At 70.4% G+C, this 115,343-nt stretch carries 103 protein-coding genes, 1 tRNA gene and 1 pseudogene (2 of these 105 running past the window's edge); 64 read left to right on the top strand and 41 right to left on the bottom strand.

Going from position 1 to position 115,343, the window contains the following annotated elements; translation table 11 throughout:
* From I4J89_RS17445 to cysC, 6 genes are all read right to left on the bottom strand, one after another.
* Window positions 1-1,212, bottom strand: the 5' portion of a protein-coding gene (locus tag I4J89_RS17445) for a lipopolysaccharide biosynthesis protein (protein ID WP_309238359.1). The gene continues 294 nt to the left of window position 1, outside the view; only the first 1,212 of its 1,506 coding nucleotides appear in the window; it begins with the start codon at window positions 1,210-1,212; its stop codon lies beyond the left edge, outside the window.
* Complete coding sequence (locus I4J89_RS17440; protein WP_196415028.1) at window positions 1,209-2,087, bottom strand: sulfotransferase family protein; 879 nt, start codon at window positions 2,085-2,087, stop codon at window positions 1,209-1,211. Before I4J89_RS17440 ends, I4J89_RS17445 begins: the two co-directional genes overlap by 4 nt.
* Window positions 2,088-2,092: 5 nt before the next feature.
* Complete coding sequence (locus tag I4J89_RS17435) at window positions 2,093-3,322, bottom strand: hypothetical protein (protein ID WP_196415027.1); 1,230 nt, start codon at window positions 3,320-3,322, stop codon at window positions 2,093-2,095.
* Entirely contained in the window at window positions 3,319-4,686 is a 1,368-nt protein-coding gene (locus tag I4J89_RS17430) for a hypothetical protein (protein ID WP_196415026.1), read from the bottom strand. The genes I4J89_RS17435 and I4J89_RS17430 overlap by 4 nt, the downstream gene beginning before the upstream one ends.
* The gene (locus tag I4J89_RS17425) at window positions 4,683-6,374 is read right to left on the bottom strand and encodes a Wzz/FepE/Etk N-terminal domain-containing protein (RefSeq protein ID WP_196415025.1); all 1,692 of its coding nucleotides are present in this window, start codon (window positions 6,372-6,374) and stop codon (window positions 4,683-4,685) included. The genes I4J89_RS17430 and I4J89_RS17425 overlap by 4 nt, the downstream gene beginning before the upstream one ends.
* A 98-nt stretch (window positions 6,375-6,472) precedes the next feature.
* Window positions 6,473-7,993 (bottom strand): adenylyl-sulfate kinase, encoded by a 1,521-nt coding sequence (cysC, locus tag I4J89_RS17420; protein WP_196415024.1) that lies wholly within the window; start codon window positions 7,991-7,993, stop codon window positions 6,473-6,475.
* Between the two features lie 183 nt (window positions 7,994-8,176).
* Here cysC and I4J89_RS17415 point away from each other — a divergent pair, with 183 nt between their 5' ends.
* The 5 genes from I4J89_RS17415 (at window position 8,177) to I4J89_RS17395 (ending at window position 13,072) form a co-directional block, all read left to right on the top strand.
* A complete protein-coding gene (locus tag I4J89_RS17415; protein ID WP_309238358.1) occupies window positions 8,177-9,553 on the top strand; it encodes a glycosyl hydrolase in 1,377 nt (458 codons plus the stop codon).
* Window positions 9,554-9,641: 88 nt separating this feature from the next.
* Window positions 9,642-10,556, top strand: a complete 915-nt coding sequence (locus tag I4J89_RS17410; protein WP_196415023.1) for an ABC transporter ATP-binding protein — start codon at window positions 9,642-9,644, stop codon at window positions 10,554-10,556.
* On the top strand, window positions 10,549-11,415 hold the full coding sequence (locus I4J89_RS17405) for an ABC transporter permease (protein WP_196415022.1): 867 nt from the start codon (window positions 10,549-10,551) through the stop codon (window positions 11,413-11,415). The genes I4J89_RS17410 and I4J89_RS17405 overlap by 8 nt, the downstream gene beginning before the upstream one ends.
* Complete coding sequence (locus tag I4J89_RS17400) at window positions 11,412-12,362, top strand: ABC transporter ATP-binding protein (RefSeq protein WP_196415021.1); 951 nt, start codon at window positions 11,412-11,414, stop codon at window positions 12,360-12,362. Before I4J89_RS17405 ends, I4J89_RS17400 begins: the two co-directional genes overlap by 4 nt.
* Window positions 12,362-13,072: an ABC transporter permease gene (locus I4J89_RS17395; protein WP_196415020.1), complete on the top strand. Its 711-nt coding sequence runs from the start codon at window positions 12,362-12,364 to the stop codon at window positions 13,070-13,072. Before I4J89_RS17400 ends, I4J89_RS17395 begins: the two co-directional genes overlap by 1 nt.
* Window positions 13,073-13,242: 170 nt before the next feature.
* Here I4J89_RS17395 and I4J89_RS17390 read toward each other — a convergent pair whose 3' ends face one another.
* From I4J89_RS17390 to I4J89_RS17365, 6 genes are all read right to left on the bottom strand, one after another.
* Window positions 13,243-13,437 carry a hypothetical protein gene (locus I4J89_RS17390; RefSeq protein WP_196415019.1) on the bottom strand — a complete coding sequence of 65 codons (195 nt, stop codon included), beginning with the start codon at window positions 13,435-13,437 and terminating at the stop codon, window positions 13,243-13,245.
* 174 nt (window positions 13,438-13,611) lie between these two features.
* Window positions 13,612-16,407 carry a phosphoenolpyruvate carboxylase gene (gene ppc, locus I4J89_RS17385; protein ID WP_196415018.1) on the bottom strand — a complete coding sequence of 932 codons (2,796 nt, stop codon included), beginning with the start codon at window positions 16,405-16,407 and terminating at the stop codon, window positions 13,612-13,614.
* Window positions 16,408-16,507: 100 nt separating this feature from the next.
* Window positions 16,508-17,509 (bottom strand): glycoside hydrolase family 6 protein, encoded by a 1,002-nt coding sequence (locus tag I4J89_RS17380; protein WP_196415017.1) that lies wholly within the window; start codon window positions 17,507-17,509, stop codon window positions 16,508-16,510.
* A gap of 4 nt (window positions 17,510-17,513) precedes the next feature.
* Window positions 17,514-19,463: a radical copper oxidase GlxA gene (glxA, locus tag I4J89_RS17375; protein ID WP_196415016.1), complete on the bottom strand. Its 1,950-nt coding sequence runs from the start codon at window positions 19,461-19,463 to the stop codon at window positions 17,514-17,516.
* On the bottom strand, window positions 19,460-21,193 hold the full coding sequence (locus tag I4J89_RS17370; protein ID WP_309238357.1) for a glycosyltransferase family 2 protein: 1,734 nt from the start codon (window positions 21,191-21,193) through the stop codon (window positions 19,460-19,462). The genes glxA and I4J89_RS17370 overlap by 4 nt, the downstream gene beginning before the upstream one ends.
* A gap of 60 nt (window positions 21,194-21,253) precedes the next feature.
* Window positions 21,254-23,050 carry an enoyl-CoA hydratase-related protein gene (locus I4J89_RS17365; protein WP_196415015.1) on the bottom strand — a complete coding sequence of 599 codons (1,797 nt, stop codon included), beginning with the start codon at window positions 23,048-23,050 and terminating at the stop codon, window positions 21,254-21,256.
* A gap of 191 nt (window positions 23,051-23,241) precedes the next feature.
* Here I4J89_RS17365 and mfd point away from each other — a divergent pair, with 191 nt between their 5' ends.
* The 5 genes from mfd to I4J89_RS17340 are packed head-to-tail and all read left to right on the top strand — an operon-like array spanning window position 23,242 to window position 30,974.
* On the top strand, window positions 23,242-26,865 hold the full coding sequence (gene mfd / locus I4J89_RS17360; RefSeq protein WP_196415014.1) for a transcription-repair coupling factor: 3,624 nt from the start codon (window positions 23,242-23,244) through the stop codon (window positions 26,863-26,865).
* Between the two features lie 55 nt (window positions 26,866-26,920).
* Window positions 26,921-27,484 (top strand): DUF3558 family protein, encoded by a 564-nt coding sequence (locus I4J89_RS17355; protein WP_196415013.1) that lies wholly within the window; start codon window positions 26,921-26,923, stop codon window positions 27,482-27,484.
* Window positions 27,485-27,540: 56 nt separating this feature from the next.
* The gene (locus tag I4J89_RS17350; RefSeq protein WP_196415012.1) at window positions 27,541-28,356 is read left to right on the top strand and encodes a hypothetical protein; all 816 of its coding nucleotides are present in this window, start codon (window positions 27,541-27,543) and stop codon (window positions 28,354-28,356) included.
* A complete protein-coding gene (locus tag I4J89_RS17345; protein ID WP_196415011.1) occupies window positions 28,353-29,312 on the top strand; it encodes a nucleoside triphosphate pyrophosphohydrolase in 960 nt (319 codons plus the stop codon). The genes I4J89_RS17350 and I4J89_RS17345 overlap by 4 nt, the downstream gene beginning before the upstream one ends.
* A 9-nt stretch (window positions 29,313-29,321) precedes the next feature.
* Window positions 29,322-30,974 (top strand): DUF885 domain-containing protein, encoded by a 1,653-nt coding sequence (locus I4J89_RS17340; protein WP_196415010.1) that lies wholly within the window; start codon window positions 29,322-29,324, stop codon window positions 30,972-30,974.
* 55 nt (window positions 30,975-31,029) lie between these two features.
* On the opposite strand, the gene I4J89_RS17335 is transcribed toward I4J89_RS17340, so the two are convergent.
* Both I4J89_RS17335 and I4J89_RS17330 read right to left on the bottom strand, forming a co-directional pair.
* Entirely contained in the window at window positions 31,030-31,728 is a 699-nt protein-coding gene (locus I4J89_RS17335; RefSeq protein ID WP_196415009.1) for a hypothetical protein, read from the bottom strand.
* A gap of 101 nt (window positions 31,729-31,829) precedes the next feature.
* Window positions 31,830-32,462 carry a PilZ domain-containing protein gene (locus tag I4J89_RS17330; protein WP_196415008.1) on the bottom strand — a complete coding sequence of 211 codons (633 nt, stop codon included), beginning with the start codon at window positions 32,460-32,462 and terminating at the stop codon, window positions 31,830-31,832.
* Between the two features lie 172 nt (window positions 32,463-32,634).
* Here I4J89_RS17330 and eno point away from each other — a divergent pair, with 172 nt between their 5' ends.
* The 18 genes from eno to I4J89_RS17240 all read left to right on the top strand — a co-directional run bounded on the left by eno (window position 32,635) and on the right by I4J89_RS17240 (window position 46,540).
* Entirely contained in the window at window positions 32,635-33,918 is a 1,284-nt protein-coding gene (gene eno, locus I4J89_RS17325; protein WP_196415007.1) for a phosphopyruvate hydratase, read from the top strand.
* Window positions 33,919-34,001: 83 nt separating this feature from the next.
* Complete coding sequence (locus tag I4J89_RS17320) at window positions 34,002-34,553, top strand: FtsB family cell division protein (RefSeq protein WP_196415006.1); 552 nt, start codon at window positions 34,002-34,004, stop codon at window positions 34,551-34,553.
* Window positions 34,553-35,038, top strand: coding sequence for a DUF501 domain-containing protein (locus tag I4J89_RS17315; protein WP_196415005.1), 486 nt, complete (start codon window positions 34,553-34,555; stop codon window positions 35,036-35,038). Before I4J89_RS17320 ends, I4J89_RS17315 begins: the two co-directional genes overlap by 1 nt.
* Complete coding sequence (locus I4J89_RS17310) at window positions 35,035-35,529, top strand: amino-acid N-acetyltransferase (RefSeq protein WP_196415004.1); 495 nt, start codon at window positions 35,035-35,037, stop codon at window positions 35,527-35,529. The genes I4J89_RS17315 and I4J89_RS17310 overlap by 4 nt, the downstream gene beginning before the upstream one ends.
* 10 nt (window positions 35,530-35,539) lie before the next feature.
* Window positions 35,540-36,451, top strand: a complete 912-nt coding sequence (locus I4J89_RS17305) for a Ppx/GppA phosphatase family protein (RefSeq protein WP_196415003.1) — start codon at window positions 35,540-35,542, stop codon at window positions 36,449-36,451.
* 69 nt (window positions 36,452-36,520) lie between these two features.
* Entirely contained in the window at window positions 36,521-36,850 is a 330-nt protein-coding gene (locus tag I4J89_RS17300) for a PadR family transcriptional regulator (protein ID WP_196415002.1), read from the top strand.
* Entirely contained in the window at window positions 36,847-37,827 is a 981-nt protein-coding gene (locus I4J89_RS17295) for an HAAS signaling domain-containing protein (protein WP_196415001.1), read from the top strand. Before I4J89_RS17300 ends, I4J89_RS17295 begins: the two co-directional genes overlap by 4 nt.
* A gap of 95 nt (window positions 37,828-37,922) precedes the next feature.
* Entirely contained in the window at window positions 37,923-38,429 is a 507-nt protein-coding gene (locus tag I4J89_RS17290; RefSeq protein WP_196415000.1) for an LppU/SCO3897 family protein, read from the top strand.
* Window positions 38,430-38,532: 103 nt separating this feature from the next.
* On the top strand, window positions 38,533-39,285 hold the full coding sequence (locus I4J89_RS17285; protein WP_309238356.1) for a uracil-DNA glycosylase: 753 nt from the start codon (window positions 38,533-38,535) through the stop codon (window positions 39,283-39,285).
* A gap of 46 nt (window positions 39,286-39,331) precedes the next feature.
* Entirely contained in the window at window positions 39,332-40,039 is a 708-nt protein-coding gene (locus tag I4J89_RS17280; RefSeq protein ID WP_196414999.1) for a DUF4129 domain-containing protein, read from the top strand.
* Complete coding sequence (locus tag I4J89_RS17275; protein ID WP_196414998.1) at window positions 40,036-40,611, top strand: hypothetical protein; 576 nt, start codon at window positions 40,036-40,038, stop codon at window positions 40,609-40,611. Before I4J89_RS17280 ends, I4J89_RS17275 begins: the two co-directional genes overlap by 4 nt.
* A 13-nt stretch (window positions 40,612-40,624) precedes the next feature.
* A complete protein-coding gene (locus I4J89_RS17270) occupies window positions 40,625-41,614 on the top strand; it encodes an AAA family ATPase (protein WP_196414997.1) in 990 nt (329 codons plus the stop codon).
* An 80-nt stretch (window positions 41,615-41,694) separates the two neighbouring features.
* A complete protein-coding gene (locus tag I4J89_RS17265) occupies window positions 41,695-42,990 on the top strand; it encodes a DUF58 domain-containing protein (RefSeq protein WP_196414996.1) in 1,296 nt (431 codons plus the stop codon).
* Window position 42,991: 1 nt separating this feature from the next.
* Window positions 42,992-43,555: a hypothetical protein gene (locus I4J89_RS17260; protein ID WP_196414995.1), complete on the top strand. Its 564-nt coding sequence runs from the start codon at window positions 42,992-42,994 to the stop codon at window positions 43,553-43,555.
* A gap of 99 nt (window positions 43,556-43,654) precedes the next feature.
* Window positions 43,655-45,010 (top strand): NAD(P)/FAD-dependent oxidoreductase, encoded by a 1,356-nt coding sequence (locus I4J89_RS17255; RefSeq protein ID WP_196414994.1) that lies wholly within the window; start codon window positions 43,655-43,657, stop codon window positions 45,008-45,010.
* A gap of 58 nt (window positions 45,011-45,068) precedes the next feature.
* A tRNA-Leu gene (locus tag I4J89_RS17250) sits at window positions 45,069-45,151 on the top strand.
* Window positions 45,152-45,307: 156 nt separating this feature from the next.
* Window positions 45,308-46,147, top strand: a complete 840-nt coding sequence (locus I4J89_RS17245; RefSeq protein WP_196414993.1) for a Bax inhibitor-1/YccA family protein — start codon at window positions 45,308-45,310, stop codon at window positions 46,145-46,147.
* An 84-nt stretch (window positions 46,148-46,231) separates the two neighbouring features.
* The gene (locus I4J89_RS17240) at window positions 46,232-46,540 is read left to right on the top strand and encodes a hypothetical protein (protein WP_196414992.1); all 309 of its coding nucleotides are present in this window, start codon (window positions 46,232-46,234) and stop codon (window positions 46,538-46,540) included.
* On the opposite strand, the gene I4J89_RS17235 is transcribed toward I4J89_RS17240, so the two are convergent.
* The 4 genes from I4J89_RS17235 to I4J89_RS17220 all read right to left on the bottom strand — a co-directional run bounded on the left by I4J89_RS17235 (window position 46,533) and on the right by I4J89_RS17220 (window position 50,287).
* Window positions 46,533-46,988, bottom strand: coding sequence for a GNAT family N-acetyltransferase (locus tag I4J89_RS17235; RefSeq protein ID WP_196414991.1), 456 nt, complete (start codon window positions 46,986-46,988; stop codon window positions 46,533-46,535). The genes I4J89_RS17240 and I4J89_RS17235 overlap by 8 nt on opposite strands.
* 66 nt (window positions 46,989-47,054) lie before the next feature.
* A complete protein-coding gene (locus I4J89_RS17230; RefSeq protein WP_196414990.1) occupies window positions 47,055-48,299 on the bottom strand; it encodes an acetyl-CoA C-acetyltransferase in 1,245 nt (414 codons plus the stop codon).
* Between the two features lie 60 nt (window positions 48,300-48,359).
* Window positions 48,360-49,148: an SGNH/GDSL hydrolase family protein gene (locus tag I4J89_RS17225; protein WP_196414989.1), complete on the bottom strand. Its 789-nt coding sequence runs from the start codon at window positions 49,146-49,148 to the stop codon at window positions 48,360-48,362.
* A gap of 32 nt (window positions 49,149-49,180) precedes the next feature.
* Entirely contained in the window at window positions 49,181-50,287 is a 1,107-nt protein-coding gene (locus I4J89_RS17220; RefSeq protein WP_373688138.1) for an SGNH/GDSL hydrolase family protein, read from the bottom strand.
* A gap of 145 nt (window positions 50,288-50,432) precedes the next feature.
* On the opposite strand from I4J89_RS17220, the gene I4J89_RS17215 reads away from it, so the two are divergent.
* Window positions 50,433-50,777 carry a YkvA family protein gene (locus tag I4J89_RS17215; RefSeq protein WP_196414987.1) on the top strand — a complete coding sequence of 115 codons (345 nt, stop codon included), beginning with the start codon at window positions 50,433-50,435 and terminating at the stop codon, window positions 50,775-50,777.
* A gap of 3 nt (window positions 50,778-50,780) precedes the next feature.
* Window positions 50,781-52,139, top strand: coding sequence for a cystathionine beta-synthase (locus I4J89_RS17210; protein WP_196414986.1), 1,359 nt, complete (start codon window positions 50,781-50,783; stop codon window positions 52,137-52,139).
* 18 nt (window positions 52,140-52,157) lie between these two features.
* Here I4J89_RS17210 and I4J89_RS17205 read toward each other — a convergent pair whose 3' ends face one another.
* Window positions 52,158-53,087 (bottom strand): S1C family serine protease, encoded by a 930-nt coding sequence (locus I4J89_RS17205; RefSeq protein ID WP_196414985.1) that lies wholly within the window; start codon window positions 53,085-53,087, stop codon window positions 52,158-52,160.
* Between the two features lie 178 nt (window positions 53,088-53,265).
* On the opposite strand from I4J89_RS17205, the gene I4J89_RS17200 reads away from it, so the two are divergent.
* Window positions 53,266-53,601 carry a hypothetical protein gene (locus I4J89_RS17200; RefSeq protein WP_196414984.1) on the top strand — a complete coding sequence of 112 codons (336 nt, stop codon included), beginning with the start codon at window positions 53,266-53,268 and terminating at the stop codon, window positions 53,599-53,601.
* Window positions 53,602-54,057: 456 nt separating this feature from the next.
* Complete coding sequence (locus I4J89_RS17195; protein WP_196414983.1) at window positions 54,058-54,384, top strand: hypothetical protein; 327 nt, start codon at window positions 54,058-54,060, stop codon at window positions 54,382-54,384.
* A gap of 11 nt (window positions 54,385-54,395) precedes the next feature.
* Here the strand turns inward: I4J89_RS17195 and I4J89_RS17190 are convergent, their stop codons facing one another.
* Window positions 54,396-54,560, bottom strand: coding sequence for a hypothetical protein (locus I4J89_RS17190; RefSeq protein ID WP_196414982.1), 165 nt, complete (start codon window positions 54,558-54,560; stop codon window positions 54,396-54,398).
* Window positions 54,561-54,650: 90 nt separating this feature from the next.
* Here I4J89_RS17190 and I4J89_RS17185 point away from each other — a divergent pair, with 90 nt between their 5' ends.
* The 5 genes from I4J89_RS17185 to I4J89_RS17165 all read left to right on the top strand — a co-directional run bounded on the left by I4J89_RS17185 (window position 54,651) and on the right by I4J89_RS17165 (window position 59,870).
* Entirely contained in the window at window positions 54,651-56,081 is a 1,431-nt protein-coding gene (locus tag I4J89_RS17185) for a CYTH and CHAD domain-containing protein (RefSeq protein WP_196414981.1), read from the top strand.
* 65 nt (window positions 56,082-56,146) lie between these two features.
* Window positions 56,147-57,016, top strand: a complete 870-nt coding sequence (ppk2, locus tag I4J89_RS17180) for a polyphosphate kinase 2 (protein ID WP_309238354.1) — start codon at window positions 56,147-56,149, stop codon at window positions 57,014-57,016.
* 303 nt (window positions 57,017-57,319) lie between these two features.
* Window positions 57,320-58,222 (top strand): ribonuclease Z, encoded by a 903-nt coding sequence (locus I4J89_RS17175; RefSeq protein ID WP_196414979.1) that lies wholly within the window; start codon window positions 57,320-57,322, stop codon window positions 58,220-58,222.
* A gap of 19 nt (window positions 58,223-58,241) precedes the next feature.
* Window positions 58,242-58,745 (top strand): GNAT family N-acetyltransferase, encoded by a 504-nt coding sequence (locus tag I4J89_RS17170; RefSeq protein ID WP_196414978.1) that lies wholly within the window; start codon window positions 58,242-58,244, stop codon window positions 58,743-58,745.
* A 474-nt stretch (window positions 58,746-59,219) separates the two neighbouring features.
* Window positions 59,220-59,870, top strand: a complete 651-nt coding sequence (locus tag I4J89_RS17165) for a hypothetical protein (RefSeq protein WP_196414977.1) — start codon at window positions 59,220-59,222, stop codon at window positions 59,868-59,870.
* Between the two features lie 96 nt (window positions 59,871-59,966).
* Here the strand turns inward: I4J89_RS17165 and I4J89_RS17160 are convergent, their stop codons facing one another.
* The 3 genes and pseudogenes from I4J89_RS17160 to I4J89_RS17150 form a co-directional block, all read right to left on the bottom strand.
* Window positions 59,967-60,509 (bottom strand): hypothetical protein, encoded by a 543-nt coding sequence (locus tag I4J89_RS17160; protein ID WP_196414976.1) that lies wholly within the window; start codon window positions 60,507-60,509, stop codon window positions 59,967-59,969.
* Between the two features lie 168 nt (window positions 60,510-60,677).
* Window positions 60,678-60,842: a hypothetical protein gene (locus I4J89_RS49565; RefSeq protein ID WP_230859058.1), complete on the bottom strand. Its 165-nt coding sequence runs from the start codon at window positions 60,840-60,842 to the stop codon at window positions 60,678-60,680.
* Between the two features lie 72 nt (window positions 60,843-60,914).
* Window positions 60,915-61,016 (bottom strand): annotated as a pseudogene (locus I4J89_RS17150) (peptide-methionine (S)-S-oxide reductase MsrA); the annotation flags it as partial.
* Window positions 61,017-61,030: 14 nt separating this feature from the next.
* On the opposite strand from I4J89_RS17150, the gene I4J89_RS51515 reads away from it, so the two are divergent.
* Together I4J89_RS51515 and I4J89_RS17140 are read left to right on the top strand one after the other, a co-directional pair.
* Window positions 61,031-62,551, top strand: a complete 1,521-nt coding sequence (locus I4J89_RS51515; protein ID WP_196414975.1) for a recombinase family protein — start codon at window positions 61,031-61,033, stop codon at window positions 62,549-62,551.
* A 684-nt stretch (window positions 62,552-63,235) separates the two neighbouring features.
* Complete coding sequence (locus I4J89_RS17140; RefSeq protein WP_196414974.1) at window positions 63,236-64,636, top strand: replication initiator; 1,401 nt, start codon at window positions 63,236-63,238, stop codon at window positions 64,634-64,636.
* 233 nt (window positions 64,637-64,869) lie between these two features.
* On the opposite strand, the gene I4J89_RS17135 is transcribed toward I4J89_RS17140, so the two are convergent.
* Window positions 64,870-65,364 carry an NYN domain-containing protein gene (locus I4J89_RS17135; RefSeq protein ID WP_196414973.1) on the bottom strand — a complete coding sequence of 165 codons (495 nt, stop codon included), beginning with the start codon at window positions 65,362-65,364 and terminating at the stop codon, window positions 64,870-64,872.
* A 251-nt stretch (window positions 65,365-65,615) separates the two neighbouring features.
* Here I4J89_RS17135 and I4J89_RS17130 point away from each other — a divergent pair, with 251 nt between their 5' ends.
* A complete protein-coding gene (locus I4J89_RS17130) occupies window positions 65,616-66,038 on the top strand; it encodes a GvpU-like protein (protein WP_196414972.1) in 423 nt (140 codons plus the stop codon).
* 899 nt (window positions 66,039-66,937) lie between these two features.
* Here I4J89_RS17130 and I4J89_RS17125 read toward each other — a convergent pair.
* The gene (locus I4J89_RS17125; protein ID WP_196414971.1) at window positions 66,938-67,342 is read right to left on the bottom strand and encodes a hypothetical protein; all 405 of its coding nucleotides are present in this window, start codon (window positions 67,340-67,342) and stop codon (window positions 66,938-66,940) included.
* Between the two features lie 552 nt (window positions 67,343-67,894).
* Here I4J89_RS17125 and I4J89_RS17120 point away from each other — a divergent pair.
* Window positions 67,895-68,164 carry a FadR/GntR family transcriptional regulator gene (locus I4J89_RS17120; RefSeq protein WP_196414970.1) on the top strand — a complete coding sequence of 90 codons (270 nt, stop codon included), beginning with the start codon at window positions 67,895-67,897 and terminating at the stop codon, window positions 68,162-68,164.
* Between the two features lie 336 nt (window positions 68,165-68,500).
* On the opposite strand, the gene msrA is transcribed toward I4J89_RS17120, so the two are convergent.
* On the bottom strand, window positions 68,501-69,160 hold the full coding sequence (msrA, locus tag I4J89_RS17115) for a peptide-methionine (S)-S-oxide reductase MsrA (protein WP_196414969.1): 660 nt from the start codon (window positions 69,158-69,160) through the stop codon (window positions 68,501-68,503).
* A 2-nt stretch (window positions 69,161-69,162) separates the two neighbouring features.
* Window positions 69,163-69,609 carry an HIT family protein gene (locus I4J89_RS17110; RefSeq protein ID WP_196414968.1) on the bottom strand — a complete coding sequence of 149 codons (447 nt, stop codon included), beginning with the start codon at window positions 69,607-69,609 and terminating at the stop codon, window positions 69,163-69,165.
* 24 nt (window positions 69,610-69,633) lie between these two features.
* On the opposite strand from I4J89_RS17110, the gene I4J89_RS17105 reads away from it, so the two are divergent.
* The 3 genes from I4J89_RS17105 (at window position 69,634) to ilvA (ending at window position 73,496) form a co-directional block, all read left to right on the top strand.
* Complete coding sequence (locus tag I4J89_RS17105; protein WP_196414967.1) at window positions 69,634-70,785, top strand: cystathionine gamma-synthase; 1,152 nt, start codon at window positions 69,634-69,636, stop codon at window positions 70,783-70,785.
* 23 nt (window positions 70,786-70,808) lie between these two features.
* Window positions 70,809-72,167 (top strand): amidase, encoded by a 1,359-nt coding sequence (locus I4J89_RS17100; RefSeq protein ID WP_196414966.1) that lies wholly within the window; start codon window positions 70,809-70,811, stop codon window positions 72,165-72,167.
* Between the two features lie 78 nt (window positions 72,168-72,245).
* On the top strand, window positions 72,246-73,496 hold the full coding sequence (gene ilvA / locus I4J89_RS17095) for a threonine ammonia-lyase (protein ID WP_196414965.1): 1,251 nt from the start codon (window positions 72,246-72,248) through the stop codon (window positions 73,494-73,496).
* A 55-nt stretch (window positions 73,497-73,551) separates the two neighbouring features.
* Here ilvA and greA read toward each other — a convergent pair whose 3' ends face one another.
* Both greA and I4J89_RS17085 read right to left on the bottom strand, forming a co-directional pair.
* Window positions 73,552-74,085: a transcription elongation factor GreA gene (gene greA / locus I4J89_RS17090; RefSeq protein ID WP_196414964.1), complete on the bottom strand. Its 534-nt coding sequence runs from the start codon at window positions 74,083-74,085 to the stop codon at window positions 73,552-73,554.
* Between the two features lie 127 nt (window positions 74,086-74,212).
* Window positions 74,213-74,632, bottom strand: a complete 420-nt coding sequence (locus tag I4J89_RS17085) for a DUF4307 domain-containing protein (protein ID WP_196414963.1) — start codon at window positions 74,630-74,632, stop codon at window positions 74,213-74,215.
* A 114-nt stretch (window positions 74,633-74,746) separates the two neighbouring features.
* Between I4J89_RS17085 and mca the strand changes: the two genes are divergently transcribed.
* The 4 genes from mca (at window position 74,747) to I4J89_RS17065 (ending at window position 80,786) form a co-directional block, all read left to right on the top strand.
* A complete protein-coding gene (gene mca / locus I4J89_RS17080) occupies window positions 74,747-75,628 on the top strand; it encodes a mycothiol conjugate amidase Mca (protein ID WP_196414962.1) in 882 nt (293 codons plus the stop codon).
* A gap of 76 nt (window positions 75,629-75,704) precedes the next feature.
* Window positions 75,705-75,995 carry a hypothetical protein gene (locus tag I4J89_RS17075; protein ID WP_230859122.1) on the top strand — a complete coding sequence of 97 codons (291 nt, stop codon included), beginning with the start codon at window positions 75,705-75,707 and terminating at the stop codon, window positions 75,993-75,995.
* Window positions 75,996-76,229: 234 nt separating this feature from the next.
* Entirely contained in the window at window positions 76,230-78,758 is a 2,529-nt protein-coding gene (locus I4J89_RS17070) for a putative bifunctional diguanylate cyclase/phosphodiesterase (protein ID WP_309238353.1), read from the top strand.
* Between the two features lie 36 nt (window positions 78,759-78,794).
* Window positions 78,795-80,786, top strand: coding sequence for a thioredoxin domain-containing protein (locus tag I4J89_RS17065; RefSeq protein ID WP_196414960.1), 1,992 nt, complete (start codon window positions 78,795-78,797; stop codon window positions 80,784-80,786).
* Here the strand turns inward: I4J89_RS17065 and I4J89_RS17060 are convergent, their stop codons facing one another.
* A complete protein-coding gene (locus tag I4J89_RS17060; RefSeq protein WP_196414959.1) occupies window positions 80,787-81,347 on the bottom strand; it encodes a Uma2 family endonuclease in 561 nt (186 codons plus the stop codon). It lies immediately after the preceding gene.
* A 171-nt stretch (window positions 81,348-81,518) separates the two neighbouring features.
* Here I4J89_RS17060 and I4J89_RS17055 point away from each other — a divergent pair, with 171 nt between their 5' ends.
* Window positions 81,519-82,661, top strand: coding sequence for a 5-(carboxyamino)imidazole ribonucleotide synthase (locus I4J89_RS17055; RefSeq protein ID WP_196414958.1), 1,143 nt, complete (start codon window positions 81,519-81,521; stop codon window positions 82,659-82,661).
* The gene (gene purE / locus I4J89_RS17050) at window positions 82,662-83,159 is read left to right on the top strand and encodes a 5-(carboxyamino)imidazole ribonucleotide mutase (RefSeq protein ID WP_196414957.1); all 498 of its coding nucleotides are present in this window, start codon (window positions 82,662-82,664) and stop codon (window positions 83,157-83,159) included.
* 86 nt (window positions 83,160-83,245) lie between these two features.
* Here the strand turns inward: purE and I4J89_RS17045 are convergent, their stop codons facing one another.
* On the bottom strand, window positions 83,246-88,414 hold the full coding sequence (locus I4J89_RS17045; protein ID WP_196414956.1) for an SCO7613 C-terminal domain-containing membrane protein: 5,169 nt from the start codon (window positions 88,412-88,414) through the stop codon (window positions 83,246-83,248).
* Between the two features lie 235 nt (window positions 88,415-88,649).
* Here I4J89_RS17045 and I4J89_RS17040 point away from each other — a divergent pair, with 235 nt between their 5' ends.
* A complete protein-coding gene (locus I4J89_RS17040) occupies window positions 88,650-89,804 on the top strand; it encodes an acyl-CoA dehydrogenase family protein (protein ID WP_196414955.1) in 1,155 nt (384 codons plus the stop codon).
* 808 nt (window positions 89,805-90,612) lie between these two features.
* Here I4J89_RS17040 and I4J89_RS17035 read toward each other — a convergent pair.
* Complete coding sequence (locus tag I4J89_RS17035; protein ID WP_196414954.1) at window positions 90,613-91,425, bottom strand: class I SAM-dependent methyltransferase; 813 nt, start codon at window positions 91,423-91,425, stop codon at window positions 90,613-90,615.
* 29 nt (window positions 91,426-91,454) lie between these two features.
* On the opposite strand from I4J89_RS17035, the gene I4J89_RS17030 reads away from it, so the two are divergent.
* On the top strand, window positions 91,455-92,423 hold the full coding sequence (locus I4J89_RS17030) for an MBL fold metallo-hydrolase (protein WP_309238352.1): 969 nt from the start codon (window positions 91,455-91,457) through the stop codon (window positions 92,421-92,423).
* Window positions 92,424-92,492: 69 nt separating this feature from the next.
* On the top strand, window positions 92,493-92,771 hold the full coding sequence (locus tag I4J89_RS17025; protein ID WP_230859057.1) for a hypothetical protein: 279 nt from the start codon (window positions 92,493-92,495) through the stop codon (window positions 92,769-92,771).
* Here I4J89_RS17025 and I4J89_RS17020 read toward each other — a convergent pair.
* A complete protein-coding gene (locus tag I4J89_RS17020; protein ID WP_196414953.1) occupies window positions 92,735-93,823 on the bottom strand; it encodes an FAD-dependent oxidoreductase in 1,089 nt (362 codons plus the stop codon). The genes I4J89_RS17025 and I4J89_RS17020 overlap by 37 nt on opposite strands.
* Before the next feature lie 132 nt (window positions 93,824-93,955).
* Between I4J89_RS17020 and I4J89_RS17015 the strand changes: the two genes are divergently transcribed.
* Window positions 93,956-94,798 carry a helix-turn-helix domain-containing protein gene (locus tag I4J89_RS17015; RefSeq protein WP_196414952.1) on the top strand — a complete coding sequence of 281 codons (843 nt, stop codon included), beginning with the start codon at window positions 93,956-93,958 and terminating at the stop codon, window positions 94,796-94,798.
* A gap of 8 nt (window positions 94,799-94,806) precedes the next feature.
* Here I4J89_RS17015 and I4J89_RS17010 read toward each other — a convergent pair whose 3' ends face one another.
* Together I4J89_RS17010 and I4J89_RS17005 are read right to left on the bottom strand one after the other, a co-directional pair.
* The gene (locus I4J89_RS17010) at window positions 94,807-95,526 is read right to left on the bottom strand and encodes a class I SAM-dependent methyltransferase (RefSeq protein ID WP_196414951.1); all 720 of its coding nucleotides are present in this window, start codon (window positions 95,524-95,526) and stop codon (window positions 94,807-94,809) included.
* Window positions 95,523-96,542 (bottom strand): alpha/beta hydrolase, encoded by a 1,020-nt coding sequence (locus tag I4J89_RS17005; RefSeq protein WP_196414950.1) that lies wholly within the window; start codon window positions 96,540-96,542, stop codon window positions 95,523-95,525. Before I4J89_RS17005 ends, I4J89_RS17010 begins: the two co-directional genes overlap by 4 nt.
* Window positions 96,543-96,667: 125 nt before the next feature.
* Here I4J89_RS17005 and I4J89_RS17000 point away from each other — a divergent pair, with 125 nt between their 5' ends.
* The 4 genes from I4J89_RS17000 to I4J89_RS16985 all read left to right on the top strand — a co-directional run bounded on the left by I4J89_RS17000 (window position 96,668) and on the right by I4J89_RS16985 (window position 103,168).
* Entirely contained in the window at window positions 96,668-97,702 is a 1,035-nt protein-coding gene (locus I4J89_RS17000) for a LacI family DNA-binding transcriptional regulator (RefSeq protein WP_196414949.1), read from the top strand.
* A gap of 128 nt (window positions 97,703-97,830) precedes the next feature.
* On the top strand, window positions 97,831-99,681 hold the full coding sequence (locus I4J89_RS16995) for an RICIN domain-containing protein (protein ID WP_196414948.1): 1,851 nt from the start codon (window positions 97,831-97,833) through the stop codon (window positions 99,679-99,681).
* Window positions 99,681-101,855, top strand: a complete 2,175-nt coding sequence (locus I4J89_RS16990) for a carbohydrate-binding protein (RefSeq protein WP_196414947.1) — start codon at window positions 99,681-99,683, stop codon at window positions 101,853-101,855. Before I4J89_RS16995 ends, I4J89_RS16990 begins: the two co-directional genes overlap by 1 nt.
* A gap of 113 nt (window positions 101,856-101,968) precedes the next feature.
* On the top strand, window positions 101,969-103,168 hold the full coding sequence (locus I4J89_RS16985) for a M20 metallopeptidase family protein (RefSeq protein ID WP_196414946.1): 1,200 nt from the start codon (window positions 101,969-101,971) through the stop codon (window positions 103,166-103,168).
* Between the two features lie 30 nt (window positions 103,169-103,198).
* Here I4J89_RS16985 and I4J89_RS16980 read toward each other — a convergent pair whose 3' ends face one another.
* Entirely contained in the window at window positions 103,199-104,434 is a 1,236-nt protein-coding gene (locus I4J89_RS16980) for a hypothetical protein (RefSeq protein ID WP_196414945.1), read from the bottom strand.
* A gap of 59 nt (window positions 104,435-104,493) precedes the next feature.
* Here I4J89_RS16980 and I4J89_RS16975 point away from each other — a divergent pair, with 59 nt between their 5' ends.
* Window positions 104,494-105,018: an acyl-CoA thioesterase gene (locus tag I4J89_RS16975; protein WP_196414944.1), complete on the top strand. Its 525-nt coding sequence runs from the start codon at window positions 104,494-104,496 to the stop codon at window positions 105,016-105,018.
* A gap of 20 nt (window positions 105,019-105,038) precedes the next feature.
* Window positions 105,039-106,985, top strand: coding sequence for an acetoacetate--CoA ligase (locus tag I4J89_RS16970; protein ID WP_196414943.1), 1,947 nt, complete (start codon window positions 105,039-105,041; stop codon window positions 106,983-106,985).
* Here the strand turns inward: I4J89_RS16970 and I4J89_RS16965 are convergent.
* A complete protein-coding gene (locus tag I4J89_RS16965) occupies window positions 106,982-107,707 on the bottom strand; it encodes a TIGR03089 family protein (RefSeq protein ID WP_196414942.1) in 726 nt (241 codons plus the stop codon). The two genes, I4J89_RS16970 and I4J89_RS16965, sit on opposite strands and share 4 nt — an antisense overlap.
* Before the next feature lie 177 nt (window positions 107,708-107,884).
* Between I4J89_RS16965 and I4J89_RS16960 the strand changes: the two genes are divergently transcribed.
* Together I4J89_RS16960 and I4J89_RS16955 are read left to right on the top strand one after the other, a co-directional pair.
* Window positions 107,885-109,030, top strand: a complete 1,146-nt coding sequence (locus I4J89_RS16960; protein ID WP_196414941.1) for a glycosyltransferase family 4 protein — start codon at window positions 107,885-107,887, stop codon at window positions 109,028-109,030.
* A 22-nt stretch (window positions 109,031-109,052) separates the two neighbouring features.
* Window positions 109,053-110,171 carry a mannose-1-phosphate guanylyltransferase gene (locus tag I4J89_RS16955; RefSeq protein WP_230859056.1) on the top strand — a complete coding sequence of 373 codons (1,119 nt, stop codon included), beginning with the start codon at window positions 109,053-109,055 and terminating at the stop codon, window positions 110,169-110,171.
* Between the two features lie 38 nt (window positions 110,172-110,209).
* Here the strand turns inward: I4J89_RS16955 and I4J89_RS16950 are convergent, their stop codons facing one another.
* From I4J89_RS16950 to cofD, 4 genes are read right to left on the bottom strand one after another with little or no spacing between them, the layout of a single operon-like run.
* A complete protein-coding gene (locus I4J89_RS16950; protein ID WP_196414940.1) occupies window positions 110,210-110,776 on the bottom strand; it encodes a DUF4232 domain-containing protein in 567 nt (188 codons plus the stop codon).
* Window positions 110,773-111,333: an NUDIX hydrolase gene (locus I4J89_RS16945; RefSeq protein WP_196414939.1), complete on the bottom strand. Its 561-nt coding sequence runs from the start codon at window positions 111,331-111,333 to the stop codon at window positions 110,773-110,775. The genes I4J89_RS16950 and I4J89_RS16945 overlap by 4 nt, the downstream gene beginning before the upstream one ends.
* Window positions 111,330-112,340: a coenzyme F420-0:L-glutamate ligase gene (locus I4J89_RS16940; RefSeq protein ID WP_309238351.1), complete on the bottom strand. Its 1,011-nt coding sequence runs from the start codon at window positions 112,338-112,340 to the stop codon at window positions 111,330-111,332. The genes I4J89_RS16945 and I4J89_RS16940 overlap by 4 nt, the downstream gene beginning before the upstream one ends.
* On the bottom strand, window positions 112,337-113,293 hold the full coding sequence (gene cofD, locus I4J89_RS16935; RefSeq protein WP_196414938.1) for a 2-phospho-L-lactate transferase: 957 nt from the start codon (window positions 113,291-113,293) through the stop codon (window positions 112,337-112,339). The genes I4J89_RS16940 and cofD overlap by 4 nt, the downstream gene beginning before the upstream one ends.
* Before the next feature lie 90 nt (window positions 113,294-113,383).
* On the opposite strand from cofD, the gene I4J89_RS16930 reads away from it, so the two are divergent.
* Window positions 113,384-114,307, top strand: a complete 924-nt coding sequence (locus tag I4J89_RS16930) for a DUF1206 domain-containing protein (RefSeq protein WP_196414937.1) — start codon at window positions 113,384-113,386, stop codon at window positions 114,305-114,307.
* Between the two features lie 97 nt (window positions 114,308-114,404).
* Window positions 114,405-115,343, top strand: partial view of a bifunctional FO biosynthesis protein CofGH gene (locus I4J89_RS16925; RefSeq protein ID WP_196414936.1) — the start only. Its footprint extends 1,563 nt past the window's final position; only the first 939 of its 2,502 coding nucleotides appear in the window; the start codon lies at window positions 114,405-114,407; its stop codon lies beyond the right edge, outside the window.

Raw genomic sequence — 115,343 nt, 5'->3', positions numbered from 1 at the left:
CAGGGTGATCATCACGGCGAGCGCGACGAGCACGTTGCCGAGGTTCGCCGAGGTGCGGCCGGCCATCGCCAGCACCATGTCGACCATCCCGCAGCCGGTCGCCACCAGCATCGCCCCGGCCAGCACCTGCACCACCGCGACCCCGGCGGTGTACTCGGCGCCGAACAGTCGCAGGTAGTGCGGGGCGCAGGCGATCACCAGCAGGTTGATCGGCCAGGTGACCAGCACCAGCCAGCCGGTGGCGGTCTGGTAGAGCTGGTTCGCGGCGGCCCGGTCGCCGGTGCTCAGCGCCTCGGCGAGACGGGGCTGCACCGACTGCGAGAGCCCCTGGTTGGCGAACTGGATCAGCACGACGAACCGGCCGGCCACCGCGTACACCGCGGCCGGTGCCAGCCCGCCCAGTGCGGCGACCAGCAGCACGTCCACTCGCTGGAGGGCGAGCTGGGCCACCGCCGCCACCGCGCGCGGGCCGGTGAAGCGCCAGAAGTCGCGACGCAGTTGCCGGCGTTCGGAGCGTTCACTCGACACCCCGTCGGGGCGCCCGGCCAGGTACGCGCGCCGCGCGGCGTACCCGGCAAGAAGGGTGACCGGCAGGTAGGGCGCCGCCCAGGCCAGCGCGAAGACGGGGAGCGACGCTGCCAGCCAGAGTGTCGCGATGCCGGCCGCGCTCACCGCCAGCAGTTGCAGACCGCTGCGCAGCACCCGGTCCAGCAGTACGGTCGGCCGCATGATCCGGTAGCCGCGGGTGACCGTGAGCAGGACGTCAGTCAGCGCCTGGAGCGGCAGGAAGACGGCGAGCACCCGCAGCCCGGTGGCGTGGTCGGTGACCACATGGGCCGACTCGCCCGCGGTCAGGCGGGCGATCGCCGGCGCGCCGGTCCACATCGCCACGGCCAGCACCAGCGAGAGAACGGCCACCGGTGGGATGCCGGTGTGCAGGCAGGGGCCGAGCAGGTGGCCGCGGCCGGTGGCCCGCAGCCGGGCCGGCCAGTACACCAGCGAGGTGTTGGTGCCGAGCTTGGCGAGGCCGCCGGCCAGCACGAACGCGGCGGTGGCGGCGAAGAACGCGCCGGCCAGCTCCGGGCCGAGGGTACGCGCCACGACCCAGGTCACCACCACCCCGGTGCCACCGGCCAGCGCCGACCCGGCCATGTTCGCCAGCCCGCCGCGGGCCGCACCGCGAGCCGCCCGATCAGAGAGAGCCGCCGTCACCCGCGGCGCCAGATCGGTGTGTGCCCCAGCCAGCCACCGAGCGCTTCGTCGTGCGGCTGGTAGTAGGCGTTCAGTTCGCGGCGCAGCCCGGGGTCCATGTCGCTCTGCCGGGCCCGGGCGTTGTGCCGCTCGAACGGCGGGCGTTCCAGGTCGGCCGGCAACCCGAGGAACGCGCAGACCTCGTCGTACACCGGGCCCGGGTCGGCGAAGAAGCGCTCGCTCTCCACCACGTGGATCCGTTCCCGCCCGACATGCTGGGCCATCACGCTCAGGTAGCGGGCGTACTCGCCGCGGGCCCGGTAGGCGTGGTGCTGGTGGGCGAAGCTGTAGTAACGGGAGTCGACCGCGAGCCGTTCCTCCTGGCGGTGCAGGCGGGCCGGTTCCAGGGCCAGCGCCGCGCCGAAGTCCCGCTCGGACTCGAAGGCGCGGGCCACCTCGTGGTGGTGCTGCGAGTACGCGCGTTCGACCGGGTCGCGGACCAGGACCACGAGCTTCGCGTACGGGAGATCGCGGGCGATCCGGGCCGCGGCCTGCGGGTGGTACATGTAGTACGGGCTGGACTCGAAGGTCTGCGCCGGGGTCCCGTACCGTTCCGCCACCTTCTCGGCGGTACGCAACAGCGGGAAGTGCGCCCGGTACCACTCCGGGCCCCGGTGGTACGAGGTGTCGAAGTAGTGCACGCCCTTGTGCAGCACCGCCTTGAGCGCCACCGGATGTGCGGCCAGCGCCCGGTAGAGCGAGGTGGTTCCGCACCGCTGCCCGCCACAGATCAGGAACGACGGCAGCATCCGGCTCTCCGAGGTGAGCCGCCCGTACGAGCGCGAGCCCAGGTGCACCACCCGCTTCACCGGTGCGGGCAGGTTGCGTACGTCCATGGTGTCTAGAGCTCCTCTACGCGGCGGATGAGCACCGGCAACAGCCACGTGCCGAGCACGCCGAGCCGGGCGCCGGCCTCCGCCTGCCGGTCGGTCAGGTATCGGACGGCCAGGTCGACGAGGTACAGCAGTGCGGTGATCTCCCGAGCCACCGGCGCCACCCCGAACGGGGCCAGCAGCTCGTCGGCGCGCTGCACGGTGGCCTCCACCGCACCCCGGGCGTCCCCGGTGGACTGGATGCGCCGCTGTAGTTCGTGGTGCACCGCGTCGAAGCCCATCGGCACCCCGGTGGCGAACCGTTCCCAGTCCCAGACCAGCAGCGTGTCGGCGAGGTTCGCCATGTTCCACGGGGCCCAGTCGCCGTGCCACGCCCCGTACCGCAGGGCGGTCTCGCCGCTGTGCGCGGCGAGCACGTCGACCGCGGCGGCCAGCCCGGCGCCTTCCGGCCGGTCGGCCACCGCCGCCAGCCGGCCCTGCAACTCCTGCCAGTACGCGCTACCGGTCAACGGCCCGGTCGTGTACCCGCAGCAGCCGGCGATGTCGAGCATCGCCGCGGTCAGCCGGCGCTGGGTCAGTGGCGCCCGCGGCAGCCACACCGGCAGTGCCGACTGGATCAGCACCTGCATGTCACGCCACTGTCCGGCGTGCAGCACCCGCGGCACGGTCAGCTTGCTCAGCCCGCTGCCCGCCAGCGCGGTCAGGGCCGCGGTCTCGGCTTTGACCAGGCGCTGGGTGAGCGGTCCGGTGCCCAGCTTGCCGAAGGCGAACGTCTCACCGTCGGTGCCGAGCAGTTGCAGCACCGGCTTGCGGTTGGCCCGGGCGGGGCCGATGTGGATGCTCACCGCGAGATCACGTCGCAGCGCGTCGCTCAGATAACCATCGATACCCGCTGAAATCGGACCAGTAACTCGGATCCGATCGCGGAACAGCAGCCCGCTGGTACGGGTGTGCACGGCGGCCACCACGGCGTCCCGCTTCAGTTTGGCGAGCCTCGACTGGGGCTCGGCGTACCGGCGGACCGCTGCGGCGGCGACCGTCGGCGAGATCGACGGGACCAGCAGCCGGGGGCGGCGGGCATTGGGGACGACCAGGTAGTCGGCGATCAGCGGGCCCTGACCGTGCTCGGTGTCGCACGGCGGGGGGTAGAGCAGGCCGAGCACTTCGTTCAGGTACTGGGTCCGCAGGGCCGCGTCGTCGGCGGTGAGTTCCGCGGGAGCGGTCTTTACCGGGCTCAAATCTCGTTCCCCTCGATCCAGTTGCGCCAGAGCAGCGCGTACGCCAGAACCATGAAGGCCAGAGGGGTGACCAGGGAGTTGTACCAGAGCATCGCCGAGAACGAGCTGACCAGCGCGGCGCTCGCCGCCACCCCGGCCGGGCTCCGGTCGCGGCGGAACCGCCACAGCCCGTACCCGAAGAAGCCCAGATAGCCGGCGGTGCCGACGGCACCGTGCGCGTAGAGCAGCTGCCAGAGCTGGCCGTTGCCGCCGACGGTGAAGTTGCCGCAGCGTTCGCAGCCGGCGCTCTCCCCGACGGCGATGGAGTTGCGCCCGCCGAGCGTGTTGCGGGTACCGCCGTACCCGATCACCGGCGAACCGGTGAAACCGTCCAGCGCCTTGTCGATGAGGAACGAGCGCACGCCGTTGGACTTGCCGTTGTCCAGCCGGGCCCGCACGGTGTCGCCGAGGGGGGTGGCGACCATGGCGACCGCGAGGACTCCCGCCGCGACCAGCAGGGCTCCGATGATCCACAGCTTGCCGGCCAGCACGTAACGGAACGCGACGTAGAGGACGACCACGCCGAGGCCGATCCAGAGACCGCGGTTGAGCGACGCCACCGCGGGCACCACCGAGACGGCCAGGCAGAGTACGGCGAGCGTCTTCTTCCCGGCGCTACGGCTCGCACCGGCGGCCACCACCAGGAACCCGGCCAGCAGGCAGAAGTTGTTTCCCCAGGTGTTGGTGTAACCCCACGGCGCGGCCGGACGCGGCTTCTCGCCGCCGACCAGGTCCATGATCTGTGCGGCGTACGGGTGCACCAGCGACCGAACGAAACCCTTGTTCCGCACGCCGGACGGGAGCAGCCACTCGACCGGCGAGGTGAACTCGAAGTTCCCGGCGACCATGCCGAGCAGCCCGCCCAGCACGGTCACCACGAACATTCCGCCGAGCAGGCGCACCAGCCGCCGGCGGGACAGCTCGGCCTCGGTCAGGTTGCCGGCGTAGAGCAGCAGGACGGTCAGGGACGCGTACATCGAAAGCTTGTAGACGACCGCCACCAGCCGGTCGCTGGCCCGTTCCGCCACCGTGCCGGCCGGGTCCGCGCCCAGCGCGGCGATGCTCACCAGCACGGCCAGCAGGAAGACGGCCCACCAGGCGAAGCCGGGTGGCAGCCGCAGGCGCCGCCCGGCGGCGCGGCGGCGCACCAGCAGGAACACCATCGGCGCGGCCATCAGCGGGAAGATCAGTACGCCCAGACCGAGCGCCCACCAGAGCGGATAGAGCAGCAGGATGCCGGCCACCGGCCAGGCCGGTAGCGAGCGGTTCTTGGTGGTGCGGTGGGCCGGACCGGCGGACAGCGGCGCCGGGGCGACCGCGGTCACTTGTCGTCGCCCTCCGCGGCGCCCGCGCTGGAGAGGTCGATGACCGCGGTGGCGTCGTTGCTGTGCTGCTCGGCCGCGCGTTGCCGGGCGAACGACAGCTGCTGGGTCGGCCCGTCGGTGTCGGCGTCCGGCACGGGCGGCGGCAGCGTGACCGCCGGGCTCGGGAACTGGCCGGGCTGGATCGCGGCCAGCCGCGGCATCACCACCGCGCCGAGCAGCCGGGTGCCGACCCGCTGGAGCTGCTCGGTGGCGTCCAGGAGGGCGGGCCGGCGCGAGCGGCGCAGCTCGACCGCGAGGATCGCCGCGTCGGCGAGGCTGGCCAGGCTCTGCGCGTCGGCGCTGCTGCTGGTGGAGGGCGCCTCGATGATGACGTACTGGCTCTGCCGGCGCAGCGTCTCCAGGGTGTCCTTGAGCCGCTGCGACTGCATGAGGCCGGCCGCCGTGGCGGCGCCGCCGGTGGTGACCACCCGCAGCGACGGGATGCGCGGCGTGCGCTGTAGCGCACGACCCAGGCTGACCCGGCCGGCCAGCAGGTCGGAGAGGCCGGGCACGGCCGAGACCCCGAGCATCCGCGCCAGCGGCGCGGCATCCACCACGCTGTCCGGCAGGTGGGCACCGATCAGAACGACATCACTTCCGGTACGCGCCAGCGCGGCCGCCAGATTCGCGGCGACGAGCGTGCTGGCCGAGCCACGACTGGTACCGGTCACCACGATGATCTGGTCGCCACCCTCCAGGCTGGCCAGCACCTCGTTGCGGAGCCGGTTGAAGACCCGCCCGCCCGGGCCGTACGGCTGGAGCACGTCGTCGAAGTGCGGGGTGCTGCGCTCGTCCAGCGCGGCCAGCACCGGGACCCGGCCGCGGTCGCGTACGTCGGTGGCGGTGACCAGCCGGCGGTCGAACCGTTCCCGCAGGTACGCCAGGACCAGCCCGAGCAGCAGGCCGATCATGCCGCCGGTGCCGACGTTGAGCAGCGTGTTCGGGCTGGTCGGGTCGTCCGGCAGGCGGGAGTCGCTGATGATGCTGCCGCCGCCGACCATCGTGGTGGTCAGTTCGTTGAGCCGGCCGGTCAGCGAGTTGAGCTGGTTCTGCGAGTTGTTCCGCAGGCTCTGCAGATTGCTCTCGGTTGAGCTGCCCTTGCGGGCCGTGGCCAGCCTGCCGTTGATTCCGGTGAGCGTGGTCGTCAGCTGCTTCACCTTGAGGTTGAGCGACTGGATCTGCTTGTCCAGCTGGGCCCGGGCGGACTCCTCCCGGTTGCGCAGGTACGCCTCCGCGAACGCGTGCGACCCGGCCTGAGCGCCCTCCGGCGTGTCCGACTTGAAGGTGATCACCAGGACCGTGGTGTTCGCCGGCACCTGGACCGAGACCGAGCGGGCCAGCTCGATCGGGGACACGTCGGAACGCATCAGCGCGGCCGCCTTCACCGCGACCGCGCCGGAGCCGACCAGCTGCGCCTCGGTGTCCAGGTTCACCGCGCCCTTGGTCCGGCCGCCCTGCGCGTTGGTGTCCTGGTCGACCGCCTGCACCAGGACCGAGGCCGACGCCTCGTAGACCTTCGGCATGGTCTGGGCCAGGACCGCGCCGGCGCCCAGGCCCGCGCCGGTCACCGCCAGGGCGAGCCACCAGTGCCGGCGGACGGCGCCCAGGTAGTTCGAGAAGTCGGCGGACGCAGGACGAGACGCTTCCATCGGTCTTCGGCGGCCTTCCAGGAGGAGTGTGGGTTGTGCCAGCTTTGGGCGTTTCGCCCCAGAGGGGTAACGCCACACTCCCGCCGATAGTGATGGGCTTACGTCAGTTTCGGCTCCACCCAGCCGTTCTCCACCAGGTATCCGAGCACCACTTCGACCGCTTCCGAGACGGTCATCGTGGTGGTGTCCACGGTCAGTTCCGCGTTCGCCGGCGCCTCGTACGGGTCGTCGATGCCGGTCATCCCGCGCAGCTGGCCGGCCCGTGCCCGGGCGTACAGGCCCTTGCGGTCGCGGGCCTCGCAGACCTCCAGCGGCGTGGCGACGTGCACCAGGATGAACCCGGCGCCGGCCTCCATCGCCATCTGCCGGACCGACGCGCGCGCCGCCTCGTACGGTGCGATCGGGCAGGCCACCGCCATGCCGCCGTGCCGGCCCACCTCGGCGGCCACCCAGCCGATCCGGCGTACGTTGCGGTCCCGGTCGGCCTTGCTGAAGCCCAGCCCGGCGGTCAGTTCGCGGCGCACCACGTCGCCGTCGAGCAGGGTGATGGTCCGGTCGCCGTTCTCCCGCATCGCGTCGGCCAGGTTGCGGGCGATCGTCGATTTCCCGGAGCCGGACAGGCCGGTGAAGAAGACGACCAGGCCGCGGTGCCGGCGCGGCGGGCGGACCCGGGAGAGCTCCTTGGCCACGGCCGGCGGGGTGTGCCACTCCGGCAGCGGAAAGCCCCGGTCCAGCAGGTCGTCGATCTCGAGCGGGCTCATCGCCAGCCGCCGGTTGCGCGGCGGGATGTCGTCGCGCCAGCGCCACTGCCCGTCGCGGTTGTCGTAGGCGAGCTCGCGCGGCACCAGGACGCGCAGCCCGGCCCCGGAGAGGGTGTCTCCGGTGGACAGGACGTGGGTCACCCCGTAGGCCTGGGCCACCCGGGCGCGCAGCAGCGCGTCCCGCATCTCGTCGCGCCGGGTGAGCAGGGGCACGGCCACGATGGTGGCCGGGGGCATCCGGTCCCGCGCGGCGAAGATGGAGCGGACCAGCGCCTCCGGCGGCAGGCCGTCCGGGCCGGGCCCGCTCACCGGGATCAAGATCAAAAGATGAGCCGCAAGGGTACGCGCGGCGTGCGCGATCTGCGCCAGTTGCGGTCGGTGCAGCGGCCGGTCGGCGATGACGCCGAGCACCCGGCCCGGTGGCAGCAGCGCTCGAACCTCGGCCGGAGTGCGCCGCAGCCGCTGGAACGGCCCGTGCCCCCCGTCGCCCATCCGGCGCACCGGTCCACCGATGCCGTACCGCTGCTCACCGCTCGGCCAGGCGTCGGTGACCTCGATGGCGGCCACCGGCGCGCCCTCCGGGTCGGTCAGCACCACGGTCCGGTGCTGCGGGTCGGCCAGATCCAGCAGGGCCGCAACTTCGGTGGGAATCTCCAGGGTGACCGGGACCGGCCAGGGCGTGCCGTCGGCGAGCCGGCCCCGGCGCGCGAGCGAGGCCAGATCAGCGCGGCCGAGGAACCCGGTCAGCGGCGCGTACGCCCCGGAGAGCAGCAGTTCCAGGTCTGCCAACTCGTAAGGGCGCGGCGTGAAGGATGGGGCGTCCCGCAGAACGTCCTCGGGTAGTACCGAACCATTCACTTGGAAATCCCCCTGGAGACGATTTGGGGGACAGTTTCGCAGCCTCGATCGCGCCGGTCGAGCGGGGCTCGTACTCTCGCGCCGATCTTCCGTCCAGCCGGATAAAAGCAACTTATGGCACAGAATAGGATAAAACGTCTACTTCCTGGACAAGTAGGCATGATCCTCCAATACTGGGCGATTGTGAGACAGACCCGTTCCCGGCTTCTGCACATCGCCGCGTTGACCACGGCCTTCGCCATGTCGGTGACGGCCACGCTCGCCTGGGCGTGGACCGGCGGCACCGAACAGATCGGATTGCCGTACGGACCGTCCGGCGACCCGACCGTCACGACGTCGATGGCCGAGGTGCCGGCCATGAGTCCGCCCCGGCCGGACCACGTCTCACCGCTGCGGCAGAGCACCATGCCCGAGCCGGACCTGCGGACCCTGGCACCGACACCGACCGGGAGCGGTAGTTCCTCGCCCACGGTCGCGATGCCGCCGTACCCCGGACTGCCCGAACAGGTGCTGGGTACGTACCGGTCGCCAGTCGTGGGCGGCCTGGCCGGCCCGCTGCTCGGCGGCGTCCCGGCCCGGTACGAGGCGCCGGACCGGGACGCCCGACCGCGCAAGCGCTGCCGGACCGGTGCCAAGCTGATTCCGACCTGCGGCGTGCTCTGGGGCGTGGCGCCCGGGGCGCACACCGAGGAGAAGAGCGTCCGGGCGCTGGCCGAGTTCGAGAACAAGACCGGGCGGCACCAGGCGATCTTCCACGCGTACCACAGCGGGGTGCGGCAGCTCTTCCCGACGCCGCAGGAGATCGCGATCGCCCGGGAGCCCGGCCGCAAACGGATCCTGCTGCTCAACTGGAAGCCGGAGAGCACCACCTGGGCCAAGATCGCCAAGGGGGACCGGCGTACCGACGAGTTCCTGGACCGGCTCGCCGTGCACCTGCGGAAGAACTTCCGCGAGCGGTTCTTCTTCGCGGTGCACCACGAGGCCGAGGACCAGGTTCGCGAGCGGTCCGGCTCCGGCTACACCGCCCGGGACTACTCCGCGATGTTCCGGCACGTCGTGAAGCGGCTGCGGGCCAAGGGCGCGACGAACGTGGTCACCGTGCTGGTGCACATGGCGTACGTGCCGCACACCACCAAGAGCTGGTTCAACCACATGTACCCGGGCGACGACGTGGTCGACTGGATCGGGTTCGACACGTACTCGTACAGCGACCCCGGCTACGGCCACGGCGGCTTCGACGAACTGCTCAACCGCCGCTCGGCCAGCAAGCCCGGCTGGCCCGGCTTCTACAACTGGGTACGGGCCAAGCACCCGAAGAAGCCGTTGATGGTCGCCGAGTGGGGAGTCTGGTTCTCCAAGCGGAACCCGAGCCACATGGCCGAGTTCTATCGGGAGGTGGGCCGGCAGATCAGGCACTTCCCGGCGATCAAGGCGATGGTGCACTTCGAGACGCCCGGCAACCACAAGGGCCAGGACTCGTCGGTGGACAGCACCCCGGCCGCCCTGCGTGAGTATCGGAGACTCGGCAGGCTGCCGGTTTTCCAGGTGGCGGTGAGCTGAGTTCCTGAGAGCGGGCTGAGAGACCCTGAGAGCGGGTCAGGGGACATCCGGATCCCGCAGAAGTGCATGGGCTTTCTAGGCTGAGCCCGTGACCATCATCGCTACCGAGGCGCTGACCAAGACGTACGGCGGCGGGGTGACCGCCCTCGCCGACCTGACCGTTGCCGTCGACGAGGGCGTCATCGGCCTCGTCGGCGCCAACGGCGCCGGTAAAAGCACCTTCATCAAGATCATGCTCGGACTGGTGCCGCCCACCAGCGGTGCCCTCCGGGTCTTCGACCTGGACCCGGTCACGCAGACCGACCAGGTCCGTGCCCGCGTCGGCTACATGCCGGAGAACGACTGCCTGCCACCGGACGTCTCGGCCTCCGAGTTCGTCACGCACCTGGGCCGGATGAGCGGCCTGCCGCGCACCGCGGCCCGGGAGCGTGCCTCCGAGGCGCTGCGGCACGTCGGCCTCTACGAGGAGCGGTACCGGCAGATCGGCGGCTACTCCACCGGCATGAAGCAGCGGGTCAAGCTGGCCCAGGCGCTGGTGCACGACCCCGACCTGCTGCTGCTCGACGAGCCGACGAACGGTCTCGACCCGGCCGGCCGCGACGCCATGCTCGCCCTGATCCACCGGATCGGCAACGAGTTCGGCATCTCGGTGGTGGTCTGCTCGCACCTGCTCGGCGAGGTCGAGCGGATCTGCGACTCGCTCATCGCGATCGAGGGCGGCCGGCTGCTGCGCGCCGACCGCATCTCGAGCATGACCACCGCCTCCGACGTGCTGGCGGTCGAGGTCAGCGAGGGTACGGACGAACTCGCCACCGCCCTGACGGGGATCGGGCTGGAGGTCACCCGAGAGGGCAGGCTGCTGCTGGTGCCCATGGATTCGGATGCCTCTTACGACCGCATCCTGCGTGCGGTGGCCGACCTGGATCTGTCCCTGCACCGCCTGGATCAGCGCCGGCACCGGGTCGCCGAGCTCTTCACCGCTAAGGAGGCCGCAGATGTCTGAGGCCGGGGTCATCCATGACATCGGATATCAGCGGTACGAGGGGCAGCGGCTCGGCCGTCGTGCCGGGCTGACCGCGCTCTACGTGCACGGCCTGCGCTCCTCGTTCGGGCTGGGCCGCTCGGCCAAGGCGAAGATCTTCCCCTGGCTGGTGGCCGGCATCATGCTGCTGGTCGCGGTAATCCTGGCCGCGGTCCGCTCCCAGCTCGGCGAGGTGATCTTCACCTACGTCCAGTACGACGACCAGATGGCCTGGCTGATCATCTTCTTCGTCGCGATCCTCGCGCCGCAGCTGATGTCCCGCGACATCCGGTCCGGCACCCTGCCGCTCTACTTCAGCCGACCGGTACGCGCCGCCGACTACGTGCTGGCCAAGTTCGCCGCCATGGTCACCGCGGTCTGGCTGCTGCTCGGTGTTCCGCAGTTCATCATGTTCCTGGGTGCGGCCTTCACCACCAAGACCGGCGCCCGCGGTGTGTGGAACGAGTTCCTCGACCTGGCCCCCGGCTGGGGCTACAGCCTGCTCTGGGCGGTCCTGTTCAGCAGCATCGGCCTGCTGATCGCGTCGCTGACCGGCAAGCAGGCCTTCGCCGCCGGTGGCATCGTCGCCGTCTTCCTGGTCACCACCCCGGTGGTCGGCGTGTTGAGCATCATCGGGTCCACCACGGCGAACAGCCTGGCCGGCCTGGCCAGCCCGATGACCCTGATCGCCGGCATCGGCGCCTGGCTGTCCGACGGCCCGGTCGAGATGGAACTGCCGATCGGCCGCTTCGGCCCGGTCTACGCGATCGAGGCGGTCTGCCTGATCGCCGCCTGCCTCCTGCTGCTGCTCGCCCGCTACCGGAAGGTGGCCTCGCTGTGACCACCCAGACCTACCCGGCCGAGACCGGTGCCGTCACCGGCGTGGTCGACCTGGCCAACGTGACCCGCTGGTACGGCAACGTGGTGGCGGTCAACGACATCAGCATGTCGCTGGGCACCGGCGTGACCGGTCTGCTCGGGCCGAACGGCGCCGGCAAGACCACGATTCTGCACATGATGGCGGGCTTCCTGGCCCCGTCGCGCGGCACGGTCACCATCGACGGCAAGCCGACCTGGCGCAACCCGGCCGTCTACCGCGATCTCGGCCTGGTCACCGAGCGGGAGGCGGTGCACGGCTTCCTCACCGCCGAGCAGTTCGTGCTGGCCTGCGCCAAGATGCAGAAGCTGGCGGACCCGGCGGGCGCCGCCCGCCGCGCCCTGGAGCTGGTCGAGATGACCGATGCGGCCCACCGCCGGATCGAGACCTTCTCCAAGGGCATGCGGCAGCGCACCCGGGTCGCCGCCGCGCTGGTCCATGAGCCGCGCGTGCTGCTGCTCGACGAGCCGTTCAACGGCATGGACCCGCGCCAGCGGATGCACATGATGGAGTTGCTGCACTCGCTCGGCGACCGCGGACACACCATCCTGTTCAGCTCGCACATCCTGGAAGAGGTCGAGCAGGTCGCCGGCCTGGTCCAGGTGATCGTGGCGGGCCGGCTCGCGGCGTCCGGCGACTTCCGCAAGATCCGCCGGCTGATGACGAACCGGCCGCACGTCTTCGCGGTGCGCAGCTCCGACGACCGGCGGCTCGCGGTGGCGCTGATCGCCGAGAAGTCGGTGGCCGGCATCGAGATCGAGTCCACCGGCCTCACCGTGCGGGCGTCCGACTACGGCAGCTTCACCCGCGCGCTGCCGCGGATCGCCCTGGACCAGGGCATCCGCCTGCACAAGCTGGTGCCGTCCGACGAATCCCTGGAGAGCGTCTTCTCCTACCTGCTGGAGGCCTGATGTCTACCGTCGCCCTGATCACGGCGCGTGGCCTCCTGGGCCGTCGCCGGGCTCTACTGCTCCTGCCGCTCCCGCTGCTGCTCATCGGCCTGGCGGCGATCTGCCGGGCGAACAACCTGTCGCCCGACCAGTGGGGCCAGGCCGTCATCGTCGGCCTCGGCTTCGCCGTGGTGCTCCCGGTGGTCGCGCTGATCGTCGGCACCGGCGTGCTCGGCTCCGAGGTCGACGACGGGACGCTCGTCCACATCCTGACCAAGCCGCTCCCGCGCCGCGACATCATCCTGGCGAAGTTCGGCGTCGCCGTGCTGGTCACCGCGATCACCACGACGCTGCCGCTCTTCGCGGTCGGCCTGCTGGCCGGCTCCGCCGAGCTGGGCATCGCCCTGGCCGTCGCGGCGGTGGCCGGCTCGATCGCCTACTCGGCCCTGTTCGTACTGCTCAGCCTTCTGACCCGGCGCCCGGTCCTGCTCGGCCTGGTCTACATCCTGGTCTGGGAGGGCCTGCTCGGCCGCTTCCTCAGCGGCACCCGGGTGCTCTCCATCGAGCAGTACGTCATCACGATCGCCGACAAGCTCTCCCCGACCGACATCCTGCCCTCCCAGGTAGGCATCACCACCGCGATAGTGATGAGCGCGGTCTTCGCCGTGGTCTGCACCGTGATCGCCATCAACCGCCTCGGCAGCTTCAGCCTCGCCGGCGAAACCAGCTGACCAGCCCAACGCCAGTGCTGCCTCGCGGCCGTCGAAGCAGCACTGGCGTTGGGCCGAGCGCGATCATCGGGAGAGTTCGGCGGTCACCATCGCGACTGTCTCCCACGGGCGGTGCAACACCTCGTCCGCGGTCACCCGCAACACGGTCCACCCGGCCATCCGCAGCGCGTTCAGCCGGCCGATGTCACGCCGGAACTGGGCCTGCTCCGATGGTGGTCACCCTCGTACTCGTGGGCGACCCGCCGAGCCGGCCATGCCAGGTCGACTCGTCCGATCAACCGGCCGTCCTCGTCGCGAACCTCGAACTGCGGCACCGGTGGCGGCACACCCGCATCCACGAGCAGCAACCGGAGACGGCTTTCCATCGGTGACTCGGCGAGGGCCCGTTCCGCCCCTGTGGACAACCCGCTACGCCTGTGGACAAACGGCCCAACCCCAGTGCTGTCCCGCTCCCCCTGAAACAGCGCTCGCGTTGGGCCCCGGGGGCCCAACGCGAGCGCTGTCTCGTGCCCGCTGAGGCAGCGGTGGGGTTGGGCTGTTTAGCCGGTGTTGCGCATGCCGGCGGCGATGCCGTTGACCGTGGTGAGCAGCGCGCGCTCCAAGGCCGTCGAATCCGACGGGCCGCGCCGGGCGCCCGGTGCCGTCGGCATCTGGCGGCTGGCCTCGTTCAGCTCGCGGTACTGGCGCAGCAGTGCCACCTGGAGGTGGTGCAGCGGCTCCAGATAGGTGTCGCGAACGCTGAGGGTGCGCGAGAGCTCCGGCTGCGAGGAGAGCAGCTCGGAACCGCCGGTGATCGCCAGGACCTCCTGGACGGTCAGCTCGTACTCCCGCTCGATCTTCGTGAAGATCGGCCGGAGGTCCTCCGGCACCAGCGTCTCCACGTAGCGGCGGGCGATCGACAGGTCGGTCTTGGCCAGCATCATCTCGACGTTCGACAGGAACGTGCGGAAGAACTGCCAGTTGTCGTGCATCTCGTCGAGGACGTCGCTGAGTCCGGCGGCCCGGGCCGCGGCCAGGCCGGTGCCGACGCCGAACCAGCCGGGCACGATCTGCCGGGTCTGGGTCCAGCCGAACACCCACGGGATGGCACGCAGGCCGCCCAGGCCGGCGTCCGCGTTGGGGCGCTTCGCCGGGCGGGAGCCGATGTTCAGCGCGCCGAGCAGCTCGGTCGGGGTGACCGCCCAGAAGTACGCGGCCAGATCCGGGTCCTCGACCAGCGTGCGGTACTGGCTGAACGCCGCGTCGGAGGCGGTGTCCATGGTGGCGTCCCAGACCTTCAGGCGTACCGGGTCCGCCTGGATGCTGGTGTGCAGCAGGGTGGCCTGGAGCACCGCCGCCACGGTCAGTTCCAGGTTCTCCCGGGCCAGCGCGGGCACCGTGTACTTGTCGGAGATGACCTCGCCCTGCTCGGTGACCTTGATGGCCCCGTCCAGCGTCCCGTACGGCTGGGCCAGGATCGCCTCGTGCGTGGGCCCGCCACCACGGCCGACCGTGCCGCCCCGGCCGTGGAACAACCGCAGCCGGACCCCGTGCCGGGCGGCCACGTCACGCAGCGACCGCTGCGCCTTGTGGATCCGCCACTGGCTGGTGGTGATGCCGGCCTCCTTGTTGGAGTCCGAGTAGCCGAGCATGACCTCCTGCACGTCACCGCGGGCGCGCACGATCTCGCGGTAGGCGGGCAGCGACAGCATCTCGTCCAGCAGATCGCCACCGGCGTCGAGCTCGGCCGGCGTCTCCAGCAGCGGCACGATGTTGACCCGGGCGCGGCCGGTGTGAATGTCGATCAGCCCGGCCTCGCGGGCCAGCACAGCCGCCGCGAGCACGTCGTCCACGCCGAGGGTCATCGAGATGATGTACGTCTCGATGACGTCCGGCCCGAAGCTGTCCTGCGCCTCGCGGATCGTGTTGAACACGTCGAACGTCTTGCGGGCCGAGTCGGTGAGGGGGGTGTCCGCGCTGGAGAGCGGCCGCCGCCCGGTGAGCTCGGTGGCGAGCAGCTTGGTCCGGTCCGGCCGGTCCAGGGTGGCGTAGTCGTCCACCTCGCCGACCTGGGTGTACATCTGCTGGAGCACCTCGTGGTGCTTCTCGGCGTGCTCGCGTACGTCGAGGGTGGCGAGCTGCAGGCCGAACGCCGACGCCTGGCGGATCGCGGTGGAGACGATGCCGATGGCCGGCAGCTGGCCGGAGTTGCGGGCCAGCGACGCCCGCATCAGCTCCAGGTCGGAGATCAGCTCGTCGCTGCCCAGGTAGTCGCGGCCGGGCACGTGCGGGGTGCCGTTCTTCAGGCGGGCCCGGGTCCCGGACAGCTTGGCCTTGATGGCCCGGACCTTCAGCCGGTACGGCTCCTCGGCGTTGACCCGGCGGAACCGGTCCGCGATGTCCGGCAGGTTGTCCAGGTCCTGGGCCAGGCTGGCGGACAGGTCCAGGGAGACGCCGCGCAGCCGCCGGGACACCGACAGCTCGTCGATCAGCTTGTCCATGGCCCTCTCGGTGGCCTGGATGCCGTGCTCATGCTGGATCAGCAGGACGTCGCGGGTGACCGCCGGGGTGACGAACGGGTTGCCGTCCCGGTCGCCGCCGATCCACGTGCCGAAGGTGAGCGGCCGGGAGGTCGGGGCGGTCTCCACGCCGAGCCGGCGCAGCGTCTCGGCCAGGTCGTCGAGGACCTGCGGTGCGGCCTCGGCGTACAGGTCCTTGAGGTAGTAGACGGCGTTGCGGGCCTCGTCGGTCGGGTCCGGCCGGTCCAGGCGCAGCTCGTCGGTCTGCCAGAGCAGGTCGATCAGCTCGGCGAACCGCTTGGTGGAGGCGGTGGTGTCGGTGTCGCCGTACAGGGCAGCGGCGGCCGACTCGGCGTCCAGCGAGTCGGCGACCTGGCGCAGCTTCGACAGGATCGAGCGGCGGGCCGCCTCGGTGGGGTGCGCGGTGAAGACCGGGCGGACCGCGAGCCGGCGGGCCGCGGCGGCGATCTCGTCGGCCGGCACGCCCTTGTCGGCGATCCGGGTGGCCGCCTGGTCCAGCCAGCCGCCGTCCTTGGCGCGGCGGCGACGCAGGTCCCGGGCCCGGTGCACCTGCTCGGTGATGTTGGCCAGGTGGAAGTAGGTGGAGAAGGCGCGGGCCAGCTTGGTGCCGGTGGCGATGTCCATGGCGGAGAGGCGGTCGGCGGCGGCCGGGGCGTCCTGCCGGACCAGCGCGCGGATCTCCTCGACCAAGTCCAGCAGCGGCCGGCCTTCCTGCCGGGCGAGGGTCTGGCCGAGCAGCGTGCCGATCCGGCGGATGTCGGCACGTAACGCCGCGTCCGAACCCTCTCGGTCCAGGTGGGCAGGCTGGTCGGTCATCGGGGCGCTCCTTAGCTCGGATGGCTCCAGGACGGCGCTGTCCCGACTTCGCCGATGTTATCGGCGGACCCCGGTCAAGGGGTGAATTGAGTCAAGAGTCTCATGACGCAGCGAGGCTCCGCGCATAGGCTGGGTACCACTGACCTGCGGGCGGGGCCCCGCGGCCGCAGGGCCCGTCCGATTCACCGGGGCGTTTCACCCAGAGGTACGCGTCCGCGAGCGGATGCCCGGTCCGCAGCGTCGGCGGGACCCCGAGCCGGCGTCCGGGTGGGTTGCACCAGTGCCGGTCGCCGGCTCCCCGGCGGGCCGGGCCGTTGCCGTTGCGGCTGGTGTCGACGACGAAGTGGCGTCCGGCGAGCAGGCGGGACAGCAGCGTCCCGTACCTCAGATTGTCGGGGGTGGTCTCGAAGTTGGCGACGTTGAGCGCGAAGCCGCGCGCCCGGCCGACGCCGGACAGGCGCAGTGCCGGCGCCATTCGTGCCGCCGGGACCCAGATGGGGTTGCCGGCGTCCAGGTAGACCGACACTCCGGGAACCGCCGCCAGGATGGTCACCGCGGCGGAGAGCACCGCGTAGCGCCGCGCGGCGGCCCGCGCGCTCAGACAGCCGCCGTGCGCGGCCTGCGCGACCGCGTCCGGTTCGAGGATCACCAGTGCGCGATGCCCGCGCATGGCCGTGGCCAGGGCCGAAATCCAGGCACGGTACGCCTGCGCGTTCACGGCCCCGCCCTTGGAGTGACTGCCGCAGTCCCGGTGCGGGATGTTGTAGAGCGCGAGCACCGGCACCCGGCGGGCCAGGCTCGCGGCGGTGACCAGCCGCCGGGCCCGGTCGGCGAAGCCCGGCGCGGCGTCGGTGAACCAGGTGGCGGCCGGCCGGTCGGAGATGCGCCGCAGGATCGCCGCTTCGGCCCGGCGCCCGGCCCGTTCCAACGCACGCACGTGCGCGGCGGCGGCGCCGTTCGGGTCGACATAGAGACCGGGGTACGCGACGCCGGCCGTCTCCGGAGTCCGGATCGCCGGTGCCGGTTCCCGCTCGGCCCGAAGCACGCCGCCCGCCGCCACCACGAGGAGGGCGGCGAGCAGCGCCAACGTGCGGCGAGCCATGGTTTCAGCGCACCCGGACCCACCGGGCGACGGACGGTACGCCCCGTTCGTCGACGAGGAAGAGCATGTACCAGCCGGACGGCACCAGTCCGGCCGGCTCGGGCACGGTGACCTCCACGCCGCCCGCGGTGGCCGTCACGTCGAGGGCCACGGACCGCTGGTCGGTGTCGGTGACGTGGGTGACCGAGCTGGGCCGCAGCAGCCGGGCCGAGGCGATCCACCCGGCGTCCGGCGTGGTGAACCGGGCGGTCCCGCCCCGCTCGATCTCGGCCGGCCCACCGGTGATCTCGGGTCGTTTGCCGCGGAACAGATAGGGCGGGCTGAACACCTCGATCCGCTGCTCGAACGTTCCCGCGGTCTTGCCGGTCTCGTCGTAGAGCGGATCGCCGCCGAGGGTGATCACCCGTCCGTCGGGGAGCAGGATCGCCTCGGAGTGGTAGTTGCGGCCGACGGTCGACTCGGCGGCGGTGGCGAAGGCGTTCCGGTCCGGCCGGTAGATCTGTGAGTTGAACAGGTCGCTGCGCGGTTTACCGCGATACGGCCCGCCGCGGTAGCCGGACGAGCCGCCCGTGGTGAGGACCGTGTCGTCCGGCAGCACCACTGTGGAGAGATAGCGGGCCGGCCGGGGCAGGTCCGGTCCGGGCCGGTACCGCGGGGCCGTCTCGTCCAGGTCGATGATGTCGGTCCGGGCCGTGGAGATCGGCGACTCACCGATCTCACCGCCGCCGAGGAGCATCACCTTCTGGTCCTGGGCCGGCGGCAGCAGCAGCGAGGAACTGGTCTCGGTCATCCGGGGGTCACGCAGGCCCGGCACGGTGTGGAACCTGTTCCGCCGGACGTCCCAGATGCCCGGTGCGCGCCCCTCGGTGTCGGAGCCGTAGCCGGCGTTCGAGCCGGAGTAGAAGACCCGCCCGTCGGCCATCATGTGCAGGCTCGGATAGGTGGGGAAGTAGCGCTTCAGCTCCGGCGCGCGCACCCATCGCCGCTGGTCCGGCAGGTAGCGCTCGTTGCGTCCGGGCAGGACCCGGCCGAACTGGTCCAGGCCGGAGACGGCGAGGACGTCACCGTTGGTCAGCCCGATCAGGGTCGGGTACCAGCGGTGGTCGCGCAGGTTCCCGGTGCGCACGTACCGCTCGGCGACCGGGTCGAACTCGTACGAGGTCTTGTCGCCGCCGTACTCCTGCTTCTCGCGGGTGATCTTGTCAGCGACGCCGTACAGGTTGCGGGCGTCGTCGCCGGTCAGCCCGTCGATCGTGTACTGGGCCGGCTCCCGGACCACCGGGCCGTCGCCCTTGCGCGCGGCGTCCACCCAGACCTCCACCTCGCCGGCGTGCACCATGGTGCGCTTGCCGTGGGTGATCTTCTTGGCCGCCTTGACGGTCACCCTGGTCCTGGTCAGGTAGGCCTCTCCGGTGGCGGAGAGCAGCCGGGTGCCCTTCTCGAGGACCCGGTCGCCGTGGTCCGGCGACTCGTTCTTGATCTTCATGGCGCCGGCCGCGTGCTCGACGTCCTTCTCCAGCACCTCGTACGACTTGGTGCCGCCCGCCACCAGCAGATTTCCGTCGGGCAGGAAGGTGTGCCCGGCGCAGAACACGTCCGTCGGGGTCGAAACCTCGGTGAACTTCTCGGTACGCGGGTCGTAGAGCACGGTCCGGAAGGACTTCTCCTCGAAGGCGTCCCGGTCGTTGCCGCTGCCCGCGATGATCAGCACCTTGCCGGTGTGCAGCAGCGCGGCGTGGATGGCGTTGACCCGGTAGCCGCGCGGCACCGGCAGCCGGGCCCAGTGGCCGTACTTCTTCTTGTAGGACTCCCGATTGATCTGGTAGGTGTGCAGCGCCTCCGCGCCGACCGCGACCATCGGGCGGTTGGCGACCGCCACGCCGGCCAGCACCACCAGCGTGGCCAGACCGCTCACCAGCCGGCGGGCGAGGGTGGGACGCGAGCGGGGCTTCATGCGGGCGGCTCCTTTCGACGGGTCAGCCAGAGGACGACCGGGGCGAGACAGATGACGAGGTTCAGTGCGGGCCAGGCGTACATGGCGGCGTCGACGTGGCCGATGAACGGCGCGACAGCCAGCATCGCGGCGTAGAGCACGGCCCAGCGCAGGCCGGGCGCGAACGTGGCGAGCCGGTCCGGGCTGGTCGAGTCGCCCTTCGGCGTGACCACGAACCCGGCGCGGCGGCGCAGCACCGCGCCGAGGAACGACGACACGTAGATCGGAGTGCACAGAGTGGACGCCAGCATGCCGGTGAGCCCGGACGAGCCGGAGCCCTCGTGCGGGCTGACGTTGTGCCGCCGGTTGAAGAGGTAGAGCACGACCTGGAAGAGCGCGGCGTCCACATAGAGCATCAGCCACACCTGCGCCGGCACCTGTACGCCCTTCGCGCCCAGCAGCAGGAACCCGGCCGCGTTCGCCGCACCGAGCAGCCACGCCAGCGCGGTGAGCGGGTAGTACGACATCAGCAGCCCGTAGTGCAGTGCCCGCGCGGGCCCGAGTCGCCAGACCAGCCCGGCGAAGCGGCGTACCACCACCTCGTCGGTGCCCCGGGACCAGCGGTGCTGCTGGGTGAAGTAGTCGGTCCAGGAGGACGGCCCCTCGCCGACCGCCAGCACGTCCGGGGTGTAGACCGAGCGCCACCGGCGGCCGGACTCCGGGTTGCGGGCGGCGTGCAGCTTGAGGCTGGTGGCCATGTCCTCGGTGATCGAGTCCTGGAGGCCGCCGATCGACCTCAGCGCGGAGATCCGGATCGCGTTGTTGGTGCCGACCAGCATCGCGATGCCGCGCCGGTTGCCGGCCCGCTGAAGCAGCGAGTGGAACAGGTACTGCTGGGACTCGGCCCAGCGGGTGACCGGGTTGTCGTAGTTCCCGTAGATCTGCGGGCCGACCACGAAGCCCACGTCCGGGTCGCGGAAGTAGCCGAGCAGCCGCTCGCAGAAGTTGGGTGCCGGTACGTGGTCCGGGTCGACCGAGACGAACACGTCGTACTCGTCGCCGTGCGTGTCGAGCCAGGAGTTGTAGTTGCCGTGCTTGGTTCTGGTCTTGAACGTTCCGGCCGGGGTGTTGTACTCGTCCCGCCCGTACCGGGTGAAGTGCCGTACGCCGAGCCGCCGGCACATCAGCTTGACCACCGGGTCGTCGCCCTCGTCGAGCAGCCAGACGTCGTACCGTCCGGCGTACCGGATCTTGCGGGCGGCGCGCAGGGTCTTCTCCACCATCGCGATCGGTTCCTTGCCGGGCACGATCGTGGTGAGGAACGCCACCCGCAGCCCGGTGTCCGGCACGACCGGTACCGGATCGCGGGCCCAGAGCGTGGCGAGGCACAGCGTCACGACGTTGACCAGCCGGAACAGCTCGATCGCCGCGGTCGCCGCGATCATCAGAACGGTGGCCGTGTACTGGATCGTGTGCAGGCGCTGGTCCGGCAGCTCGATCGAGGTGACCAGCCAGCCGAAGAAGGTGCTCTCGAAGGCGAACGCGAAGAGCGTGACGAGCAGTGTCCGAATCGGACGCCGCCGGGCCAGTCTTCTCATCCGCACCTGGTAGGTGCCGTCCGGTGGCTGCTCGGCCGGCCCGGCCAGCACGCTGTACGCGCTGTACTCGAACTGTGCCGGCATGACGAGCGTGCTGCCGAGCTGGTCGCGAGGCATGGGTGCGCGCCCGACGGGCGGACGCTGTGCGGGCACGGAACGATCGTGGACAGGCTTGGTCGCCCCGGAGTCCGGGGTGTGCAGGACACTCATCGATCAGACCGACACCGGGACTGCCGGGCGTAGCGTCGGTCGCCGTTCGGCGGTCACTCCCACGTTCGGTCCGGCGTTCGTGGCCCGGGGCCGGACCGCGGTCGCCGGGCCGGAGTTCGCGGCCAGCAGCAGGCGGCGCGGCGTGCCGTCCGGACGGATCTTGCGGACGAAACCGCGGCGGGCGGCGGCGAAACCGGAGCGGTCGGCGAAGATGTCCCGGCTCATCTCGGCGAGCTCGCGGGTCTCGTACACCTCCAGCGGAATCCGCTCGGCGGCGAGCCGCCTCGCTTTCGCCGCGCGTCGCTTGCGCGCGGTGCGCACGTCGCTGTGGTGGTCGGCCAGGGCGGCGAGCCATTGCGCGTACGCCTCCGGATGCCGCGGCCCGACCTCGTCGACCAGACCGATCCGTGCCGCCTGCATCGCGCTCACCGGCAGCCGATCGTCGATCAGCCGCTGCGCCAGGTCGGCGCCGACCCGCCTGGGCAGGGCGAAGGTGTGCAGTTCCGAGCCGAACAGGCCGATGTCGTAATACGGGTTCAGCACGATGCCGTCCCGCGCGGCGACCACGTCGGCGCCGAGCCCGAGCATCACACCGCCGGCACCGGCGCTGCCCGCGTACGCCGCAACCACGAGCTGCCGCGTGCAGGTGATGATCTCCCGGCACACCTCGTTGATCGCCCGGATGCCGGCCCAGGCCGCTCCGCCCGGATCTCCGGACGCCTCGATCGCGTTGAGGTGGATGCCGTTGCTGAACGTCTCGATACCGCCGCGCAGCACCAGCACCCGGGTGTCCTGTGCGGTCGCGTGCCGCAGCCCGGCGAGCAGCCGCCGCGAGTGACCGGGCGCCATCGCGCCGTTGTAGAAGTCGAAGTGCAGCCAGCCCACCGCACCGGTACGCCGGTAGCGGACCTGCCGGTACGCCGACGCCGCCTCCGGGTCGATCTCCGGTCCCACCGGCGAGTGCGGCACGCCGCGCAGCAGCGAGCCGAGCACGGTCGTGGCCGGCAGCTTGATCCCGTCCTCGGCGGCCGGTCGCAGGTGCCCGACCCAGAGGCTGCCGTCGCCGGTCGACACCAGCACCGCGCCCTGCCGCCGGCCGAGGATCACGCCCGGCCGGCCACCCCGGGCCAGTCCCGGATGCGCGTCGTACGCGTACACGGCGAGCCCGGCCACCTCGGTGCGGACTCCGGGTGACCCGTCGGCCGCCCGGATCCGGCGCAGGATGGCGTCGGTCGGCTCGGCCCAGTCGAAGGCCCGGTCGGCCTGCCGCATCAGCGGCCGGGGCCGGGCTCCGGGCGCCTCGGTCGGGGTGTTCTCCGCCGGGACCGGGACGAACGTCGGGTCGGCCGCCTTCGCCACCACCTCGAAGACGCACTCCAGCGCGGCGTCCGAGACCGGCCCGCTGTAGAGCGCCGACTTGCGTGGCGGTGCGGCGGGCAGCGGAAACGTCCGGGTGGCCCAGATCGGGCCGCCGTCCAGCTCCTCCACCGCCTGCAGGGCGGTGACGCCCCAGGCCGGCAGCCCCTCGCTGATCGCCCAGTCCAGCGAGGAGGGGCCGCGATCACCGACCGGACCGGGGTGCAGGATGATCGTGCGCCACCGCTGCCAGACCTGCGCCGGTACGCGCTCCTTGAGGTACGGGCAGAGGATGAGATCGGGCTGTGCGGCGTGCACACCGTCGACCACGTCCGGCCCGCTGGTAGCCAGCAGCACTCCGACCTCGTGTCCCGCCTCTCGCAAAGCGCACCAGACGCGCTGACTCAGGCCGTTGAACGCCGAGACGAGCAGCAGGATCCGCACGTAGCCTCCCCGGATGATGTGCGCGCAACGTTCGGGCACTCTCCACGACCCGTTCGGGCTCATGTCGGACATGCTGTGCGATAAGACGCGTGGTCCGGGAACTGTCGGTGTGTCGGACTAAGCTGTTCGTTGCACCCCCGCCCCACTGGGCGTCCGGGGTCGTTCGTCGTGCCCTCGGGGGTCTTCTCGCCATGCAGCTTTCCGGTCTCATCCCAGCCGCCCTGCGCGACCGTGGTCTCGCCCGCGCCCGCGACCTGGCCCGCAAGAGCTTCGTCGACTCCGACTCGCTCGACCTGACCGCGCCGGCCTCGCTGCGCCCGTTCGTGGTCGCCGCCGTGGCCGGCTCCACCGACATCGGCGCAGCCCAGCGCCCGGTGCTGGCCGTCACCGCCACCTCACGCGAGGCCGACGACCTGGTCGACGCGCTCGGCTGCCTGATCGAGGCGGACCGGGTCGCCGTCTACCCGTCCTGGGAGACGCTGCCGCACGAGCGGCTCTCGCCCCGCTCCGACACGGTCGGCAAGCGGCTGGCGGTCCTGCGCCGCCTGGCCCACCCGGGTGAGCAGCCCCTCCAGGTGATCGTGGCGCCGGTCCGGTCGCTGCTCCAGCCGCAGCTCAAGGGCCTCGGCGACCTGGAGCCGGTGGAGCTGGTCGCGGGCCGCGAGGCGGAGCTGGAGGAGGTCGCGCGGCGGCTCTCCGACATGGCCTACGCACGGGTGGACCTGGTCACCAAGCGGGGTGAGTTCGCGGTCCGCGGCGGCATCCTGGACGTCTTCCCGCCCACCGACGAGCACCCGTCCCGGGTCGAGTTCTGGGGCGACGAGGTGGAGGAGATCCGTACCTTCTCCGTCGCCGACCAGCGCACCATCGACCAGGTGGAGCGGCTGTGGGCGCCGCCCTGCCGGGAGCTGCTGCTCACGCCCGCGGTGCGGGCCCGGGCCGCCGAGCTGGCGGCCCAGCATCCGGAGCTCGCCGAGATCCTCGACAAGCTCGCCGAGGGCATCCCGGTCGAGGGCATGGAGTCGCTGGCGCCCGCTCTGCTGCACGGCACCGACAGCATGGAGCTGCTGCTCGACTGCATGCCGGCGGGCACCCACGTGCTGCTCTGCGACCCGGAGCGGATCCGCACGAGGGCGCACGACCTCACCCGTACCTCTGACGAATTCCTCGAGGCCTCCTGGGCCGCGGCCGCCGTCGGCTGCCAGGCACCCATCGACGTCGGCGCCGTCGCCTTCCGGCCCCTTTCCGAGGTACGCGCACACGCGGCCGTTCTGAAGCAGCCGTGGTGGACCGTCTCGCCGTTCGGCCTGGCCGACACCGTTCCGGCCGAGGAGACGCTGCCCTGGGAGGCGTCCTCCACCGTGGACGTCTCACCGGACTCCGGTGACGCGGTCGCGCTCGCCGCGCAGCCGGTGCCGCTCTACCACGGCGACACCGCCCGGCTCGCCGCCGACCTGGCCGGCTGGGCGTCGAGCGGCTGGGCCATCGCCCTGGTCTTCGAGGGCAAGGGGACCGCGCAGCGGGCCGCCGAGCTGCTCCGCGACGCCGGCCTCGGGGTGACCCCGGTCGACTCGATCGCCGAGCCGATCGAGGACAACCAGATCCTGATCACCTGCGGCGGGCTCAACCACGGGTTCGTCGACGAGGCGTCCCGGCTCGCGGTGATCACCGGAAACGACATCTCCGGCGGCCGCGGCGCGTCCACCAAGGACATGCGCAAGATGCCGGCCCGGCGCCGCAACACCATCGACCCGCTGGAGCTGAAGACCGGCGACTTCGTGGTGCACGAGCAGCACGGCATCGGCCGCTACATCGAGCTGGTGCAGCGGACCGTCAACGGCGCCGACCGGGAGTACCTGGTCATCGAGTACGCGCCGTCCAAGCGGGGCCAGCCCGGCGACCGGCTCTACGTGCCCACCGACCAACTGGACCAGCTCTCCCGCTACGTCGGTGGTGAGTCGCCGTCGCTGCACAAGATGGGCGGCGCCGACTGGCAGAAGAGCAAGGCTCGCGCCAAGAAGGCGGTCAAGGAGATCGCCGCCCAGCTCATCCAGCTGTACGCGGCTCGGCAGTCGTCCCAGGGCCACGCCTTCGGACCGGACACCCCGTGGCAGCGGGAGCTGGAGGACGCGTTTCCGTACACCGAGACGCCCGACCAGCTCGCGGCCATCTACGAGGTCAAGGACGACATGCAGAAACCGGTCCCGATGGACCGGCTGATCTGCGGCGACGTCGGCTACGGCAAGACCGAGATCGCGGTGCGGGCCGCCTTCAAGGCGGTGCAGGACGGCAAGCAGGTGGCGGTGCTCGTGCCCACCACGCTGCTGGCCCAGCAGCACTACAACACGTTCACCGAGCGGATGAGCCAGTTCCCGGTGCAGATCAAGCAGCTGTCCCGGTTCCAGACGCCGAAGGAGGCCGCGCTCACCCTGGAGCAGGCCGCCGAGGGCACCGCGGACATCGTCATCGGTACGCATCGGCTACTCGCCAAGTCGACCCGGTTCAAGAACCTCGGCCTGATCATCGTGGACGAGGAACAGCGCTTCGGCGTGGAGCACAAGGAGCAGCTCAAGGCGCTGCGGGCGTCGGTGGACGTGCTCACCATGTCGGCCACCCCGATCCCGCGGACCCTGGAGATGGCGATCACCGGCATCCGGGAGATGTCGACGATCGCCACCCCGCCGGAGGAGCGGCACCCGGTGCTCACCTACGTCGGGGCGTACGACGAGAAGCAGGTCGCCGCCGCCATCCACCGCGAGCTGCTCCGCGACGGTCAGGTGTTCTACCTGCACAACCGTGTCGAGTCGATCGAGCGGGCGGCACGCAAGCTGCGCGAGCTGGTCCCCGAGGCCCGGATCGCGGTGGCGCACGGCCAGATGAGCGAGGACCAGCTCGAGAAGGTGATGGTCGGCTTCTGGGAGAAGGAGTTCGACGTCCTGGTCTGCACCACGATCGTCGAGTCCGGCATCGACATCCCGAACGCCAACACGCTGATCCTGGAGCGGGCCGACCTGCTCGGCCTGGCCCAGCTGCACCAGATCCGCGGCCGGGTCGGCCGGGGCCGGGAGCGGGCGTACGCGTACTTCCTCTACCCCCGGGAGAAGCCGCTCACCGAGCACGCGCACGAGCGGCTCGCCACCATCGCCCAGCACACCGAGCTCGGCGCCGGTATGTATGTGGCGATGAAGGACCTGGAGATCCGTGGTGCCGGCAACCTGCTCGGCGGCGAGCAGTCCGGGCACATCGAGGGGGTCGGCTTCGACCTGTACGTGCGGATGGTCGGCGAGGCGGTGCAGGCCTTCAAGGGCGAGCGCCCCGAGGAGGAGCCGGAGGTCAAGATCGACCTGCCGGTCGACGCGCACCTGCCCACCGAGTACATCGCGGTGGAACGCCTGCGCCTGGAGATGTACCGCAAGCTGGCCGAGGTCCGCGACGAGACCCGCCTGACCGAGGTCGTCGCCGAGATGACCGACCGGTACGGCGAACCGCCGGCCCAGGTCGCCAACCTCATCGCGGTGGCCCGGTTCCGGCTGCTCGCCCGGGCGTACGGGTTGACCGACGTCTCGCTCCAGGGCAAGCACGTCCGCCTCTCCCCGCTGGGCCTGCCCGACTCGAAGCAGATGCGGCTCAAGCGCTACCACCCGGACTCGGTCTACAAGACCACCAACGACCAGGTGAGCGTGCCGCGGCCGAGCACCCGGCGGCTGGGCGGCGAACTGCTGCGCGACCAGGAGCTGCTGCAGTGGTGCGCCCAGCTGCTCAAGGACGTGCTCGGCGACGTCCCGGCTCCGGCCGGGAATGTATCCGGAAAATAGCTGATCGCATATCTCCCCTCCCTAGTCTCGGCCAGGACTTTGGGAGGAATGGAAAGTGTCGAAGCGAATCGTTGCGGTCGGCGCCGCCGTCCTGCTGTCCGCCGGGTGCGGCGGCGAGGATCCGGCGCCGACCTGGCAGGCCCCACCGTCGCCGGCGGCGCCCACGTCCGCCGCTCCGGCACGCCTGGCGAAGATCACGTCAGCGTGTGACCTGCTGCCGGCGGCCAAGGTGATCGACCTGCTCGGCGGCAACGGGCAGACCAAGCTGTCCGGCCGGGAGCTGCCGCGCGAGAAACGGGAGAACGGCAACGTGTGGCGGCACTGCGGGTACGGCCGGGGTGGCAACGAGCCGTTCCGGCTGTCGGTGGCGACGATGCCGGACCGTGCGGACACCGTCGACGAGACGATCGACGCGGTGGCCGAAGCCGCCGGGAACGGCTCGAAGCGCATCGAGGGGCTGGGCTCCGCCGCCGTCGGGTACACCGAAGGTGAGGGTCGCTCGGTGATGGCCGTCGCGCCCTACCAGAAGGAGCTCCGGGTGGTCCAGTTCACCGGTCCGGCCCTGGTTCCGCAGGACAAGCTCGCCGAAGTGGTCCGTCAGGTGATCGGCAAGATTTGAGTGACGCCGGGGGTGGGGCGACGTACATCACAATCGACATGAGAGAGTCTTGAACCATGCTGCGTGCTCGCCGACTCGCCTCCGCCGTTGTCGTCGCGTCTCTCGCCGTGGGCGGGCTCTCCGCCTGCCGGTCGGAGCCGACCGTGGCCGCCTATCTCGGTGATACCGGCCGGGTCTCGGAAGAGCGGGTCCAGGCCATCTGGGACGAGGCGCACGACGCCTTGACCGACCGTGCCCGTGACGACGCGGCCGCGGCCGAGAAGGCGCAGCGTGCCGAGGAGGAAGCCCGCCGGCGCAGTGGCCAGGAGGTGACGCCCGCGCCGACCATCACCCCGAAACCGGTGCAGATGCCGTTCAGCCGGGCGGACATCGTGCACTCGCTGGTCACCCGCGAGCTCTACGGGCGGGTCGCGGAGCAGCGCCGGGTGCAGCTGCCCGCCGCCCTGCCGTACGAGGAGGCCGGCGCACAGCAGAATCTGCCCGCCTACTCCGAGTACGTGCACCTCTACGTCGAGAACCTCGTGCTGTACAACCTGCTCATGCAGGCCGTCCAGGTGTCCGCGCCGCCCGCCGACGAGGACATGCGAAAGGTCTACGACCAGCTCGCCGCCAACGGGGGTGTGGCGCCCGGACAGGGCTTCGACGCCTGGAAGGCCGCGCAGTCGCAGCAGAACCAGCAGGCAGTCGCCGCGGCGGCGGAGGTACGCGACGACGTCCAGACGGTCGCCGCTGACCTGCGGGTCAAGGTCAATCCGCGCTACCAGCCGTTCGAGGTCGGCGTGCTCCAGATCCAGAACGAGACCGATACGCTGAACCTGCTCAGCACCGACTTCGGCGACGACCAGTCGGTTCCGGTGGCCGACGTACCTTGAGCACCCGGATCGTCCTCCTCGTCACCTCGCCGCGGCTGCCGGCCGGGTTGCTGACCGCCGAGGCCTGGGACACCGTGCGCGCGTACCCGGTTTTCGCCGGCGCTGAGAGTGAGCAGGCCACGGCCCTGCGGGTGGCCGGCGTGCCGGTCACCGTCCTGGAGACCGACGCGCAGGGTCTGCTGGACGCCGTCGCCGGTCAGCCCGGCGCGGTGTGGCTGGCCGGGCCCGCCGGTGACCAGCCGTTCGCCCGGCAGCTCGGCCTGCGGCTGGCCCGCGAGCCCGGGCTGGCCGAGTTGGAGCTGATGTACGGCTCGTGGGACCCGCCCGGCGCTCGGCTGCTCGACGCGGTCGCGGTGATGGACCGGCTGGCCTCGCCCGGCGGTGACCCGTGGAAGCGGGCGCAGACCCATCAGACGCTCGCCCCATACCTGCTGGAGGAGAGCTACGAGGCGTACGACGCGATCGAGTCGGGTGACCTGGACGCGCTGCGCGAGGAGCTCGGCGACGTGCTGCTCCAGGTGGTGCTGCACGCCCGGTTGGCCGAGGACCAGCCGGAGGGGCACGGTTGGACGATCGACGACGTGGCCGGGGTGCTGGTGGACAAGATGGTCCGCCGCAACCCGCACGTCTTCGCCGGGGAGCGGGTCGCGGACATCGAGGAGATCACGGCTAACTGGGAACGGATCAAGCAGGAGGAGAAGGCGCGGGACTCGGTGCTCGACGGGATCGCGCTGAGCCAGCCGGCACTCGCGCTGGCGGCGAAGATCCTCCAGCGGGTGCAGCGGGCTGGGTTGGGCGTACCCCTGCCGGAGGGCGATGATCTGGGCGCGGTGCTGCTCAAGGTGGTGGCCGAGGCCCGTGCCGCGGGTCTGGACCCGGAGGCCGAGCTGCGCCGGGCCGCACTCGCGTACGCGGACGCGGTGCGTGCGGCGGAAAATGTCGGTCCCTCCGAGTAGGTTTTCGGCATGCCGGAGTTCGTACCGCTCGCCGAGCGCATCGTCGACGCCCTCCTGGAAAGCGATCCCGCGACCGCGTCCCACGCGGGGGATCACCGCTTCGACGACCGTCTGCCCGATCTCTCCCCGGCCGCCGTCACCACCCGGATCGCCATGCTGCGTGACGCCGGTGACGCGCTCAGCGGCGTCGACACGGATGGTCTGGGCGCCCAGGAGCAGGTCGACCACGCCATCCTCGCGGCCCGGGTGGAGCGGGAGCTCTTCGAGCTGACCGAGGTGCGCGAGCACGAGTGGAACCCGTTGGAGCACAATCCGGGTCCGCTGCTGCACGGCCTGATCGCGCGGGGGTTCGCCCCGGTCGGGGAGCGGCTGGAGAGCCTGGCCGGCCGGCTCGCCGCGATCCCCGACGCGCTCGCCACCGCCCGCGCCCTGCTGCGTGACGTGCCACGGATCCACGCGGAGACCGCCGCCGGGCAGTTCGCCGGCACGGCCGCACTGATCCGCGACGAGGTGCCCGCTCTGCTGGCCCAGGCACCCGGCATGCGTGCCGTGGTGGAGCCGGCCGCGGCCGGTGCCCTGGCCGCGCTGGGTGAGTTCGACGGCTGGCTCAGCCGGCTGCTCGACAGCGGCGAGCCCGGCCGCGACCCGCGCCTCGGCCGCCGGCTCTGGGAGGCGCGGCTCTGGCACACGCTGGACACCGAGCTCTCCGCCGCCGAGGTGCTGTCCCGCGCCCGGGACAACCTGGAGCGGGTGAGCGAGGAACTGCGGGCCGCCGCGGCCGAGCTGGTCGGTGGCCCGGCCGCCGACGAGACCGTGCGGCGTGCGCTGGACTCGATCGCCGAGCAGCACCCGGACAACACCACCATCGTCGGCCTGGCCAAGGCGACGATGGACGAGGCGACCGAGTTCGTCCGGCGGCACGACATCGTGTCCTTGGTGGACGATCCCTGCGTCATCGAGGAGATGCCGGAGTTCGCCCGGGGCGTCGCCGTGGCGTACTGCGACCCGCCCGGTCCGCTGGAGACGGCCGACGTGCCGACGTTCTACTGCATCGCCCCGGCCCCGGCGGACTGGCCGGCCGAGCGGATCGCCAGCTTCTACCGTGAGTACAACAACGAGATGCTGCGCAACCTGACCGTGCACGAGGCCATGCCCGGGCACTTCCTGCAGATCGCGCACTCCCGGCGGTTCAATGCGGGTTCGCATGGGCCGTCCGCCGCCGGCAAGCCCAGTGCGACCCGGGTCCGGGCGCTGGGCTGGTCCGGGCCGTTCGTCGAGGGGTGGGCGGTCTACGCCGAGGAACTGATGACCGGGCTCGGCTTCGGTGGGCTGCCGGTCCGGCTCCAGCAGCTGAAGATGCAGCTGCGGATGAGCCTCAACGCGATCATCGACCAGCTTACGCACTGCGACGAGCTGCCCGAGGCCGAGGCGATGGCGCTGATGACCGGGCGCGGCTTCCAGGAGGAGGGCGAGGCGGCCGGCAAGTGGCGGCGGGCGTTGCTCACCTCCACCCAGCTCTCGACCTATTTCGTCGGCTACACCGAGGTGGCGGCCATCGCGGCGGCCCGCCCGTTCGGCGCCACCCCACGAGCCTGGCACGACGCGATGCTGGCGCACGGCTCCCCGCCGCCCCGCCACCTGCGCACCCTCCTCGGCGTCTGACCGCGCGCCCGCTGCCGGGAGTGAGCCTGCCGCGTTCCGCGCCGCGCGGTCGGTGCTACTTGCTGCGGCGGTCCACGAAGCGCGCCCCCAGCGGAGCGGCGAAGTCCGCCTCGTCCGTCTCCTCGGCGTAATCGACCAGCACCATCTCAACCGCCGTGCCATCGACGTGGCCGGTGAAGCTCGCCAGCACCCCCGCCACCGTCACACAGGTGTCGAAGTCGTCGGCCCCGCGCACCCGCAGGCAGGCGGCGTTCCGCCCGGCCAGCGTGGTGTCCTGCTGCTCGATCTCCACCGCCGGGTCGATCGCGGCCGTCTCCAGCATCGCGGCGACCGCGTCCGGCTCGATCATGCCGGTGGTGGCCGGCAGTCCGCCGGAGCGGCGGGGGTCGGTGGCGGTGCAGACCGTCTCACCAACGGGCTGGCTCGGTTCGGAGGAGCCGGGAGTAGCCGCGGGCCGCGTGCACAGCGTGACGGCCGCGGCGGTGTTGATCAACCGGCCGGTGGGGAACACGTGGGCCGTGCGGGCCGGGTCCGAGGTTTGCACCGTCCGGCCCTTCGCGCCACCGGCCAGCCGGTACGTCGCCGTGTAGGCCGGCACGGACGGCTCGGCCAGCTGGCCGGCCATCTCAGCGGCCAGATCCTGCCGGGTGACCCCGGAGGCGCTGGCTTGATCGAGGCCGGTGCATGAGCTGGTGATCAGCAGCACTGCGGCTAGGGCTGTGCCGGCGGATACGCGGCGCGGGATGGCGGGCACGCCGACCACACTTGCCTACCCGCCGGACCCAACGCAATCGAGTATCTCGAAACGCGATTCACATCGACCGACGTATTCGGAATGCGGAAATTGGGATGCCGTCAGACGGCGATGAGCGCGGCCTCCCGGGCGCGGGCGACCTGCTGCCGGAGGACGTACCGTCGGATGATCTTCGCCTGGCGCTCGTCCTGTTCGAAGATCGCCACCATCTCGATCATGACCGGCCCGCGAACCGGCACCTGCTGGCGGATCGCGCTGACCCGCAGGGCGGTGGCGGGGAACTCGACGATCTCGGTGCCGAGCTGCACCCGCAGGCGCATCTCCTGCCCGGGCCGCAGGTCGACGTCGCTGAAGTGGGCCCGGACCGAGCGCTCGCTGATGTCGTGCACCAGGCCGACCGTCTCGGGCGCGTCGGCGCGGACCAGCAGGACGTCCTCGCCCCCGCCGCCCCGGACGAACATGCGCCGTTGATCGAGGACCGGTTCGTCGGAGATCTGAAAGTCCGCCCGGTTCTCATCGAGAGAGGTCACCGTCGCGCGCACGGCATAGCTCCCCCTCAGGCCGGCCGGCCAGCGCAGGGTCACCGAGGACCCGAGCGGTGGCACGTCGTCCAGGGCGAGGGAGAGTGTCATTGCAGCGTCGGTGACCCGGACCACTCGGACGTCCGGGAGGCGTTCGTCCCCGGTGTCCAACTCGACGCGGGTGCCGTCGGCGGGAAACAGGCTACTGGTCATAGTGCCCCTCGGTTCGGCAGGCCGGGCGTCGGTTTGAGGGATAGCGCGAGGAGAGTTCACCAGCCCGGCGAACGTCTCATCGCCCGACTCGATACGCTCAGGGTCGTGGTCGGCCCGCAGGGTCGCGGACCGAAACTGATTTTCGTCCAACTGTTAGGGAGCGACACGACTAATGGCCACCATTGAAGCGATCGTCGCCCGCGAGATCCTCGATTCCCGGGGCAACCCCACCGTCGAGGTCGAGGTCGGCCTGGACGACGGCACGGTCGGCCGCGCTGCGGTGCCCTCCGGTGCGTCCACCGGTGCTTTCGAGGCGCTCGAGCTCCGCGACGGCGACAAGGGCCGTTACCTCGGCAAGGGCGTCGAGAAGGCCGTCGCCAACATCGAAGACAAGATCGCCGACGAGCTGATCGGTTACGAGGCGAGCGAGCAGCGCCTGATCGACCAGAAGATGCTCGACCTGGACGGCACCGACACCAAGTCGGAGCTGGGGGCCAACGCGATCCTCGGCGTCTCCCTCGCGGTCGCCAAGGCCGCCGCGCTCTCCGCCGAGCTGCCGCTCTTCCGCTACCTCGGTGGTCCGAACGCCGCCCTGCTGCCCGTCCCGATGATGAACATCGTCAACGGTGGCGCGCACGCCGACTCGAACGTCGACGTGCAGGAGTTCATGATCGCCCCGATCGGCGCCCCGACCTTCCGTGAGGCGCTGCGGACCGGCGCCGAGGTCTACCACGCGCTGAAGTCGGTGCTGAAGAAGAAGGGCCTGTCCACCGGCCTGGGCGACGAGGGCGGCTTCGCTCCGAACCTGTCGGCCAACGCCGCCGCGCTGGACCTGATCGCCGAGGCCGTCCAGGCCGCCGGCTTCAGCCTGGGCAGCGACGTCGTGCTGGCCATGGACGTCGCGGCGACCGAGTTCTACAAGGACGGGGCGTACGTTTTCGAGGGCGCGCCGAAGTCGGCCGACGAGATGATCGCCTACTACGCGAAGCTCGCCGCTGACTACCCGATCGTCTCCATCGAGGACCCGCTGGCCGAGGACGACTGGGCCGGCTGGAGCGAGATGTCCGCTCAGCTCGGCAACAAGATCCAGATCGTCGGTGACGACCTGTTCGTCACCAACCCGCAGCGCATCGCCCGCGGCATCGCCGAGAACGCCAGCAACGCGGTTCTGGTCAAGGTGAACCAGATCGGCTCGCTGACCGAGACCCTGGACGCCGTGGACCTGGCCCACCGGGCCGGTTTCAAGACGATGATGTCGCACCGCTCCGGTGAGACCGAGGACGTCACCATCGCCGACCTGGCGGTGGCGGTCGGTTCCGGCCAGATCAAGACCGGCGCCCCGGCCCGTTCGGACCGCGTCGCGAAGTACAACCAGCTTCTCCGCATCGAGGAGCAGCTGGAGACCGCCGCCCGGTACGCCGGTGCGGGCGCGTTCCCGCGTTACCGCGTCGGCTGACATCGAGCAGACGGATCATGGAGTCGTGACGCTCCGCCTGGCGGGGCGTCACGACAACTGACGACCGGCGGGAGGGGCAGGAGATGACGCAACGCCGCATGCCGAGCGGTCAGGGCCCGTCCCGCCGCGCCGCAGCGGGACGGCCGACCCCCTCCCGGACCCGGAACACCGGGCCGATCCGGGTGCCGTCGTCTCGGCGTACCCCTGGATCCTCCGACGGCGGCGCCGCCGCCAAGCGCACCGACGCTCCCCGCCATCGCGCCCTGACCGGGCGCGCCACCGTCCTGATCGCGGTCTTCGTCGCGCTGGCTCTGGCCTACACCTACCCCCTGCGGGTGTACCTGGAGCAGGAGTCCCAGATCGCCGAGATGGAGCGGGCCAAGGCCGACCAGCAGGCGAAGATCGCCGCCACGGCCAAAGAGCTGGAGAAATGGAACGATCCGGAGTACCAGCGGATCCAGGCCCGGGAGAACTTCTTCTACGTGCGTCCCGGCGAGACGCCGCTGCTGGTCTACTACGATGCCGCAGGCGCCGCTCGCGACGCCGAGGAGAAAGCGCCGGCGGCCGCCCCGGACCGCTGGTACGACACGCTGTGGAGCAGCGTCCAAGCCGCGAATGCCGAGCCTGCTGACTGATGGAAATGGAAGACGATCTCGACATCGTCGAGGCCCAGTTGGGCCGCCGCCCCCGCGGCACCCGCGCGGTCGCGCACCGCTGCCCGTGCGGCAACCCGGACGTGGTGGAGACCGCGCCACGCCTCGACGACGGCACCCCGTTTCCCACGCTCTTCTATCTGACCTGTCCACACGCCACCGCGGCGTGCAGCCGGCTGGAATCCGCCGGAGTGATGCGGGACATGCAGGAGCGGCTGAGCACCGATCCCGAGCTGGCGAAGCGGTACGCCGAAGCGCACCAGGACTATCTGGACCGGCGGACCGCCATCGAGGACGTCCCGGAGATCGCCAAGGTGAGTGCGGGCGGGATGCCGGACCGGGTGAAGTGCCTGCACGTGCACCTCGGTCACGCGCTGGCCGCGGGGCCGGGGGTGAACCCGTTCGGTGACGAGGTGCGGGACGCGATCGGGCCGTACTGGTCCGGCGGATCCTGCGTGCCCCGATGATCGTCCGTCGCGCGCGGACCAGGGACATCAAGGCGATCCGGGCCCTGGTCGACACGTACACCACCGACCGGCGCCTGCTCAGCAAGGCCACCGTCACCCTGTACGAGCAGGTGCAGGAGTTCTGGGTGGCGGCGGACGAGGACGACCAGGTGGTCGGCTGCGGCGCTCTGCACGTGATGTGGGAGGACCTGGCGGAGATCCGGACGGTCGCCGTCGACCCGTCGATGCGCGGGCGGAAGATCGGCCACCGGATCGTCGCCGCCCTCATCGACCAGGCGCGCGAGCTGGGCGTGGCCCGGGTCTTCTGCCTCACCTTCGAGACCCGGTTCTTCGGCTCGTTCGGGTTCACCGAGATCGACGGGGCGCCGGTGCCGCACTCGGTCTACGAGCAGCTGCTGCGCTCGTACGACGAGGGTGTCGCCGAGTTCCTGGACCTGGAGCGGGTCAAGCCGAACACCCTGGGCAACACGAGAATGCTGCTGCACCTGTGAAAGGCACCGGATGAGAGTCGCCGCCATCGACTGTGGGACCAACGCGATCCGCCTGCTGATCGCCGACGTGTCCGGGGACAAGCTGGTCGACGTGGCCCGCCGGATGGAGATCGTCCGGCTGGGGGAGGGCGTCGACCGTACCGGGGTGCTGGCACCGGCCGCGATCGAGCGCACCCGGCAGGCGCTGCTCGGCTACGCGGCCGAGATCGCCGAGCTGGGCGTCACCCGGGTCCGGATGTGTGCCACCTCGGCGAGCCGGGACGCGAAGAACGCGCAGGACTTCCGCGACATGGTCCGCGGCGTGCTGGGCGTCGACCCCGAGGTGATCACCGGCGAGGAGGAGGCTCAGCTCTCCTTCCTCGGCGCGGTGCAGGGTCTGGACGCACCCGGGCCGTACCTGGTCTACGACCTGGGCGGCGGTTCCACCGAGTTCGTCACCGGCACCGCCACGGTCGAGCGGGCGATCTCAATGGACATCGGCTGCGTCCGGATGACCGAGCGGCACCTGCACAGCGACCCGCCCACCCCGGCCGAGATCGCCGCCGCGGAGGCGGACATCACGGCGGCCGTCGACACGGCCCTGGCGGCCGTGCCCGGCCGGGAGGCGAAGACGCTTGTCGGCCTGGCCGGTACGGTCACGACCGTCGCCGCTCTGGCCCACGACCTTCCGGAGTACGACTCCGAGCGCATCCACCACAGCCGGGTCGACGCCGCCGAGGTCACCCGGGTGACGCGCGAGCTGCTGGCGATGACCGTCGCCGAACGCCGGGCCCTGCCGGTGATGCATCCCGGCCGCGCCGACGTGATCGGTGCCGGCGCCCTGATCATGCGGATCATCCAGGAGCGCACCGGCCACCACTTCGTGATCGCGTCCGAGCACGACATCCTCGACGGCATCGCCTTCGGACTGGCTGCGAACTGAAGCACCGCACCACCAGGCACGGTAGCGCGCTGTTGACGGTACTTCGGATTGCGCAGTAGTGTGCCACGCGTGGATCCGACCCAGCTACTCAAGGGCGTGCTCGACCTGGCTGTCCTCGCCGTCCTGCGGGACGAGGACGGCTACGGCTACGACATCCTGCGCCGCCTGCGCTCCGCCGGCCTGGAGGACGTCGGCGACGCCTCCGTCTACGGCACGCTGCGCCGCCTCTTCAACGGCGGCCTGCTGAACAGCTACGTGGTCCCCAGCGACGAGGGGCCACACCGGAAGTACTACGCCCTCAACGAGGCCGGGCGCGCCGAATTGCAGCGCTCCGGCAAGGTGTGGCACGGCTTTGCTTCGATCATGGATGATCTGCTTCGCGAGCGGGGGACGGCGTGAACCTGACGGCACAGGACGAGATCTCCCTCTACGTCGAGGGGGTGCGGCAGGCGCTCGCCCACCTGCCGGCGGCCACTCGCGAGGAGCTGCTCGAGGATCTTCCGGAACATCTCGCCGAGGTGCTCGCCGAGGGCGGTGGCTCGCTCACCGAACGCCTCGGCACCCCGCAGGCCTACGCCGCGGAACTGAGCGCGAGCGCCGGCATCACCGGCTCCGCGCCGCGGCCGCCGGCGCGTGCCGCCCGCCTCGCCGAGCTGCGGGGGCGGCTCGGCGAGGCGACGCGGCGGATCGATGACCGGACCGGACCCCTTCTGGGGTACGCGAAAGCCAGCGACTTCCTCGTGCTGCTGCGTCCCGCGTGGTGGGTGCTGCGCGGTTACCTCGCCGCCATGGCGTTCGCCTACATCTTCGACGACAACAGCGCACGCATCGGGCTGCTGCCCCGCGTCGTCGACAACGAATTGTTCGCCCTGCTACTGCTGGCCGGCGCGATCCTCGGCTCGATCTGGCTGGGCCGGCGCGGCCAGCCCGCCAAGCCGGTTCCCCGGCTGCTGCTGAAGGCCGGCACGGCGGTGCTGGCGATCTACGCGGTGGTCGGCTTCTTCGAGGCGGACGGGCAGGCCCGTCAGTCCACCAGCTACATGGACACCAGCTACGTCAGCGAGTTCGGCCACGTCCAGGACGTGTTCGTCTACGACAACCAGGGCCGGCTCATCAAGGGCGCGCAACTCTACGACCAGAACGGTCAACCGATCCGGCTCGGCGACAACGGCTGCACCGATCAGGTGACCGGCGAGTGGCGGGAGAGTCGTCAGCTCGGCTACCCGCGCTGCCCGGACCAGGCGCCGTTCCTGGTGGCCACGCCCGGCGAGACCGAGGCGGGGCCGACGCCCGAGCCGACGACCGCACCGACGCCGGTGGAACCGTCCGGGGCGGCACCGTCACCCTCCGTCCCGACCCCGGCGGCCAGCAAATAAAGCCTGGTCATGGGGTCGCGCGGGAGCGATAGCGATCGCTATCCTCCCGTGGCGGTCGGCTCTCCGGCCGCACCCCTCGAATCCAAGGAAGATCCATGACTGACCCGGCTGTGCCGACTCAGCCCGCTGGCGGGCAGGCCTTCCCGCCGCCGAACGCGGGAACACCCGGTTTCCCCCCGCCGAACTCCGGTGAGGTCCCGGGTGCGGTGCCGCCCGTGGTCCCGCCGAAGAAGAAGTCGGTGGGCAAGAAGATCCTCGGCCTGCTCGGCGGTCTGCTGATCATCGTGGTGGTCGTGGCGCTGAAGACCGGCCTCGGCAACATGCTCCGGGAGGACCCGACCGGCGACGCGAAGGCGGGCGACTGCCTGGCGATCAAGTCCGGGCTGAGCGACACGGCGACCGAGGTCGAGGCCGAGGTCACCGAGTGCTCGGCGACCGACGCGAAGTTCACCGTGCTGGGCCGCGTCGACGGTGTCTCGGACGTGTACAGCACGGCCTGCGACCCGACCTTCGACGCGAAGCTCAAGGAGGGTGAGGAGGGCTCGGTCATCGGCAGCAAGGAGAGCGGCGGCTACCTGCTCTGCCTCAAGGCGAACGGCTGAGCGATCCGGATCCGACCGCGGGGCGTCCGGACGGGCGCCCCGCGGCTGTTTCCGGCGCGGACCCGGGTGCGCGTCGATCAGCCGGGGATGCTGTGCTGTTCCGGTGCTTCCGTCCGACTCGTCCCCGCGTACCCCCGAAGAGGTCGTCGCCCAAGCGGCTGACGCCGCCTCGCTGAGCGTGCTGGATGCCCGGATCGCGGACTGTTTCGCCTGCCCGCGCCTGGTCGCCTGGCGCACGGACATCGCGGTGACGCGCCGCGCGGCGTTCCGCGATCAGGAGTACTGGGGGCGGCCGGTGCCCGGCTGGGGCGCCGCCGACGCCGAGATCGCCATCCTCGGCCTCGCGCCCGCCGCGCACGGCGGCAACCGCACCGGGCGGATCTTCACCGGCGACCGTTCCGGCGACGTGCTCTTCGCCGCACTGCACCGGGCCGGCCTGGCGAACCAGCCGACGAGCGTCTCCGTCGACGACGGCCTCCAGCTCCGGCACACCCGGATCTTCGCGGCGGTGCGCTGCGCGCCGCCGGACAACAAGCCGCTGCCGCAGGAGCGCGACACCTGCGCACCCTGGGTGCGGCGCGAGCTCGAGCTGATCAAACCCACGCTGCGGGTGGTGGTCGCTCTGGGTGCCTTCGCCTGGCAGGCCTGGTGGCCGGCGATGACCGCGGCGTACGGCGTACGCCCGCCCGTGCCCCGCCCGAAATTCGGACACGGCGCCCATGTGAGCCTGCCCGGCGTCCCCGATCTGCTCGGATGTTTCCACGTCAGCCAGCAGAACACCTTCACCGGAAAGCTGACCCCGGTGATGTTGGACGGCGTGTTCGCCCGTGCGAAGGCACTTGCGGGCCTGGCATGATGCGAGCCTGCCGAAAGTCCCCCGAGTTACGGATCTGAGCCCCCGCATGGACCTCCCCGCATTCCGCCGATGGTGGCCGCTGGCCGCCGTCCTCGGACTGCTCTTCGTGCTCTCGCTGGCCGCCACCCGGTCGTCGCCGCAGCTGGACCAGATCAACCCGGAGGCGACACCGACGACCGCGCCTCCCCTGCTGCCACCTCGCACCGGTGCGCCCGCCACGCCGACCGCGGAGGCCCCGGTCCCCGAGGCGGCCCGCACGCTGCCCGACTGGGTGGGCGACGCCGCGCTGGCCGTGCTCGCCGTGATCGCGGTCGTGATGGTCGTCGTGCTCACCTGGGCACTCGTACGGGAGCACCTGCGCCGGCGGGTCGGCCGGAGCGGGCAGCGTGGCCCGCGACGGCAGCCGCGCACCGCGGAAGAACTGGTGGCCGCCCTCGACGCGGGTCTGGAGGAGCTCTCCGACACCGACCGCGACCCGCGCCGTGCGGTGATCGCCTGCTGGGTCCGGCTGGAGGACGCGGCGGCCGCCGCCGGCACTCCCCGGCATCCCGGTGACAGCCCGACCGACCTGGTCGGACGGCTCCTGGCCGAGCAACGTGTGGACGCCGGGGTGCTGGCCGCGCTGCTGGAGGTCTACCGCGAGGCCCGGTACGCGACGCACACCGTGGACGACCAGATGCGGTCGCAGGCCCGCTCGGCGCTCCAGCGGCTGCGCGCCGATCTCGGTACGGCCAGGAGCGAGGTGCCGGCATGAGCGACGGGGGACTGGACGACCTCTTCGGGGCGGCGCGCGAGCCGGCCGTGGAGGCGCCCGCGCCGGTCGAGAAGCCTGGTTCCCCGATCCCGCGGCTGGTCGGGGAGGGCGTGCTCATCGCGTTGACCACAGTGGTGCTCGTGGCCGGGCTGCGGGCCGGCGGTGTCCGGGTCCCGCTGCTGCTGATCATCGCCGCGCTGATCGGCCTCCGCGTGGTCATCTACGCGGCCGCACAGGTCGCGCCCCCGCCGGCGCCCCGGCTGCGCTCCCAGATCAAAACCGGGACGGCACCGGCCACCGACGCGCTCCGGGCCACCGTCCGCCGCTGGGAGCGGAACCTGGACCGGGCCCACTCGGACCCGGAACTGTATGCGCGTAACGTTCTGCCGGTGCTCGCCGAGCTGACCGACGAACGGCTCCGGTTGCGGCACGGCATCACCCGGGCCAGTGACCCCCGCCGCGCCCGGGAGCTGCTCGGTGAGGAGCTCTGGTCCGAGCTGGCCAACCCCGGCCGGCGTGGGCTGCGGACCCGCGACATCGAAACCTTCGTGAACGCATTGGAACGACTGTGAGAAAGGCGCGCCGGTGACCCAGGCTCTTCCCCCGTACGAGGTCGGGCGGCTGGCCGGAGCGGTCCTCGACTCCGTCGGCACCGTGGTGGTCGGCAAGCGGGACTCGCTCGAGCTGGTGCTGGCCGGCATCCTGGCCGGCGGGCACGTACTGCTGGAGGATCTGCCAGGTCTCGGCAAGACGCTCACCGCCCGCTGCTTCGCCCAGGCGCTCGGGCTGGATTTCCGCCGCCTCCAGTTCACCCCGGACCTGCTGCCCGCCGACGTCACCGGCTCCTTCCTGTACGACCAGCGCAAGGGCGACTTCGCGTTCCGGGCCGGACCGGTCTTCACCAACATGCTGCTGGCCGACGAGATCAACCGGACGCCGCCGAAGACCCAGTCCGCCCTGCTCGAGGCGATGCAGGAGAAGCAGGTGTCGGTCGAGGGCGTCACGTACCGGCTGGACCCGCCGTTCCATGTGCTGGCGACCGCCAACCCGATCGAGTACGAGGGTACGTACCCGCTGCCCGAGGCCCAGCTGGACCGGTTCCTGCTGCGGGTGTCGTTCGGCTACCCGACCGCCGAGGAGGAGTGGGCCGTCCTGCAGCGCCGGATGTCGCGGCGCCAGGAGGAGGCCCAGCTCACCCCGGTCGTCAACTCGCAGACCTTGCAGCTGATGCAGGCCGCGCTGGAGTCGGTGGCGGTGGAGGACTCGATCGGCCGCTACATCGTGTCCCTCACCTCGGCCACCCGCGAGCACGGAGCGGTCCTGGTCGGCTCGTCGCCGCGTGGCTCTCTGGCACTGCTCCTGCTGGCCCGGGCCCGGGCCGCGATGGCCGGCCGGGACTACGTGGTGCCGGAGGACGTGAAAGACGTCGCGGTACCGGCGCTGGCGCACCGGATCACGCTGCGCCCGGAGATGTGGCTGCGCCAGGTCAACCCGTCGTTCGTGGTGCAGGAGGTGCTCACCGCGGTGCCCGCGCCGGCGTCCGGGGCGCTCCCGACGTACGCGCGGCATGACTGACTGCACCGAGCGGCACCCAGCCGCAGTGAGTTTCGGCCTTGCAGGCGAGGGCCAGGAAGGCATGCCCATGAGGCACAGCCATGACTGAGAACTGGGTGCCGACCCGGGCGCTCGGCCGATCGGTCCTGCTCACCGGCCTGTTGCTGCTGCTCGGGGTGGCCCTCGGCCGGGTCGACCTGGTGCTGCTGGCGGCGCCGTTCGCGATCGGCGCCGCCCTGCACCTGCGCCGCGTACCGCGGTCCGCGCCCGAGATCACCATCACCGCCGACGAGCAGCACATCGTCGAGGGCGGGGCGATCGACGCCGGTCTCACCGTCGCCAACCCGGACGAGATCGGTTACGACCTGGTCGTCGTCCGTACGCGTACCTCACCCTGGCTGCGCCTGGAACAGTCCGACCGGCCGTTCGCGATCACCGTGCCGTCCGACGGCTGGGCCGCGATCGACCTGCCCGGCGAGGCGCTGCGCTGGGGCCGGCAGGACGTCGGACCGGCCGCCGCCCGGGCTTCCGCGTGCGGTGGCCTGCTGGCCTCCCGCCCGGTGGTCACCGCCGCCCGCGGCGTACGCGTCTACCCGGTAACCGAGCCGTTCAACGCGACCGAGGCGATGCCCGCCGCGGCCGGCCTGGTCGGTGCGCACCGGTCACGCCGCCCCGGGGAGGGCGGCGAACTGGCCGGCGTACGCCAGTTCGCGCCCGGTGACCGGCTCCGCCGCATCGACTGGCGGGTCTCGCTGCGCACCCGCGACCTGCACGTCGCCTACACCCTGTCGGACCGCGACGCCGAGGTGCTGCTCCTGCTCGACGTGCTGGGCGAGGTCGGCCTCCCCGGCGGGATACGCGGCAGCGCGTCGGTCCTGGACACCACGGTCCGGGCGGCCGCCGCGATCGCCGAGCACTACCTGCACCGCGGTGACCGGGTGTCGCTGCTGGAGTACGGCGCCGCGGCCCGCCGGCTCCGCCCAGCCTCCGGCCGCCGCCAGTACCTGACCGTCCTGGAGTGGCTGCTCGACGTGCGTCCCGACCCGGTCGACACCGAGCAGTACGAGAACATCCTCGGCGCACACCAGGTCTCCTCGTCCGCGCTGGTGGTCGTACTCACCCCGCTGGTCGACCCGCGCGCCGCCGACATGCTGGCCCAGCTCACCCAGTCCGGCCGTTACACCGTCGCGGTCGACACCCTGCCGCCGGACGCCGCCCCGCCGGTACGCGACCAGTGGACCCCGCTGGCCACCCGGCTGTGGCGCATCGAACGCGAGAACGTGCTGGGCCGGCTCCGCGAGCACGGCGTACCGGTGGTGGCCTGGGCCGGCGCCGGCAGCCTGGATCTGGTGCTGCGGGACGTGGCCCGGATGGCCTCCACGCCGAGGGGGCGCTGACGTGCTGAGCGCGATCACCCGCCGCGTCGACGGTCTGCGTACCGTGGCCCGCCGCGCCACCGCCGTACCCGTTATGGTCCGTTTCGGTGTGCTGCTGTGCGGCCTGCTCGCCATCGTGGTTGCCTGGCCCGCCCCGCTGCTGACCGGCCGCTTCCTGATCCCGCTCGTTCTGGTCGCGCTCTGGCCCGCGATCGCACCGAGCGGCCGCGGCGGTACGGTCGTCGCACTCTTCGCGGTCGCCGGCTGGGTCGTCGACACCGCCGGTTTCGACAGCCGGATCGCGTTGTGGCGGGTGCTCACCCTCGCCACGCTGCTCTACCTGGCTCACACGCTGACCGCGCTCGCCGCCCTCCTGCCGTACGACGCGATGGTCAACCTCGATGTCCCGGCGCTCTGGCTGGGCCGTGCCGGCCTCGTGATCCTGCTCTCCGCGGTGGTGATCGTGCTGGCGCTCGGGCTCACCGCGGATCTGGGCGGTGACCCGTTCCAACTGGCCACCCTTACCGGATTGGCCTGCGCCGTCGCTGTGACACTTCTCCTAGCACATACGATCCGCAGAAGATAAAAATCCCGGCCAAACTGTGGGTTACGACACTTGACTTTTGTAGGTTGCGATGGTCACAGAACCGCGCACGAAATGGCTTCCGCGCGCGACAATAGGTCCGTGAATCCGCCGCGCATAGTCGTCGTAGGAGCAGGTCACGTCGGGCTTTACACCGCCCTCCGCCTGTCCAAGAAGCTGAACCGGAATCGGGCTGAGGTTGTTGTTATCGACCCTGTTCCGCACATGACTTACCAGCCGTTCCTGCCCGAGGCAGCGGCCGGTAGCATCTCGCCGCGACACGCTGTGGTGCCGCTGCGCCGGGAGCTCAAGAAGTGCCGCATCGTCTCCGGTGAAGTGATCCGGATCGAGCACGCACGCAAGTCCGTGACCGTTCAGCCGATCGACGGCCCGGCCTACGAGATGGAGTACGACCACATCATCGTGGCGCCCGGCTCGGTCTCGCGGACCCTGCCGATTCCCGGCCTGAGCGACATGGGCATCGGCCTCAAGACCATCGGTGAGGCCATCTACCTGCGCAACCACATCCTCGACCGGCTGGACGTCGCCGCCGCGACGCCCGACGAGGAGGTACGCAAGGCGTCGCTCAACTTCGTCTTCGTCGGCGGCGGCTTCGCCGGCATCGAGGCGCTCGCCGAGATGCAGGACGTGGTCTCCGACGCGCTGAAGTACTACCCGGAGCTGGACCCGAAGGAGGTCCACTTCATCCTGGTCGAGGCGACCAACCGGATCCTGCCCGAGGTGGGCCCGGAGATGGGTGCGTACGCCGCCCGGCAGCTCGCCGGTCGCGGTGTCGACCTGCGCCTGGACACCCGCCTGGAGTCCTGCGTCGACGGCCGGATCGTGCTCTCCGACGGGGACACCTTCCGCGCCGAGACGCTGGTCTGGACCGCTGGTGTCAAGCCGTCGCCGATGCTCGAGCAGACCGACCTGCCGCGCGGCCCGCGCGGACACGTCAACTGCCTGCCCACCCTCCAGGTCGCCTCGCTCGAGGGCGAGGTCTGGGAGGGTGCTTGGGCCGCCGGCGACTGCGCCCAGGTGCCGGACCTGACCAACCCGGGCGCCTGGTGCTCGCCGAGCGCCCAGCACGCCGTCCGGCAGGCCGCGGTGCTCGCCGACAACATCCACCAGGTGGTCCTCGGCGGCGCGCCGAAGGAGTACCGGCACAAGTACGCGGGCAGCGTCGCCGGTCTCGGCATCAACAAGGGCGTCGCCCACGTCTACGGCATCAAGCTCACGGGTTACCCGGCGTGGCTCATGCACCGCCTCTACCACGTGAGCCGGATCCCGTCGTTCAACCGCAAGGTCCGGGTGCTCGCCGACTGGGTGCTGGCCTTCCTGCTCAAGCGGGAGACCGTCGCCCTGGGCCAGCTGCACCACCCGCGTGAGGAGTTCACCGAGGTGACCCCGCCGGTCTCGCTGCCCGCCAGCGACAAGGTGGGTGTCGGCTCGCGCTGATCGCGGCCAAGGCCGATTCCGCCGCCTGGGCGGCACCAGCTACGGTGTTCGCAGGCCCGCCCGGGTGGTGGAATGGCAGACACGGCCGCCTTAAAAGCGGCTGCCTGACAAGGCGTGCGGGTTCGAGACCCGCCCCGGGCACGACCCCTACGGTCGCGGCGTCATGCCGCGGCCGCGTTCCTGTCGAGAGGCCCTCTCAGCCTGCTCACAGCATTGGGGTGCGGCATGATGAGCATCCAGCCCGTACCCTTGAACAACAGGCACAGCGCCTCAACCCTCAAAGGGAGGCTGGAAACAGTGAAGACATCGAACCCGGTGCTCTCGCGCCTCGGCCAGGCGGCCGAGCGGGAGCGAGCGGCCGGGTACGGGCCATACGGGCCGGCCGCCGGCCAGCCGGGTTACGGTCAGCCGGGTTACGGCGAGCCCTACCCGACCGCCACCGGCTACCCGGCCTCACCGCCGGCCGTGCAACCGATGACCATCGACGACGTCGTGGTCAAGACGGTCACCCTGCTCGGCATCACCGGTATCTCCGCGGTCGCCGCGTGGAACCTGATTCCTGACGCGCTGACCGGCGCTGCTTGGATCGGGGCGGCGCTGACCGGCCTCGTGCTCGGTCTGGTCATCTCGTTCATGCGGATGGCCAACCCCGCTCTCGTCGTGACCTACGCGGTCATCGAGGGCGTCTTCGTCGGCATGGTGAGCAAGTACTTCACCAACATCCTCGGCTTCGAGGGCATCGTGCTACAGGCGGTGGTCGCCACCTTCGGCGTCTTCTTCCTGATGGCGATGCTTTACAAGGCCCGGGTCATCCGGGCGACGCCGAAGTTCACCCGGGCGCTCATCGCGATCATGGGTGGCCTCTTCGCCGTCATGCTGATCAACTTCGTGCTGGCGCTGTTCGACGTCAACACCGGTCTCCGCGACGCCGGCCCGGTGGGGTACATCTTCAGCCTGGTCTGCATCGTGGTCGCCTCGCTGAGCTTCATCCTGAACTTCAACGAGATCGAGGAGGGCGTGCGGATGGGACTTCCGCAGCGCTACTCCTGGACCGCGGCGTTCGGCATCTTGGTCGGCCTCGTCTGGCTCTACCTGGAGATCCTCCGTCTCTTGGCGTACTTCCAGGGCGACGACTGACGGTTCGTCACGTCGTCACACAGCAACGCTCGGTCCGCCTCCCCGCGGACCGGGCGTTGTCCCGTTTCTGGGTAGGCTCGCCGGGTGCCCGACTTCGCGACGTCCGTAGACCGGCTGCTCAACCTGGTCCACCACTGGGTGGAGACCCGCTGGTCGGCTCCGTCCGGCACCGGCACCCGCGCCGAGATGGTCCACACCCTGGTGCAGCAGCTCGCCGACCTGGGCGCCGAGGCCGAGCAGCGCCCGTCCCGCCCGGTGCCGCGCCTGCATCACATGGTCCTGCCCGATCAGCTCCGGGTGATGGCCGACGACCTCGTCGCGGCGAGTCCCTCCGCCGATCTGCTGAGCCGGGCCACCGCCGAGGTCGAGCGGGTCCGCGAAGCCCTCAGTTGAGGCCGACCATCAGCGACGTCAGACCGTCCACCGGCCGGAAGCCTGCGGCGGTGTAAAGGGCCAGAGCCGGTCCGTTCTCCGGTTCCGTCTGTAGTGCGACCCGAAGTGCGCCCGCGGCGCGCGCCTCCGCAATGACGTGATCCAGCAGGGCCCGGGCCACCCCACCGCGGCGCGCGTCCGGCGGGACGAAGAGATCACGTACGGACCAGGCGACGCCGAGCCGCAGCGACGCGGGCATGACCGTGCTGGTGATCAGCCCGGAGACCCGGTCATCGCGGAGCGCGACCGTCATCGCCAGCGACCCGGCGCCGACCTGCTCGGTCAACCATTTCCGGGTGCCTTCGAGGTCCGAGACCTGGCCGTAGTGCACGCGGTAGTCGTCGAAGAGCTTCGCTGCCGGTCCGAACTGCGGAGCCGAGGGCGCAAGCGTGCGGATCTCCATCGCCATGCGCCCATCCTGATGCAAACCGGGCCCGGCACGTGGTGTGACGTGCCGGGCCCGTGGTCGGGTGGGTCAGCTGAGGCGTTCGAGCACCATGGCCATGCCCTGGCCGCCGCCGACGCACATGGTCTCCAGGCCGATGCTCTTGTCGTGCCAGTCCAGCGCGTTGAGCAGCGTGCCGGTGATCCGGGCGCCGGTCATGCCGAACGGGTGGCCGATCGCGATCGCGCCGCCGTTGACGTTGAGCTTCTCCAGCGGGATCCCGAGGTCCTTGTACGACGGGATCACCTGCGCGGCGAAGGCCTCGTTGATCTCGACCAGGTCGACGTCGTCGATGGTCATGCCGGCCCGCTTCAGGGCCTGCTTGGAGGCCTCGACCGGGCCGTACCCCATGATCTCGGGGGAGAGTGCGGTCACGCCGGTGGAGACGATCCGGGCGATCGGGGTGATGCCCAGCTCGCGGGCCTTGGTGTCGCTCATGATGACCACCGCGGCGGCGCCGTCGTTGAGCGGGCAGCAGTTGCCGGCGGTGACCCGGCCGTCGGGGCGGAAGACCGGCTTGAGCTGCGAGACCGCGTCCATGGTGACCCCGGCGCGCGGGCCGTCGTCCTTCGACACGACCGTACCGTCGGGGAGGGTGACCGGGGTGATCTCGCGGTCCCAGAAGCCGTTGGCGATCGCCTTCTCGGCCAGGTTCTGGCTGCGTACACCGAACTCGTCCATCTCCTCGCGGGAGACGTTCTTGATCTGAGCGAGGTTCTCCGCGGTCTGGCCCATGGTGATGTAGATGTCCGGCGCCTCGCCGTCCTCGCGCGGGTCGTGCCAGGTCTTGCCGCCCTGCGCGAACGAAGCGGTCCGGGCCTGGGCCGTGTCGAAGTACGGGTTCGTCCAGCTGCCGCCGACCAGCTCCTGCGCGGCCGAGGGCAGGCCGTCCGAGCTGCCCCGGGCGTACCGGGAGACGGTCTCGACGCCGGCCGAGACGAAGATGTCACCCTCACCGGCCTTGATCGCGTGGAAGGCCATCCGGGTGGTCTGGAGGGAGGAGGAGCAGTACCGGGTGATCGTGGCACCGGGCAGGCCGTCCAGGCCCAGCTTGGTGGCGATCACGCGGGCCATGTTGAAGCCCTGTTCGCCGCCGGGCAGGCCGCAACCGAGGTACAGATCCTCGATGAGCGTGCGGTCCAGCTGCGGCACCTTGTTCAGGGCGGCGTCGACGATCGTGGTGGCGAGATCATCGGGACGCAGATCCTTCAGCGAGCCCTTGTGGGCGCGTCCGATGGGGGAGCGGGCAGTGGCGACGATGACAGCTTCCGGCATGCGCTCAGTTTACTCACCGGTAACATGGTCGGAAGTGCGAATTTCTCACACCCAACCGCTTCAGACGTCGCTCATGGCGGCGCGAGCCACCGCCGGATAGAGGGCGTGCGCCCAGACCCGGTAACCGTCGGCGGACGGGTGGAACCCGTCGTAACACAGCGTTCCGGCGTCGGCGCGGAAGACCGCTCCGGTCTCCCCGGCCAGGTCGACCACCACGCCGCCGGCCTCGGCGACCGCCTTGGCCTGCGCCTTCGCCATCCGGCGACCGATCATCCCGGCGATCTGCCGCAGCGGCGGCGCCATCGAGCGCACCGCGCCGAGGTCCGGGCAGGTCCCGACGACCACCTGCACACCGGCCGACCGCAACCGCCGCACGGCCTGTCCCAGATGCCCGGCGGCCTCCTCGGGGCCGCGGCCGGTCGTCGCGTCGTACGACCCGATCAGGATGACCGCGACGTCCGGCCGGTCGCCGAGCAGCGCGCGGGCCACCTGGGTGGCGAGGTCGCTGGAGCGCGACCCGGCCACACCGACGCTGGAGAGCAGGACGTGCCGCTGGCCCGACTCCGGCGTGCCGTCGGCCAGCAGCCGCGCGAGCTGCCCGCCGAGCGTCTCGGAGAGCCACTCCACACCGACCCCGACCGCGGCCGAGTCGCCGAGCAGGACCAGCCGCAGCGGCGGCGCGCTCTGCGGCCCCATCGAGGTACGCAGGGCGAGGCCCATGGTCGGCTTCGCGTACCTGCGGGCCTTCGCGGCGAGCAACTCGCCCGCCAGTAGTGCCGCACCGCCCACCGCGCCGGCCAGCAGGCTGGTGGCAGCGGCCTTGCTGAGTCGTTCCGGCAGCCCTGCCATGTCCCGCCTCCCTGCTCTGATCAGACTCGGCATCACCCGACTTGATGATCCTCTGGGGTATACCCTACGGCTCCGTCCGCCGGGGTACCGGCGGGAATTGTCGGGGTTCTCGCCGCGAACCAGTGCCGGGACTCACCGAACCAGGGATGCCGGCGCAATTGCGCCCACCGTCCGGCCGGGCCGCGCTCGCGCCCGCCCACCCGGGTCGGGCTGACCTCGGTACCGGGCGCCCGGACCGCTTCGTCGGCCGCCTCGGGAAGAGTACGGACTCCCTCGCCGGCCGGCACCGCGCTGCGATCGTCCTCGCCGAGGGCGGCCATCACCGTCGGCATCATCACGGCCGCTGCTCGTGCGTACCCCTCGGCGGACGGGTGGAAACGGTCCGATCCGAACATCCGTACCGGATCGGCCTCGAACATCGGGCCCAGCAGGTTGCCGATCGAGACCGTACGCCCGCCGGCCTCCACCACGGCCACCGTCTGCGCCGCGGCCAGTTGCCGGCTCCACCGGCGGGCGAGCCAGCGCAGCGGCGGCTTGATCGACTTGATGGCGCCGATGTCCGGGCAGGTGCCGACCACGACCCGGCACCCGGCCGCACGCAACCTGCGTACGGTGTCGGCGAGATGACTTACGGCCGCCGGGAAACCCGAAGCGTGCGTGACGTCGTTGCCGCCGATCAGGATGACCGCGACGTCCGGCGCGTACTCCAGAGCGGCGTCCACCTGGTACGGCAGGCCGGCCGAGATCGAGCCGACCACGGCCAGCCGGTGCAGGCGGACCGGCCGGCGCAGGCGGCGGGAGATCCCGGTGGCGAAGAGCGCACCCGGCGTCTCGCGGGTTCGGTGTACGCCGTACCCGGCCGCCGTGGAGTCGCCGAGGATCACCAGGTTGATCGGCTTCCCGCCGAACTTCGCCCCGTAAATACCGTCACCGCGGGGCGGGGGAGCCTCGGCCATCGGGATCACCCGGCGGGCGTCGGCCGCCTGCCGCATCAACAGTCCCGCCGAGAGGGCGGTCAACCCCGCGAGCGCTCCGGTCACCTGTCCGGCGACCCGTCCGGCCGTCCTGATCCGTCGCCGGTCCTCGGGGGAGAGGTCGCGGATCCGTGCCGTCGCGCTAGTCCAATCGATGCTGCTCACAGTCTCCCTCGCTGTCTTGTCGAAGGGATCCATCCGGCTCGCCGATGATCGGCACCTGGGGCTGGAATTCGAGGCTAACTCGCGATGGCGAGAGGCAATCATGGCGCGCCCGGGTCATGCTGGAGTAGCGGAGAGGGGAACAGAGATGGCCAAAACGTTGAAACGTGCGGCGGCGTTCACGGCTCTCAGCCGAGCGCTGACCGCTGGTGCCCGAGGCGGACCGTCGCTGAGCAAGCGGCTCGCGGCCCTGCCACGGATGGCCGCTGCCACGGCTCGCGGCGAGTATGACGGCGGCTTCCGGATAGCCCTGATGACGGCCGCGACCGTCTATGTGGTCTCCCCGATCGATGCCGTCCCGGAGGCCCTGCTCTGGGTGTTCGGGCTGATCGACGACGCCGTCATGGTCACCTGGCTGGCCGGTGCGGTGCTCGCCGAGACGGAGCGGTTCCTGGAGTGGGAGCGGACGTACCCGCGCCTGGTCGTAAAGTAAAGCGTGCGCTATTACGACAACGTCGTCGAGATCATCGGTAACACTCCGCTGGTCCGGCTGAACAGTGTGACCGAGGGCATCAGCGCCACCGTGCTGGCCAAGGTCGAGTACATGAATCCCGGCGGTTCGGTGAAAGACCGGATCGCGCTGCGGATGGTGGAGGACGCCGAGAAAGCCGGGCTGCTCAAGCCGGGTGGCACCATCGTCGAGCCGACCAGTGGTAACACCGGTGTCGGTCTGGCCCTCGTGGCCCAGCAACGCGGCTACAAGTGCGTCTTCGTCTGCCCCGACAAGGTCAGCGAGGACAAGCAGAACGTGCTTCGGGCGTACGGCGCGGAGGTGGTGGTCTGCCCGACCGCCGTCGCGCCGGAGGACCCGCGTTCCTACTACAACGTCTCCGATCAGCTGACCCGGGACATCCCCGGGGCGTGGAAGCCGGATCAGTACAGCAACCCGGCGAACCCGCGCTCGCACTACGAGCAGACCGGCCCGGAGCTCTGGGAACAGACCAACGGGAAGATCACCCACTTCGTGACGGGTGTCGGCACCGGTGGCACGATCAGCGGCGTCGGGCGGTACCTCAAGGAGCAGGGGCCGGTGCGGGTCATCGGCGCGGACCCGGAGGGCTCCGTCTATTCCGGGGGCACCGGCCGGCCGTACCTGGTCGAGGGTGTCGGTGAGGACTTCTGGCCGACCGCGTACGACCAGAGCGTCACCGACGAGGTCATCGAGGTGAGCGACTCGGATTCGTTCGAGATGACCCGCCGCCTGGCCCGTGAGGAGGGCCTGCTGGTCGGCGGCTCCTGCGGGATGGCCGTGGTGGCGGCGCTCGAGGTGGCCCGCAAGGCCGGGCCGGACGACGTCGTCGTGGTCCTGCTGCCGGACGGTGGCCGCGGCTACCTCTCCAAGATCTTCAACGACAAGTGGATGGCTCGGTACGGGTTCCTGCACACCCAGAGCGGCACACCGACCGTCGCCGACGCGCTGGCCGGCAAGGGCGCGGAGATCCCGCCGCTGATCCACGTGCACCCGACCGAGACGGTCCGCGACGCGATCGACTACATGCGGGAGTACGGCGTGAGCCAGCTCCCCGTGCTCAAGGCCGAGCCGCCCGTGGTGACCGGCGAGGTGGCCGGTTCCATCTCGGAGAAGGCGCTGCTGGACGCGCTCTTCAGCGGCCAGGCCCACCTGCACGACACCATCGAACGGCACATGGGCGACCCGCTTCCGATGATCGGCGGCGGCGAGCCGGTGGCGGAGGCGGTCGGGCTCCTGGAGAAGGCGGACGCCGCGATGGTCCTGGTCGACGGCAAGCCCGCCGGGGTGCTCACCCGGCAGGACCTGCTCGCCCACTTGAGTTGAGCCGAACCGGCCGGGCTGTCAGTTCAGCTCGGCCGGCACGGTGATCACGTCGACCAGGGCGCCGCGGCGGAGCAGGGTGATCGGCAGGTTCACGCCGATCGCCGGGCCCAGCATGAGCCGCTGCAACGCCTGCACGCTCTGCACCGGCTGCCCGCCCGCCGTGATCAGGATGTCGCCGAGGTAGACACCGGCTTGGCCGGCCGGGCTGCCCGGCACCACCTCCACGACGCGCAAGCCGGTCTTCTGGCCGAGCCGATCGGCGAGCGGCGGCGGCAGCGGTACGGGTACGCCGGCCACGCCCAGCCAGGCCCGGCGTACCCGGCCGGTGGCGACCAGCTCGCCGATGATCGAGCGGGTGGTGGTGTTGATCGGCACGGCCAGGCCGAGCCCGTACCCGGCGACGGCCGTGTTGACGCCGACCACGGTGCCGGTCGATTCGGCGAGGGCCCCGCCGGAGTTGCCCGGGTTGAGAGCGGCGTCGGTCTGGATGACGTTGTCGATGATGCGTACCCGGCGGCCGTCCCGGGCCGGCAGCGAGCGGCCCAGGCCGGAGACCACCCCCGCGGTGACCGAACCGGCCAGGCCCATCGGGTTGCCGACGGCGACCACGAGCTGGCCGATGCGCAGCGCGTCGGCGTCGCCGAGTGGCGCGGCCGGTGCGCCCGGACGGTGCACCCGGACCACCGCGAGATCGGAGAGCGCGTCGGCGCCCACCACGTCGAACGGGGTCTCGGTACCGTCGGCGAAGGCCGCCGAGCCGCCGTTCGCGCCGGCCACGACGTGCGCGTTTGTCAGGAGGAACCCGTCGTCGGTGAAGGTGACCGCGGAACCGGCCCCGCCGCGCGGCGACCGGACCGAGAGGGCGGCCACCGAGGGCAGGAGCCGGGCGGCCACGCCGGTCACGATCCGGCTGTAGGCATCCAGGGCCTCGGATTCTTCGGTGTCCATGTGAGAGTCAACAGCCGCTGATCCGAGTCGATGCCCGTACGCCGTCCGCCCACGGCGAACAGTGACCGTCACGGATAGTTGTCGCAATCGCACAGACAGTCCGACCAGCCGATGGTTCGCTGCGGTTGTATGTGTCGTGACGGAGCTATGAGCCACTCCCGAACGGAGGGGTAAGGGGATGGTCGACGTCGACGAGGCGGCGCCCGCCGACATCGTGGACCGCCTGCTGTGGCGGGACGCGCAGCACATGCTCGGACGCCACATGGCGGCCGGTGTGGACGGCAACTGCGTCTGGTGTGGATGGCGATGGCCGTGTTCGGCACGCCGCCTGGCCGAGCGGGCCGACGCCGCCGCACGCCGCCCCTGGCGCGAGGCATGGACGTTGCGGCACGACGTCAACAGCATGCGCACCTGGCCCGGCCGCCGGTACGGCCTGGACGAGAGCAGCAACGCTCCCGGCCGGCACCGTACCGACTTCGGCTCCAACGACCACCAGTGGAGGTATGCCGACTGACCAGACTCCGACGTCGCCGAAGCGCTTGACCGTCCCCCGGCAAGCAACGGCTTCCCGGCCCGGCGACGTCGCCCGGCGGTGACGCCGGAGCGCCCCGCCAGCGTTCCGGTATCCCGCGCCCAGACCCGCCCTTGAATTGGATTTCGGATCGGCACGCCTCCGCTGGTCCGCGCCTCCGGCCAGGCGCATCCGGTTCGGGCGGGGCGGTGGGCGGGAGTACGTGACCAACAGGTTCCCCCGCATTCACTCGGTCCCGTGCTCCCGCCCAACCAGCAGCCCGCCGCAATCTTGCGGCGGGCTTGCTGCGTCTCCGGACCGAAGCTCCGCCGGACCCGGGGAGGTGATCACCCCCAAAGGCAAGCGCGGCGAGCACATTTCACACCCGCGATCGAAAAAAATCGACATGTCATGACATCCCGCTCAAACTCGAAAGCGAACGAGAGTGGAGGTGGATCGATGTCACCGAGTTTTCAGAACAACGAGGAGCGGGCCGCCTGGGAGCTCGCCGAGTTTCTCCTGCAACAGGGCCGGGCCATGATGCGCGAGGCCGAGAAGGCGATGGAGACGTGGCGAACCGGCAAGGAGATGAACCGGCAGCGGTGCGCACGCCGCGGAATCAGCGCCTCGGACGCGGAGATTCGCTGGTCCGCGACGGCCACCGCGAAGAACGCGATCACCAACAACAACTTCCACATGGGCCTGGCCACGATGTATTACGGCGCCGCCACCGCGAATTACGCCCGGGCGCTGTACCTGCGGGACGACGACAGCGCCCGGCTCTAGCCTCTGGCCATCTAATCCTCGGGCGTGTCGTGCTCGGCGACCGGCGAGGCCGGCGGCCGGGGCGGGTCGGCCTGCGCCGGTGAGGCCGGGACGGCCAGGGCCAGTCCGAGGACGGCGCCCGCGCCGATGAGGCGCAGGCCGGCGAGGGAGACGGGACGGGGTTCGGGCTTCTCCATGCAGCACTCCTTTTGGGCCGGGCTCCCAAGATGCCAGCCCAACCTGAGACAGCGCTGTGTTATACGCGGTGGAACGGGCACCATTGACTTGTGGAGATCGCCACCGAGACCGAGCGTAAGTACGACGTCCCTGAGACCTTCGAACTTCCGGACCTGGCCGGTGTGGCCGGCATCGCCAGCGTCGACGACGCCGAGATCCATGATCTCGACGCCACCTACTTCGACACCGAGGACCTGCGGTTGATGAAAAACCGCCGGACACTTCGGCGCCGTACTGGCGGGAACGACGCGGGCTGGCATCTGAAGACTCCCGGTGACGGCTCCGGGCGTACCGAACATCGGGTTTCCGGCGAAGCCGGCACCGTGCCCGACGAGCTGCTGCGCCTGGTGCGCACGATCGTGCGGCGCCACCCGGTGGCGCCGGTTGTCCGGCTCCGCACTCACCGGGTGGAGACGCCGCTGCGTGACGGCGACGGCCGCACGCTCGCGCTGGTCGCGCAGGACCAGGTGCGCGCCGAGTCGGACGGCGAGGAGACCTCCTGGCAGGAGGTCGAGGTGGAGCTGGTGGACGGTGACGCCGCGCTGCTCGACGCGGTCGAGCAGGCCCTGCTCGCCGTGGGCGCCACGCCGGCGGCGGGCCCCTCCAAGGCGGCGCGGGCGCTGGCCGGGCGGCTCGCCGCCGGCCAGCAGAAAAAGCCGAAGATCGAGAAGATCAACCCCGTTTTCCGGTACGCGCGTGAGCAGCGCGACGCCATCCTCGAGCACGACCCCGCCGCCCGCCGTGGCGAGGAGCAGGCCGTGCACAAAATGCGGGTCGCCACCCGGCGCCTGCGCAGCACGTTGAAGACGTACAAGAGGTGGTTCCCGGAGAGCGAGGCCGGCGCCGAGCTGCGCTGGCTGGCACATGCCCTGGGTGCGGTCCGGGACCCGCAGGTGCTGGAGCAGAAGCTGCTCGCCGGAGCGGAGCAGTCCGGCCCCGAGTTCGAGCCCGCCGCGCAGCGGATCCGGTCCGGTCTCGACCACCGGGTCGAGCAGGGCCGGGAGAAGCTGGCCGCGGCGCTCGACTCGGACCGGTACCTGAATCTGCTGGATTGCGTCGACGAGCTGGTGGACGGGCCGCCGGCGAGCTCCGAGAGCCCGGCGAAGCGGACTCGCAAGGTCCTGCGCAAGGCCGACGAGCAGCTGGACACCGCGATGGCCGACGGCGTGGACGAGGAGATCCACGAGGCCCGTAAGTCGTACAAGAAAGCCCGGTACGCGGTCGAGCTGATCAGCCCGGAGGCCGGCAAACCCGCTAAGCGTCTGGTGAAGACGCTGACCGCCCTCCAGGACGGCCTGGGTGCCCATCAGGACTCCACCGTCGCCCGTGAGGTGCTCCGCGAGCTTGGTTCGGACAGTTTTCATTTCGGCGTGCTATACGGCAGGCAGGAACAGGTGGGTAAAGAGACCCTTCGAGCGGTGCCCGCGCTCGTGCGGGCCTCCCGGCGTAAGAAGGTGCGACGTTGGCTGGCGAAGGCTTGATCGCGGAGGACGAACGAACCACTCCGCCTTATGAGGGACCGATAGTCGAGTTGGCTGGTTATCGCGTGGCGGACGACGAGGACGACGATCCTCGCCTGCTGAACGCGGACGGCAGCCCGGTCGACACCTGGCGCGAGGACTACCCGTACGACGAGCGGATGGATCGCGCGGACTACGACCATCACAAGCGGCTGCTACAGATCGAGCTGCTGAAACTGCAGAACTGGTGCAAGGACACCGGGTCACGTCTGGTGATCCTCTTCGAGGGGCGGGACGCGGCCGGCAAGGGCGGCACCATCAAGCGCTTCATGGAGCACCTCAACCCGCGCGGCGCCTCGGTGGTGGCGCTGGAGAAGCCGAACCCGCGGGAGGAGACCCAGTGGTACTACCAGCGCTACATCAAACACCTGCCGGCGGCCGGTGAGATCGTGCTCTTCGACCGGTCCTGGTACAACCGGGCCGGCGTGGAGCGGGTGATGGGTTTCTGCACCCGCCAGGAGTACCTGGAGTTCATGCGGCAGACCCCGGAACTGGAGCGGATGCTCGTCCGGTCCGGCATCCATCTGGTGAAGTTCTGGTTCTCGGTCTCCAAGGAAGAGCAGCGCACCCGGTTCGCGATCCGCCAGGTCGACCCGGTACGCCAGTGGAAGCTCTCGCCGATGGATCTGGAGTCCCTGGACAAGTGGGACGACTACACCGAGGCGAAGGAGGCGATGTTCTTCTACACGGACACCGCCGACGCGCCCTGGACCGTGGTGAAGAGCAACGACAAGAAGCGAGCCAGGCTGGAGGCGATCCGGCACGTGCTGCACCGCTTCAACTACGACGGCAAGGACTCGGAGATCGTCGGCACGCCCGATTCGAAGCTGGTGGGACCCGCCTCACTTCTGGTGGAAGGAACCGAAATGTCCCCCCGGGTATTCCCGCGTCTTTAGTGATTCAAAAAGCGTTGGCAGGACCCCGCTCCGATGGCTAACGTGGCCGTACACGTGAAGGGAGGTGGTCCGAAGTTGTATAGCAACGGGACTCGTGAGGTGGCTGTCCGCTAGCCGCTGTCCTTGACAGCTTCGTTTTATACGGAACGACGTCGAGACCGTGTGGCAGCGGCCCGGCGAGTACCAGACAGCCACCCGACCCCAGGGGATCCGGCCTTGTCCGACCGGACCACGCTCGTCCGCGAGCGTGGAAGTCCCCTGGGGTCGCTTCATGTTTGAAGCGAGCGCTGTGCGGGGGTTTCCATGCGGGAGTTGATCGTGCTCGGCACGGCCAGCCAGGTGCCGACTCGGCACCGCAACCACAACGGATACCTGCTGCGCTGGGACGACGAGGTGATCCTCTTCGATCCGGGCGAGGGCACCCAGCGGCAGATGCTGCTGGCCGGCCTCCCGGTCACCCCGCTGAGGCGGATCTGCGTCACCCACTTCCACGGCGATCACAGCCTGGGCCTGCCCGGCATCCTTCAGCGCGTCTCCCTGGACCGGGTCCCGCACCCGGTCACCGTGCACTACCCGGCCGGCGGGCAGGAGTTCTACGACCGTTTGCGGCACGCCACCAGCTACTGGGACAACGCCGAGATCGTGCCGTCGCCGGTGGGCGCCGGCTTCGTCGCGGAGACCTCGGCCGGGCGCCTCACCGCGCTGCCGCTATGGCATTCCATCGAGACGTACGGGTACCGCCTGGTCGAACCGGACTCCCGGCGGATGCTGCCCGCCCTCCTCGCCCAGCACGGCATCAGCGGCCCGGCCGTCGGTGAGCTCCAGCGCACCGGACGCCTGGGTGACGTGACCCTGGACCAGGTCAGCACGGTCCGCCCCGGCCAGCGTTTCGCCTTCGTGATGGACACCGGCCTGTGCGACAACGTGTACGCCCTGGCCGAAGGGGTGGACCTGCTGGTCATCGAGTCGACGTTCCTCGCCGAGGACGCCGCGATGGCCGCTCAGGTCGGCCACCTCACGGCCGGCCAGGCCGCCGCGGTCGCGCGCGAGTCCGGCGTACGGATGCTGGTTTTGACGCATTTCTCCCAGCGCTACCAGGACGCCACCCGTTTCCTCGATGAAGCGCGCAAGGAATTCGAAGGCCCGATCGTGATCGCCGAAGATCTGCTCCGGGTCCCCCTGCCACCCCGGCGCGCCGCCGCCTGACCCGGCTACCGTCGGACCCATGACCGTACTGCTACGTCCGGCCGAGGATTCCGATCCCGCCCTGGTAGGCGCCCTGCACCACCGCTCCCGCGCCGCCGCCTACGCCGACCTGGTCGACCCCGCCACCTTCGCGCAGCGCGGCCCGGAAATGCTGACCGAGTGGTGGGTCGAGCGCTGGCGCTGGGAGCGGGACACCCACCGGATGACCGTCGCCGAACATGACGGCCAGTTGCTCGGCTTCACGTACATCGGCCCGAGCGAGACCCCCGGCGCCGCCGAGCTGTACGCCATCCATGTGGATCCGGCGTGGGTCGGCGCCGGCATCGGCCGCCAGCTGATGCTCAAGGCCCTGACCGACCTGCCCCGATACGGCCTCGACCGGGCCGTGCTCTGGGTCCTGGAAGGCAACAAGGCCGCCCGCCGCTTCTACGATGCCGGCGGCTGGTACCCCGACGGCGCGACGCGGGTCGCCCCGGTCAACGATCAGCCCCTGCCCCAGCTCCGCTACACCCACGCCCTCTAACCCATCAGCCTCCCGCCGCAGCGTGCCGAGCATGTCGCCGGTGCGGCCTGTAGAGCTCTGCCGTGCACCCGCACGGCCGCTGGCGGTCAGGATTTCAATACAGGGCCAGCGGTGGCCGCGCTGGTGAGACGTGGCCGCGGGGCTGGTCACGGCCGTCGGAAGCCGAGCACGGGCGCCCGGTGTGTTCCGGGCGCCCCACCGGGGTCCAAAGCCTTCGCGTCGCAAGCAGCAGCCGTTTGAGCCTCGCATCCTCGGCTCCGGCGGTCAGGAGTCAAGCGTAGGCCGGTAAGCCCGCCCGCATCGAGGCACACGCCGCCTGTCACCGACTGCTGTTGACATCCAGCCATGAAGGTGAAATTGGCGCCCCGGCACGGGAACAGGCTTGTCGACGCCAGGGGCATCGCCTCTGCTAGATGCGGCATGAAGTTAATCTGATTCCTGTGTTCCGTCGATGCCCAGGAGGTTGATGCGCCCGTGGCTGACGAAGAAGGAGCGAGTGCTGCTGCTCGACAACTGATCGCCGCATTTGGCGACGATCGTGATGCGTACAACAACTACATGAATCACTTGATAGACGGCTACCGAGAAGAACGAAAAGATGCTTCACGGGCAATTCTTTTCATTTTCCTGGCCATCTTTCTCTTCGAAGTGCTTTCGTCGAAGGGTGTCAAAGAAGCTGAAGTCTTTGCTATCAAGTTAAGCGACTTCGGTCTTGTGCGTGCTGCTATTCCGGTCGTCATTTCGGCGTCGCTCTTGAAGCTCATAAGCACGATCAATGAACTGGATTTGAAAAGACGGCTGGTCGTTGCGCTCGCATACGAGAGATTCGGGGGAAGCCGGACGATCGACTTCTACGACGTCCTCATGCCAGAGCCGGGCCTGGTGACGATTCTGCGCAGTGCCGGCTTCCAGAAACGACGAAAGTTGGGCATTGTATTTGGTTATGGCGAAGTTGTGAGCGCCGTTTTCATTCCGGTTGCATTCATAGTATACGCCTACTGGCGACTCTTTGATGCAGGTACTCCAGTGCCGATAGTTCTGCTGTCGATCGCCTTGAGCCTTGCGTTGATGAGTGCGTTCTTTGTTTCCTTCTTCGATTTCGATAAAGATATTCTTCCTGATTAGAATGGCCCCTTATGTATCTTGAGCGGCTGGCGGGCTTGGTGGAAGCTTGGGCCTGACTGGATGTTCCTGTCGGACAGATACTGCTGTGACAGCCATTCAGGTCTGACAGCGCGTTAATTCCGCCTCAACTCCTTCTGCTGCTCGGAGAATCGGCCTCGAATGGTTGCTTTGGCAACGCCGCAGGGAGCGAATGCGGTATCGCTGATCTGGTCCAGTGCTCCTAGCGCGTCGGCGAACGTCGCGCGATTGGAACGCGGGCCTTCGGTAATAGCAGTAGCCGACCAGGCTGCTTTTCGCGAAGCAAATCGGAAATGACCCAAAGCCGAGAAATCGCAGCTCCATCTTTTGCGGCTCCACGTCCAGCTCGTCAGGTCGAGAGACCAGCAGTCGGGCGAAGGTGTCCGCCCGAGCGAGGACATCGACCACGAAACCGTTGTCGGTCAAAGCCTCGATGACGAGATCCGCGGCGGCGGGAAAGTCCGCCCGGCGCTGCCAGTCGGTGAACAGATCGACATCGCCGCTCGGCCGGTTACCCATACCGTGTTCCCGAACGGCATAGCCGCCGGCGAGCGCGAGTCCATAACCGCCTCCGGGCGCGCGAAGAGCGATCTCAGCCAGCTCGCGGTGACGTGGATCCATGCCGGGGACCTTACGCGGCAGGAATCTCCGACGCGGTCTGCCTGAGTTCGCGGAAGCGTTCTTCCCACGCACGGCGTAGGTCCGGCGGAAGCCAGATCGATGGCCAGAGTCTGGCGAGGATTGCCCGATCAAGAAAGGCGTGCAGATCGTCGGGCTTGGTCGCTTCGATCAGGACAGTTCGGTAGAGATCGACGATCCGGCCGGGGCATCGACGTCGTAGTCGGCCGCACCGGACCAATCGAGGTGAGGCGGCAGGGTGACGACTCCCGTCGTCCGCCCCTGCAACAGGTCGAGATCGTCCGCGACGACGATGGGTTTGGCGTATCGGCGCATCTCAGGCCACCTCCTCCCACCCAACGTCCCACGGGACGGGCCTCGGAGAGGGTCCCGTCCCGTGTTGTCGTGTCAGTTGGTGCGAGCCACCCCGATCGGGCAGGTCATCCCGTTCGGCCCGTGGTTGCAGTACCCGCCCGGATTCTTCGCGTCCGACAGATACTGCTGGTGGTAGTACCGTCCGCTAGGTGACTATTGATGGTCCTGGATCGGTGTCGGTGATCTCGTACGCGCGGATCAGCAGCGACGGTGAGCGTGATGAGCATGGTGTCACTAATCAGCACAAGGTCAACCGGCGGACAGCGCAACGTCTGGGGTGGGTGGTGGTCGCCGAGCTCACCGACAACGACCGGTCGGCGAGCAAGGCCGGTGTGATCCGTGAGGCGTTTGAGGCGATGCTCAAGGCCATCGCGGTCGGCCACCTGGCCGACGGAACGAAGGTACGTGGCGTCGTGGTGCTCAACGAGGACCGGTTAGCCCGGCGAGCTGGTGACTACGAGCGGTTCGTAGAGGCGCTGACCGCCGACGACGGCCGGGTGTTCGCCGACGAGCGTGGTCCAAAGGATCTCTACGCGGAGGATGTCGAAGGGCTCGGGCTGGTCGGCGTGGCGTTCTCGAAGATCGAGTCTCGGAAGGCGCGCCGTCGGTTGCGCCGATTTCACCGCGATCGTGCAGAGAGCGGCCAGCCCGCCGGAGGCACGCGACCGTTCGGATGGGCTGCCGACCGCCGCAGCCTGGACCCGGTTGAAGCACCGCTCGTCGCTAAGGCGGCGAAGGAGTTCGCCGCCGGCCGATCGCTCAACTCCATCGTGCGGGAGTGGATCGCTGCTGGCGTGCGGACCTCGCTCGGGAATCAGTGGTCTTCGCGTTCATTGCGGGTGACGCTGGCCAACCCGCGTCTGTGCGGGTGGCGAATGCTGCACGGCGAGATCGTGACCGACGACAGCGGGAAGCCGGTCGAGGGCGCCTGGGAGCCGATCATCGACCCGGCTACGTGGCAAGCCGTCAACGCCATCATGAGCAACCGCAAGGGGAGGAGCGTCAACCCGGACGGTTCGGTGGGCAACGTGCTCGCGGCGGACTTCTCCGAACACCGCTATCTGCTCAGTGGCATCCTCCGGTGCGGCAAGCCGAGACCGGACGGGAGCCTCTGCAATTGCCCGCTACGTGCGCGGCGGTGGTGCCGTAATCCGGATGTCTACCACTACCTCTGCCAGCCGAAGGCCCAAGGCGGATGCTCCGGAATTGGTCGGCACGGCGCCAAAGTCGACGAGTACGTGTCGGAAATGGTGCTCGCGAAGCTTGAGGAGCGCGAGATGCGCTCAGCGGGTACGGGCGGTAGCCAGGTATGGGCCGGAGTCGAAGAGTTGGGGAACAGTCAAGGCCAGCTTGACGAATTGGGTCGCGTCTGGCGAGCCGGCGGAATCTCGAATGAGTTCTTCTTCGCGAATGTGCGCCAGCTCGAAGAGAAGATCGCCCGCCTGCGAGCCGAGCAAGGCCGCTACTCGCTTCAGATCGAGCGCCGGAAGCTTGACGTGGAGGACCTGCGCCGCCGCTGGTACATGCCCGAGGAGGAGGGCGGCCTGGACGTCATGCGCAAGCGGGCGTACATCCACGAAGCCCTGCACGCCGTCATCGTGCATCCAAACGGTCGTGGTCGCGCGACGTTCAACCCTGACCTGCTGGAACCCATCTGGCGCGAGGACTGATCGCCGCGCCCTGCGCCGTCACGGAGCGCAAGATCTGTGATGTGGGCCACCCTCTCCCGTTGTTTGTCATTAGTTCTCATCAGATCTCACTGGACCTCAACGGACGCCAGTGGACACCAGCGGTGTCCTACGGTCAGAACCCGTCGTCGTGACAGCGAGTTGCTTTCTGACCGGCCGCCGTATCAATTGGCTGGAAGCCATGATTCAGAGCGCTATTCTCGATCGCGGAGCCGCGAACATCGTCACATCTGAATACGGAAGCATGCGCCCTCTGCCTTGATGAGCTAACCGGGATCGGCCGCTAGAGCAACGAGAGGACCGCCGTCGTGGGGCAACCGGAGCCACGGCCGTTACGGCGGTAGGCAGACGCATCAGGCCCACATCTTTCTCGATTCCAGGAATCACGCTTCCGTAGCATCCGTCGCCATCATTTCCGCACCGATTGCCGGTGTGGCGATCTCGCGCGCTCTTTTCCCGGAATCGAGGAAGGAGCCGCCACAAGTTGGCAACGGTCAGTGCACGTGAATGGGGCCGCAGGCAAGCCGCCGCGTCCCCCGTGTGGTCGGAAGAGAAGTGGCAACGCATTGGCGCGATCCTCGGCGTTGACCTGACGCAGCCGCGGACCAGCGCGGAAGACGAACGGTCCAGCGATGATCGCAGCGGTCCGGCGCTGGGCAGGGCTGCATGAGCGGGCTCGAAGCTCTCCCCGAGGACATCCGCGCGATGGCCGCCCGGATGGCGATGCCCGACTTCCAGGAGTGGCAGAAGCAGGTCAGGTCGACGGGGGCGTGCTCGAATCCCACCCGAATGCGCGGCTACCGCACCGTCACCGACGCGGAGACAGGTGAGGTGCTGGATCACTACAGCACCGACGACGAGCCCACCGGGTATCGACTGGTCCGCTGCGGGAACCGGCGAGCCGCTGTCTGCCCGTCGTGCTCGCAGTTGCACCGTGACGACACGTACCAGGTGGCGAGCGCTGGTCTCACGGGTGGCAAGGGCATCCCGGAGACGGTCGCCGAGCATCCGGCCATCTTCGCGACGCTCACCGCGCCGTCCTTCGGCGCGGTGCACACCCGCCACAAGACCATGGGCCGCGACGGCAAGCCGTTGCGATGCAGAGTCCGGCGCAACGCCGAGAAGTGCCCGCACGGTGTCGTCATGTCCTGCCGGGAACGCCACGGAGAGGACGACCCACGAGCCGGCGGGGCGCTGTGCCCGGACTGCTACGACTACGCCGGTGCCGTGCTGTTCAACGCGTACGCCGGTGAGCTGTGGAAGCGGTTGACCATCTACCTACGGCGTGAGGTCGCGGCCACGGTCGGACTGAGCCGAAGCGCGCTGGGCAAGGTTGCCAAGGTGTCGTTCTTCAAGGTCGCCGAGTACCAGGCGCGGGGCGTCATCCACTTCCACAGCGTGATCCGCATCGACGGCCCGGATGGTCCCGAAACGTCGCCTCCGGTGTGGGCGACCGTTGACCTGCTGGATGATTGCTTGCGCCGTGCCGTCGCGACTACCTCCATGATTGTGCCGGATCCGGCCGATCCGGACTGGGCCTTCCGAGAACTGCGCTTCGGCACCCAGGTGGACACCCAGACGATCGCCGAAGCCGGCGGAGGCATCACCAGCCGTAACGTCGCCCGTTACATCGCCAAGTACGTCACCAAGGGCGGCGAGATCACCGGTCTGCCACCGCGCAGGATCAAGAACCTTGACGCCCTGCAACACCTGCACCTGCCCGCCCACACCGAGTGCATGGTGCGGACCTGCTTCGCCCTCGATGGCGTGTCAGCATATGGAGAGGTGCCGTTCGGCCGGTGGGCTCACATGCTCGGCTACCGAGGCCACGCCGCCACCAAAAGTCGGCGCTACTCAGTCACGTACGGCGAGCTGCGCGATGAGCGGAAGGCGCACCAGGAGGCCGAACGCCGCCAGGCCGAGGGGTTACCCGCACGTGATGAACGAGAGATCCTGGTCGACGCCAAGTGGAAGTTCTCCCGTTCGGGCCTGGCGCGCGGTGAAGAGATGATCGTTGACGGCATCCGCGCCGGGCAGGTGACCGCACGCCGCATCGGAGCAGCTTGACCGCCGATCCATGGTTACGAATTTCAATACAGGGTCAAGCCGGGCCGCTCCGCGACCCGGTCGCGCCGCCTAGCAGGGCCGGGGCCGGAGGCCCGCCGCCGGACGCCTCTGCTACGCGGCGGCGCCGGCGGTTCCAGCCCGGCGGCAGGCGCGAAGACAAAGACCCCTGAGCTGCGGCTCCTGTAGCCGTGTCAGGGGTCTTTCGGAACTACGGCAATTCTGTCAAAGCCGCTTTAGCTGCTCGCGAGGTCGTCGGTCTCCATCTGCACAACAGCTTCAAAGCGGTCCATAAAAGGCTTTGTTAGTCGAGCAACCGTCTGCGTGGACCAAATTACTACCTCATCGGCGAGGTTTCTAACTTCAATAGCTACCGGTGCGCCCTCAGGTATTGCCAACACAACTGTAGCTCCCAGTTGTTGCACGGTTCTGACTGCTTCGGCAAGATCCCTGTCACCCGCCATCAGTACGATGTGCGAGCAAGCGCCTTGTTGAATTAGGCGAACCATGTCAAGAACGATGAGGCTATCCACGCCCTTTTGCTGGTAAAAAGCTTCGGGCCTGAAGCGGCGCATCAACTCTTCGTAGTCAATGCCCATCTCCTCAGTGGCCTTGCGAAGTGCTGGCTTGTAGTCGAATTTTCTCTTCTCTAGGTGACCTAGCCGGAGCTGTATTCCTGGAGTGCGCTCAAGCTTTGCGAATTTTTCTCGCTGATGCGCGAATTGTGGCACGCCTGGCGCATGTGCGCCGTCGTACCAGTACGCCCTGAGGAATGGCGCGCCTAGCCTCGTTCCCGCCGTAGATAGCCAGGACGCAAGTTCCACTGGCTCAAACTCAAGATCAGGTTGCCTCGTGAGTGTCCTCGCGGAGCGAGTAACGAACCCCGCATCTACTATGCCGACCATTCGACTAGACATGAAGCACCAGGTTTCAGTAGAGTGTCCTGCCTGCAAGATTATGGCCCACTCGTGTCGGAGAATCAATGGAAAATTTCCCGTCGTCTCCCGACTACCCGGATCGGGTAGGTGGCCCAGATGTCGATGAAACGCTATCGCTCTTGAATGGCGTCATCAATATCATCGACGCCAGTTGTTCCATCGTCCTGTCGATGCCCGGTGGCGTTCTTACGGGTAGGCTGGTGAAGAAATCTACCTGGTACCAGGAATGGTTCGAAGCGTTCAAAAAGGGAGAGGGGAGGGCTGGTGAATTCTCCGGTGCGTTTCAGGGTCTGCTCTCTGAGATGGGGCGACTGAGAGCAGATAATGAATTCATCGACCACTCCGGTGCCTATCTGCATGTTGTAGGCGGCGTCTTGAATACTGGGAGTAAAGAAATCGGCCCTATGCCGTGGCGGGTCCGCCAGGATCATGTCGCGGCATGGAGTATAGGAACAGCTCCGGGCTGACATGAGGTCGATCGCGCGAAGCGAGGGGGTTACCGTCCAAGCCCTGGTCCTCGCCGGACGGGCTGGCTCCCAGGATGACGGAAGTGCGGTCACCTACGGAGGATGATGGTTGCGGTGGGTCGGGTGCCACCCCGATCGCCTGCCCGGAGGGATGCCAGCCCATCGGCGGGACGTCAAACGGTGAGGCTATTTGACGTCCCGCCGATGGCCCGGCATGGGCGGAGCCCAGGCGACCGGGATGACCCCCTCAGGAGGGTTGCTGAGGGCGTCGTCAGGGCGTCGTCAGGGCGTCTGACGGCGACCAACGCTGACTGATGTTGCCCAGCAACGCCTATGTATAAGGCCGAGCCAGCGCCGTCCTGATGGTCGTGACCTTGTGGGCGACGGACGAGTCGGCCTGTACGCCGGATTCAGACCTCACCGGCGCCCATGGAGGAAAGTCATGGTCAAGCCGATGGCGAGTAGGGAAAAGCCAACGGCAGCGAGTACGATCGCAACTACGATCTCAGTAGTATCGTGAGGGCCGGCAGTGAATAGAATTGCGTATGTCGACGCAAGCGCTGCACCCGCAATCACACCGCCAATCGTATTCGCTGCATGTGCTAATGCGCTCGCGCCTCTTGCATGAGTCCCCATTCGCGAGGATGCACGATTGACGTGGGCTTCGTCTACGGTCCGTAGATCGTCTTTGCGAGCCATCCTGACCGCTTCTTGTCCCAGGTCTGCTAGATATTCAGCCTGGAGTAGTTCTAGCTTCGCTCGTGCCTGTGGGCTCAAGCTCATAGGCTCCGAAGACCGACGGGTGAGTTCACTGTTTATTCGCTGGATGGCAAGAGAGATATTGGACGGCAGCGGTTGTTGCGCAGGGTTGGACTGAATCGGGGGATTGGTCATCGGTATCAGCGCCCTCCCGGCAGCGCGTGAACCGACAGTCCTCTATTGAGGTCGTCCTGGTCCTGCATCAGATGCGCAGCTAATAGACGGAGTTCAGGATCATCGACCTGATTAATCGCAATAGTCTTGTCTCGATCACGGGAAGCACGCCGGGTAACAAGTATGAGCAATGCGATCCCAAAGAGCACCAGTATGGTGCCAAGAATGACAAGCGTGGGACCTCCCAGCGGAACACCTTTTAAGTCTGCGAAGGCCCCCAAACCCCCCAAGCCCGTCGCCACAAGGGTTGAAAACTGCAGCAGCACTCCCGGAAAATCCCGGCGTTCCTTGTCCTTGGCGCGCTCCTCCACCAAGAACGAGATATCTGCTCTTTCCGTTAGCTCCTCGCTGGTGAGATCAACAGAGTGCATCTCGCTGCGCGGAGCTCGTCGAGATTCTGGCAATCGATGCTCCCGTGATCTAGGAATTTTCCCTGCCACCGTCACCCCTAATATCGACAGGCTGCTACACACGTTACGGGTGAGGGTGTATACGTGCTAGCTGCTGCAGCTTTGGTGGCGGGTGTGGCGGTCTGCTCGCGTGGTCCGCTGCTCGATCGTGTGCCCGATCCCGGCGGTAGCTCTCAGCCGCAATGGCTGCTGTACAGCAGTGAAGTACAGCAACGGCAGCAGCCAAAACGGGCGGGATGGATCTTCCTCAGGCCGTCTGACGTCGTACGACGCTTGATCCACCCGCGTCGCAGGTAATCCCTCGATCGCGGGCTGGGAGAGCAGAGGGCGTATGTGCCCAACCTTCGGGTTTGGGCAAAGTGAGCAGGCGAAGGCCCGGAGCATCATGGTTGCTCCGGGCCTTCGCCTTGACCACGGGACGGACCAGCCTCGTCCGGCCGCGCTGTCCGAGTCTCCCAAGCGCCAACCGAGGAGATCCGCCTTCAACCTCCCACAGCTAGCGTTGGGTAGTCAATGGCTAGTCATTGGTGGTCTACTCGGAAGTGCCAACCGAGGAGATCACCTGTGCCGCCGCGCTACCGATACGAAGAGATCGCTGACGACCTTCAGAAGCGGATCGCCGCTGGCGAGTTCCCGCCTGGCTCTCGGCTGCCCAGCCGCCGCGAGTTGATCGCGCAATACGAGGTGACCGAACCTGTCATCGACCGCGCCATGCAGATCCTGAGGGTCAAGGAGATCACCGAGACTCTGCCAGGCGTCGGAGTGTTCGTCCGCGAGCAGTGACCGCCGGTCGCGCTCGGCCTGCTGGCGGCGCAAGCGCCGGCATCGGCCGGCGCACCGGCTCACGATCGGCGCAGGATCAAAAGAGCAATGCCTCCGGCGGGGATCTCAAGCCTCCGGGATGGAGGAAGTCATCCCGCCGCCCGTCGCCCCAGGCGAAGCCGAGCAGACCACCGCCGGGGCCGCCAGCCTCCGCACGTACCTCACGCTTGGCGTGCAGCGGCGGCCCCGGCGGCGGCCCGCTCCCCGGAGGGTGGGTCGACGGCCGACGGGATGGCAGGCAGAAACGAACTGAGCCCGCACCCGCCGAAGCGAGCACGAGCCCAGATCAGAAGAGCATCAGTTGGTGCGAGCGACACCGATCGGGCACGTCATGCCGTTCGGCCCGTGGTTGCAGTACCCGTTTGGGTTTTTATCACTTGAAAGGTACTGCTGGTGGTAATCCTCCGCGAAGTAGTACGTCGTCAGCGGCTTGATCTCGGTAGTGATCTGGCCGCGACCAGCTGCGGTCACCACCGGCTGGAAGGCCTCCAGCGACGCCTCAGCCGTGGCCGCCTGGGCGTCCGTTGTGGTGTAGATCGCCGACCGGTACTGCGTACCGACGTCGTTGCCCTGCCGCATGCCCTGCGTGGGGTCGTGGTTCTCCCAGAATGCCTTCAGCAGGTCCGCATAGCTGATCTTGTTGGGGTCGTAGACGACCTGGACCACCTCAGCATGCCCGGTCGTGCCTGAGCAGGTCTCCTCGTAGGTGGGGTTGGCGGTGAAGCCGCCGGCATAGCCGACGGACGTCGAGTGCACGCCCGGGAGCTGCCAGAAGATGCGCTCCGCGCCCCAGAAACAGCCCATTCCGAAGACGGCGACCTCGAGTCCCGCCGGCCACGGGCCCTTCAGCGGTGTGCCCAGCACGGTGTGGGTGTCGGAGACCGGAATCTCGGCGTCCCGGCCCTGCAGGGCGGTCTCGGCGGTGGGCAGGTCGAGCTTCTTGTACCGCAGGAACACGGTCACTCCCTTCGTCCGTGGTCTGTAACGCTGAGACGGAGGTATTCCTTACCAATGGTCTCGGCGATCTCCGCGGCCTCGTCGTCGCTCGCGTACTTGTGCCGCGGCCAGAAGAATCCGCGCAGGCCGTCGCCCTTGGTGCGGGGGACGACATGGGTGTGCAGGTGCGGCACCGACTGGGAGACGATGTTGTTCATCGCGACGAAGGTGCCCTGCGAGCCGAGAGCGGTGGGCGCAGCGGCGGCAATCTGCTGGACGAAGCGGAAGTAATCCGGCAAATCGGAAATCGGCAGATCGGTCAGCTCGACGATGTGCGGGCGCGGGACCACGAGGACGTGACCCTTGAACACCGGACGGATGTCGAGGAAGGCGACACCCGCCGGCGATGAGGCCACCATGAACGCCGGCTTCGATCCCGCCACGATGCCGCAGAACAAGCAGTCCGCCATCAGGTGAGACTAGCCTTGCGGAACATGACGGCTAACAGCTACGGGTTCGACACCCTTGCCATCCACGCCGGCCAGGAGCCGGACCCGCGGACCGGCGCGGTGGTGCCACCCATCTATCAGACGAGCACCTACGCCCAGGATGCCGTCGGCGCCCCCCGCCTGGGCTACGAGTACAGCCGGTCCGGCAATCCGACCCGGGACGCACTTCAGGAATGCCTGGCGGCGATCGAGGGCGGCCAGCGCGGGCTCGCATTCGCGAGCGGCCTTGCGGCCGAGGACACCCTTTTGCGTACGGTGTGCCGGCCCGGCGATCACGTGGTCATCCCGAACGACGCGTACGGCGGCACGTACCGGCTCTTCGCCAAGGTGGCCGAGCGGTGGGGACTGGACTGGACCGCCGCGCCGCTGGACGACCTGGACGCGGTCCGCGCCGCGTTCCGGCCGGGGCACACCCGTCTGATCTGGGCGGAGACGCCGACCAACCCGCTGCTCAACATCGCCGACATCCCGGCGCTGGCCGCGCTCGCCCACGAGTACGACGCCATGCTCGCCGTGGACAACACGTTCGCCTCGCCGTACCTGCAGCAGCCGATCGCGCTCGGTGCCGACGTGGTGATCCACTCCACCACGAAGTACCTGGGCGGGCACTCTGACGTGGTGGGTGGCGCGCTGGTCACCGCGGACTCCGGGCTCGGTGACGAGCTGGCATTCCACCAGAACGCGATGGGCGGCGTGAACGGTCCGTTCGACGCGTGGCTCACCCTGCGCGGGATCAAGACGCTTGGCGTACGCATGGATCGGCACTGCGACAACGCCGAGCGGATCGTCGGCTACCTGCGCGAGCACCCGTCCGTCGGTCGGATCCTCTACCCGGGCCTGGACGACCACCCTGGCCACGAGACGGCCGCCAAGCAGATGAGCCGGTTCGGCGGCATGGTCTCGTTCCGCGCGGCCGGCGGGCCGGAGCAGGCGATCGCGATCTGCAACCGGACTAAGCTCTTCGTGCTGGCGGAGTCGCTCGGCGGGGTGGAATCGCTGATCGAGCACCCGGGTCAGATGACACATCTGTCGGCTGCGGGCTCAGCGCTTGAAGTTCCCGCCGATCTCGTGCGACTGTCTGTCGGCATCGAAACCGTTGACGATCTGCTCGCCGACCTGGAGCAGGCGCTCGGATAAGACCGACGCTGGAGATACTGCGCATGGACTCGACGACCTGGGTGGGCGCTACCGCGAAGCAGATCGCCCGTGCGGTACGCCGTGGCGACGCGAGCGCCACCCAGGTCGTGGCCGACCATCTGGAGCAGATCGCGATCTCGGATCCGGCGCTCGGCGCGTTCCGGGTGGTCCGCGGCGGTGAGGCGATCACCGAGGCGGAGAAGGTCGACGACCAGGAGGACCTGGCCAACCTGCCGCTCGCCGGGGTCCCGGTAGCGGTCAAGGAGAACACCGCGGTGGCCGGCCTGCCCACCTGGCACGGCTCCGCGGCGGCGCGCACCGCCGAGGTCGAGGAGGAGGACCACGAGGTCGTCCGGCGGCTGCGTGGCGCCGGTGCGGTCGTCGTGGGCGTCACCAAGATGCCGGAGATGGGCCTCTGGGCGGTGACCGACGACGAGACCGGCCCGACCCGGAACCCGTGGGACCTGGACCGGACGCCCGGTGGCTCGTCGGGCGGCTCGGCCGCCGCGGTCGCCGCCGGCCTGGTTCCGATCGCTCAGGGCAACGACGGACTGGGCTCGATCCGGATTCCGGCGGCCTGCTGCGGTCTGGTCGGGCTCAAGCCGGGCCGCGGTGTGGTGCCGGTCGGCTTCGGCGACAAGGACTGGTTCGGCCTGACCGAGAACGGCGTGCTCACCACCACGGTGGCGGATGCGGCGCTGGGCTTCTCGGTGTTGGCCGGGCAGGCCCCGGCCAAGCTGGTCGAGCCCGCCAAGCTGCGCATCGGCGTCTCGCTGCGGTCCCCGGTCGCCGGGGTCAAGCCCGACGAGCCCAACGTCTCGGCCGTCTCCACGGCGTCGAAACTGCTGGTCCAGGCCGGCCACGACACGGTGACCGCCGACCCGCGCTATCCGAACGGTGTCGCGCTGGGAGTGCTCGCCACCTGGTTCGCGGGCGCCTACGTGAACTCCGAGGGGCTGGACGTGCGCAGCCTGCAGCCGCGCACCCGCAACCACATCCGGCTCGGCAAGGCCGCGATGCGGGCCGGGCTGGTCCGGCAGAAGCAGCGGGACGCCTGGCGGGAGCGGTCGATCCAATTCTTCGCGGACCGCTCGATCGACCTGCTGCTCACCCCGGCCCTGGCCACCGCGCCGCCGCCCGCGGTGCGGTACTCGGCCGAGTCCTGGCGCAAGAACATGTGGGCCAACGCCTCCTACGCGCCGTACGCGGCGCCGTGGAACTTCGCCGGTCTGCCGGCCATCGTGATCCCGGTCGGTTTCCGCCCGGACGGGCTGCCGCTGGCGGTGCAGATCGTCGGCCCGCCCGACTCGGAGCTGCTGCTGCTCGCGGTCGCCGGTCAGTTCGAGGTCCTCAACCCCTGGCAGCGGCACGCGCTGGTGTGACCGGCCACATCAGGCGGCACCAGGCCGGCAGGGCATGCCGTACGGCTCGGGCGAGCGGTGGTGGCACGATTGGTGTCCATGACCGCCGCTGAAACGCCGCTGGACCTGCTCACTCTCGCCGACGTCGAGGCCGCCCGTGACCTGCTGAGCGGGGTGGTCAAGGAGACGCCGCTGATCCCGTCCCGGCCGCTCACCGAGATCACTGGGGCGCCGGTCTGGCTGAAGTGCGAGAACCAGCAGCGGGCCGGGTCGTACAAGGTGCGGGGGGCGTACACCAGGATCTCCCGCCTCTCCGAGGCGGAGCGCGGCCGTGGCGTGGTCGCGGCCAGCGCCGGCAACCACGCCCAAGGCGTGGCGCTCGCCGCCGGCCTGCTCGGCACGCGCGCCACCGTCTTCATGCCGGAGGGCGCGCCGCTGCCCAAGGTCACCGCCACCAAGGGGTACGGGGCAGCGGTCGAGTACGCCGGGACGAGCGTGGACGACGCGCTGGAGGCGGCACACGACTTCGCCCGCAGCACCGGGGCGGTCCTGATCCACCCGTTCGACCATCCGGACGTCATCGCGGGGCAGGGCACGGTCGCCCTGGAGATCCTGTCGCAATGCCCGCAGGCCACCACGATCGTGACCGCGGTCGGCGGCGGCGGCCTGATCTCGGGGCTGGCGGTCGCGGCCAAGGCGGTACGCCCGGACATCCGGATCATCGGTGTGCAGGCGAGCGGCGCGGCGGCGTACCCGCCCTCGCTCGCTGCCGGTGCGCCTCGCAAGCTGGACAGCTGCGCCACCATCGCGGACGGCATCGCCGTCATGCGTCCCGGTGATCTGACGTTCGCGCACGTCGCGAAGCTGGTCGACGAGATCGTCACGGTCACGGACGAAGATCTTTCCGCCGCGTTGCTGGTGCTGCTGGAGCGGCACAAGATGGTGGTGGAGCCGGCCGGCGCGGCAGCGGTGGCGGCGCTGCTCACCGGTGCGTACGTGCCGCCGCGCGGTGGTCCGGTGGTGGCGATCCTGTCCGGCGGCAACATCGACCCGATGCTGCTGCTGCGGGTGATCGAGCACGGTCTGGCGTCGGCCGGCCGCTTCCTGCGTCTCGCGGTGCGCTGCACCGACCGGCCGGGTCAGCTGGCCCGGCTGCTGCGCGAGATCGCCGAGCAGCGGGCGAACATCGTCGACGTCTCGCACTCGCGGCAGAGCCCGCGGCTGGGCTTCGGCGAGGTGGAGGTGGCGCTCTCGGTGGAGACGCGCGGCCCGGCCCACTCGTCGGCCCTGATCAGTGCCCTGCGGGACGCCGGTTACCGGGTGGCGCTGCTCGCCGAAGCAACCCCGTAAAAGTGATGAGCTCGTGGTGGAGAAACCACCACGAGCTCATGCCAGCAAGCTCAGCTCAGCCCTCGAAGGGGCCGAATTTCACCACGGTGACCTTGATGTCGGCACCGCTCGGGGCCGTGTAGGTCACGGTCTGGCCGGGCCGAGCGCCGAGGATCGCCTTGCCGAGCGCCGACTCGGGGCTGTAGACCGTCAGGTCGGTGGTCGACGCGATCTCCCGGGAGCCGAGCAGGAACGTCTCGGTGTCCGCCTGGTCGTCGTCGAAGTAGATGGTCACGACCGAGCCCGGCGCGACCGAGTCGGCCGCTTGGACCTCGCCGACCTCAGCGTTGCGCAGGAACTCCTTCAAGTAGAGGATGCGGCCTTCCTGCCGGCTCTGCTCCTCGCGCGCCGCGTGATAGCCACCGTTCTCGCGGAGGTCGCCCTCCTCGCGCCGGGCGTTGATCTCCGCAGCTATCGCCGACCGGTTCGCGATCAACTCGTCGAGCTCGGCCTGTAGCCGGTCGTAAGCGTCCTGGGAGAGCCAGGTCTTCGGCGCCTCGGAACTGGACACGGTCGATCTCCTTGCTGGAACTGGGCAGTGTTGAAGCATGCCGCGGCAGTGCTCAATGCATTGCTGCGCGAAGACGGCATGCCGAACGCAGCGAATCACCAAGCTTACCAGCGGTGTGCACAGCGCCACGGCGCTCGATGTCGTCGGCACCTTGACATCGGCCGGATCAGCTCGCCGGGCGGCATCCCATCACGTCGCCGACCGAAGCCCGGGACTTGGTCGGCACGGACTCGCTCACCTCGACCGGGCCGCCACCCTTAGGAGCCGGCACCAGCACCGACCGCCGCCCCACCTCGAACCCGTCGTAGTCGCGCGCCCGGAGCATGCAGTTGGCCGTGCCGCCCTCGGGCACCCAGACCCGGAACTGGATCACGAGTTCGGTCTCGGCCGGCTCGTTCCAGCCGATGATCTGCGGGGTGTAGTCGCCCTCACCGAACTTGTCGTAGAACGTGAGGGTGAGGCCCAGGATGCCGACCGCGAACAGCACCACGGCCAGGATCGGCCCCCAGCGGCGCCGGCGGCCGTCGCGGCGACGACCGTAGCGGCCCGGCGGGAACACCGGCGTTGTGGCGCGCGTCTCGCTCACCTGACGACCTCTCGTGCGTTTGTTGTCGGTGGGATCGGCCAGAATGGCAGAGTTCCATCTTCGCAGCCGATCCCGGCCCGCTCACGGCAGGCCTGGTCGAGAGGATCCCAACACGTGACTGAGCAGTTGCGCCTGATGACCGTGCACGCGCACCCCGACGACGAGTCGAGCAAGGGTGCCGCAACCATGGCGAAATATATCGCCGAGGGCGTCCAGGTGCTGGTCGCGACCTGTACCGGCGGGGAGCGGGGCAGCGTCCTCAACCCCAAGATGGACCGGCCCGAGGTGCTCGCGGACATCACCAACATCCGCCGCGCCGAGATGGACAAGGCGCGCGAGATTCTCGGCGTCGACCAGGCCTGGCTCGGCTTCGTCGACTCCGGCCTGCCGGAGGGCGACCCGCTGCCGCCGCTGCCGGACGGCTGCTTCGGGCTCCAGGACCCGGAGGAGGCGGCGAAACCGCTGATCAAGCTGATCCGTGAGTTCCGGCCGCACGTCATGACGACGTATGACGAGAACGGCGGTTACCCGCACCCGGACCACATCATGTGTCACAAGGTGTCGGTGGTGGCCTTCGAGGCGGCCGGTGACCCGGAGCGCTACCCGGAGCTGGGTGAGCCGTGGCAGCCGCTGAAGCTGTACTACAACTCCGGCTGGACCCGGGCGCGGATGCTGGCGCTGCACGAGGGGATGCTCGCGGCCGGCCTGGAGTCGCCCTACACGGAGTGGCTGGAGAAGTGGTCGGACCGGCACGATCGGGGCGACAAGATCACCACCCGGATCGAGTGTGGGGACTATTTCGCGATTCGTGACGATGCGCTGCGGGCGCACGCCACCCAGGTCGACCCGGACGGCTTCTGGTTCCACATCCCGCTCGAGCTCCAGCAGAAGGTGTGGCCGACCGAGGACTTCGAGCTGGCCCGCTCGCTGGTCGACAGCCCGGTCCCGGAATCGGACCTCTTCGCCGGCATCCGGGAGAAGGTCGAAGCCCACTGAGCAGTACGCTGAGGGCGTGGACGTTCTCGCGGTCAACAATTTCGGCGACACCCGATCGGGCGGCCTGGCCGGCCCGATGGGGCTGTTCCTCATCGTCCTCATGTGCATAGCCACGGTGCTGCTGATCCGCAACATGAACAAGCGGATTCGTCGGCTTCCCGACAGTTTCCCGGTTGCCGGGGAGCGGGAGCGTGTGGCAGAAATCGCGCGGCTCGATGCTGATCTCGAGCGTTCCGGAGCCGCGGCGGGGGACGATGTCGAAGCGGATCGATCGGTGTCAGCCGGCGCGGCGGAGGATGCCGAGGTCGAGGGTGTGGCGGACGGCGAGCGCGGTTCCGCCGGCGAGGGCGGGACGGCCCGGGCCTGACGGAGGGGACGGCCGGCGTACCCCGGGCGATTTTGACCTTCTGGTGCCCAGCATCCCGTCTGCGGTCCGTCAAGCCCTGTTGCGTTCATCGGTATTGATTTAGCCTTCCGCCCGGGGGCCGCGCGGCCCCGGAACCCTGCGGGAAGGGGGCGCCGACATGCACACAGTCCGGCGCCGAGTCTCCGCAGAGCATTTGCACGTGCATCCGGTTGTGCATTCGCTGTGGATGTCGCCGTGACGCATCCTCAGCGCATTCAGTCGTTCCGCGATGGCTCGTGGCTCAGCCGCCCCCGGCCGGTACGCATCCTGACCGCCGTGGTCGTGGTGGCGGCACTGGCCGCCGTTCTGCTCGGTGCGCTGCAACCGGTGGACCGCCCGGCCGACCGTCCGCTCTCCCCGCTGGACGGCGTCTGCGTCGCCGCCGTGCTGGCGGCCATCGCGCAGCTCGCCGGGCTCCGGTTCCGCCTCGGGCCGGACGCCGTCTCGGTCAGCTGGGCCGAGGCCGCCGTGGTGGTCGGATTCGTCGTCGCCCCGGCCGGCTGGCTGCCCGCCGCCACCCTGGCCGGGACCGGCCTGGCCTGGATGCTGCTCGCCTGGCTCACCGGGCTGCGCAACGTGGCCGAGGTCGTTCACCTGGTTGCCTCGATGACTCTCGGCGTGGCCGGTGCCGCCCTGGTCACCGCGCTGCTCGCCGGCGACGCGCCGATGAGTGGCGCCCGGCTGCCGCTCGCCCTGGTGGCCGGTGCCGTCGTCTATCTGATCATCACGTTCGGCCTGGTGGTGCTCACTCTCACCCTGCGCCGGGACGCCGAGCCGGCCCAGGTCGCCACCCGGGTGCTGCAAGCCAAGCTCCCGATGTCGGTGGGCAACGTCCTGGTCGGCCTGCTCGCGGTGTTCGCGCTGGCCCGCGAGCCGCTCTGGCTGCTCGCGTTCGGCCCGGCGCTCTGGCTGCTGCACCGGACCTACCGGTTCCACCTGCGCGCCGCCGAGGAGCGCCGGATGTGGGAGGCGTTCGCCTCCGCCACCGCCCGGCTGCCCGGTACCAGCGAGGCCGAGGTGGCCCGTGCCGGGCTTCGTGGTGCTCTGGACGTGTTCGGTGCCCGCCGGGCCGAGCTGGAGCTGCACACCGAGAAGGGCCAGCGGCGCTACGCACAGGACGATCCCGGTCAGGACGACGAGGCCGGCGCCCGGTCCGGAACGGCGATCACCCGCAGCATGGTGGTGGCCGGCCGGCCGGTCGGCGAGCTCACCGTGTGGCTCGGCGAGCCCAGTCTGCCGGTTCCGCAGGACGAGGCGGCCATCCGGGCGTACGGGGAGGCGCTGGCCGGGGCGCTGCACGACGCGGCGGCCCATCAGCGACTGGTCGAACTGGATCAGCGCGCCGCCCACGACCGGGTGCACGACCCGCTGACCGGGCTGGTCAACCGCTCGTCGTTCGGTGCGGTCGGCGACCCGCTGCTGCGCTCGCTGGACCGCGAGCGGTACGTGGCCGTGCTGCTCCTCGACGTGGTCGACTTCCGGCAGGTCAACAGCACACTCGGGCACCGCGGCGGCGACGAGGTGCTGCGCCTGATCGCCGGACGGCTCACCGAGCTGGCCCGGTCCGGGGAGGTCGTGGCGCGTACCGGTGACGACGAGTTCGCGCTGCTGGTGCCCTCGGTGGTCGCGCTCGCCGACTCCGCGGCCTGGCCGCAGGGCGAACCCAGCCCGCTTCCGGTGGCGCTGCGCCGGGCTCGGGAGCTGGTGGAGCAGCTGCGGCTGCCGATGGAGGTGGCCGGGGTACGCCTGGCCGTCGAGGTGACCGTCGGCGTGGTGGTGGCCCGGGCCGGCCACGTCGAGGTCGGTGAGCTGCTCCGGCGCTCCTCGCTCGCCGTCGGCCGGGCCAAGGAGCTGGGCGTCACGGTCGGGACGTACGACAGCGGGCAGGACGCCAGCAGCACCGACCAGCTGGCCCTGCTCGCCGAGTTGCAGGACGCGTTCGCCGCGGACGACCAGATCGTGCTGCACCTGCAACCGGCGGTCGACCTGATCACCTCGGTGCCGACCGGGGTGGAGGCGCTGGTCCGCTGGCGGCACCCGCGGCGGGGACAGCTCTCGCCGGGCGACTTCCTGCCCGCGGTGGAGCGCAGCGAACTGCTCATCCCGTTCACCCGGCGGGTCCTCGATCTGGCGCTGGCCGCCGCGGCCAGTTGGAACGCGCAGGGCATCGATGTGCCGGTCTCTGTGAACGTGTCCGCACGCAGCCTGACCGACCCGACGTTCCCGGCGCAGGTCACCGAGGCGCTGCGCCGGCATCGTACGCCCGCGTCACGCCTGGTCCTGGAGATCACCGAGTCGGTGGCGGTGAGCGAGCAGGAGATCGTCGACGAGGTGCTGGCCCGGCTGCGCTCCTCCGGTGTGCAGGTCTCGCTCGACGACTTCGGCACCGGCTTCTCGTCGCTCGCCTCGGTCACCCGGATGCCGGTGGACGAGATCAAGATCGACCGGTCGTTCGTGGACGAGATGATCGACTCGGCTGCGGCAGGTGCGGTCGTGCGCGGTGCGGTCGAGCTCGGCGCGCGGCTGGGCGTACGGGTGGTCGCCGAGGGCATCGAGACGATGGAGCAGCGGGCCGCGTTGATCGCGCTCGGCTGCCCCACCGCGCAGGGTTACCACTTCTGCAAGCCGATGCCGGCCGACAAGATCGTGCAGGCGTTGTCGCAGCTGGCCGCCACGTCCTCGGCATCGCAGGTCACCCCGCTGCGCGCGGAGGACGCTTCCTGACCGGCCATAGCCGTCCGGCGTGAGAGGGTTGGGGGCATGGCCAACCGTCTCGCCGAAGCCACCTCGCCGTACCTGCAACAGCACCGGGACAACCCGGTCGACTGGTGGCAGTGGTCACCCGAGGCCTTCGCGGAGGCTCGCCGCCGGGACGTCCCGGTGATCATCTCGGTGGGGTACGCGGCCTGTCACTGGTGCCACGTGATGGCTCACGAGTCCTTCGAGGACGACGACGTGGCGAAGTTGATGAACGACGGCTTCGTCTCGATCAAGGTGGACCGGGAGGAGCGGCCCGACGTCGACGCCGTCTACATGACAGCGACGCAGGCGATGACCGGGCAGGGCGGCTGGCCGATGACGGTGTTCGCCACCCCGGACGGTGACCCGTTCTTCTGCGGCACCTACTTCCCGAAGCAGCACTTCGCCAGGCTGCTGGACTCGGTCGCCACGGCGTGGCGGGACCAGCGGGACGATGTGGTCAAGCAGGGCGCCGCGGTGGTCCAGGCGGTCGGCGGTGCCCAGCTGGTTGGCGGCCCGACCGCGCCGATCTCCGCCGCGCTGCTCCAGGCCGCCGCGAACGGCCTGGCCGAGGAGCACGACGAGACGTACGGCGGGTTCGGCGGCTCCCCGAAGTTCCCGCCGCACATGAACCTGCTCTTCCTGCTGCGGCATCACGAGCGGACCGGGTCCGCGCGGGCGCTGGAGATGGTCCGGCACACCTGCGAGCAGATGGGCCGTGGTGGCCTCTACGACCAGCTGGCCGGCGGCTTCGCCCGGTACGCCGTGGACGGCACGTGGACCGTGCCGCACTTCGAGAAGATGCTCTACGACAACGCGCTGCTGCTGCGGGTCTACACCCAGCTGTGGCGGCTCACCGACGACCCGTTCGCCCGGCGGATCGCCGACGAGACCGCCCAGTTCCTGCTGCGCGATCTCGGTACCCCGCAGGGCGGGCTGGCGTCGGCCCTGGACGCCGACACGGAAGGCGTCGAGGGCCTGACGTACGCGTGGACGCCCGCCGAACTCGTCGGAGCGCTCGGCGCGGACGACGGGACGTGGGCGGCGGACCTGTTCCGGGTCACCACGGCCGGCACGTTCGAGCACGGCAAGAGCGTGCTGGTGCTGGCCCGCGACATCGACGCCGCCGACCCGGCGCTGATCGCCCGCTGGCAGGACGTCCGGCAGCGTCTGCTCGCGGTCCGGGCCGGCCGCCCGCAACCGGCACGCGACGACAAGGTGGTCGCCTCGTGGAACGGCCTGGCGATCACGGCGCTGGCCGAGCACGGTGTGCTCACCGGGTCGGCGTCCACTCGTCAGGCGGCGGTGACGCTCGCCGAGGTGCTGGCCGACCGGCATCTGGTCGACGGCCGCCTGCGGCGGGTCTCCCGGGACGGCGTGGTGGGCGAGCCGGTCGGGGTGCTGGACGACTACGGGTGCGTGGCCGAGGCGTTCCTCGCGGTCCACCAGGTCACGGCGGACCCGCGCTGGCTCACGCTCGCTCGGCAGCTGCTGGACGTCGCGCTCGCGCACTTCGGCACCGGGGAGGGCGGGTTCTACGACACCGCGGACGACGCGGAGAAGCTGCTCACCCGTCCGGCTGACCCGACCGACAACGCCACCCCGTCGGGTGCGTCGTCGATCTGTGCGGCGCTGGTCGGGTATGCGGCGCTGACCGGGGAGACGTCGTACCGGGAGGCGGCTGATGCGGCGCTGGCCACGCTCGGGCCGCTGATCGGCGGGCATCCGCGCTTCGCCGGTTACTCGGCGGCGGTCGCGGAGGCAGCGCTGACCGGTCCGTTCGAGATCGCGGTGGCCACCAACGATCCGGCTGATCCGCTGGTGGCGGCAGCGTTACGGCACGCGCCGGGTGGCACGGTGATCGTCGCCGGTGAGCCGGACCGGCCGGGCGTGCCGCTGCTCGCGGATCGTCCGCTGATCGACGGTCGCGCGACCGCCTACGTCTGCCGCGGTTTCGTCTGTGAGCGCCCGGTCACCGGCAGCGAGGAACTGGTCGCGAGGCTGGCGACCTGATCAGCTCTCCGCCGGGAGATGCTCGTTCGGCTGGGTCCGCAGCAGCCAGGCGAGCGGTATCTGGGCTGTGACCTCATAGACGTTTTTCGCGAGCCGATACATCGTCACGGTGTTCGCGGCGTCGCGGGCCACGGTCCAGTACAGCGGGATGCCGGCGGCCGCGTATTCGGCGACCTTGGTGACCTGATCTATCGCTTCTGATCCCGGAGAGATGATCTCGATGACCAGAAGAAGGCCGTCGGCGTCATACCACACCGCATCGCCTGGATCACGCGACCAGACGGTGAGATCAGGAATCCGCCCGGCGTCTCCAGCCGGACCTGGGATCCGGATGCCTGCCACCTGCATGAGCTGATCTTCGGACCAGCCTGCTTTGAGAAGCCACGACATCAAATGAGTGGCGATCTTGGCGTGCCTGCCGTCGGGGGGCGGAACCACGGAGAGCACTCCTAGGGTGCTTGTCTCGTATCGATGTCCGTGCGTGTCCGCCTCGATCATGGCGGCAAGGTCGTCGAGCGTGATGGTGGCGGGCATCAACCTGCCGATTGCCTCTGCGCTCATGCCGGCCATGCTACTGGCGGCGACCGACATTTTCGTCTCTTGTGGGGGCGGTCCACCGGCCGGCGGTAGCGCCCGCAGGGCGGGGACGGGGCGGCTTTGGCGAGAGGTGTGGGCGTACCAGAAAGGGGTTGATTTTCTGGAGAGCTTGCCCGTCGCTAGGCTTGCCTGGCGATGGATACCCGAACCGGTCTGCCCGTAGTCGGCATGGTGGGCGGCGGCCAGCTGGCCCGGATGACCCACCAGGCCGCCATTTCTCTCGGCCAGTCACTGCGCGTGCTCAGTGAGAAGCCTGACGACAGTGCCGCGCTGGTCGCGGCCGATGTTCCGATCGGGACGCATACCGATCTCGCTACGCTGCGTGAGTTCGCGAAGGGGTGCGACGCGGTCACCTTCGACCATGAGCACGTGCCCACCGAGCACATCGAAGCGCTCGAGGCGGAGGGCGTGAAGATCTTCCCGGGGTCGAAGGCGCTGGTCTTCGCCCAGGACAAGGGCCTGATGCGGGAGCGCCTGGCTGCGCTCGGCGCGCCGGTGCCGCGCTGGGCGCGGATCACCGAGGCGGCCGAGATCGAGGCCTTCGCGGGCGGCTCCTGGCCGGTGGTGGCCAAGGCGACCCGAGGGGGGTACGACGGACGCGGCGTCTGGATGGTCGGCTCGCCGGAGGCCGCCGCGGACCTCGTGTCGACCGGCATCCCGCTGATCGTCGAGGAGAAGGTGCCGCTGCGTCGGGAGCTCGCCGCCCTGGTGGCGCGGTCGCCGTTCGGGCAGGTCGCGGCCTACCCGGTGGTGGAGACCGTGCAGCGGGACGGGATCTGCGTCGAGGTGATCGCGCCCGCGCCGGGGCTCTCCGAGAAGCGTGCCGTCGAGGCGCAGCAGCTCGCCATCGACCTGGCGAACGCGCTCGGTGTGGTCGGCCTGCTCGCCGTCGAGCTGTTCGAGACCGACGCCGGCATCGTGGTGAACGAGCTGGCGATGCGCCCGCACAACTCCGGGCACTGGACCATCGAGGGCGCTCGTACCTCGCAGTTCGAGCAGCATCTGCGGGCGGTGCTGGACTATCCGATGGGTGCGACCTCGCTGACCGCGCCGGTGGTCGTGATGGCGAACGTGCTCGGTGGCGAGCCGGGCGGCATCTCGATCGACGAGCGGCTGCACCACCTCTTCGCCTCGGACCCGGGTGCGCGCGTGCACCTCTACGGCAAGCAGGTGCGGCCGGGCCGCAAGATCGGGCACGTGACCGTGCTCGGCGACTCGTTGGAAGAGGTGCGCGCGCGGGCCGTGCGCGCCGCCAAGTGGCTTCAGGAAGGCGTGTAGATGGCCCCGCAGGTCGGCATCATCATGGGCAGCGACTCGGACTGGCCCACCATGGAGGCCGCAGCGGTCGCGCTCGCCGAGTTCGAGGTGCCGTTCGAGGTCGGAGTCGTCTCCGCGCACCGCACCGTGCGCAAGATGGTCGACTACGCCGAGTCGGCGGCCGACCGCGGCATCCGGACGATCATCGCCGGGGCCGGCGGCGCGGCGCACCTGCCGGGCATGGTCGCCGCGCTGACCCCGCTGCCGGTGATCGGCGTGCCGGTGCCGCTCAAGCACCTGGACGGGATGGACTCGCTGCTCTCCATCGTGCAGATGCCGGCCGGCGTGCCGGTCGCGACCGTGTCGATCGGCGGGGCGCGTAACGCCGGGCTGCTCGCGGTCCGGATCCTCGGCGCGGCCGACCCGGCGCTGCGCCAGAAGATGGCCGACTTCCAGTCCGGCCTGGAGAAGCTGGTCGCCGAGAAGGACGCGGCGCTGCGCGAGAAGCTGCTCGGCTAGGGTCACGCTTCTGGCGGCCTGGCCCAACGCCAGTGCTGCCTCAGTTCCGCTGAGGCAGCACTGCGGTTGGGCCACCAGCCGCGTTGTCAGCGCATCTGGGATACCACGTTGCGCAGCTCCTGGGCCCGCCGCCGGCTTTCGCTTGTGGCGCCCAGGAACATCAGGATCACGCCGATCGGGATCAGCATCAGCCACGGCCCACCCAGGGTGAACGCGAACCGGAACGCGGCCACCACGGTGGCGACCGTGCCGACCACCACCGGGGCCTGCTGCCGCGACCGCGACCCGATGATCAAGGTGATCACCCCGCCGAGCAGCAGCAACACCTCGCGCAGATCTCCGCCGTTACCGGCCAGCACGATGCCCATGGTGGGCACGAAGGCGGCCAGTAGCGCCGGCCCGTACGCCGCCCAGCTGCTCAAGTCCGGCCGGTGATGGGCCTCCACGACACCGACCGCGAGGGCCAGCGCCGCGAACGGCAGCGTGTACGCCTCCGGCAGCCCGACCTCGGCCAGCGCGATGAACAGCCACCAGCCGAGGATCTCGAACCCGACCGCCACCCAGAACAGCGTCCGCCGCTGGCTCGGGGTCCGGTCCGGCCGGGACGCCGCCAGGCCGAGCACGGCACCCCAGGCGGCCAGCAGGGCGGCCAGGTGGGGCAGCGAGTCGAAGGCCAGCGCACCGGCGATGACCGCGGATGCGTACCCGCACCACTCGACCGTGACCGCCTCGGCCCGGTACTGCGGCATGCCGAGCCGGGGTAGCGCCGCCTCCAGGGAGAGCAGCGCGGCACCGACCGCGAGCACACCGAACGCCGCCCAGTGCCGGTCCAGCCCGGCCGCGATCGCCCCGGTCAGCACGAACATCTGCCCCATCACGGCGGCGAAGAGCCAGCCGAGCAGGCGGGCCATCTGGGTGCGGCCGCCGAGCGCGGCGACCAGGCCGACGCCGACCGCGCTGCCCAGGGTGAAGAGCGTGAGCGGCTGCTGGGCCAGGCTGCCGGCCAGACCGGCGCCGCCGGCGAGCAGGCCGATCGCGAAGACGACGGTACGCGTGCCGCGCAGCAGCGGCGCGCGGGTCGCCACCGGCGGCGGGGTGAGCGCCAGCCCGAGCATCGTGATGGTGAAGACGACCAGGGCCGCACCGGTCGCGGCGGGGAACGGCGCGTGCAGCGCGATCGGCGTGATCAGCAGAGTGAGCGCGATGCCCGGCAGGACCACCGGAACGGCCTCGGACGCCTTGCCGCCGAACCCGATCGCCGCCAGCGCCGCGGCGCCGGTGAGCAGCACCGCCGCCAGCGCACTCGTCGCGTCGACGTTGCCGGCCAGCGGGTTCGCCAGGGCCGGGACCGGACCCTCCCAGATCGCCTGCAACTGCTTGAGCGGGTCGACCAGCGCGGCCCGCAGAGCCGGCGCGAGGGAGAAGAGCGCCAGCACGGTCGGGATCAGCGCCATCGCCACGGCCCCGGTCGCCGGGTCGGCCAGCCAGCGCTCGGTCCAGCCGCCCCGGGTCAGGCCGCTGGAGCGCAGCGCGCCGCGGCGCAGCCGGGTGTACCGGCTCGGCGGCGGATATTCGATCGGGGCGATCCGCTGGACGGGGGCCGGTGCCGCGCCGCGCAACAGTTCGGCGAGTACCCCGAGGAGGGCGGCCGCGGCGGCGTACAGCGCGGTGGGGTAGTCGGTCGGCACGGACGTGAGCGCCGTGATGGTGGCACCCAGGACCAGGCCGATCGTCGCCCACGGCAGGTATTGCGGCACGTGCTTTCCGGCCCGGGCGAGCAGGGCCAGGCCGAGGCTGGAGCCGGCCAGTGCGGCGGTCAGTATCACCTGGATGCCGTACCCCTGGTCGGCGGCGAGCGAGGCGAGGACGCCGGGGAGGGCGAGAAGCACCGAGGCGGTGGCCGCGCCGCCCAGCTGGGCGCGGTGCGGAGGCAGCACACGCAGCGGCGGCTCACCCGGCTCACCCGGCTCGGCGGCGAACTCGACGGTCGGCGCCGGGTCCTCGGGCGTGCCGACGGCCGGCCCGGCCGGGATCCGGGCCATCACCGCCACCAGCAACCCGAGCATCACCACCAGGAACAGGGCCAGCGCGGTCGACCAGGGACGGACCAGCCCGGTGGCGGTGGCGTGCAGCAGCACCAGGATGGCGACGCCGGCCCGGGCCCGGGCCGGTGCCGGTTGCGTGGCGGCGACGGCGGCCAGCGCGTACGCGATCGCCACCGCCCCACCGACCAGCAGCGGCGACCACCAGGGCAGGCCGAGCGCCCACGGGGTGCCGATCGTGGCGAGCGCGGCGGCCAGTGCCGAGGCGTAGTGCGAATACGGCTTCGGCATCCCGATCGCGGCGGTGATCGCGATCGTCACCAGGGCAAACGGTGCCTGCCACGCACCGGGCGGCGGGTCGGTGACGTATCCGCTCAGGTTGGCTTCCCAGAGCGGGCCCGGTGCGGAGAGGATCCGTAGCCCGCCCTCGATCGCCTGCCAGCCGGCGATGACGCCGACCACCAGGCCGGCGACGGCCAGGCCCCGGGACGGTCCGCGCCGCAAGTCCTCCTCGAGCACGGTGACGCCCATGCCGACCAGCAGCACCACCACGCCGGCGACGGCCAGCGGCGCGTCCGGGAAGGCGAGGGCGGCGACCCGGGCCAGTGCGCCGCAGATCGCGACGGTGGCGGCCGCGGCGGCGATGTCCGGCCCGTCCAGCGTCCGGTCGTTGCGGCCCCGGGCGTCGATCGACTTGGCGAAGAAGAGCAGGCCGGCGGCGCCCAGCAGCAGCGCGCCGACCCAGAGGTCGGGTGCCGCCGCGCCGGGGGCGAACAGCGCGGCGAACGCCATCGAGAGCGCGCCCAGCCCGGTGCCCAGGGTCAGCGGCAGGCTGATCTCCCGGTGGGCCACCTGGAAGACCGCCGCGTAGCTGAGCGTGCCGGCCACGGCGAGGAAGCCGGCGGCCAGCGCGGGAACGGTGGAGCCCGAGGTGGGCGGTGGGCCACCGCCGGTGTCCGAGATCGCCAGGGCGGCGGTCACCGCGGCGCCCGGGATCGCGAGCGCGGCGGCGCCGGAGGCCCAGTCACCGACCAGCCAGGCGAAGAGCCGGACCGGGATCTGCCGGGCCGCGATCGCCACCATGACGCCGGCGCCGGCGATCGCGGTGAGCACCGCCGCGGTCAGCCAGGAGGCGCTCAGCGAGGCGCCGGCGCCGAACAGGCCGACGATTCCGGCGGCCAGGACGTGCGCGATCGCGACCCGCCGGGTGCCCGCCCACAGGCCGGCCGCGCCCAGGCCGATGGACGCCAGAACGAGCGGCCAGGGTGCCTCCGACCAGGGCAGGCTCAACGACGCCGGTACGGCCAGGGCGGTCAGCGCGATGCCCGCCACCGCACCCTCGTGCCGGATCCCGGTGGGCAGGGCCAGCGCGGCCGCGATGGTCAGCAGCAGCGCGCTGAACGCCAGCAGCCAGCCCTCCGGACCGACGGCCTCGGCCAGCTGCCGCGAGTAGGCGGCGGTGTCGGCGTCCCAGACCGGGCGGGCCGCGGCGACCGGTGCGATCGCCGCCCGCAGCACGTCCACGGCCACGACCAGTCCGATCAGGGCGAGCGCGCCGGTCGCCGCGTACTGCGGGCCGCGGCGCACCGGTTCGGCCAGCATCCCGACGACGGCGCCGGTCAGTGCGACGACCGCGGCGGAGGCGACAAGCGTCCAGTGCGGGGAGACCACGTCGGCGATCCGGGCGGTCGCGCCGATCAGGGCCAGGGTGAGCACGCCACCCGCGACGTTCAGGGCGAGCGGGTGCTTCAGCAGCCGGGCCGCGGCCACGGCGGTGGCCGGGGCCGCCACCAGGATCAGGCCGGAACGCAGCGCGTCAGCCGGGATCGCGGCTTGCAGCAGGGCCACCGAGGAGTACAGCAGGGCGCCCGCGCTGGCCAGACAGAGCAGGGCGAAGGTCAGCTCGCGCAGCCAGTCGGCGGACGGCGGGGTGGCCGGCGGCGCGAGCGGCGCCGAACCGGCCGGTGGCGCGCCGTCCGGCCGCGGACCGGGGAAGATCCGGGAGGGCAGCCAGCGGCGCTTCGGCCGGGTCAGCCCCGGGATGATCAGATCGGGTTCCTCCGGCCGCGACTCCGGGCGGGGCGGGGCGTCCGCGGCGTACGCCGCCGGGTCCGCCGGATCGGGCGCACCCGGGCGGCGCGCGAACCGCTCGGCGTCGGCGTCCGCCTCCGCGAGCGACACCCGGTCGGCGGCCACCGGCCGCCCCAGCGGCCAGCGCGGCACCAGCCGGCCCTTGCGGATCACCGTGGTGAGCAGCAACAGGTCGAGCACGGCCACGGTGGTCAGGGCCAGGCCCCAGCCGGCCGGGCTTTGGATCATGGGGTACGCGAGAAGCGGCGCGACCGGTTGCGTCGCGATGACCGTGGCGTACCGGGGCGCGGCGAGGCGGGTCATCCCGGCGTAGACGAAGCCGGCCACCGCCGTGATCGCGAAGGTGACGCCGAGATAGAGGGAGACCGGCACGTCCGGTCCGCCGGTGAGCGCGCTCCCGTGCAGCGCGTACAGCGTCATCGGGAGCAGGATCAGGCCGACCGCGGCGATCGTCTCACCGGTGGAGGTCAGGCCACGCCGAGCCACCCCGGGGGCGACCGTCAGGGCGATGCCGGTGGCCAGGGCCAGGATCATCGTCCGAGCGAACGGGTTGGAGACCGCAACCCCGGCGAAGACCACGGCCGCCACCCCGAGCAGCAGCGCGCCTAGTGCGAGCAGGATGTTCTGCACCGACTGGCTGGACGCCTCGGGCGGGTGCTCCATCGTGGCCAGCGGCGGGCGGCGCGGTCCGGGCGGCGTGACCCTCTCCGTCGGTGGCGGGTCGTCCACCAGGAGCGTGGCTCCGTCGGAAGCGGCTCCCGGCGGGCCGGTGTGCGCGGACCCGGGCTCGGCCCAGTCCGGCGGCGGTGCCGTGGGCCGCCGGCGTGCCGTCTCGGGCGGTGGCGGCGGCGTATCGGCGGCGCCGGCCGGCTCGGCGGAGCGCGGTGGTGGCGGCGGGAAGTCCTCCGGCGGCTTGCGTTTACCGGTGGTCCGGCGGCTCTTCGAACCCTTGGACTTCTGCGCGTGGGCCAGGATGTCACGCTGGAACTGCGCCGCCTGGATCTTGGCGGCGATCTGCGTCCGCTCCTTGGCGGCCTGCATGTCGCGTATCTTCATCGACGCGATGGAGGCGTCAATACGAGCCAGCTCGTCTGCGTAGTCGGGCTCGTCAGCCTGCGCCACCGGACCTCCTCGACCCACCGGCCGCTCTGTGTGGTTCGAGCATGCCGTTATGACACCTCATTAGAACAGTCTCAACCGGGTGGAGATCCGTGGAAACGGCCCCGAACCCGGCACTTTTCCTCACACGCCTGTGGTGACGAGGCGATATTCGGCACAGTGGGTGTGCTTGCCAGGCGGACGCTACGCGCCGGTAACATAGCGGCGGGACCCCCTTAGGGAAGGTTAAGGTCAGGGCATGTCTGATTTCGACGTCTACCGGCTTCCGGAGGACCACGAGACCATCCGCGCCGCGGTGCGTGAGGTCTGCGACGCGCGGGTAGCCCCGCACGCCGCCGAGGCCGACGAGACCGGCGAGTTCCCCAAGGCGTCGTACGACGCGCTCCGCTCCTCCGACTTCCACGCCCCGCACATCCCGGTGGAGTACGGCGGCGCCGGCGCGGACGCCCTCGCCACCGCGATCGTGATCGAAGAGGTCGCCCGGGCCTGCGCGTCCTCCTCGCTGATCCCGGCGGTCAACAAGCTCGGCACGATGCCGCTGATCCTGTCCGGGTCCGAGGACCTGAAGCTCAAGTACCTGTCGAAGGTCGCCTCCGGCGAGGCGATGTTCTCCTACTGCCTCTCCGAGCCGGAAGCCGGCTCCGACGCCGCCTCGATGACCACCCGGGCCGTACGCGACGGCGACCACTGGGTGCTCAACGGCGTGAAGCGCTGGATCACCAACGCCGGCGTGTCGGAGTTCTACACGGTCTTCGCGGTCACCGACCCGTCCGCCCGCTCCCGCGGCATCTCCGCCTTCGTGGTGGAGAAGTCGGACGAGGGCGTCAGCTTCGGCGCCCCCGAGAAGAAGCTCGGCATCAAGGGCTCGCCCACCCGCGAGGTCTACTTCGACAACGTGCGCATCCCGGCCGACCGGATCATCGGCGCCGAGGGCACCGGCTTCGCCACCGCCATGCAGACCTTGGACCACACCCGGGTCACCATCGCCGCGCAGGCCATCGGCATCGCCCAGGGCGCGCTCGACTTCGCGCTGGCGTACGCCAAGGAGCGCAAGCAGTTCGGCAAGCCGATCGCCGACTTCCAGGGCCTGCAGTTCATGCTCGCCGACATGGGCATGAAGCTCGAGGCGGCCCGCCAGCTCACCTACGTGGCGGCCGGCAAGAGCGAGCGCGGCGACGCTGATCTGACCTACTTCGGCGCGGCGGCGAAGTGCTTCGCGTCCGACGCGGCCATGGAGATCACGACCGACGCGGTCCAGGTTCTCGGTGGGTATGGCTACACGCGCGACTACCCGGTGGAGCGCATGATGCGCGACGCCAAGATCACCCAGATCTACGAGGGTACGAACCAGGTCCAGCGCATCGTGATGGCGCGGCAGCTGCTGAAGGGCTGACGTTAGTAGCGGTTTTTGCAGGTGAGGCCGGGGTTGCCCTGATGAGGGCAGCCCCGGTCCGTCGTTTTACGAGGCTGCCACTTACCTGCTGTGCTCGGCTGCGCGCAGCATCGCCTGTCCGCGGCCGACAGTGGGTGAACCTGAACAAGAGCATCGACGTTGAGTCATGAAGACAGGCGTGGGAGCGCTCGAAGCGCAGCCCGGGCACGGTGATGCTCAATCGAGAGCCGGTGAACGACGCCGTAGGGACTTCCGGTGAAACGCTCGCAACTAACCCGGGTACTGGGCGTAGTCGCCGTGATCGTGACCATCGCCGGGGGCGTCCTGTGGTGGATCGGCCGCTCCGATAGCCGGCTGCCTTGGGTGCCGACGTGCACCGACCTGGCTCCGCGTATGCAGGTCGAATCTGGAGGCTCTTGGTCGGTGACCGAGGCTGACCCGAACCGGGACGAGAACGAGGCTTCCACCATCTGCGGGATCTCTTTCGTCTCCGGCAATCAGCGGTTCACCGGTGAGCTCGACCTGTTCGCCGTCGGTGAGCCGGAGGCGGAGACGGCACGGCAGGGAGTGGCGAGCGCACCGTGCGAGGGGACGATCGCTGCCGTTGGCGTCCCGGACGGCCTCCTTGCGTTCCGCTCCTGTTCGTTCGCCACCAGCGAGAAGGCGATAACCACTGTTACCCGCGAGCCGGACGGTGAACTCGACGTCCGGGTCCGTCCCGGGATGCTGCGCCAACTCACCGACGACGAGGTGGCCGCAGAGATCCGCGCACCGGTTGAGCGCGGCCGCCACAGCCGCTCTGAGCGCTTCAGCGGCCGCTGCTCAGTTCCCCGGCGGCGATCACCGCCGCGACCGGGACCGACAGGTCATAGGGGGCGGCCAACCGCTCGAACGCCGCCCGGATCTCGGCCTGCACCGGTGCGGGCTGGGCCATCACCAGCGCCGACGTGCGCACCGTGCCGTCGAGTAGGCCGTGCCAGAGTTCGTCCACTGAGGAGAGCTGCTGGTCGAACGTCGCGGTCGTCAGCGAGACCTCGGTGAAACCGGCGGAATGGAACAAGTCGAATATGGCGTCCGGTTCCGCGTACCGGAAGAATGGCTGGCCGGGTGGGAGATCAGCCGGCGGCGACGCGCCTGCCTCGGTGATGGCATCCAGCAGGATGCCGACGAAGCGTGCGCGTGAGGGCAGGTCCCACACGCTCAGGGCGAGGCGGCCGCCGGACGCCAGCACCCGGGCGGCCTCGGCCGCGGCGACCGAAGGGTCGGCCAGGTGGGGCAGCAGGAAGTTGGCGACCACGGCGTCGAAGGACGCCGCGGGGAACGGCAGTGACTCGGCTGCGGCCTGGTGGAACTCGATCGCCGGGTGACGGGCGCGGGCCAGCTCGATCATCGCGGCGGACAGATCAACCCCTACGGGCCGGGCGCCGCGATCGAGGGCGCGGGCGGCTGCCTGGCCGGGGCCGCAGGCCAGATCGAGTACGCGTGAGCCGTCACCGACCCGGGCGGCGTCGAGCAGCGGGTCGACCACCCGTGCGGTGATCCGGGCGAGCAGACGGTCGTAGCCGGTGGCCCGGCCGGCCTCGGCCCAGCCGGCATGTTCGAAGCGGCTGAAGGCGTCCATCGACCCAGTGTGGGCGTAACCTGCGAGAGGTGCAGCAGATAGGCCTCGCGCCGGTCGACGGCGTGCACATCACCACCCTGATGGACAACTCGTCGGACGCGCTGCTCCCGGACGAGGGGCTGGTCCGGCGCTGGGGCCTGAGCGGATCGGCAGGCCCGCTGCCGGTGCTTCCCGCCGAGTTCGCGCTGGAGAAGCAGAGCTTCGATTTTCTCCGGGCCGAGCACGGCTTCTCCGCGATGATCGAGGTGAACGGCCGTCGGGTGCTCTTCGACACCGGGGTCACCGCGGACGGGCTGATCGGCAACCTGGACCGGCTGGGGATCGCGCCGGATTCGTTCGAGGCGATCGTTTTCAGTCACGGGCACTTCGATCACGTGATGGGGCTGAACGGCCTGGCGGAGCGGGTCGGGCGGGCGAACCTGCCGGTGCTGTTGCACCCCGACTTCTGGCTGCGCCGCCGGATCGTCTCGCCGGACCGGACCCTGGAGCTGCCGACCCCGAGCCGGTCCGCGATCGAAGGTGCCGGGTTCGCCGTGGTGGAGGACCGGCAGCCGTCCTTCCTGCTCGACGGGATGCTGCTGGTGACCGGCGAGGTGGATCGGACGACGCCGTTCGAGACCGGGATGCCACCGGCACATCAGGCGCTGCGCGACGGTGTCTGGCAGCCGGACCAGGTCGTGCACGACGACCAGGCGGTGGTGCTGCACGTCCGGGACCGTGGCCTGGTCGTGCTGACCGGATGCGGACATTCCGGGATCGTCAACATCGTCCGGTACGCGCAGCGCCTCACCGGCGTCGACCGGATCCACGCCATTCTCGGCGGCCTCCACCTGCGGGACGGCGCGATCGTCCCGGCGACGGTGGAGGCGCTGGCGGCCGAGGCGCCGGGCGTGCTCGTGCCGGCGCACTGCACGTCGTGGAAAGCGCAGCAGGCGCTAGCCGCCGGCCTGCCCGGCGCGTTCCGCCCGAACGCCGTCGGCAGCCGCTTCGAACTGTGAAAACCCCTGGTGGGCGGTATCCGGGATCTTCCCGATGCAGCCGGGACGGGGCGTTCCTACCGTCGAGTTATGAAGCGATTCGCCATCGGCGTACTCAAGGTGCTCGGGGTGATCCTCGGGCTCTATCTCATCGCCCGAGCGGTCGCCGAACCGTTCGTCATCGACGTCACCGACCCGTCCACCTACAGCGACGACTGGGGTGGTCCCGCCCTGGCCGGGGTGCTGGCGGTGCACATGGGTCCCGGCATTCTCGCCGCGCTCGCCCTGTTCGGGATGGTGCGGCGGCGCGTGACCGGCCGGGAGCTAGTTGATCACGCGGAGACCCGGGCGCCCAGCAACTCCCGGTAGTCGTCCAGGAAGAACGTGCCCTTGTACTGGGCCGTCGCCTCGGCGCCGACCAGACCCCACTCCGGGGCGTAACCGGCGCCGGCGGCCGGGCCGAGCGGAAGCAGCATCGCGTCCGGCGCCGGCCGGTACTCGTGCCGCACCGGCTCGCCCCCGATCAGCGCACGGATGTTGCCGGCCACCACCTCGGCGTGCTCACCCGCGGCCCGGGCCTGCTTGAGTTCGGGCACCGCGGTCACGTCACCGACCGCGAAGACCGTCTCCTGCCCGGCCAGGCGCAGCTGCGACGTCACCGCGAGCCGACCGTCCGGCTGCCGCGCGGCGGCCAGGCCGGCGTCGAGATAATCGGTGCGGACCTCCGCACCGAAGCACGGAAACCAGAGATCGGCGGCGAGAACGTCACCCTCGGCGGTGGTCACCGTGAACGGGCGCAAGCTGCCCGCGTCCGGTTCCGGCAGGGCACGCAGCGAGGTTCCGAGAAGCAGGTGTACGCCCAGAGCGTCCAACTGCCGGCGCAATTCGGCCCGGAACTCGCCGGGGAACCGTCCACCGAGCAGATCGGTGCCCGCTTCGACCAGGGTGACCGACTTCTCCGGCCAGGCCGCCTTGATCTCGCCGGCGAACTCCAGGCCGATCGCGCCCGCTCCGAGCAGCAGCACCTTCGACGAGCGCAGCAGCGCGTCACGGGTCCGGTGCAGCCGGGTGACCGCGTCGTCCCGTACCAGAGAGTCGATCTTTCCGGGGAACGGTGCGGAGGAGCCGGTCGCCAGCACGACGTAGTCGGCTGGGAGGCGTACGCCGGAGGCCAGCTCGACCTCGGTCGCCGACACCCGGGCCGCCCGGTCCCGGACCACCCGGCCGCGGGACAGCAGGCCGTCGTACCGAATGAAGATCTTGTCGGTCCATTCCGGATCGACGGTCGCGCGAAGCGCGGCGACGTTGTGCACGAAGGTCTCCCGGGGTTCCACCAGGGTGACGTCGGCGACGTCGTCGAGTGCCTTCGCCACCGCGATGCCGCCGTACCCGCCGCCCACCACAATCACGGTCGGAGTCATGTCGTCCGCCTTTCACAGGTTCGCTGTCGTCGGAGTCGACTCTGATCGGCGCGGCGCCCGCCGGGGAGGCCGCGCTCAGCGTGGTAGTGCGGGGGCCACCCTCACCGCCCGCGCCGTTGCTACGGTCGGCTGGTGAGCGACAACGAGCTGGGCCTGTTCCTGCGTACCCGCCGGGAGGCGATCACTCCGGCCGAGGCCGGCCTCCCGCCCGGTTCGCGGCGGCGTACGCCCGGACTGCGCCGCTCCGAGGTGGCCACGCTCGCCGGGGTGAGCGTCGAGTACCTGATCCGGCTCGAGCAGGGCCGCGATCGCCGCCCGTCGCCGCAGGTGCTCTCCGCGCTCGCCGGCGTCCTGCGGCTCACCCCGGCCGAACGTGTCCACCTGCACCGGCTGACCAAATCCGCTGACGCCGGCTTCACCTGCCGCGGCGCGGCCGGTCCGGCGCGGACCGTCCGGCCGACCGTGCGGGCCCTGCTCGACCAGCTCGAACCCGCGGCCGCCGTGCTGGTGAACCAGCTCGGTGACGTGCTGGCGTACACGCCCGCCTTCGCCCGCCTGGCCCGGCCGCTCGGCCTGCTCGACGGCGACCCGCCCAACCTGGTCCGGTACGTCTTCGGCGATCCGCGGGCACGAACCGCCTACCCGGATTGGGGGCACGTGGCGGACGAGCAGGTGGCGGCCTTGAAGCAGGGACCGTTCCGGGCGGACCCGCACGTGGCCACGCTCGCCGACGAGCTGACCGTGACCGCGGGCGAGGAGTTCACCGGCCGGCTCGGCAGCGTGCCCGGCCTGCCCAGGGCGAACGGCGCGCTCCGGATGAACCACCCGTCCGCCGGACCACTCCGGCTGGCCTACGAAACCCTGGACTTCTCCGCCGACGACGACCAGCGCCTCATCGTCTACCTGCCGGCCGACGACGCCACAGCGGTCGCCCTGCGCGGCCTACGCGAGCCCCTCCGCCTGGTCGCCGGCTGACGCGCGGCTCAGATCGCGGTCGGCGGGGTGGCGAATGCGGGCCGTGGGGTGGTGCAGAACAGCATGGGGTTGGGGGCCGGGCGGTGGACAACTGCGCCCAGGGAGAGCAGGCGTTTCGCGACGGTGAGCTCGGCATATTCCTGGGGTGCGGCGGCTGCGGAGACGGTGAAGTGCGGCGCGTGGCCGGCGGCGAGCCAGTCGAGCACGACCCGGCCTTCGCGGGACGCGTTCGCGGGGCGGTGGAACACGTCGTGGACGGCGACCGGGGTGCCGGGACGGAGCCGGTTCAGCAGGTGACGCCGGTACCAGTGTGCGAACGACGTGGTGTGGACGGCGTCGATGAGCAGGTAGCCGATGTGGTCCGGCGCGAGGTCGTCGGCGGTGCGTACGTCGCGGCGATGGAGCCGCCAGCGGCCGGCCAGCGCCGCGGGGACCTGGCGCTCCGCCCGGTCGGCGGCGGTATACGTGTCGAGGGTGCCGTAGCCGTTGTCGGCGAGCGCCCGTAGCAGCCAGGTCGTCGACCAGCCGCGCTCGTCGCTGATCTCGACCACCCGGCCGGGCCGCAGCTCCCGTACCAGCAGATAGCAGATCTCCGCCTCGGCGTCGTCGAGGCGCGGCCGCATCCGGAACTCCGTGGCCAGCAGCGCCGCCTGCGCTCGCCGCGCGGCTCGCAGCGCGTCCGCGTGCTTGAAGTAGAGGCCGACGATCGTGTCCATGTCGATCTTCACGTGGTGCTCCTCGAGGTCAGGCCGAGGGCGATCTCCGCCATCGCGCGCAGCGACTCGGTGCCGGGCTGGAAGTAGCCGTCGTGGCCGGTGGTGTCGGCGCAGGGGAGTGGCAGAGCGCCGAACTCCGGATCGACCGGCAGGCGGCCGTGACCGATGCCGAAGACGCGCATGCCGGGGATCCTCCGGGTCCAGTCGTCCGGTGCGCTGCCGGCCCACACCCGGGCCGTGGTGTCGAGGGCCGCCCGGTCCGGTACGCCCATCCCGGGACTGCCGATCGCCACGATGTCGGTGACCTGCGGTCCGAGGTGGGAGGCGGCGCGACCGGCCACGATGGACCCGTAGCTGTGCCCGATCAGGGTGATCTGCCGGTCCGGCCGCTCCCGCACCAGACCGGCGACGAACCGTTCCAGGGCGAGTGCCCCGGCCGCCGCCCGGTCCTCGCGGATCGCCTCCCGGCGTACGCCCTCGGGGGTGTCGTAGCCCAGCCACGCGATCACCGCGACCGGCGCGCCCGGATCGAGTTCGCGGATCCGATCGTGCAGTTGCCGCGCCTGCCAGGCGGGCGCCCGGTGGCGCACGCCGCCGAGGCCGCTGTCGAAGTTCGCCAGCTCGGTCGCCACACCGGGGATGAGGATCGCCACCCGGCTCGCGGTGGTGAGGTCGCCCAGCACCTCGGCGATCAGCCCGTCGCCGCGCCGGTCCAGGGCGAGGATCTGCCGGCCGGTCCAGGCCGGGTCGCCGTTGGCCGCGTAGCGCCGGGAAACCGGTACGCCGTCCAGGTTGCCGATCACCTCGGGGTACTGCCGGGTGAGGTCGTCGGCTCCGGCCGCCGGCAGGTTCGCGAACCAGGCGGAGATCTGCTCGGCCGTGGCGGTGGCCGGGTCGGGCAACTGCCGCGCGTCGGCCAGCCACTCCTGGTGCCGTGGCGGTGTGGAAGTGACCGCCTGGGTGGGGCCGAACAGCCACAACGCCGGGGCGGTGAGCAGCAGCGCCGGGACGATCCACAGTCGATTCATCGCTGTTCCTCCGCTTCGATCGGTTCCAGGCGAAGCGAAGGTAGGGCGGCGGAAGCGCGGTGTTCGTCAATCCGTGGAGCCAGATGACCCCTAGTACCGAGGTATCAGCGTCTATGCTCGCGGCGATGAAACAGGGCGATGAAACAAGCGCGCGGCGTGCCACGGTTCGTGACGTGGCCGCGCAGACCGGGCTGTCGATCGCCACGGTTTCCCGGGTGCTGAACGGCCGGGCCAACGTCGCGCCGCACACCCGGGACCGGGTGCTCAGCGCGATGGGTTCGCTGGGCCGGCAGGCGCCGCAGCGGCGCGGTGGCCGGGCCGAGCGGGCCACCGGCGTCTTCGTGCGCTGCCCGTACGTGCTGACCGACTACTTCGGACTGATCGTGTCGGCGGTCGCCGAGGCGCTCGAGCCGCACGGCCTCGAGGTGATCCTGAACGCCGGGGTGGCGGCCCAGCGGGACCGGGTGCTTCCCGGGCTGACCGGCCGGCGCAACGTCGCCGGCGCGGTGCTGATCCTGCCGCCCGAGCCGGGTGCCGAGCTGGTCCGGCTGCGTGATCGGGGTTTCCCGTTCGTGGTGGTCGATCCGCGTACCCCGCCGCCGCGCAACCTGGCGGCCGTCTCGGCGGCGCACTTCGCCGGGGCCCGCCGGCTCACCGCGCACCTGATCGAGCTGGGGCACCGCCGGATCGGCATCATCGGTGGCCCGCGTGACTGGCTGGCCAGCGAGAACCGGTTCGCCGGCTACCTGTCGCCGCTCGCCGACGCCGGTGTGCTCCAGGCGCCGGAGCTGACCAGGTTCGTCGCCGAGCCCACCACCGAGCTCGGCCATCGGGCCGCGGCGGAGCTGCTGGACCTGCCGGACCGGCCGACCGCGCTGGTGGCGTTCAACGACAAGATGGCGATCGGTGCCCTGCGTGCGGCGGCCGAGCGGGGGCTGCGGGTGCCGGACGACCTGTCGGTGGCCGGCTTCGACGACATCGAGCTGGCCGAGGCGTGTCACCCGCTGCTGACCACGGTCCGGCAGCCGCTCGGCGAGATGGGCCGGATGGCGGTCAACCTGCTGTTGCGGATGCTCGGCGGGCACCATCTGGAGGCGCTGCACGTGGAGCTCGCCACCGAGCTGGTGGTGCGCGACTCGACCGGGCCCGCACGGTCCTGATCCGGCGCTGTTTGACGTGTTTCATGGTTCCGGAACCGGAACACGGCAATCCGGAACCGCAATTCATTGACTGCTCTTAATTGATACAGGTTTCCTTCCTGTTACGTCTCGTAGCAGGGAGTCCCCCAATGTCGTACCTCAGATTGCTAGTCGCCGCCGCTGTCGGCGCCACGGTGCTGGCATCCCCCGCGTCCCCCGCCCTCGCCGCCGGCGAGACCGTCAACGTCTACCTGACCACCACGTCGGACAGTGGCGGCCGCACCGTGACCCGCGGCCTGCAGCAGCAGGCCAACATCGCGTTCGGTCCGGCCGGCGGCACCGCGAACCAGACCATCAACGTCAACGAGGGCGTCACCTACCAGACCTTCGAGGGCGGTGGCGCGTCGATCACCGACACCACCGCGTACCTGCTGCGGGGCGGTCCGATCAGTGCGGCGACCCGGGACAGCGTGATGCAGAAGCTGTTCAGCCCGACCCAGGGCATCGGCCTGTCGTTCGTCCGCAACCCGATCGGCGCGTCCGACCTGTCCCGGCCCGGCAACGTGTCGCTCGACGACACGTGTTGCGACCTCAACGACTTCAACACCAACGGCTATGACACCAATGTCCGGCTGCTGACCCAGCAGGCCAGGCAACTGAATCCGGCGCTGCGGGTGAAGGGCGTGCCGTGGAGCGCGCCCGGCTGGATGAAGGACAACGGCCGGATGGACCAGATGGGCTGGCTCAAGTGGGAGCACTACCCGACGTACGCCCAGTACCTGGTCAAGTACATCCAGAGCTACCAGGCCGCGGGCGTGCCGATCAACTACATCTCGGTGCAGAACGAGCCGAACTGCTGCCAGGCGTCCAACCCGACGGCGATGAACTACCCGGGCATGAGCTGGAACCCGTCCGGCCTGGTCGAGTTCACCAAGAACTTCGTCTACCCGGCGTTCCGGGCGGCCGGCATCACCACGAAGGTGCTGATCCACGACTGGAACTACGGCGACTACGCGAACTTCGGCGCGGCCATCCTCGGTGACGCGGGCGTACGCAACGACCCGCTCTTCGGCGGCATCGCCTGGCACGGTTACTTCGGTGACCCGGCGGTCGGTACCCAGGTGCACACCCAGTACCCGTCAGTGAAGCAGTTCAGCACCGAGCACTCCGGCGGCACCTGGATCGCCAACCAGCACAACGAGGACCTGGCCGACATCGTCAACTACGCCCGGAACTGGAGCAGCAGCCTGGTGAAGTGGAGCCTGGCGCTCAACCAGAACATGGGACCGCACAACGGCGGTTGCGGCACCTGCACCGGTCTGATCACCGTGCAGGAGGGCGGCAGCCGGGCCGGGCAGGTCGACTACACCGTCGAGTACTACACGACCGGGCACCTCACCAAGTTCGTCAAGCCGGGCGCGGTCCGGATCGACTCCAACAACACCGCCGTGCAGAACGTGGCCTGGCGCAACCCGGACGGCTCCAAGGCCCTGATCGCGCACAACGGCGGCACGTCCGCGCAGTCCGTTCGCGTGAACTGGTCCGGACAGTCCTTCGTGTACAACCTGCCGGCCCGTACCACCGCCACCTTCACCTGGTCGGGAGCCTCCACCCCGCAGCCGACCGGCGCGATCACCGGCCTGGCCGGCAAGTGCGTCGACGTCGCCGGAGCGGCCACCGCCAACGGCACCGCGATCCAGCTCTACGCCTGCAACGGCAGTGCCGCGCAGCAGTGGACCCGGGCCGGTGACGGCACGCTGCGCTCGCTCGGCAAGTGCCTCGACATCGCCGGGCCGAGCAACGCCGACGGCACCGTCGCGCACCTCTGGGACTGCCACGCCGACACCTCGCAGCGGTGGACGTACGACGGCTCGCAGCGGCTGGTCAACGCGTACTCCGGCAAGTGCCTGGACGTGACCGGCAACAGCTCCGCCGACGCCACCCGGCTGCAGATCTGGACCTGCACCACCGGTGCCAACCAGAAATGGGTGCTCAACTGATGCTGCTCAAGTCACTGGTGGTGGTGGCGGCCGTCGCCGCGACCTCGCTGACCGGGACGCCGGCGCACTCGACGAGTGTGACCGGCACCTACTCGGGCGGCGGAGCGCATTGGCAGGATCTTCCGCGGACCGGGTTGACCAAGGGCGCGAAACCGGCGGACGCCACCGTCGTCATCGACCCGAGCCGGAGCCGGCAGGAGTACACCGGCATCGGGTTCTCCATCGACGAGACAAGCGTCTCCAACCTGTGGAAGCTCACCCCGGCCGAACGGGAGCGGGCGATCCGGCTGCTTGTCGATCCGCGTACCGGCGCCGGGCTGGACCGGTTCCGGATCACGATCGGCAGCCCGGACCTGATCGAGCACCGGCCGTTCTGGTCCTACGACGAGCTGCCGCCGGGTGTGAGCGACGACTGGGACCTCAGGTATTTCTCCATCCAGCGCGACATCGACCTGCACATCGTCGACACCATCAAACTGATCCAGAAGTACAACCCGAGGGCCACGTTCCTCGCTTCGGCGTGGAGCGCGCCGGCCTGGATGAAGACCAACAACAAGTTCCTCGGCGAGGTGGCCCTCAAGCCGGGCAGCAGCACCGAGTATTACCAGGCAGGCAAGCTGCGGGACGACTGCATCGACGTGTTCGCCCGCTACTACGTCAAGTTCATCCAGGCGTACGCACGTCAGCACATCAATGTTGACGCGTTGACGTTACTGAACGAGCCGGGCATGGATGTCGTCTACCCGGCGATGGACATCAGCATCGATCAACAGAAGAAGTTGTCCGTCGCGATCAAGCGGGAGCTGCGGAAGGCCGGCCTGTGGACACAGCTTTACGTGCACGACTTCAACTTCTGGGACTGGCGCGACCCGAACAGCACCGAGACCAAGAACTACCACCGGATCTTCGAGGACCCGGCGACGAAGCGGGCCGCCGACGGAATCGCGTTCCATCCCTACTGGGGTGACCCGAGGGTGATGCGAGACGCCTATGCGGAGACCGGTAAGCCGGTGCACCTCACCGAGACCAGTGACCTGTCACCGGCGACCGTGCTGGCCGACTTCCGGCTCGACGCGAGCTCGTACATCCTCTGGGCGCAGGCCACCGACCAGGACGGCGGCACGCTGCACTGGACCGACAAACGGGACAACAACGTCGACTGGGACGAGGTCGCGCGGACCAGCAAGTGGCCCAACCGGATGGTCAAGGTGGACACCAACACCAAGACCTTCACGGTACGCGACGAGCTGTACCAACTCGGGCAGTTCGCCCGGTATCTGCGGCCCGGGCATGTGCGCGTGCAGTCCAGCGCGACGGACGGCGGAGTCGGCAACGCGGTCTTCCGGGACGGTGCCGAGTACGTCGCGGTGCTCGGCAACGGCAACGCGGTGGACACCTCGGTCGAGGTGGTGGTCGGGGACCGGTCCTTCCGGACGGTGGTGCCGGCTCACGCGTACGCCACCTATCGCTGGATGGACCGCAAGCCGCCGTCGCGGCACAACCGTGCGCCGGTGCTGGCCGGCGTCTCCGGCGTCGTCGCCGACCAGTACGCGACCGTGCGCATTCCGCTGAGCGCCACCGACGCGGACCGCGACCAGCTCTCCTACTACGCGACCGACCTGCCGGCCGGTGTCCGGCTCGATGCCCGGACCGGCGTCATCACGATGACCCCGACCGTCGCCGGCGAGCTCGATCTCACGGTCGCGGTCACCGACGGGCAGCGGCACGATGAGACACGCATCAAGGTGACGGTCCGGCCGCATGGCGCGCCGCCGGGCGCGATCGTGGAAGCCGAGGGGTACGCGGAGCAGCACGGCTGGACCGAGGGCGGAGCGAACTTCGTCGAGAGCAACGCCGCGGCGAGCGGAGGCCGCAACGTCGGGTGGACCGCACCCGGCAACTGGCTGAAGTACCGCTTCGACCTCGCCGCGGCCGGCGGATACGAGCTGGAACTGGGCGTGGCAACCGGATCCGGTGCCGAGGTGCCGGACGCGATCTCGATCCGGGACGCCGCCGGGCAGGTGCTCGCCACGGTGTCCGTGCCGGATACCGGCGGCTGGGGTGCGTACCGGCCGGTGCGGGTACCGGTCTCGCTACCTGCCGGGGATCAACTTCTTACGGTTTACTGTGAAACCGGAGGGTTCAATCTGGACTACCTCCGGCTGATCGGGTAGGGGCCGTCAGCCGTCCGACTGCCGGAGGCGGGCCACAAGCCCGCCTTCGGCAGCGTCGGACGCCGGCTCCGACCGGACTGGTGGTCGCGCTCGTTGAGGGCGACCATACCGCCATGTTCTCTTCTCATGACGTGCTTGCGTACGCCGACCGCCTGATCAGCCTCCGGCACGCGCTGCACCGCGAACCCGAGCTCGGGCTCGACCTGCCGCTGACCCAGGCCAAGGTGCTCGCCGCGCTGGACGGCCTTCCTCTGGAGATCACCACCGGCACGTCGCTCACCTCGGTCACCGCGGTGCTGCGCGGCGGGCGACCCGGCCCGGCGGTGCTGCTACGCGGTGACATGGATGCCCTGCCCGTCCAGGAGGAGAGCGGGCTGGACTTCGCCTCGGCGATTCCCGGTGTGATGCACGCCTGCGGGCACGACATCCACACCAGCGCGCTGGTCGGTGCCGCACATCTGCTGGCCGGGCGCCGCGAGGACCTCGCCGGGGACGTGGTCTTCATGTTCCAGCCCGGCGAGGAGGGCCAGCGTGGGGCCAAGGTGATGATCGACGAGGGTGTGCTGGACGCGGCCGGTCAGCGGGTGATCGCCGCGTACGCGATCCACGCCGCCGCTGCCGTGCTGCCGCTGGGTGTGGTCGCCACCCGGCCCGGCACCATGCTGGCCGCATCCGACTCGGTGACCGTGACCGTGCACGGCAAGGGCGGCCACGGATCCTCACCGCACCTGGCGGTCGACCCGGTGCCGGCGATGTGCGAGATGGTCACCGCGTTGCAGACCATGGTGACCCGGACCGCCGACGTGTTCGACCCGGCCGTGATCACCGTCGGCTCGATCCACGCCGGGTCGGCGTTCAACGTGATCCCGGAGAGCGGCACCTTCCATGCCACCGTACGGACCTTCTCGCCGGAGACGCACCAGGTGATCCAGGCCGGGGTGGAGCGGGTGGTGCGGGGCATCGCCGACGCGCACGGGGTACGGGTGGAGGTCGACTACCAGGCCGACTACCCGGTCACCGTGAACGACCCGGTCGAGGCGGCGTTCGCGCTGACCACCGTGCGGGAGCTGGTCGGGCCGGAGCGCGCGATCGAGGCGCCCCGCCCGGTAACCGGTGCCGAGGACTTCTCCTTCGTGCTCGATCAGGTGCCGGGCGCGTACCTGATGATCGGCGCGGTCCCGCCGGGCACCGACCCGGCCACCGCTCCGATGAACCACGCCCCGCAGGCGATCTTCGACGACCGCTGCGTGCCGGAAGCCGCCGTCGTGCTGGCCGCGCTCGCCGCCGCCCGCCTGCGCCAGGCTGCGGCGTGAGCGACCGCACCGAGTAACGGTCCGCCGGGCTCAGGCTTCGGCGGGTGACGGGTGGCGCTGGGCCGGGATGTAGGTGGTCGGCTCGTCGCCGTTCGCGGCGGCCGGCGACGGCAGCGTGAGCGGTGTGGCGGGGTCCTCAGGTAGGTTCGCCGGTTCGTCGCTCTTGGCCGGGGGTGCCGCGACGGCGTCTTGGGCGATCGTCGCGGGTTCGATCGGCTTGGTGAGCCGGTGCGTCTCTTCGTCGTCTGCGGGCTCCGGCAGGCGGGTGGTTGCCTCGTCCGGTTTCGTCGACGGGAGGACGGTGGTGGAGTCCTCTGCCGGCTCGCCGGGCGATTTTTCCGGATTGGTGGTAATAACGGGATTATTGGGGGAAGCCTTCGAACCCGAGGGCGCCGGGCGCGCGGCGACAGCGGTGGTTTCGTCATCCGAGACGACGAAGACCGTGGTCGGCTCAGCTTCCGGAGTCCGGACCGCGATAGTGGGATCCCAGGCGCCATCGGAGTCCGCGGCCGGCATGGCGATCGTGCGGTCGTCGGGCGCGGTGGGCGCGGTGGGCGTGGCGATCGTGCGGTCGTCGGGCATGGCGGGCGCGGTGGGCGTGGCGATCGTGCGGTCGTCGGCCATGGCGGGCGCGGCCGGCATGGCGACCGTGCGGTCGTCCGGCAGGGCGGATGCGGCCGCCAGGGCGGATGCGGTCGGCATGGCGACCGTCTCGTCGGCCGAACCCGCGGCCGCGACCGGCACGGCCGGTTCGCCCGCGCGGCCGGTCCGCAGCACCGTGGTCTCGGCGATCGAGACCGGGATACCCGGCACCTTGGCGGCGCCGCGGAAGCGCGCGACCTCGCCGATGATCGGCAGGACCGGCGGTTCGTACCGGGCCCAGCGCCGGGCGCTGAGCGCGGTGCCGAGCAGCGGGATGGCCAGCAGCGCGGCGAGGCCGTAGCCGGGCCGGCTCAGGTCGAATCCCGCTTTCGAGACCTCCGGCGCCCACAGCCCGGCATACGCGTCCGGCGAGTTCCACGCCCAGATGGTCACGGCCAGAAAGGCGGCACCGGCGAGGACCGGGCCGGCCGGGGAGACCGGGGCGAACGCGAGGATCGCGTAGAGGATGCCGGCGAAGATCAGGAGCAGCAGGCCGGAGATCGACTCGGCGGCGAAGAGTTCCCGGCCGCGGCTGGTCAGGTCGTGGGTGAAGCCCACGCCCGCCAGTACCCAGATCGCCGGGGCCAGCACGAGTGCATAGAGGATCGACCTGAGGTGGCGCATGATCCGGCACGGTACCCGGGTCCGGCAAGTGCGGCGAACACCGCCGTAACGTACCGGCCATGGAAGAACAGCTCCCCGGACGTCCGACCGCGAACTCGCGGGTCACCCTCAGCCGGATCATGACTGCGGTGGACGTCAATCTCTACGGCACCGTGCACGGCGGCGTGCTGATGAAGTTCGTCGACGACGTGGCCGGAGCCGCGGCGGCACGGCACAGCGGCGGTACCGCGGTGACCGCGGCGATCGACGAGATCCTCTTTCTGGAGCCGGTGCGGGTGGGCGACCTGGTGCACGCGTACGCGCAGGTGAACTGGACCGGTAACACCTCCATGGAGGTCGGGGTCAGGCTGGCCGCCGAGCGCTGGGACGCGGTCGGTGCGACGCCGCTCCAGGTCGCGACGGCGTACCTGGTCTTCGTCGGGGTGGACGTGGCCGGCGACCCCCGGCAGGTGCCGCCGGTGCTGCCCGAGGACCCCGATGACCTGCGGCGTTTCAACGAGGCTCGGATCCGCCGGGACCACCGGCTGGCCCGGCGCGCGGCCATCCAGCGGGCCCGCGCCGAGCACCATCCGGTGGCCGATTGATCCACCGTTAAGGTGTGGTGATGACGACAGGCGAGGTGACGTCCGGCACAGTGCTCTGGGAGCCCGCGGCGGACGCGCGGCGGAACACCCGGATCGGTCGCTATCTGGCATGGCTGGAGGGGGAACGGGGTCTCTCGTTCGCCGATTACCCGGCGCTGTGGGAGTGGTCGGTCACCGACCTGCCCGGCTTCTGGCAGTCGATCTGGGACTACTTCGGAGTGGTGGCGCACGAGCAGCCGACGGCCGTGCTCGGCGACGCCGGCATGCCCGGGGCGACCTGGTTCCCCGGTGCCACGTTGAACTACGCCGAGAATGTTCTGCGGATGCCCGGGCGGGGGGATGACGAGCCGGTCGTCCTCGCGTACTCGCAAAGTCGTGAGCCGGTCCACCTGACCGCCCGGCAGCTGCGTGACCAGGTCCGCCGCGTCCGTGCCGGGCTGGTGGCCCGGGGGGTCGGCAGGGGCGACCGGGTCGCCGCCTACGCACCGAACATCCCGGAGACGTACGTGCTGATGCTCGCGACGGCGAGCCTCGGCGCGATCTTCTCGTCCTGCGCGCCGGAGTTCGGCGCCCGCAGTGTGATCGACCGGTGGAGCCAGATCGAGCCGAAGGTGCTCGTCGCGACCGACGGTTACCGGTACGGGAACAAGGACATCGACCGGCGCGAGGAGATCTCCGCGATCAAGGCGGCGATCCCGTCGATCGAACACGTCATCACCATCGGATACCTCGATCCCGAGGGTGGCGACTGGCGTGAACTCGGCGGCGACGAGCCGATGGCCTTCGAGCCGGTTCCGTTCGATCACCCGCTCTACGTGCTCTACAGCTCCGGCACCACCGGCCTGCCCAAGCCGATCGTGCACGGCCACGGCGGCATCCTGCTGGAGCACCTCAAGGTTCTGGCGCTGCACCACGACCTCGGCCCGGAGGACCGCTTCTTCTGGTTCACCACCACCGGCTGGATGATGTGGAACTACCTGGCCAGCGGCCCGGCCGTGGGCGCGTCGATCGTGCTGTTCGACGGCAATCCGGGCTGGCCGGACCTCAACGCCCTCTGGGATCTGGTCGACGCCGCGGGCATCACCTACTTCGGTACGTCGGCGCCGTTCCTGATGGCCTGCCGCAAGGCCGGGATCATCCCGCGCAAGCAGCTCAAGGGGGTGGGTTCGACCGGCGCCCCACTGCCGCCGGAGGGCTACGCCTGGGTGTACGAGGCGGTCGGCCGGGACCTCCAGCTGCTCTCCCTCTCCGGAGGCACCGACGTCTGCACCGGTTTCGTCGGCGGCTCCCCGCTGCTGCCGGTCCGGGCCGGGGTGATCGCCTGCCGGATCCTCGGCGCCCGCGTCGAGGCCTTCGACAGCGGCGGCAAGCCGGTCATCGGGGAGCTCGGCGAGCTGGTGATCACCGCACCGATGCCGAGCATGCCGGTCGGTTTCTGGAACGATCCGGACGGCACCCGGTTCCGGGAGGCCTATTTCGACGTCTACCCGGGTGTCTGGCGGCACGGGGACTGGATCACCATCGGTGAGGACGGCACCTGCGTGATCACCGGCCGGTCCGACGCCACGCTCAACCGGGGTGGCGTACGGCTCGGCACCGCGGAGTTCTACTCGGTGGTGGAGAGCCTGCCGGAGGTGGTCGACTCGCTGGTGATCCACCTGGACAAGCCCGGCGATCCCAACGGTGAGCTGCTGCTGTTCGTGGTGCTCACCGAGGGGACCGAGCTCGACGACGCGCTGCGCGGCCGGATCGCGCGGGAGCTGCGTGGCGCGCTGTCGCCGCGGCACGTGCCCGACGTCGCCTATCAGGTACGCGCACTGCCGCGCACCCTCTCCGGCAAGAAGCTGGAGGTGCCGGTGAAGCGGATCCTCACCGGCACCCCGGTCGAGTCGGCGGCGGCCACCGGTGCCCTGGCCAACCCGGAGTCGCTGACCGCCTTCGCCGACCTGGCCCGCCGGCGCGGTTAGACGAGGATCACCGACACCTTCTCGGTGCTGGACCGGGCCTCCAGCTTGGCCCGGTCCAGATGGGCGCAGAGGACGATCGACGCGCCGGCCACCAGGGGCGCCAGCAGCCAGTCGGCCGGGTCCGGGTAGGCGGCGGTGTCGATCAGCACCCGGTCGCCGGCCTTGATGCCCAGCTCGGCGGCCCGTACCTCGGCCGCCTCGATGGCATCGGCCTGGCTGAGCTCGTACGGGCCGGCCACGGCGAGGTCAGCGGGGGCGACCGGTGCGCCCCGGTAGTGGTCGCCGTGGTTGCGGACCTCGGTCACGTAGTCCGCGTACCCCTCGGGGAGGTCACGCAACGGCATGGCCAGCGGGAGCAGCCCGGTGGCGTACCGGTCCATGGTGTTCCAGGCGCTCGCCGCCTCGACGTCGTCCGGCGTGGTGAAGAGCGCCTGGACCGGCTGCGCCTCCCGCCCCAGATCGGCCGCCAGTCCGGCCGCCGACACGCCGAGCAGCAGCGCCGCGGTCTGCCAGTGCGGCGGCAGCAGCAACCCGACCGTGTCGCCGTGCCCGAGGCCGATTCCGTCGACCAGCAGGTTCGCGGTTTTCGAGACCCAGTTCTCCAGAGTCGCCCCGGACAGTTCGGTGCGGTCGCCGGTGGCGTCGTCGTACCAGGTCAGCAGCGGGGCGGTCGGGTCGCGCCGGACCGCGGCCGCGAACGCTTGCGGGATCGTGTTGTTCACCGGCCTCACGATAGATGGATCACCGTGGGTGACGGTTACGGAACGCCGTCGATGTGCCGGTGTCGCGGACACTTTCTCGAAGCGTTCCAGGCGTACGCTCGACGGTGACGTTGGCGACTTTCAACGTCAGAGTTACACCGCAGCATCGGTACGTCAGAGACGCCAAGGAGATGCCTCGTGACCCCCGGTCGCCCCCCGCGAGTGCTGGTCGACGCCACCAGTGTCCCCGCCGACAGAGGTGGCGTCGGCAGATATGTCGACGGTTTGCTCGGAGCCCTCGGGCAGTTGAGTCCGGACCGCGTCGACCTAGCCGTCGTCACTCAACGCTCGGACGCGGAGCGTTACCGCCGCATGCTCCCCGAGGCCGAGGTGCTTCCCGGTCCGGCCGCGATCGCGCACCGGCCGGCCCGCCTCGCCTGGGAGCAGACCGGCCTGCCGCTGCTCGCCCAGCAGGTGGGTGCGCAGGTGCTGCACTCGCCGTTCTACACCTGCCCGCTGCGAGCCGGATGCCCGGTTACGGTCACGGTGCACGACGCGACGTTCTTCACCGAGCCGGAGCATTACGACAACACCAAGCGGACGTTCTTCCGCAGCGCGATCAAGACGTCGCTGCGCCGCGCCGGCCGGGTCATCGTGCCGAGCAAGGCCACCCGGGACGAGCTGATCCGCCTGCTCGACGCCGACCCGACCCGGATCGACGTGGCCTATCACGGCGTGGACCAGTCGGCCTTCCACATGCCCACCGCGGAGGAGAAGGCCCGGGTGCGGGCACGTCTCGGCCTCGGTGACTCCGGCTACGTCGCCTTCCTCGGCGCCAAGGAGCCGCGCAAGAACGTGCCCAACCTGATCCGTGGCTGGGCCCGGGCGGTCGCCGACTGGCCGCACCCGCCGGCCCTGGTGCTCGCCGGCGGTCAGGGGCACGACGACGACATCGACCGGGCGGTCGCCGAGGTGCCCTCACACCTGCGGCTGCTGCGCCCCGGCTACCTGCGGTACGCGGATCTGCCCGGCTTCCTCGGCGGCTCGCTGGTCGCCTGCTACCCGTCGTTCGGGGAGGGCTTCGGCCTGCCGATCCTGGAGGCGATGGCCTGTGGCACCCCGGTGCTCACCACGCCCCGGCTCTCGCTGCCCGAGGTCGGCGGTGACGCGGTGGCGTACACCACCGAGGCACCGGAGCGGATCGCCGAGGATCTGGCCGATCTGCTGCACGACGAGCCGCGCCGGGGCACCCTCGCGAAGGCGGGTTTCGACCGGGCCAAGGAGTTCACCTGGGCGTCCAGCGCGGAGGTTCATGTGACAACTTGGAACCGGGTCGCGGCTTGATCATCAACTAAACTTGCCGCCCATGAGCGACGAACAGGCTGTGCTGTACGGAGTGGTTCTGGCTGGGGGCACCGGAACCCGTCTCTGGCCACTGTCCCGCGCCGGTCATCCCAAATTTCTGCACCCTCTGACCGGCACCGAGGCCTCCTTGTTGCAGGCCACGGTGGACCGGCTGGACACACTGGCCTCCCCCGAACGGACCTTTGTGGTGACCGGCGTGGCGCACGCCGCGGCGGTCTCGCGGCAACTCAGCCAGGTGCCCGAGGAGAACGTGCTCGTCGAGCCGTCGCCGCGTGACTCCTGTGCTGCGATCGCCCTCGCCGCCGCCGTCATCGCCCGCCGCGACCCGGACGCGATCATGGGCTCGTTCGCGTCCGATCACCTGATCGCCGACCGGACCGCCTTCGCCGAGGTGATCCGCAAGGCGATGGTCGGTGCCGAGCAGGGCCTGCTGATGACGCTCGGGATCACCCCGACCCGCCCGGAGACCGGCTACGGCTATCTCCAGTGCGGTGGCCCGGTGGACGACGGCCCGCTGCTGAAGGTCGAGGAGTTCAAGGAGAAGCCGACGTACGACGTGGCCGAGGGCTACGTGAAGTCCGGCAACTACCTGTGGAACGCCGGCATGTTCGTGTGGCGGGTCGACGCGTTCCTCGCCGAGCTGGCCCGGCAGCAGCCGCAGCTGGCGGCCGGCGTGAGCCGGATCGCCCAGGCCTGGGAGACCGCGGGCCGCGAGGAGGTCCTCGGCGAGGTCTGGCCGACCCTGCCGAGGATCTCGGTGGACTACGCGGTCATGGAGGGCGCGGCCGCGGTCGGCCGGGTCGGCACCATCCCGGGCGACTTCGGGTGGAACGACGTCGGTGACTTCCACACCCTCGGCGAGGTGCTCACCGCAGACCCTGCGGGCAACGTCGTGGTCGGCCGGGACGGCGAGGTGGAGAAGCCCACCGTGCTGCTGCGTGACTCGAAGAGCCTGGTCGTGCTGCCGAACTCGGGTCGCCTGGTGGCCGCCCTGGGTGTCCACGACCTGATCATCGTGGATACGCCGGACGCGGTGCTGATCTGCCCGCGGGAGCGGGCGCAGGAGGTCAAGCACCTGGTCGACGAGCTCAAGGAGCTCGGCCACCACGGCTACATCTGATCGGTGCGGTGCCGGCGGGCCGCGCGCCCGCCGGCCGTTCACCAGTCGGTCACACCAGTCCGGGTCGCCTGGAGCGACCCGATCTCCAGGGACCGCATGGTGAGGTTGTTGCGCTTCCGGTTCTTGGGGAAGCCCTCCATGACGGCGGGCAGGCCCACGGTGGCGACCGCCAGGTCGTAACGCAGGGCGTTGCCGGCGCTGCATTTCGCCTCACCCTTGGCGCAGGCGGTCCACTTGATGCCGGCGTATGCCGACTCGCCACCGGCCAGCGGGACCTCGGCCGCGGGGCCGGGCTGGTCGACCAGGATGGTCGGCACCTTCACCTGGTTGTTCGCCACGTTCACCAGCATGATGCTGAGCCAGCCGTCGACCGAGCAGGTGTCCGTGCCGGTGTTGGTGAGGGTCACCAGCGCGGTCTGCGCCGTCTCGGTGGACGGCTGCGCGGCGATCGTGACGCTCACGTCGCTGATGCCGCAGAGCTCGTACCGCGGTGCCGCGGCGTTGGCGGCGGATCCCGGCACCGAGTCGGCGGGACGGGCGCAGGCGCCCAGCGCGGCCAGGACCGTCACGGCGGGCAGGGTGATGCTCAGAAGACGGCGGGTCATGCCAGACGGGCCAGGGCCGGGGCGATCTGCCGGACCGTGCCGGAAGCCAGGGGACTCGGCAGGGTGCCGGGGGCGAACCAGCCCAGGTCCGCGGACTCGGCGCTGATCTGTTCGGTTGCGCCGGCCGGGCTGCGGACCAGGAAACGCACGTCGAAGTGGACCGAAGGCTCGGCCGGTGCCCCCTCGCCCGCGCCGCAGCGGACCTCGTGGACGTCCACGTCGATCGGCTCGGGGTCGACGGTCAGCCCGGCGATGCCGGACTCCTCGGTCGCCTCGCGCAGCGCCGCGCCGGCGAGCGTCCGGTCGCCGGCCTCGCAGTGACCGCCCAGCTGCATCCACATGCCGAGCCGGCCGTGCAGGCAGAGCAGGACCCGCCCGGCGTCGTCGACCACCAGGGCGCTCGCGGTGACATGACCGGCGCGGTGCGCACGCGTCATCGCGGCCGGGCCGTCGGCCAGCAGCTCGAGGGTCTGCTTGCGGGCCAGGTCGGCCTCGTCCGAGGTCGCGGTCCAGGTGGTCAGGACGCGTACCGCGTCCGCGTACAGGGCGTTGCTCACGACGGATCTCCGAAGGTCAGGGTGGTGCCATCGTCGTCGATCGTGGCAACAGTGGGTACCCCCTCGGCGGCCAGGGCGGCCCGCAGCCGGTGGGAATCGGTGCCGAGCCGGATCAGGGCGGCCGGGCCGTCGCCCGCCGGGGTCAGCCGGACGCCGTCCGGCCGTCGGGTGACTCCGGCGGTGAGCAGGCCGCTGACCGTGTCGAGAGCACGTTCCACGGCTGCCGGATCGGCGTTCGCCGCGCGCTGATCACCCAGGCCGGCGGCCGCGCGCAGGCCGGACGCGCGCGCTTCGGCCGTGCCCAGGCTGAACATGTCACTCTCCGAGTCGCGGACCAGGACGGCCGCACCGGAGCCCTCCGCCGACCGCGGGTAGCCGCGCACGACAGCGACCGGCACCCGGTCACGCTTGCCCTTGACCAGCTCGGCGGCGGCGGACAGCTCGTCGATCACGGCCATCTGGGTCAGGCTCAGCTCGTTCCCGTACGGATCGATCTCGCCCCGATGGTCGCGGAACGCCTCGATGCCGGCCGCGCCGAGCGCCACGTCGGTGAGCCCGTTGCGCCAGGCCCGGCCCATCGTGTCGGAGATGATGACCGCCACGTCGAGTCCCCGGCGCAGGAGGTCGGCGCGCAGAGCCCGCGCCGAGGCGTCCGGATCGGCCGGGAGCAGCACCAGGTGGGTCTTGTCGACGTTCGAGGCGTCGATGCCGGCCGCGGCCATCACGAAGCCGTGGTGGGTCTGCACGATCGTGGTGGGGCCGCGGCGGGCCACCACCCGGGCGGTCTCGCCGGCCAGGGCGCGCTGCCGGGCCTCCTCGCGGTCCGGGCCGTCGGCCGGCACCTCGACCAGGCGGCCCTCCGCCTTCGAGACGATCTTGCTGGTCACCACCAGCACGTCACCGTCGGCCAGCCACGGCGCGGCCCGGGTGATCAGCTCGGCCAGGTCGTCACCGGCCGTGACGTCGCCGATGCCGCGGACCGGACGGATCTCCAGGCCGTCGATCACCGGACTCCTCCCAGCTCCAGCGCCGCGGCGACCATCCGTGCGGTGGCCTGCTCGTCGGTCATCCAGAGGGGCACCGCGCGAGTGGTCACGCCCGGCACCTGGGCGCCGGTGTCCGACTCGTCGACCAGCCAGCCGTTCAGCAGGCCGCCGTCGGCGCGGGGACCGTACATCCGGCCGACGCCCGCCGCGCTCACCTCGATCTCGAGCGTGGCCAGGCACTTGTCGGCCATGCCGCGCACCGGCGCGCCGCCGATGATCGGCGAGACCCCCACGACCGGCGCCGGGCCGTTCGCGACGGCCTCCTTCAGCGCGGGTACGGCGAGGATCGGCGCGATGCTGACCACCGGATTGCTGGGGGCGACCAGGACGACGTCAGCACCCGCGATCGCGTCGAGGACACCCGCGGCCGGCTTGGCGGACTCCGCACCCACGAAGACGAACCGGTGGGTCGGCACCTCGCCCCGGTAACGCACCCACCACTCCTGGAAGTGGATCGCCTTGCGCTCGCCCTCGACGTCCGCGACCACGTGGGTCTCCAGCCGGTCGTCGGTGGCGGGCAGCATCGTGATGCCGGGCTGCCATCGCTCACACAGGGCGGCGGTGACCGCGGAGAGCGGGTAACCGGCGTTCAGCATCGTCGTGCGTACCAGATGGGTGGCGGTGTCCTTGTCGCCCAGGCCGAACCAGGACGGCTCGACGCCGTACTTCGCCAGTTCCTCCTTGATGACCCAGGTCTCGCCGACCCGGCCCCAGCCACGCTCCGGGTCGGCGGCGCCGCCCAGCGTGTACATGACGCTGTCCAGGTCGGGACAGATCTGCAGGCCATGCATCCGCACGTCGTCACCGACGTTGACCACCGCAGTTACGTCAGCGCCGATGGCGCGGGCGTGCGCGCGCACGCCGAGGAGGAACCGGGCACCGCCGATGCCCCCGGTCAGGACCACGATCCGCATTCCCACATCCTCGCGCACCGGCGTCACGCCACCCGTTCGTGGGTATCGGTTTACTCTGGGCCGACCTCGCTCACCGCACCGGGAGTAACCGTGACCACTCCACCGCAGCCCACGCCGCCCGGCGAGAAGCCGATCGGCCAGTACCTCCGGCCGTTGCGTGACCTCGCCGTGTACGCCCTGGCCGGTCTCCCGGCCGTACTGCTCTTCACCGGCGTCATCGACCTGTTCGGCACCGACTTCTTCGGCCGGACCCGCTACAGCTTCGGCAGCTTCGTCAACCTGGTGACCATCTTCTTCCCGCTCGCCGCGGTGCTCCTCGCGCTGGGCGTGAAGCCGGTACACCCGAAGGCCCGGCTGATCGTCCTGACCGCGCTGATCGAGTACGGCGTCGTCGCCTTCTTCGGCCTGGTGTTCGGGGTGCTCTTCGGGGTCAGCGGCATCGCCACGGACGACCCCGGTGGCGCCTTCACCGAGCTGCTGACCCGGTTGGCGTGGCTGGCCGTGTTCGGGCTGGCGGTGTACGCGGTGGTGCAGATCTGGCGTGGCGTCTACCCGCCGGCTCGGCCGCAGCCCGGCGTCTACGGCCAGCCCCAGTACGGCCCGCCGCAATACGGTCAGCCCCCGTACGGGCAGCCCTACGGCCAGCCGCCGTACGGCCAGGCCCCGCCCGGGCAGCCGCCGTTCGCCCAGCCACCGCAGCAGCAGCAGCAGCAGTTCGGCGCGCCGCAGCCCGGTTACGGACCGCAGCCGGGCCACCCGGCCCCCGGTTACGGTCAGCCGCATCCGGGTGCGCAGCCCCCGCCCGGCGGCCAGCCGACCTGGAACCAGCCGCCGGTCGCGACGCCGCCGGTGGGCAACCCGCCGCCGTCCTCGGGTGCACCGGCATCGGGCGTGCCGGTCCCGCCGTTCTCCGAGCCGACCCAGGTCGTGCCGAAGGCGGAGGATCTGACCGAGAAGCTTCCGGACAACCGGCCGGGGTTCGGACCCGCCGACGAGGACCCGCCGCGACAGTGAGTCAGCCGCCCGGGCACGGGTGATGGTGTCTCACGACACTGCCCGTGCCCGGAAACCACGGGGGCACAGGAAACGAATCCGGCCTAGGCTGCTTTGCGTGGTAGAGGTCAACGTTGAACCGGTACCGACCCAGGCAAGCATCCGCCGCGCACTGCGCCGTGCCGCCGACGGCAAAGCGATCGACATCGACGAGGCGACCGCGCTGCTCGCGGCCACCGGAGACCAGTTCGAGGAACTGCTGGCCATCGCCGGCGGCGTCCGGGACGCGGGTCTGCGGGAGGCCGGCCGGCCCGGCGTCGTCACGTACTCCCGCAAGGTCTTCATCCCGCTGACCCGGCTCTGCCGGGACCGGTGTCACTACTGCACCTTCGCCACCGTGCCGCATCGGCTGCCGGCGGCGTTCCTGGAACGCGACGAGGTCCTGGAGATCGCCCGGCAGGGTGCGGCACAGGGCTGCAAGGAGGCGCTCTTCACGCTCGGCGACCGGCCGGAGGATCGTTGGCCGGCGGCCCGGCAGTGGCTGGACGAGCGGGGGTACGACTCGACCCTCGACTACGTGCGAGCCTGCGCCATCGCCGTGCTCGAGGAGACCGGCCTGCTCCCGCACCTCAACCCGGGCGTGCTGAGCTGGGCCGATCTGCAGCGGCTCAAGCCGGTCGCGCCGAGCATGGGGATGATGCTGGAGACCACCGCGACCCGGCTGTGGTCGGAGAAGAGCGGCCCGCACTACGGCTCGCCGGACAAGGAGCCCGCCGTCCGGCTGCGGGTGCTCGACGACGCCGGCCGGGTCGGCGTCCCGTTCACCACCGGCATCCTGATCGGCATCGGCGAGACCGTTCCGGAGCGGGTGGACTCGCTGTTCGCGATCCGCCGGGCGGCCCGCGAGTACGGGCACATCCAAGAGGTCATCATCCAGAACTTCCGCGCCAAGCCGGACACGGCGATGCGCGGGATGCCGGACGCGGAGTTGCGTGAGCTGGCGGCGACGGTGGCCGTGGCCCGCGTCATCATGGGACCCCGGGCCCGGATCCAGGCC

It is taken from the genome of Actinoplanes aureus (assembly GCF_015704865.1).
In the GTDB taxonomy this organism is placed as follows: Bacteria; Actinomycetota; Actinomycetes; order Mycobacteriales; family Micromonosporaceae; genus Actinoplanes; species Actinoplanes aureus.
This window is presented reverse-complemented; position numbering and strand designations above follow the sequence as displayed.

Bases quoted from the DNA above. Each gene is read 5' to 3' on its own strand.
- I4J89_RS17440 (WP_196415028.1), bottom strand. From the start codon at position 2,087: ATGGACGTACGCAACCTGCCCGCACCGGTGAAGCGGGTGGTGCACCTG.
- I4J89_RS17425 (WP_196415025.1), bottom strand. From the start codon at position 6,374: ATGGAAGCGTCTCGTCCTGCGTCCGCCGACTTCTCGAACTACCTGGGC.
- I4J89_RS17405 (WP_196415022.1), top strand. From the start codon at position 10,549: ATGTCTGAGGCCGGGGTCATCCATGACATCGGATATCAGCGGTACGAG.
- I4J89_RS17395 (WP_196415020.1), top strand. From the start codon at position 12,362: ATGTCTACCGTCGCCCTGATCACGGCGCGTGGCCTCCTGGGCCGTCGC.
- I4J89_RS17390 (WP_196415019.1), bottom strand. From the start codon at position 13,437: ATGGAAAGCCGTCTCCGGTTGCTGCTCGTGGATGCGGGTGTGCCGCCA.
- ppc (WP_196415018.1), bottom strand. From the start codon at position 16,407: ATGACCGACCAGCCTGCCCACCTGGACCGAGAGGGTTCGGACGCGGCG.
- I4J89_RS17380 (WP_196415017.1), bottom strand. From the start codon at position 17,509: ATGGCTCGCCGCACGTTGGCGCTGCTCGCCGCCCTCCTCGTGGTGGCG.
- glxA (WP_196415016.1), bottom strand. From the start codon at position 19,463: ATGAAGCCCCGCTCGCGTCCCACCCTCGCCCGCCGGCTGGTGAGCGGT.
- mfd (WP_196415014.1), top strand. From the start codon at position 23,242: ATGCAGCTTTCCGGTCTCATCCCAGCCGCCCTGCGCGACCGTGGTCTC.
- I4J89_RS17350 (WP_196415012.1), top strand. From the start codon at position 27,541: ATGCTGCGTGCTCGCCGACTCGCCTCCGCCGTTGTCGTCGCGTCTCTC.
- I4J89_RS17340 (WP_196415010.1), top strand. From the start codon at position 29,322: ATGCCGGAGTTCGTACCGCTCGCCGAGCGCATCGTCGACGCCCTCCTG.
- I4J89_RS17330 (WP_196415008.1), bottom strand. From the start codon at position 32,462: ATGACCAGTAGCCTGTTTCCCGCCGACGGCACCCGCGTCGAGTTGGAC.
- eno (WP_196415007.1), top strand. From the start codon at position 32,635: ATGGCCACCATTGAAGCGATCGTCGCCCGCGAGATCCTCGATTCCCGG.
- I4J89_RS17320 (WP_196415006.1), top strand. From the start codon at position 34,002: ATGACGCAACGCCGCATGCCGAGCGGTCAGGGCCCGTCCCGCCGCGCC.
- I4J89_RS17315 (WP_196415005.1), top strand. From the start codon at position 34,553: ATGGAAATGGAAGACGATCTCGACATCGTCGAGGCCCAGTTGGGCCGC.
- I4J89_RS17310 (WP_196415004.1), top strand. From the start codon at position 35,035: ATGATCGTCCGTCGCGCGCGGACCAGGGACATCAAGGCGATCCGGGCC.
- I4J89_RS17305 (WP_196415003.1), top strand. From the start codon at position 35,540: ATGAGAGTCGCCGCCATCGACTGTGGGACCAACGCGATCCGCCTGCTG.
- I4J89_RS17290 (WP_196415000.1), top strand. From the start codon at position 37,923: ATGACTGACCCGGCTGTGCCGACTCAGCCCGCTGGCGGGCAGGCCTTC.
- I4J89_RS17280 (WP_196414999.1), top strand. From the start codon at position 39,332: ATGGACCTCCCCGCATTCCGCCGATGGTGGCCGCTGGCCGCCGTCCTC.
- I4J89_RS17275 (WP_196414998.1), top strand. From the start codon at position 40,036: ATGAGCGACGGGGGACTGGACGACCTCTTCGGGGCGGCGCGCGAGCCG.
- I4J89_RS17265 (WP_196414996.1), top strand. From the start codon at position 41,695: ATGACTGAGAACTGGGTGCCGACCCGGGCGCTCGGCCGATCGGTCCTG.
- I4J89_RS17235 (WP_196414991.1), bottom strand. From the start codon at position 46,988: ATGGCGATGGAGATCCGCACGCTTGCGCCCTCGGCTCCGCAGTTCGGA.
- I4J89_RS17230 (WP_196414990.1), bottom strand. From the start codon at position 48,299: ATGCCGGAAGCTGTCATCGTCGCCACTGCCCGCTCCCCCATCGGACGC.
- I4J89_RS17225 (WP_196414989.1), bottom strand. From the start codon at position 49,148: ATGGCAGGGCTGCCGGAACGACTCAGCAAGGCCGCTGCCACCAGCCTG.
- I4J89_RS17215 (WP_196414987.1), top strand. From the start codon at position 50,433: ATGGCCAAAACGTTGAAACGTGCGGCGGCGTTCACGGCTCTCAGCCGA.
- I4J89_RS17205 (WP_196414985.1), bottom strand. From the start codon at position 53,087: ATGGACACCGAAGAATCCGAGGCCCTGGATGCCTACAGCCGGATCGTG.
- I4J89_RS17200 (WP_196414984.1), top strand. From the start codon at position 53,266: ATGGTCGACGTCGACGAGGCGGCGCCCGCCGACATCGTGGACCGCCTG.
- I4J89_RS17195 (WP_196414983.1), top strand. From the start codon at position 54,058: ATGTCACCGAGTTTTCAGAACAACGAGGAGCGGGCCGCCTGGGAGCTC.
- I4J89_RS17190 (WP_196414982.1), bottom strand. From the start codon at position 54,560: ATGGAGAAGCCCGAACCCCGTCCCGTCTCCCTCGCCGGCCTGCGCCTC.
- I4J89_RS17175 (WP_196414979.1), top strand. From the start codon at position 57,320: ATGCGGGAGTTGATCGTGCTCGGCACGGCCAGCCAGGTGCCGACTCGG.
- I4J89_RS17170 (WP_196414978.1), top strand. From the start codon at position 58,242: ATGACCGTACTGCTACGTCCGGCCGAGGATTCCGATCCCGCCCTGGTA.
- I4J89_RS17160 (WP_196414976.1), bottom strand. From the start codon at position 60,509: ATGGATCCACGTCACCGCGAGCTGGCTGAGATCGCTCTTCGCGCGCCC.
- I4J89_RS49565 (WP_230859058.1), bottom strand. From the start codon at position 60,842: ATGCGCCGATACGCCAAACCCATCGTCGTCGCGGACGATCTCGACCTG.
- I4J89_RS17140 (WP_196414974.1), top strand. From the start codon at position 63,236: ATGAGCGGGCTCGAAGCTCTCCCCGAGGACATCCGCGCGATGGCCGCC.
- I4J89_RS17130 (WP_196414972.1), top strand. From the start codon at position 65,616: ATGGAAAATTTCCCGTCGTCTCCCGACTACCCGGATCGGGTAGGTGGC.
- I4J89_RS17125 (WP_196414971.1), bottom strand. From the start codon at position 67,342: ATGCACTCTGTTGATCTCACCAGCGAGGAGCTAACGGAAAGAGCAGAT.
- I4J89_RS17120 (WP_196414970.1), top strand. From the start codon at position 67,895: ATGGCTAGTCATTGGTGGTCTACTCGGAAGTGCCAACCGAGGAGATCA.
- I4J89_RS17110 (WP_196414968.1), bottom strand. From the start codon at position 69,609: ATGGCGGACTGCTTGTTCTGCGGCATCGTGGCGGGATCGAAGCCGGCG.
- I4J89_RS17105 (WP_196414967.1), top strand. From the start codon at position 69,634: ATGACGGCTAACAGCTACGGGTTCGACACCCTTGCCATCCACGCCGGC.
- I4J89_RS17100 (WP_196414966.1), top strand. From the start codon at position 70,809: ATGGACTCGACGACCTGGGTGGGCGCTACCGCGAAGCAGATCGCCCGT.
- ilvA (WP_196414965.1), top strand. From the start codon at position 72,246: ATGACCGCCGCTGAAACGCCGCTGGACCTGCTCACTCTCGCCGACGTC.
- greA (WP_196414964.1), bottom strand. From the start codon at position 74,085: ATGCTTCAACACTGCCCAGTTCCAGCAAGGAGATCGACCGTGTCCAGT.
- I4J89_RS17075 (WP_230859122.1), top strand. From the start codon at position 75,705: ATGGGGCTGTTCCTCATCGTCCTCATGTGCATAGCCACGGTGCTGCTG.
- I4J89_RS17065 (WP_196414960.1), top strand. From the start codon at position 78,795: ATGGCCAACCGTCTCGCCGAAGCCACCTCGCCGTACCTGCAACAGCAC.
- I4J89_RS17060 (WP_196414959.1), bottom strand. From the start codon at position 81,347: ATGAGCGCAGAGGCAATCGGCAGGTTGATGCCCGCCACCATCACGCTC.
- I4J89_RS17055 (WP_196414958.1), top strand. From the start codon at position 81,519: ATGGATACCCGAACCGGTCTGCCCGTAGTCGGCATGGTGGGCGGCGGC.
- purE (WP_196414957.1), top strand. From the start codon at position 82,662: ATGGCCCCGCAGGTCGGCATCATCATGGGCAGCGACTCGGACTGGCCC.
- I4J89_RS17040 (WP_196414955.1), top strand. From the start codon at position 88,650: ATGTCTGATTTCGACGTCTACCGGCTTCCGGAGGACCACGAGACCATC.
- I4J89_RS17035 (WP_196414954.1), bottom strand. From the start codon at position 91,425: ATGGACGCCTTCAGCCGCTTCGAACATGCCGGCTGGGCCGAGGCCGGC.
- I4J89_RS17025 (WP_230859057.1), top strand. From the start codon at position 92,493: ATGAAGCGATTCGCCATCGGCGTACTCAAGGTGCTCGGGGTGATCCTC.
- I4J89_RS17020 (WP_196414953.1), bottom strand. From the start codon at position 93,823: ATGACTCCGACCGTGATTGTGGTGGGCGGCGGGTACGGCGGCATCGCG.
- I4J89_RS17005 (WP_196414950.1), bottom strand. From the start codon at position 96,542: ATGAATCGACTGTGGATCGTCCCGGCGCTGCTGCTCACCGCCCCGGCG.
- I4J89_RS17000 (WP_196414949.1), top strand. From the start codon at position 96,668: ATGAAACAGGGCGATGAAACAAGCGCGCGGCGTGCCACGGTTCGTGAC.
- I4J89_RS16995 (WP_196414948.1), top strand. From the start codon at position 97,831: ATGTCGTACCTCAGATTGCTAGTCGCCGCCGCTGTCGGCGCCACGGTG.
- I4J89_RS16990 (WP_196414947.1), top strand. From the start codon at position 99,681: ATGCTGCTCAAGTCACTGGTGGTGGTGGCGGCCGTCGCCGCGACCTCG.
- I4J89_RS16985 (WP_196414946.1), top strand. From the start codon at position 101,969: ATGTTCTCTTCTCATGACGTGCTTGCGTACGCCGACCGCCTGATCAGC.
- I4J89_RS16980 (WP_196414945.1), bottom strand. From the start codon at position 104,434: ATGCGCCACCTCAGGTCGATCCTCTATGCACTCGTGCTGGCCCCGGCG.
- I4J89_RS16975 (WP_196414944.1), top strand. From the start codon at position 104,494: ATGGAAGAACAGCTCCCCGGACGTCCGACCGCGAACTCGCGGGTCACC.
- I4J89_RS16970 (WP_196414943.1), top strand. From the start codon at position 105,039: ATGACGACAGGCGAGGTGACGTCCGGCACAGTGCTCTGGGAGCCCGCG.
- I4J89_RS16955 (WP_230859056.1), top strand. From the start codon at position 109,053: ATGAGCGACGAACAGGCTGTGCTGTACGGAGTGGTTCTGGCTGGGGGC.
- I4J89_RS16950 (WP_196414940.1), bottom strand. From the start codon at position 110,776: ATGACCCGCCGTCTTCTGAGCATCACCCTGCCCGCCGTGACGGTCCTG.
- cofD (WP_196414938.1), bottom strand. From the start codon at position 113,293: ATGCGGATCGTGGTCCTGACCGGGGGCATCGGCGGTGCCCGGTTCCTC.